Source organism: Parafrankia sp. BMG5.11 (genome assembly GCF_004337455.1).
The window spans coordinates 57,471-172,813 of sequence record NZ_SJXI01000037.1; the positions used below are offsets into that span (position 1 = coordinate 57,471).

Genomic DNA, 115,343 nt, shown 5'->3' on the forward strand with positions numbered 1-115,343 from the left:
ATTCCACGCCTCGATCCTGGCCGCCTGCGGCAATCCCCTGCTGAATCTGGTGGCGACACCGGTCTTCAGCGTTCTGCGGACCCGCTTCCAGCGTTCGAGCGTCGACGCCACATTCTGGGAACGCTCCGCCCGGCAGCACCACGAGATCTACGAGGCCATCGAACGCGGCGACGCCGAACAGGCCGGAGTTCTGATGCGCGCCCACATAGACGAGTTGCGCGTTCTCGTTCCCGGCGGGGTGGAGGCCGCGCGACGGCGTACCGTCGGCACCGGATCAGTTGAGGCCGCGAGTACGATCGCCGCGGCCACCGAATCGCCGGCTGCCGCGGGCTCGGCCACCGTCTGATCGGGTTCAGGTCGCGGCGCGGCCGGTCGTCAGGACACGGCGGGTCACGAAGTCGAGAAACGCCTCGTTGAAGACCTCGGGACGTTCCAGGTAGGGAACGTGGGCGGGCCCGGTCCACGACCACCAGCTCCGAGCCCGGCAGGGCCGCATGGGCGGCGTGCGCCATCGAGATGGGGAAGGGCCCGTTCTTTGCGCCCCAGACGATCTGGACGGGCAGCCCGGGGGCGAGCTCCGCCAGCCCGGCCAGCACCAGGTCGTCGTCGCCCCCGGTCTCCATGTACCGGCCGAGCCGCTCGAAGACGTCCCGGCCGGCCGGGGTGTCGTTGCGGACGGCCGGCAGGCTCTGGTCGCGCAGCCGCTGTGCGGCCCCCGCCCGCCGGTTGCCCGGGGTGGGGACGAGACCCAGGGAGCCCACAAGCACGAGCGCGGCGACCCGCTCCGGATGGTGCACCGTGCACCAGGCGACCGCGCCAGCCCCGAACGAGGCGCCCACGATCTTTCGGCCGGTCAAGAGCGTCACCGGCCTCAGTGGCCTCCGCCGCCTCCGCGGCGTCGAGGCTGTCGAGGGCGTCGAGCACGCCGCCGATGACCTTGAAGTTCTCGTCCGCCGGCGCCTGGCCGGCCAGAAAGATCAGCCTGTTCGGACTAATGATCTTGACGACGTGGCTGTAGCTGCGCCCCACCGTGCTCCACGCGCCCGCCGGGTTCAGCTACTCCCGCTCCATCGCACCGCTCCTCGCCCCGACTCCACTCAGCCCGGACGACCCCGGCCGAACTCGCAGACCACTAATGTCTGACTTATATGTCGTGACCAGATTTCGACCCTTATCTGTTATGTAATAGCATCTTGGACGGCAAAATAGAGTGGAAGACTTATTATCCGACTTAATTTGTATCGAGCACTGGGACGACCCGGGCGAACATGAGGAGCAAGGAGACGGCGCCGAGGTCGTGGACCTCACCGGCCTCGTACTGGCGCCCGGCTTCATCGACCCGCACACGCACTACAACGCGCAGATCCTCTGGGACGGCGAGCTCACCCCGACCTCCTGGCACGGCATCACGACGGTCATCTACGGCAACTGCGGGCTCGGCGTCGCCCCGCTGCGCCCGGACCAGCGCGGCACGATGGGCTCCACCCTGGAGAATGTCGAGGGCATGTCCCGCGAAATGCCCGACGCCGGGATCGAGTGGTCGTTCGAGACGTTCCCCGAGTAAGTCGCCGCCATCGACCGGCGGCGCAAGCGGCTCAACGTCGGCACGTTCATCACCCACACCCCGCTGCGGATGTTCGTGCTGGGTCCGGGAGAAGGGCGCGCTCGGTCTCGCCGAGGCGGTCTGGCGCCTCACCGGCCAGCCCGCCGAGGTCTTCGGCCTCACCGACCGCGGCCTGATCAGGCCCCGCTACGCGGCCGACCTGGTCGCGTTTGCCCCGGCACCGTCGGCGACGACGATCCCGTCCGGGTCTGGGACCTCCCCGCCCGCGGCGACCGGCTGATCGCCGGGACCCACGGCATCGTCGGAGTCTGGGTCAACGGCATGGCGATCTCCTGCGACGGCACGGACGTCGACGGCGCTTATCCCGGCGTGCTTGTCCGGCCCACCGCACAGGGCTTCGGGTCCGCGGAGGTCGCGGGTCCGAATAGGGTTGCGGGCAGTGGCGGAGCGGGCGCGCTGGGCTGGACTGGGCGGAGCGCGGGCGGCAGAGGAGACGGTGTGGATCTCGAGCTGGCGGGCAAGGTCGTCCTGATCACCGGCGGCTCGGACGGGCTCGGCGCCGCGTTGGTGCGCACCCTCGCCGCGGAGGGGGCGCGTGTCGCGTTCTGCGCCCGCGACGCGGACCGCCTCAACCGCCTCGCTGCCGAGGTGGCACCGACCGCCGCGGCCGGCGCGGAGTTCCTGCCCGTCCCCGCGGACGTCACCCGCCTGGCCGACCTCGAGCGGTTCGTCGAGCAGGCCGTCGGCCGCTGGGGGCGGATCGACGGCCTGGTGAACAACGCCGGGCGCAGCGCCGCCGGGCCGTTCGCGTCGCACACCGACGAGGTCTGGGACGCCGACCTGCAGCTCAAGGTGCACAGCACCGTCCGGCTGACCCGGTTGGCGCTGCCGCACCTGCGCGCGGCCGGCGGCGGCTCCGTGATCAACACGCTGGCCATTGCCGCGAAGACCCCCGGCGCCGGATCGACCCCCACCTCGGTCTCCCGGGCGGCCGGGCTCGCCCTCACCAAGGCGCTGTCCAAGGAACTCGGCCCGGACGGAATCCGGGTGAACGCGGTGCTGATCGGGCTGCTGGAGAGCGGCCAGTGGGACCGCCGCGCAGCCGAGCGAGGCATCGGCGTGGACGAGCTGTACGCCGAGCTGAGCCGGGGCTCCGACATCCCCCTCGGACGGGTCGGCCGCGCCCAGGACTTCGCGGACCTCGCGGCCTTCCTGCTCTCCCCCCGCGCCGGTTATCTGACCGGCGTCGGCATCAACCTCGACGGGGGCCTCTCGCCGGCGCCCTGATCCTCGTCGCCAGGGTCCTGGCCACCGGGATCCTTGTCGCCGGGATCCTTGTCGCCAGGAAAAAGCGGCGATTGCACGCTTTAACACGCTCGGTCCGGGCAGCAGACGTACGAACCCCGAGATCGCCCCGCAGCGTGGAGGAACATCGTGAGCCTGATACACAGCCTGCTCGAAGGCCTCGACGACGGCGACCGTGATCGGACCGTCGGGCTCATCAACAGCAGCATCACCGCCGACCTGGCGAACGTCGCCGCCGGCGCCGGCCCCGCCCGGCAGGTGGACGTCGGCACGCGCTCGCGGGCCCGTCGCTCCGGCGGCGGATCGCGCTCCGGCTCCCGTTCCAAGTCCGGGCGCTGAACCGCCCGAAGCTCCGCCCCTACGACGACAACACTCCCAAAAAACAGGGACAAAGCACCAAAAATTTGACGAGATCACTGGATCCTCCGGCGTGGACAGTTCGAGATGTCCGATTGCGGTACTAGGTTCTGGTCGTTCGGCCTGCTCCCTCCTTCCGACGGGCCGTCCGCGTCTCACGGCAACCGCCCGCGGGACGCGCCGACCGCCCGGAACCACATGCCCTCCCTGGCCTGTGGCGGCCCGACGCCAGGGGGAAGATGCGCCTCGTCCACGCCGCGGACATCCATCTCGACAGCCCCCTTCGGGGACTGACCCGGCTGGGTGACGGCGACCTGGCCCACCTGCTGCGGCAGGCAACCCGGCGGGCCCTGGCGAACCTCGTCGACCTCAGCGTCGACCGGGCGGCGGACGCGCTCCTGCTCGCCGGGGACGTCTACGACGGAACCTGGCGGGACTACGCGACCGGCCGGTTCTTCGTCGAGCAGATGGGCCGCCTGCGCGACGCCGACATCCCCGTCTACATGATCTCCGGCAACCACGACGCCGAGAGCGAGATCACCCGGTCGCTGACCCTGCCCCCGAACGTCCGGGTGTTCGCCTCGGACCGGCCGGGCACGCATGTGGCGGACGACCTCGGGCTGGCCGTGCACGGGCAGAGCTACGCGACCGCCGCCGTCCACGACAACCTCGTCCAGCGCTACCCGGACGCCCTGGCCGGGCTGGTGAACGTCGGCCTGCTGCACACTGCCGCCGACGGCGCCGAAGGCCATGCCAACTACGCCCCGTGCTCGGAGGACGACCTGGCCCGCACGGGCTACGACTACTTCGCCCTCGGCCATGTCCACTCCCATCGCGTCGTTCACGGCGGCCCACTTCCCGGCGGCACGGCGACCCGCGGGGACGGGCCCGGGGGCCGCCAGGTCGCCGCGTTCAGCGGCAATCTCCAGGGCCGCACCCCGCGGGAGAGCGGGCCAAAGGGCGCCCTCGTCGTCGAGATCCCCCAGGACGGCCCCGCCCGCATCGAGCACGTCCCCTGCGACGTGGCCCGCTGGGCTGTCCTCACCGTCGACACCGCCGGCGCCGACACCCTCGACGACGTCCTGGGCCGGGTCACGGCCGAACTGCGGGCGGCGCGGGACTCCGCGGGAGACCGTCCGGTCGTCGCGCGCACCGTGCTCACCGGCGCGTCGCGGGCCGCCGCGGGTCTTGCCGACGCCGAACGGCTGCGCGAGGAGCTCCGCACGGTCGCCGACGGCCTGCAGGTCTGTCTGGAGAAGATCGTCAACCGGGTGACCGACCCGCGGCCGGCCGGCGCCGTCGACCCCGAGCTGGTCGCCGCCGTACGCGCGGCCTGCGACGATCTGGGCACCCGCCCCGAGGACCTCGCGCAGTGGATCGGCCCCCTGGACCGCGAGGTCGGACGGCTGCTGCGCGGAGCCGACCTGCTCGACCTGGGCGATCCCCGCACACTCGCCGACCTCGCCCGGCGCGCCGGGGACGGCCTGCTCGCGCGCCTCTCCGGAGACGACGCCTGATGCGGGTCCGCGCGCTCGGCCTGGATCGCTACGGTGCTTTCGAGGACCGGCGGATCGAGTTCGGCCGTGGGCTGACGGTGGTCGTCGGCGCGAACGAGGCCGGCAAGTCGACGACGCTCGACGCCCTGTCGGACCTGCTGTGGACCTTCCGCGGCACCCGGCGGAGCTTCCAGTTCGGCCAGGGCGCGCTGAGTCTGACGGCCGACCTCGAACTGCCCACGACGCATCCGGCCGAGCTCCCGCCGTCGTCCCAGGAGACGGGGCCGGCCCGGCAGGCGCCGCCGGCCAGGGTCGAGGTCAGGCGGCGCAACAGCGGTCTGCAGACCGTTGACGACGGCGCGGTCTTCCTCCCCCCGTGGGGTTCCGGTGGCGCCGACGCGCGTCGGCGCTGGCGGCAGGCGTTCGGGCTGTCCCACGCCGAGCTGCGGGCAGGTGGCGCAAGTGTCTTCGAGGGCACCGGCGACCTGGCCGAGCTCGTCTTCACCGCGCGCAGCGGGCGGGCGGTCCGCGGCCTGCTCGACACGCTCGCCGCGGAGATGGACTCCCTGTACAAGGCCCACCGCAACAACAAGAGCGTCCGGGTCCGCACCGCGCTGGCGGACTACGAGCGGCTGGCCGAGCAGGCGGCGTCCGCCATGACCCGCGCGGCCCATGTCGACGATGCCCGCCGGGAGCAGGCGCTGCGCCGCCGCGACGCGCAGGCGGCCGCGGTGGCGACCCGAGCCGCCGCCGACCGCCGCTCCCGCCTGGAACGGTGGGTGCGCGCAGCCCCACATGCCCGGGAGCTGGTCGTGCTCCGGGAACGCCACGCCGCGCTGCTCGCCGCGGGTGTGGCCCTCACCGCCGAGGAGACGGCGCTGTTCGACGCCAGCGTGCGGGAGGCCGCGACGGCCGAGGCCGACCTCGACCGGCTGACCGCCGATCTGCTCGACCGCCGGGCCGCGCGGGAGGCGCTGACGACCGACGAGTCCATGCTCGCCGACGGCGAGATGATCACCCGGCTGGAGCAGTCCCGCGTGGCGCGGCTCGGCGACGGCGCCGACGCCCGCGCGCTCGAGAACGAGGCCGCGCGCCACGCGGACTCCGCCCGTGCGCTCCTGCTCGACCTGGCCGGTCCGGGCGACCCGCGCACCGCCGCCGAGCTCCTGGCCGACCTGCACGTGCCGCGTGACCTCGCGGCCCAGCTCGACGCGCTCGCCGTGACGGTCGGCGAGCTGACCGACGAGCTGCGCCGCGCCGAGGACGCGCTCGCCGCCGCCCGCCTGCGCCGCGACGGCACCGATCAGTCCCCGGGCCACGACCCGGCGTCGATCAGCCAGCTGAAGGCGGTACTCGGCGCGATAGCCGGCGAGGGCTCGGCGACCGCGCTGACCAGGGCGGCTGTCGACGAGGCGGCCCGCGCTGTCCGCGACCGCCGGGAGGCGCTGCGCCGCGCCGGCGCCCGCGACCCGGACGGCCCGCCGCCCGGGATGCCCGGGCGCGACGAGATCCGGCTGGCGCGCGACCGGCTCGACGCCGCAGAAATGGCCCTCGCCCGCCGCGAGGAGGAGCTCGTCGGCGCCACCCGGGACCTCGAGCTCACGCAGAGCCGGGTCGCCGACGCCGACGGCCGCGACCTCCCGGACCAGGCCACGCTCGACCGGGCCCGCGCGACCCGCGAGGAGCTCTGGAACCTGCTGGTCGACGCGGCCGGCGGCCTGCCGCCCGCGACCGACGGCCGGACCCCCGCCCCGGCCGTTGGCGGGGTGCCACCAGTCGGCGGCCGGCTGACGCCGGAGCGGGCTCGCGAGCTGCTCCCGGTCATCGCCGCCGGAATCGCCCGCGCCGACGAGGTCGCGGATCAGCTCATCCGCCACGCCGATCTGGCCGCCCGGCGGGCCCAGCTCCACCGGGACGCCGACCTCGCGCACGAACGGGCCACCGCGGCGCTCGCCGCCACCACGGCCGCCGCCGAGGCAGCCGATCAAGCCCGCGCGGCGTGGGAGGGCCACTGGCACGAGCCAGGCCTGGCCGTGCCCTCTCGGGCGGACGCGGACGACGTCCAGCGGGCTGTTGACGAGGCGCACCGGGCGCACGCGGAGCTGCTCGCCGCGGAGACCCGCATCGCCCGGCTGGGTGCCCAGGCCGACGCCCAGCGGACCGCGCTCGCCCAGGCCCTCGCCGAGGTCGGCCTCGCCCGGGTGGACGCCGACCTCGACAGTCTTCTCACCTGCGCGCAGACCGTACTCGCGGACGACGACCTCGCACAGGTCCGCCGGGCTGACGCCGCCCACTTCGGGCGGGCCGTCGAGGAGGCCGAACGCGAACGGGACAAGCGGCGCGAGGAGCTGCTCGGCGCCGAGGGCGACTGGGACAACCTCGTCCGGGCGGCCGGGCTGGCTTCGGTCACCGACCCGCGGGGCTGGACCGAACGGCGGGGCGTGCTCGCGCAGGCGGTGGCTCTGCACGAGCAGGCCGACCGCGCCGCGCGGGACGCCGAGCGTGCCGCCGGCCGCCATCGGGCGTTCGCCGCGGACGTCCGCGAGCTCTCGGCCCGTCATGGCCTCCTGCACCGCTCGCGCGGCCAGCGCCCCGACACCGACACCAGCGCCGGGGCCGGGAGTGGGGCTGGGAGTGGAACCGGAACTGGCGGCGAACGTCTCGCGGCGGGCCCAGTCGCGCCCGACAGGCCGGGCGATGAGGCCGACGAGCTGGCCGATCTGCTCGATCAGCTCAGCGCACGGCACCAGGCGAGCATCGAGAGCCGTACCCGCCGCGCGGAGATCGACCAGGCGGTCGCCACCCTGAGCACCCGGGTCGCCGCCGCGACGCTGCTGCGGGACAGCGCCGTCGGCCGCCTCGACGAGTTGCGCGCGCAGGTCGTCCTCGCGCCCGGTCAGCAACTGGCCGACGCGGCGGACCGCGGCCGGGACCTCGCCGGGATCACGGCGGCGATGACCGCCACCGAAGGCCTGCTGCGCGCCGCGGCACCCGGCGACGAGCTCGAAGCCGTCGTCGGCGCGCTGGCCGCGAGCACCGACGAGGACCTCGCCGCCGACCTCACCGCCGCGCGCGACGAGCACGAGCGCCGCACGGCCGCGCAGACAGAGGCGTGGACGGCCGTCGGGACGGTCGAACGGCATCTGCGGGATCTCGAGAGCGGCGCGGCCACCGGCGAGCTGCACGCCCGTGCGCAGGAGTCCCTGGCGCTCGTAGCCGAGACGGCGGAGCGCTACGTCATCGCGCGCATCCAGTACGAGACGCTTGGCCGTGAGCTGGAGTCCTACGAGCGCCGTCACGCGTCCCCCCTGCTCGCGGACGCGGGACGCCTGCTCGAACGGCTCACCGAGGGCCGCTACGTCGCCCTGCGGGCCATCGATCGCGGCGACGGCGCCCGGACGCTGCGGGTCGTCCGCGCCGACGAGGACGAGCTCGGCCCGGGCGAGCTTTCCGAGGGCACGGCCGACCAGGTGTTCCTGGCCCTGCGCCTGGCGGCGATCGACCAGCTCCAGCGGGAGCGGACCAGCCGCGGCGAACCCACGCTGCCGGTCGTGCTCGACGACGTCCTGATGACGTTCGACGACACGCGCGCCGAGGCGGCACTTCGCGTGCTGGCCGAGATCTCCGGGCGCTGGCAGATCATTCTGCTGACGCACCACGAGCATCTCACCGACCTGGCACGAGCGGTGGGTGCGCAGCTGCGCGCCGACGGACCAGGACAGACGGACGGCGCCTTGACCCCACCTGGCGACGCCGAGCTGGTCACGATCAGCTATCTGCCGGGGGCGAACGTGCTCACGCCCACCAGAGATGCGGAGCAGATCCGGACGCTGGCCACGCACGTCGTCCCGCCCGACCCCGGCGCCGGTGAGTCCGGCGGAGCCCCGGCTCTCGCCGTGACGGCAGCGAGCGGGGGTGGGAACGGAAGCGCGGCCGCCGGCCGGGACGCCGGGAGGATCCGCGCCTGGGCCCGCCAGAACGGATTCGAGGTCGGCGACCGCGGCCGCATTCCCCGGGAGATCCTCGACGCGTTCGCCGACGCGCACTCCGTCTGATCCCCGCCCGGACGCCCGGACCGGCACCAGCAGACCCGGCGGCCGGGGGTGCCGGGGTGGCGGCCCGGTACCGTCGGATACGGCGGCCGGACGTCCAGGCCGTGCGCCGACCAGCCAGCCACGGCGGGCCCGGCGGGACCGCCCGTGCGACGGCTTTGCAGCAGAACCACAGACCGGAGGCAGGAACCCGCGATGACCGGGAGTCAGAAGATCGCATATCAGGGCGAGCCGGGAGCCAACTCCCACATCGCCTGCCGCGACGTCTACCCCGACTTCGAGGCGGTACCGTTCCAGACCTTTGAGGAGTGCTTCACCGCGCTGGAGGACGGCACGGTCGGTCTGGCGATGATCCCGGTGGAGAACTCGACCGCGGGCCGGGTCGCCGACATCCACCATCTGCTGCCGAACTCCTCCGTGCACATCATCGGTGAGTTCTTCCTGCCCATACGCCATCAGCTCCTCGGGCTGCCGCGGGCGACCATGGACGATCTGAAGACCGTGCACAGCCATCCGCAGGCCCTGGCCCAGTGCCGCAACGCGATCCGCGGGCTCGGGCTCACCGCCGTGCCCGCCGCGGACACCGCGGGCAGCGCCCGCGAGGTCGCCGAGTGGGGTGACGTGACGAAGGCTGCCGTCGCCTCGCGGCTGGCAGCCGAGGAATACGGCCTGCAGGTGCTCCGGCCCGACCTCGAGGACGAGGATCACAACACGACCCGCTTCCTCATCCTGTCGAACGAGCGCCTGCGGGCCGCGGCCGGCGTCGGACCGATCGTGACCACCTTCGTGTTCAAGGTGCGCAACATGCCGGCCGCGCTGTACAAGGCTCTCGGCGGTTTCGCCACCAACGGCATCAACATGACGAAGCTCGAAAGCTGCATGATCAGCGGCGAGTTCGTGGCGACGCAGTTCCTCGCCGACGTCGAGGGCAGCCCGGAGGATCCCGCGGTGGAACGCGCCTTCGCCGAACTCGGCTTCTTCGCCGACTACCGCATCCTCGGTGTCTACCGCGCCAGCCGATACCGCGAGCGGTTCGACCCCCTGCGACTGAGCTCGTAACCGGTCATGCGGCGAGCGTTCCAGCAGGTGGACGTCTTCACGTCCGGCAGTTGCCTGGGCAATCCCGTCGCGGTCGTCCTCGACGCCGAGGGGCTGCCCAGTGCGGCGATGCGCCGCTTCGCCGCCTGGACGAACCTTTCCGAGACAACGTTCGTCCAGGCCCCGACGGCACCCGGGGCCGACTACCGGGTGCGCATCTTCACGCCGACGGCCGAGCTTCCGTTCGCGGGTCATCCCACTCTGGGGACATGCCACGCCTGGCTGACATCCGGCCACACGCCGCGCGATCCCGACCGGATCGTGCAGGAATGTGAGGCGGGTCTGATCACCGTCCGTCGCGACGACGCCTCGGGACTGGCCTTCTCGGGACCGCCGCTGCTGCGTTACGAGCCCGCCGACGCCGAACTCGTGCGGCACCTCGCCGAGATGCTCCGCCTCGACCCGGCGGACATCCTCGCCGCGCAGTGGGTGGACAACGGCCCGGGCTGGGTCGGCGTGCTGCTCGACTCCGCCGCGGCCGTGCTCGCGATCCGCCCGGGCGCCGTCGACCTGGCCGTGGGGGTTGTCGGGCCACACCCGCCCGGCGGGCCGGGCGCCTTCGAAGTCCGCGCCTTCACGCCCCAGATCACCACTGTCGAGGACCCGGTGACCGGCAGCCTCAACGCCTCCCTCGCGACCTGGCTGTTCGACATCGGCAAGGCGGACGGGGCGTATGTCGTCAGCCAGGGGACGCTGCTCGGGCGGGAGGGCAGGGTCCGTCTCTCCCGTGATCCGGACGGGTCGGTGTGGGTCGGTGGCGACACTGTCACCTGTATCTCGGGGACCGTGGACCTCTGACAGGCGCCGACCCCCGGCCTGACCGGGAGGCACCTGCTCGCGAGCCACAGCCACCCGAGCCACGGCGACGCAAGTTACGGACCCGCGAGCCACGGGCACGCCGCCGAGACGGCACGGGAGCCGGCCTACCGTGGAGTCATGTGTCGCAACATCACTGAGCTGCGCGGACTCGAGCCTCCCGCGACCGACGAGGAGATCGAGGCGGCTGCCCGGCAGTTTGTCCGGAAGGTGAGCGGCCTGCGCCAGCCACCGCCCGCCGCGGCCGGGGCCTTCGAGGCGGCGGTGGCCGAGGTGTCCGCGAGCGTCCACCGCCTGCTCAGGGAGCTGCCCGCGCGCCGCCAGCCGCCCGGGACAGTGCCGCCGCTGCGCCGACCAGAGGTACGGGCCCGCCTCGAGCACTGAACCCCCAGGCCCGCCCGATGTTCGCCCTTGCCACATCATGGACATATCCCGCATGACGTCTGCTCCCGGACGGTATCCACGAGGCGCGTCGAGAGGCAGGCCATGCGGTTCGACGATTCGTCGGTCGACACGTCCCAGCTCGAGGACAGACGCGGCGGCGGCCTGGGCCGCGGTGCCGCCATCGGCGGCGGTGGTGCCGGCCTGGTCGGCCTGCTCATCTACCTGGTGGTGGCCGTGCTCGGCGGCGGCGACGGGACGGGCGCGAACGGAACGGGCAGCGACGGGTCGGGGGGTGCGCAGCCGGGCACCGAACAGGGCACGACGGGCAGCGAGATCGCCACCCGTTGCAACACTGCCGGCGCCCTGGACCATTACGACGACTGCTTCGTCCTCAAGGTCTTCAACGAGGTGAACGAGGTCTGGACGGCCCAGTTCGCCCGGGCCGGCCAGCAGTACTCCGACCCGCGGCTGGTCTACTTCTCCGACGCGGTCTCGACCGGATGCGGAACGGCGTCCGCGCAGATTGGGCCCTTCTACTGCCCACCCGACCGACGGGTCTTCATCGATCTCGGGTTCCTCGAGCAGCTCCAGCGGGACTTCGGGGCGCAGGGCCGGTACGCGCAGGCCTACATCGTCGCTCACGAGGTCGGGCACCACATCCAGACGATCACCGGAACCGAGCAGCGGCTGCGCGAGGCGCAGAACGCCGACCCGTCCCGCCGCAACGCGCTGTCGGTGCAGCTCGAACTGCAGGCCGACTGCTACGCCGGGGTGTGGAGCACGCTGGCGAACTCCGCCGGCAACGTCACGATCAACGAAGCTGAGCTCGACGAGGCGCTCCGGGCGGCCGAGGCCGTGGGCGATGACCGGATCCAGGCCTCGGCCGGCGGCCGCGTCGACCCGGAGTCGTGGACCCACGGCTCGGCGGAGCAGCGAAGTGAGGCCTTCCTGAACGGATACCGGGGCGCCTCGATGGCGGCGTGCGACACCGTCCCGGCCTGAGTCGGCACGGCGCGTCCCCGCGACGGGACGTCCGCCCGACCCGATACATCGCAGCAGAAATCGCTGATAGAAAGGGCGAATGGGCGTCAATTCACCGGCTGCCAGCAGCCGGTATCCGGACCGATCTGTGGACGCCAGGAGAAGATCGTGATCTCCCGTGTGAGCATCGGCCATATTCATGCCTCCGCGCCGGCGAAATCCGGGCCGCCGAAGGACACTCCCCCGAAACCCGCGCCGCCGCCGATGCCGGGCTGGCGCAGGTTCCTCATCCCGGTCGGGCTGCTCGTCACGGTGATGCTGCTGATCGCTCCGAGCCTGTTCGCCACCCAGCCGGATTCGCTGACCTACTCCGATTTCGTGGGTCGAGTCGACAGCGGCGTGGTGCGCTCGGTCACCATCGACGACCGCGGTGGTGTCGACGGCACGCTGACCGACGGCACTGACTTCACCACCCAGATCCCCACCGCACTCGACACAACCGCGCTCGAACGTCAGCTCGCCGCCAAGAAGGTGCAGATCACGGCCACCAGGACGGGCACGTCGTTCTGGTCGGTGGTGCTGAGCTTCCTCCCGCTGCTGCTCCTGATCGGTTTCTTCGTGTGGTCCGGCCGCATGGCCCGGCGCCAGCTCTCCGGCGGCGGCGCGCTCGGAATGTTCAGCCGCTCCCGAGCGAAGATCACCGAGGCGGACCGGCCGGAGACCCGCTTCAGTGACGTTGCCGGCTACGAGGGTGCGAAGCAGGAGATCAGCGAGGTCGTCGACTTCCTGCGCAATCCCGACCAGTATCTTGAGGTCGGCGCACACGGCCCGCGCGGCGTGCTGATGGTCGGCCCGCCCGGCACCGGCAAGACCCTGCTCGCGCGCGCCGTCGCCGGCGAGGCCGAGGTGCCGTTCCTCTCGATCACCGGCTCGGGCTTCGTCGAGATGTTCGTCGGTGTCGGCGCATCCCGGGTGCGGGACCTCTTCACCGAGGCTCGCAAGCGGGCGCCGTCCATCATCTTCATCGACGAGATCGACGCCATCGGCGGCCGGCGCGGCTCCAGCGCGTTCGGCGGGTCCAACGACGAGCGCGAGCAGACGCTGAACCAGCTCCTCGCCGAGATGGACGGGTTCGAGTCCACGTCGGGCGTGGTCGTCCTCGCCGCCACGAACCGCCCCGAGACCCTTGACCACGCGCTGCTGCGCCCGGGTCGGTTCGACCGCCAGGTCACGGTGCCGCTGCCGACCCAGTCCGAACGGGCCGAGATCCTCGCCGTGCACACCCGTGGCAAGGCACTCACCGATGACGCCGACCTCACCCGGATCGCCCGGGGCATGCCCGGATTCTCCGGCGCGGACCTGGCCAGCCTCGTCAACGAGGCGGCGATCAACGCCGTCCGCGACGGACGTTCGGTGGTCAGCGCCGCCGATCTCGACGCCGCACGTGACCGCATTCTCCTCGGACGGCGCGATGCCTCGAACGCCCTGCTCCCGGACGAGAAGCGGTCCGTCGCCGTGCACGAGTCGGGCCATGCCCTGGTGGCGGCGCTCTGCGACGACGCCGACCCGGTCTCGAAGGTGACCATCCTTCCCGCAGGCATGGCGCTCGGCGTCACCCAGCAGCTCCCCGAGGCCGAGCGGCACCTCTACTCCGAGGCCTATCTGCTGGACAGCCTGGCCGTGCGGCTCGGCGGTCGGGCGGCCGAGCTGGTGGTGTTCGGCCACGGCTCCACCGGTGCCTCGAACGACCTGGCCGGCGCGACCCAACTCGCCACCCGGATGGTGCGTGAGTTCGGGCTGTCGGAGGAGATCGGACCGGTGGGCTACTCGTCCGACGGGCCCAACTTCCTCGGCGGGGACGACCTCATGGCCCGCCCCTACTCGGAGCAGACGCAACGAGTGATCGACGCCGAGGTGGCACGGCTGCTGCGGGAGGCTCAGGCGCGAGCCATCGACCTGCTGCGCATGCATCGGAACGCACTCGACGCCCTGACTGCGCGCCTGCTGGAACGGGAGACCATCGACGGCACAGTGGTAGAGGAGCTCGCCGCCGCGTCGATGGCGAGCTTCACGCGCAGCCCGAACGGAGACGGCTCGGGGGAAGGTCCGGACGGCGGCATCCCACCGCAGATCTCCCTGCAGACCTGATCCCCCTGGACCGCGCTCGGATCCCGAGGCAGTGGGTACTGCATCTGCATGATGCCTGACGCCGCAGGCCCCGCGTTCGACGTGTGTGTGGTGGGCGCAGGCCCGGCCGGGATGATGCTCGGCCTGTTGCTCGCCCGCGACGGCCTCGAGACCTGCGTGTTGGAGAAGCACGCCGACTTCCTGCGCGACTTCCGCGGGGACACCGTGCACCCGTCCACGCTCGATCTGCTGGATTCGATCGGCCTTGGCGAACGCGTGCGCGACCTGCCCGGACGCCAGGTCACCGGGCTGAGATTCAGCTTCGCGGACGGGACCTACCAGGTCGCCGACTTCTCCCGGCTGCGGGTGAGTCATCCCTACATTTACTTCGTCCCGCAGTGGGACCTGCTGGAGATGCTCGCGCAGGCCGGCGCCGACATTCCGACCTTCACGCTGCTGCGTGAGCACGAGGTGACCGGCCTTGTCCGGGATGGCGATCGGGTGGTGGGCGCCGAGGCTCGGACCACCCAGGGCCGCCGGGTGGTGCGGGCGCGTCTCACGGTCGGTGCCGACGGCCGCGGATCTGTCGTCCGCGCGTCGCTTGGCCTGCCACTGCGACGTTTCGGCGCTCCGATGGATGTGTTGTGGTTCCGGCTCCCACGCCGGGCGAGTGACGGGGATGGCCTCGGCGGCCTGGTCGGCCCGGGACGGATGCTCATCCGCATCGATCGGGGCAGCTACTGGCAGACCGCCTATCTGATCCGCAAGGGCGGATACGACGCCGTGCACGCGGCGGGACTCGACCGCCTCCGCGACAACGTCGCGACGCTCGCTCCGGACCTCGCCGACCGGGTCGATGAGATCAGAAGCTGGGAGGACGTCCACCTGCTGAGGGTGCAGGTCGACCGGGTGCGGCGCTGGCACGCTCCCGGCGCACTGCTCATAGGGGACGCCGCTCACGCGATGTCGCCGATCGGCGGGGTCGGGATCAATCTGGCGATCCAGGACGCGGTCGCCGCGGCACGTATCCTCCGTGCGCCCCTGCTCGCCGGCCGGGGCACCGGAACCGCACCACCGCCCGGGCGGCTGGCCGCGGTACAGCGTCGCCGCACGCCACCGACCATCCTCACCCAGCTTGCGCAGCGGGTCGCCCAACGAGGGTTGCTGCGCCCGGTGCTGGAGGCCGGCGACAAGCCGGTCACGGCGCCCATGCCGGTCCGGCTCCTCGCCCGGATACCGGCCGCCCAGCGCGTGCTCGCCCGTGCGGTCGGCGTCGGGCTCCGACCCGAGGCGGTCGGACAGGCCGCACCACACACCGCGGCGGAGAACGTCTCCCGTGCAGCCACCAACGAGAGTGATCGTTAGCCACTGAAGAAGCAAAAGAATTTGCCTGTCTTTGTAATCCATATAATTCATCTACTTATTTCCATTCACCCACGAAACGACCCACCCACAGATCAGGTCACCCTCGGGACGACTCGCCCGAACCCTTGCCAGCAGAGCCGACCCTACCCTAGGATCGAACGCATGTTCGAAGAATTTCACTGACGGTGGGCGGTGAACCTGATGGATCAGTTCGACAGCTCCATGACCCGGGCGTCGACGGCAGCGGGTATGGATTCCGAACCGCAGCGATCAGACGTCTCGTTCGACCTGGTGGACGCGCTCCGCACGGTCCTGGCCGAGGCAATCGCGGCAACCGGCGCCGGAACCGCGAGGAGCGACCTGGATCAGGCCACGCCCTTCTTGCGGCGATTCTGTCATCGTGTCGACAGGTATCGCACCAAGTTAAAGGTGCTCGGCTGGCTTCAGGCAGGAATGATGGAGGATCTATCGGCCATCACTCATATGAATCCACCACGCGAGGCGGCGACCGGGACTTTTGACGAGCTTGCTCCGGAGGACGTGGCGATCGAGGTCGGCGCCTCCGCCACCTCGGTGGCGCGAGACATGACCTACGCGCGCACGATCACGGATCGGCTCCCCCGCGCGTTGACGACACTGAAAAACGGGGCAATTGATCTATCTCGGTTGAGATCCCTGGAACGCGCCGTTCGCCCGTTGGATGACGAACTGGCGGCCGCCGTGGAGAGGCGCGTGCTGGAAGGCGGGCCACGTCCCACTCAGGGAGCCTTCGCCGATGCGTGCCGACGCACGGTCCAGCGGATCGACCCCGACGGCTCGGCGGAGCGGGCCCGTTCACGAAGAGCCGCGCGACGGGTCTGGGTTCGTCCCGGCGAGGAGGGCAGCAGCACGCTGTCCGCGTTGCTCCCGGCGGAGGAGGCAGACGCCTGCTACCGGCGAGTCGACCAGGTGACCCGCGAGATCGTCGCCGCCCGGGATACCCACGACGAACGGACGACGGACCAGATCCGGGCCGACGTCGTCGTCGACCTGCTCACCGGACGAGCCGAGCACGGCCGGCCGTTCTCCTGCGACGTCCAGGTGGTCGTGCCCGTGACCACACTGCTCGGCATATCGTCGGAGCCCGGTGAGATCCCAGGTGTCGGCACCATCCCCGGAGCTGTCGCCCGCGAGATGGCCGCTCGGCCAGGGTCGACCTGGCGGCGACTCCTGACCGACCAGCGCGGCGTCCTCCTCGACGTCTCCGACCGCCGGCACCCCACCCCGGCGCAAGTACGTCACGTGCGCGCGCGACCGCACCTGCCGCATGCCCGGGTGCGCCCGGCGCGCGGTCCACTGCGAGCTCGACCACACCGTCCCCGACGCCGTGGGCGGCCGGACAGCACTGGACAATCTGGGCCTTCTGTGTCGACGACATCACCGCATGCGCCACCGCAGTGGCTGGCAGATCAGCCAGCCACGTGAGGGTGTCTTCGAGTGGACCACGACACTGGGCAGAAGGATCACGGTCACCCCGCCGCCCTATCTCGAGCCCGAGACCTCATGATCTTGACGACAAGCCCCGGGGCACGGGTGGCGAATCAGGCGGATGACGGGTGGTCGTCCGCGGCGAGCCGGGTCAGTACTGACGTGGCGATCGCGTCAAGGGCGTCGACCTGGGCTTCCGTGAGCATGTCGAACACATGCTCACGGACGAAAGCGACATGAGCGGGAGCGGCCTGTTCGATCATGGCGCGGCCGCGCTCCGTGAGCACGACAAGGGCGCCGCGGCCGTCGTCGGCGCACTCCTCGCGCGCCACGAGGCCACGCCGCTGCATCCGGGCGACGTGATGGGAGAGCCTGCTCTGCTCCCACGAGAGCTCCCTGGCCAGCTTGGTCACCCGCAGGCGCCCTTCGGGGGTGTCGGTGAGGCGGACGAGAACGTCGTAGTCGGCGAGTGAGATCCCCGCCTCCGCGGCGAGTTGGCGGTTCATCCACACGGTTAGCTGGCTGGTCATGAGCAGGTAGCGCCGCCATACGCGCTGCTCCCGCCGAGTCAGCCAGGACACCGCGGCGCCCGCGACCGCGGGTGCGGCAGGCGGCGGGACCTCGGGTGGCGGGGTCGGGAATGCGTCACCCCGGGATCTGATTGACACGTCATGCACCTTAATGATGCGTCATGGAGATGGGAAGGGGCCATCATGGCCGACATGACACAGCGGTCGAAGGTCGACATCCGCCGCGCAGACGACCGCCCCAAGACAAAGATCAACTGGCTCGACTCCAAGCACTCCTTCTCATTCGGCCACCACTACGATCCGTCAAACACCCATCACGGACTGCTACTGGTCAACAACGACGACACCGTGCGCGCAGGCGCGGGCTTCGAGACCCACCCGCACCGCGACATGGAGATCGTCACCTGGGTACTGCGGGGTTCGCTCGTCCACCAGGACTCGACCGGCAACTCGGGCGTGATCTACCCCGGGCTGGCCCAGCGGATGAGCGCCGGCCGAGGCATCCTGCACTCCGAGAAGAACGACTCGTGGCGGCTGCCCGACGGCGGCGAGCCGCACGACGAACCCGTTCACTTCGTTCAGATGTGGGTTGCGCCGGACGAGAACGGGATCGCACCCGGCTACGAGCAGCTCGAGATCGACAACGAGTTGCTCCGGGATGGCCTCGTCACGGTCGCGTCCGGGATGGAACGGCACGACGGCGCTGCCGCCATCCGTATCAGGAACCGGTACGCGGCTCTGCACGTCGCCAGGCTCGGTGTGAGGCAGAGCGTCGAGCTGCCCGACGCGCCTTACCTGCACCTGTTCGTCGCACGGGGCGAGGTGACGCTCGAAGGCGCGGGGCAACTGCACGAGGGCGACGCCGTCAGGTTCACCGCGGTGGGCGGTCAGCGGATCACCGCCGTCGAGCCGGCCGAGGTCATGGTGTGGGAGATGCACGCCAGCCTGTCCGCCTGACGCCTTGTGTCACCGGCCGGCCGGAGATCAGCGGCCGGCCGCCCGGTAGGCGACACCAGCCGGGGTCGGCTGGCCTGACTCGTCATACAGGCCGGTCCGGCTGTCGGGATTGGCGGGAAACGCGAACCAGGCGTAGCGCTCAACGAACGGAAGGCTCTCGAGCATCGCGGTGGAGGCGGTCACGAACGCCGCCTGGCCCTCAGCGCTCGGGACCGTCGCGGGTGAGGTTGAGAAGTTCATCAGGCTGTACTCGGTCAGCCAGATCGGCAGGTGGTATCGGTCGTACACGTCCTGGATGTAGGCACGGAGCTGACTGGTCGCCCGGGTGGGGTCGAAGTCGCTGCCGTACCAGTGCAGCGCGATGAAGTCGACCTTGTAGCCCCGCTGGGCCGCGCCGGCCATGAACTGGCCGAACCAGCTGTTCGGGTCCGCGGCGCCGGCGGCGGGCGCCGGGCTACCCAGACGCATTCCGGTGGCTTCCAGTTGCGGCCACAGATCGAGAGCGGTCTGAACCGGCATGTCCGCCTGGCCGCGGAGGTCAGGCTCGTTGAAGCCGAGCAGGGTGCGGCCGTTGGCCTTCACCGTCGCGAGGGTCTGCGGAGTGACCGAGCCCGGCCCCCAGATCATCGGGACGAACTCGACTCCCGCCGGCGCCGCGATCCGCTCCGGCGCGGCTCCCCAGGTGTAGAACCACGAGACTCCCGCATCCGTCATCGACGGAGCGATCTTGTCGAAGTACCAGGTGCTCGCGCCCTTCGCAACCGTCCCGACAGGCGGATCGGTCGACCCGGGTGTCGTGGGCACTGGCGCGGCGCTCGGCGTGGCCCCCGGCGCAGTGGTCACCGGGGCAGTGGTCACCGGCTCCGAGGTGAGGGTCGGCACCGGAGTGACGCCGGGGTTCGGACCCGAGCTCGGGTCCGGAGCCTGGGTGGGGCCGGCGGACGGCGAGCCCGTCGGGCCGGCGGGGCTGGGGGCCGCACTGGTCGTCGGAGCGGGACCGCCTCCACCCCCGATGGGGGTAACGCAGCCCGCGAGCGCCACCATCGCGAGCAACGCCATCGACAGCAGCCTTAGCATGCTCGGCGTGCGACGCATGATCGCCTTCGAACCCGCCCGATGCGTCCGCGCCCCGGACGCGAACGCGGTTGCCGCGCTGTTCGCGGTGCGTCGCCGTTCCCCGGCGTCGTAATCGGTCACGCCGACCCTGCGCATGGATCTCTCCTTGCCTCGCCCCCCTGAATGCCCTTCCATGAACTGCTGTTCCGCCGGCCGCGCCGTGCCGGAGATCCGGCCGGCCGACAGTCGTGGCTGGCCGATGGACTGCCGCTATCCGACGGATCGCTGCCACCTGACAGATCGCTGCCACCCGACGGACTGCCGCAAAATCTGACAAAAGGCACAGCGGCGATCACTTTGCCACAGCAAGCGTGGGTACGCCAGGGTGTCGGTCCGAGCGGACCACGGGCGAATACCGCGGCGGTGCCGCGAAGCGGGAGCGACCAACGGGCTGGACCACAGCTGGCGAACAGACCAGCGAACAGCCAGCAGACAACCGGCGAAGGCTCGGCGAATGGCCACCGGACACCCCGTAGACAGCCCGTAGACAGCCTGCGGGCATCCCGTCGGACGTCCCGCGGACGGCGATCGTCCCGACTACGCGGATGACACATTCGGGCCAGGACGCCGACCAGTTTCGAGGGGTCTCGACCCAAAGAGCGATGATGTGGGTGTCTTGCCGCCAGCCCGGAACACATGTCCGCGTGACCCCCGCTCCTCCCTCACGTTCCCCACTGACAGCGACCAGGGAAAACAGCAGGTGGAGGCCGAGGGAGGCGCCGGCGTGTGGACGGGCGCCGATCGGGCCGCCGGGTCTCGACCGGGCGCACGCGGATTCCGGGGCGGGCGGCGCGGGACATGGCATCCCCTCGAGGGTGAGGGGGCCGTCGCCTGCCCGGACGGAGACGCAGCGGCAACGCCGACAGGGGGCACACGGACATGGAACATGGGGTGGCCGGCATGTACCGGGCCGGCAGCGGCCGGGGACCGGCGGACTTCGTGGCCAGGCGCGTGAACGGCCTGCTCGCAGAGGACCCGCGGGCGGTTATGCGACGCGCGGCCGGCGCGGCCTACCGGGTGGCCGGCCGGGCCGGACGAGCCGCGCTGCGTCCGCCGGAGACACAGGACCTCGGCGAGGTGCTGACGGACACGGCCGCGCCGGAAGCCGGAACCGACGGTCTCGACGGCTCGGACGACCTCGGCGGCGAGCGCCGCCCGGCGCCGGACCCGGAGGTCCCACCGTGGGTTCCGCTCGGCGACGAGGGCCCGGTGATCTGTAACATCTGCCGGTGGCACGGCGAGGACTTCGATCTTGCCGGCCATGTCGAGATGTCGCTGTGCCCGTCCTGTGGTGCCAACGGGCGTGACCGGTTCATGCACTGGTGCCTGGCCCAGTCGGTGGATCTCAACCCCGCGCTCCGGGTCATCGAGTGCAGTCCGCGTCTCGGCGAGGACTACCGTTCGGCGATGTCCAGTTGGTTCTTCTACCGGACGTCCGATCTGGACATGCGCGCGCACCGCGGCAGCATCCGGCTCGATCTGCAGGCGATTGACCTGCCGGACGCGTCGCTGGACGTCATGCTGTGCTCGCACGTGCTCGAGCACGTTCCGGACACGGACAGTGCGCTGGCGGAGCTTCGCCGGGTGATCGCCCCGGGCGGGCACCTCATCCTGCAGGTCCCGGTCGGCCAGGGGGTGACCGCGCCGCCGACGGAACCCGAGTTCCACATGGACTGGACCCCGGTCTTCTGGCGCTTCGGGTTCGATCTGACCGAGCGGCTGCGCAAATCCGGGTTCGAGGCGGACCTGCTGTGCACCGCGTCGATGCTCGAGGCCGCACTGACCGGGGAGAACCTGTGGCCCGACTGGTCCCGGGAGTTCGACGTCCCCGGAATGCTCGACGGGGTGATCGCCGCGGACCTGAAGGTCATCGCCGACCGAGCGGCCGAGCACCGGCTCGGGATCAGCCCAGGCTACATGTACTTCACGTGGCACTGCCGCGTGCCGGCGCACGAATAGGCGCGAGGTAGATCCGCCGGCCTGACGAGCGCCGGCCGAAAATTCCAGCAGGCGAGGATTCCGGCGGTTTCGACGTCCGTCGGGGATGATTCCCGCAACGGCTGCACCGCACCATCCGCGAAAACGTTTTCGCGCCCGCGGATACCGAGCTAATTTTTAGCTGCCATTTCATGTTCTGCGGCGTACGGGCGTTCGGCGGCGGCCCCTCGAACCCTGCCGTCGCCCGTCCGGCGTGGGGCGTTGCCCGCCGGAGCGCCGCGCCGGAGACTGCCGTGACGGTCACCCCACAGGGGACCGCCGCCACGTGCCCACCGAGCAGGTAGGCGCCAGGACCTGGACGTCTTCTGCCGGTACTCGCCCGGGGCACCGCACCTGGAGCCGCCCCGGACACCGGCGGCTCGTCGCACGTGCCCGACGGTCTCGTGGGGCTCGTAGGTCTCGTATGGCTCATAGCACTCTCATGGCGCTCATCGGGGTGCCCGCAGCGCGCTGCGGTCGGCCGGCTACCCGACCCGGACCGGACGTAGGGCCGCAAACAACGACAAAGTGCCACGTTGTCGCGAATGAGACGCCCGGCAAACCGCCGTCGACCCGCGGTAAACCTCCAGAATCGGACTGGCGGAAGCGAAAGGACTGAATATGCGTACGGTGCGGGGGACGTCGACGCGGCGGTCGGCGTGGTGGCCGGGCTCGAATCCCCAGCGTCCGGGAGCCGATTCCCACCGGACGCGAGCGGCTTCCGGCGGGAGCCGTGCGACACCGTCGACGGCACGCGGTCGCCTGCTGCCGGGCACGCTGCTGATCTCGGCGCTGCCCTCGGTACTCACCGTGGCTCTCCTCATGCCGACCGCCGCAGCGCAGGCCGGCACGCCGAGCCGGGAGGTCACCGCACCGGCTCGGGCCGCCCTCATCGCGTTCGAGGCCGAGGACGTGCTCGGGCAGATCGACGTCGACGTTGATCTGGGGCCCGACGAGGAGTCCGAGAGCATCCGCCGATTCCAGGAGGCGGCGGAGGCGATCGCCGAGTTCTCCCGCCAGGCTGCGGCCCGCGGCAACTCGGCACCCGCACCTACGCAGGCTCCGCCTGGTCCGCCGGTAACCCGGCAGCGGCCCGCGCCCGCCGCCGGGACGGGGTCCAGCGGCGGGACAACGAGCTCCGGTCCCGGTTCACCGGCGGGAACCGGCACGGGCGCAGGAAGCGGGACGGACACGGCAGGCAGCATCGGCGCCGGCACGGGAAGCGGGACCGGAACGGACGGTGCCAGCCCGGGAGGCGACGCCCCCGTCCAACAGGGCACCGCGGCCGGCGGAGCACCGACCGGCGACGCTCCCCCCGACGGCACCTCGGCCGGCTCCGCGACGAGCGGTGGCGTGGCGAACGGGCCGGCGGGCGGCGATGGTCCCGGCTCCGTCCGTGCCGGCACCGGAGGCAGCATCACCGATGACAGCACTGCCGGTGACAGTGCCACCGGTGACAGTGCCACCGGCGGAAGCACGGGCGGTGGAGCAGGGCCACGGCCAGGTACGCGCATGGCGGCGCCGCGCTCCGGTGCGGAGCAGGCGTTGCTCACCGGGATGAACACGCTGGCAGTCGGCCTCGCGGTGGCCGGGCTGGCAGGCGCTCCCCTCGCCGGCGGGCTGAGGCGCCGGTCGTTTCAGGAGCGAAGCCGCCGATCCGATCTCGCGCTCGTGCCCGCCGCCGCGACCGGGCCGGATCAGTTCCCCGCGCTCGACGACGTCCGGCAGCACAGCCGGGAGTACGGCCGGCCGTAAGCAGGCCGGCCGCCGCGACGGTCCACAACCAGCACTACGGGCGCTCCATGGGCGTCGCCGACCGAGCGCCGGAGTGACCCACAGGACACTTCGCCACGTGTCGTTCCGGGCACCGAACGTGCACTCCTGACCATCGGCCCAGCCGCAACAAGGTCGTCCATAGGTCTTCCCATGGCATTCCAAGGGTTCCACCGGCGAGACGAATGCGCGGCCCCCACCTGGGGCGCTCCCGACCAGCACCCGACATCGCCTGTAGCACAGCACATCTCCACCATCCTGGCGATCATTTGAGGAGACCACCCGCGGTAACCGGCTCCCGACGAACTCCCATCGCCGGATCGTTGCGCTACACCACGTCAAACCCTGAAAAACGAGACGGACCTCCCCAGGCAGGGTCCGGGCGCCGCATTACTGTGACGCCGTCGAGTAACCGAACGGGCCCTTGGGGGGGTCTCAGGGCTCGACTCCAACAGGGATGGTCTGCATGGCAGGCAGGCACGAAGCCGACCGGACGCCGGTCGGCTCACCGCCGCGGGGCGGCGTCGCGGGACTCACGGGACTCCGGTACCGCGCCCGGCCGCACAAACCGAACGGCCCACGCAACCCGAACACCCCACGCACCCCGCACGACACGGAGCAACGCAACCCGCAGGACGCCGCCCCTCACGACGTGGACCCGCGCACTCCGCACGACGCAGCCCCGCACGACGGATCTCGGACGACGGCCGGCACAGCGAGCCGACGCGGACTGTTCGGCTCGCTGGCGGCCTTCGGGCTGACCGCCGCAGGCTGCTCGTTCGGCGGCCCCGGCGGTGGCGGCGGAGCGATACCGACGGCCACGGCGACGGCCGTCGCACCGACCACGCGACCTCCGATGACCGGCGGGCCCACCACGGCGCCGACAGCCACCGGCACGCCGACCACCATGCCTACGACACCGGGCACGCCGGGTGCACCGGGCACACCCGGTCCGTCCCCGACGGCCTCGCCTCCCCCGCCCGCCGGGGGTGGTGCCGGTGCCGCGACGCCGGCCTTCCTGCGCGGGCGCGACCCGGTGGTGCACCTGCTGAACCGGGCCACGTTCGGGCCGACACCGGAGCTGGTGGCAGAGGTGAAGGCTGCGGGTGTCGGAGCATGGCTGGACCGACAGCTCGATCCGGCCTCGATTGGCGACGGGACGGTCGACGCGGTCCTCGGTCGTTTCCCGTTCCTGGCCAAGACCGGCCGCGAGCTCCACGCCATCGAGGGCGACATCGACTACAAGGACGTGATCGGGCTCGCGGTGGCCTCGATCGCGCGAATGACCTGGTCGAACCGCCAACTGCTGGAGCGGATGGTCGACTTCTGGCAGTCACACGTGTTCAACAAGGGCTACCCGAACGACAACCTGTGGCGGGACTCGTTCCCGGACGACCGGGAGGTCATCCGACCGAACGCACTGGGCCGGTTCGCGGATCTGCTGCTCGCGGAGACGACGAGCCCGGCGATGATCCGTCGGCTGAACGCCGACCGGTCCACCGTGCGGGCGCTCAACGAGAATCTCGGACGGGAACTGCTCGAACTGCACACCGTCGGCGTGGGTGCCGGTTACGGCCAGGACGGGGTCCTGAACAGCGCCCGCATCCTGACCGGGATCTCCATCGACGCCGAGTCGAAGAAGTACGCGTTCAAGTCGAAAGACCACTACGTCGGCCCGGTCCAGGTGCTGGACTTCTCCTCGCCGAACGGCTCCGCCGAGGGTGGGGAGGCCGTGATGAAGGCCTACCTGGACCATCTGGCGCATCACCCGGCGACCGCCGCGTACCTCACCCGCAAGCTGGCGACCTATTTCGTCGCGGACGATCCGCCGCAGTCCCTCTGCGACATGCTGGCGCAGACCTACCTGGCGAACGACACCGCGATCGCACCGGTACTGAAGGCGTTGTTCACCTCCGCCGAGTTCGGCCAGGCAGTGGGCCTGCGCACCCGCCGGCCGCTGGAGGACATCGTCGCCACGCTGCGCGTTCTCGGGATCGGCCCGCCGGCCTCGGGCACCGAACCCGTCGTCGCGCTGTACTGGATGGCCAACGACATGGGAATGGCACCGCTGGCGTGGCCGGCTCCGGACGGATATCCGCTGCGGGCGGAGCGATGGGTTTCGGCGTCAGCCACGATCGGCCGGTGGAACATGCACCGGAACCTTCTCAACGGGTGGTATCCGAAGGGTCTGGGAACCCCGGCGGTGAACAGCCTGCTCGGGGACGCGCCACCGGCCGCCATGGCCGAGGTGGTGGACGTGCTGGCCCGGCGGCTCGTGTTCCAGCCGCTCGCGCCCGAGCACGGCGCGGCACTGGCGACATTCCTCGGTGACCGCGGGTCGCGGAAGCCGGCGGACAACGAGTATCTCGTCGGCCAGCTCGGCTCGCTCATTCTCGACTCCCCCTACCACGTCTACGGATAGGCGGCCGACCGGTGGTAAAGAATCTGCCTGCGGCCGACCAGTGCACGCTCAGCCGGCGCGGAGTTCTCGCGGCGGCCGGCGCCGTCGGCATCACGGCCGGCGTCGCCTCCGTGCTGCCGATCCGCGTGGCCTTCGCCGACACCCCCGGCCGAACCCTGGTCGTGATCTCGCTGCGCGGCGGGATGGACGGCCTGAACGCACTGGTGCCGGGCGCGGACCCGAACTACGCGGGCCTGCGCGCCGACATCGCCATCCCGACGGGCCAGCTCATCCCGATGGATCGGACGTTCGGCCTGCATCCCGCGTACGCGTCGCTGAAGCCGCTGCTGGATGCCGGGAAGGTGGCGGCGGTTCCCGCCGCGGGGCTGCTCGACAACTCACGCAGCCACTTTCAGGACACGTTCAACCTCGAGATCGGCGGTGCCGGCCAGAACAGCGGTTATCTTGCCCGCCTGCTGAGCGTCCTGAGCCCGGGTTCGGCGTTCCGCGGGATCCAGGAGGGCGGCTCGCTGCCGACCTCCTACCTCGGCTCCGCCGAGGCCCTGACCCTCAACGGCATCGACAACTTCAAGGCGAACGGCTGGGGCCAGGGTGCCGAGGAGACCGCGACGGCCACCGCGCTCGGCGCGCTCTTCGCCGGCCCCGACGCCGGCCGCCCCTACGCCCGCGGCGTCGCGACGACCCTGGCCGCGCTAGCCGAGGGCAAGCAGATCGCGGCCAAGCCCTACACCCCGGCCGACGGCGTGACCTACCCCGACGAGGGCCTGGGCCGAGCGCTACGGGACGTCGCCCGCCTGATCAAATCCGGGACCGGGCTCCGGGTCGCGGCGATGGAGACCGGGGGCTACGACACCCATGTCGGCCAGGGCGGGGTGGCCGGCAGCCTGGCGACGCTGCAGAAGCGGCAGGGCGACTCGATCGCGGCGTTCTTCGCCGACCTCGGCCCGCAGGCCGCCGACGTCACCCTGGTCACCATCCAGGAGTTCGGCCGGCGCGCGGACACCAACGGAAACGGCGGGACCGACCACGGCGGCGGCGGCGTCATGTTCGTGATCGGCGGCGGCGCGGTCGGCGGGGTGCACGGCAAGTGGACGGGCCTCGCGCCCGACCAGCTGGACGACGGCGCGGTGCCCGTCCTGAACGACTACCGCAACGTCCTGGGCGACGTGATCCGCTGGCTCGGGATGTCCCAGGAGCAGCTCGGGACGGTCTTCCCCGGGCTGACCCACGCCCCGGTCGGGGTCACCTCGGCCTGACGCGACCTCCCGCGCGCTGTATCCCCGACGCGCGGTGGACGTCCCCTCCTCGAGAAGGCGGCTGGGGCCCCGGTGTCCGCCGGGGCCCCAGCGCTGGCCTGCCGCCCGATGCTGGTCAGCCCCTCAGCGCTGGTCAGCCCCTCAGCGCTGGTCAGGGCCCCACTGTCGGCCCGGCTCCTGGTGCCGGCTCGTGGGCCGGTGAGGAGGTGGAGGGCCGTCGTACCAGGTCCGCGTACGCGGGATGCCGATCTATGTAGGCCTTGATGAACGGGCACCGGGGGATGACGGCCAAGCCCTGGGCGCGCGCCGAATCGAGCGCCCCAGCAGCCAACGCGGAGCCCATGCCGGTGCCCTTGTAGGCCGGATCGACCTCGGTGTGGGTGAAGATGATTCGCGAGCTCGACCGCGTGTACTCGGCGAACCCCGCGACCTCCCCGGTCGGAGTTCTGGCCTCGAACCGGCCGGCCGGGGGGTTGTCGACGACTGTCACGTCCATGGCGCCCATCCTTGCCGGTCCGCGCGGATCAGGCGATGTCGAGGATCTCCTCGACCGGCCGCCGGGGGGTGGCCGCCAGCGGCGGCTGCTCGGGGTCGGGGCGGCCCAGCCGCAGCAGCATCTGCACGTGACCGATGCCCCCGGTCGCCGAACGCATCAGCTCGCGGATGGCGGAGACGTCCAGCACCTGCCCCAGCGGTGAGGCGGCGAGCCCGCGCGCCGTCGCCGTGAGCAGCACCCGGCCCGTCGCGCCGCCGGCGAGCAGCCGGTCGGTGGGCCGATCCGAGTCGGTGCCGATGGCGACGACCGTCGGCCGCTCCACCTCCAGCCGCTCCACCGCCGGCTGCTCCACCGCCGGCTCGGACGAACCGGCCGCGCCGGCCGGTTCGAGGCCGCCGACCACGTCGAAGTCCCGCAGGACGAACTCGGACTGGCGCGTCGCCGCGCCACCGACGACGGCCTCGCGGGGGATGCCGTCGCGTGCCTGCGGCGAGGTGCGGCTCCAGTGCCTCAGTTCCTCGGTGTAGGCGGGATCGTGGGCCTCCTGCCAGTCCGCGCGGGAGAGCAGGACCGACGTCTCGACCCGGGCGTCCGCGCTCTCCACGAACCGCACCCAGGCCGACTCCGCCTCGGCGGCGCGGCGCAGCGCGGCGAGGTCGTCGGCCCCGAGCCGCCCCCGCTCCCCTGTCAGGAACGGACGGCGGTCGGTGTGCCGGTTGGACATCGCAGCCGCCAGCTCCGCCTCGGCCGGCGCGGGCGGGCGGCGGTCCGCTACGGCGATCGTGGCCAGCGGGACGTCCGCGGACGGCGGGGCGCCGTCGTCGAGCGGGCCGAGGGCCACGACGGGGAGCAGGCCGCGCGAGCGCGCGGCGAGCCGGGCGAAGGTCAGGGCGGCCCCGCAGCTGACCAGGAGCTGGCGTCCCTCCGGGTCGGCGACGTGCAGCAACCGCTCGGGATCGGCGAACAGGTGCAGACCGTCGGCGTCGAAGCGCCACCGCCAGGGCTGGGTGTTGTGGATCGACGGCGCGAGCGTGGCCTGCGCCACGATCGCGCGGGCGTCGTCCTCCGTCAGGCGTACCGCGGTGTCGACCATGACCTCTCCCGTCTGTCTGCTCCGAGCATCCTTATGCCCGCCCGGGCGCCGGCTCCCCCGGCCCCGGGGCGGACGCGTGTCTCGTTGCGGTCCGCCGTCGCTCGGTGACCGGAAAGCGCCGCACCGCGGCTATTGTTGCCCGAATGGACGCTGCGGGGACGCACACGGTACGGGGGATTCACACGGCACGAGAGATGGACTCAGTACGAGAGTTACCCACGGTACGGGTCTTCCTCCTTGACGACCACGAGATCGTCCGCCGTGGGGTCCGCGAGGTGCTCAGTGACGCCGGCGGCATCGAGGTCGTGGGCGAGGCGTCGACCGGGGCCGAGGCGGCCGCCCTCGTCCCCCGCCTGCGGCCGGACGTCGCGCTGCTCGACGCCCGGCTGGAGGACGGCAGCGGCATCGACGTCTGCCGGGACATCCGCGCGGCCTGCCCCGAGGTCGGCTGTCTGATCCTCACGTCCTACGACGACGATGACGCGCTCTTCGCCGCGATCATGGCAGGGGCGGCGGGCTACCTGCTCAAGCAGATCCGCGGCACCGACCTCGTGGGCGCGATCCGGACCATCGCGGCCGGCGGCTCCCTGCTCGACCCGGCCGTGACCGCCAGGGTCCTCGCCCGGCTCCGGGAGGGAAGCGACGTGGGCCGGGCCTCGGCGGTGTTGGGCACCCGGGAGCGGGAGATCCTGGTCCTGATCGCAGAGGGCCTGACCAACCGCCAGATCGCCGGCCGGCTGCACCTCTCCGAGAAGACCGTGAAGAACTACGTCTCGTCGATCCTCGACAAGCTGGACCTGAGCAGCCGCACGCAGGCCGCCGTGTACGCCGCGCGTCGCCACGCCTGACGGCAGCGCCTGAAAGCGGCCGTCAGGCCCGCCGGACGCCCGTCAGGCAATGCAGTGCTCGGCGGCGTGGAACACCTCGGCGACCGGCACGGTCGTCTGGATCACCCTGGCGGTCGGCCACGGCTCCGCCCACGAGCTCATCGCGCGGTGTACCGCGGACGTGGCGCCAGCTGGGTCGCTGGCGGAGTCCCGGCGGGTCAGCCGCGTGGCCGCGACCTCCGGTGAGGTCACGCAGCGCAGCTCGAGGAACTCCGCGGCCGTCTCGCGCGCCAGCCGCGCGGCCGCCGCGCGGTGGCGGCCGTCCGACCAGGAGGCGTCGATGATCACCGTCTCGCCGCGTTCCAGTGCCCGGCGGGCACGGGACAGCAGCACCGTGTAGGTCCGCGCGGTGATCTCCGAGGACAACGGCCAGATGAAGGACGCGCCGAGGTCCGCGGGCACGGCGGGCCGCTCCGGGATGGCAGGCCCGCTACCGGGGGTGTCCGGATCGACGTGGCCGTCGGCGGCGAGCTCCGCCCGCACGGCGTCGGAGCGCAGCAGCAGGCGGCCGTCGTCCGCGTCTGCGAGCCGACGGGCGAGGGTCGATTTCCCGGTGCCGGGCAGGCCGCCGACCAGGACCAGCCGTACCCGGGCCCGGCGCAGGTGCCGGTAGGCGATGTCGGCGAGCCGCCGGGCCCGTTCGCCGGCCTCGGCGCCCGGGCCCGCCCCCGCCTCGGCCAGGATCCGCCGGTACCGCAGGCAGGTCACCCGGGCCTCGGTGAAGGCCCGGTAGGCGATGTAGAAGTGCTCGAGCGAAGGCGGATGGGCCTGCGCGGAGAAGTCGCGGTACCAGCGCATCAGGCGCTCGGCGTCCTCGGGCGAGCCGAGCCGCTCCAGGTCCATCACCAGAACGGCGACGTCGCCGAGGACGTCCCCGGCCCGCAGCCGCGGGTCGGACTCGACCCGGTTCAGGATGCGCGGGCCGTCGTCGAGGCAGTGGATGTTCTCGGCCCGCAGGTCGCCGTGGCCGTCGCGGATCCGCCCGGCGCGCCGGCGCTCGGCCAGCAGCGGGCCGCGGCCGGCCAGGTACCGCAGCGCCAGCCGCCCGATCTCGTCGACGACGTCGGCGTCGATGACCTTCCCCTGGAAGGGCTCGAGGCCGCCGAGCGCCTCCTTCCACTGCCCCGCGACAGCCTCGGCGTCGCCGGAACGGCCGATCACCTCGGACGTCCCGCACCGCTCGTGGAACGCGGCGACCGCCCGCGCGACGGCGCGGAGCTGGTCGTCGACGCGGTCCGCGTGGCGCACCAGCGCGGAGAGCCGGCGGCCGGCGGGCATTCGCCGCAGGACGACGGCATGGTCGCACACCTCGCCGCCGTCGCCGAGGACGTCGGCGACCCCCAGGTACACGTCGGAAGCGAGCCGCCGGTTCAACTCCACCTCGGCGCGGCAGGCCGCCAGCCGGGCCGCCCGGCTCCGCAGGTCGAGGAGCCCCGGCTCAACGGGTTTCTTCCGTTTGTAGACACGATCACCGTGCAGGCAGAGGACCGCGCTCCCCGTCTCGACGACCCGCGTCTCGCCGGTCGGGCGAGACCACAGATCGGCCGGGACTGACGCCGCGGTCTTCTGGTCAGCCGGCATGGCACCTCCTGCGCACCGGACACCGCCGCCGGGATCCGATCGCCGCTGTCCTGTCGATGGTCCGTCTCACCCGGAACCATCGTGCCGCGCGCGACCCCCCTGTTGGTCCCTCCGAGGGCACGGACCGGGAGGTCCTTTGCACCCCCCGCGATGGTCCTCGGACCCGTCGACGACAGCCCGGACGTCCGGCGCCGGACGTCCACCGCGGGACCCGGTTCGAGCGGCCGGCGGGCTACGGCAGCGGGACCGCCCAGCGCAGCTGGGTGCCGCCGGACGGGCCGGGGGCGATGTCGAAGGTCCCACCGAGCTCCTCGGCGCGGCTGCGCAGGTTGTGCAGGCCGCTGCGCCGGCCGGTGTCGCCCAGCCCGACCCCGTCATCGGTGACCTCGGCGCGCAGCCAGCCCTGGCCGACGGTGACCGACAGCTCCACCCGGCTGGCGCGGGCGTGGCGCGCCACGTTCGACAGGCTCTCCCGCGCGACGGCGAGGAGATGGTCGGCGATGTTCCCCTCCAGCGCGGTGTCGAGCGGGCCGTCCACCCGCAGGCGCGGGCTGAAGCCGAGCGCCTCGGCGACCTCCTCGACGATCTCGCCGAGGCGGGCCCGCACGCCCGGCCCGCCGGTGCTGCGCCGCCCGCGCAGCTCGAAGACCGTCGAGCGGATCTCCCGGATGGTCGCGTCGAGGTCGTCGACGTAGGTGGCGAGCCGGCCGGCGGACTGCGGGCGGTCCTCCGCGGCCGCCATCCCCTGCAGGCCCAGCGCGACGGCGTAGAGCCGCTGCATGACGTGGTCGTGCAGGTCACGGGCGATCCGGTCGCGGTCCTCCAGGACGAGCAGCCGGTCACGGGTGGCCCGGGACGCGGCCAGGCCGAGGGCGACCTGCACATGCCCGGCGAACGTCGCCGCCATGTCCAGATCGCCGTCGGCGAACGGCCGGCCCGCGGGCCCCCGGGCCAGCACGACCGCGCCCGTCCCGACCTGCGCCCCGACCAGGGGGATGACCATCAGCGGGCCGATGTCGAGGCCGCCGAAGCCGGTGACGCCCGGCTCGGCCGCGGCGTCGTCGACCAGCAGGGGCCGCCCGGCCGCGACCGCCCGGCCGGCGAGGGTTCCGGCCGTCGGCACGGACTCGCCCAGGAGGCGGTCGGCCTGCGGGCCGTCGGCCGCGTCGACGAGCAGTTCCTCGGTCGCCCCGGCGGCGAGCAGGACGCACGCCAGATCGGCGTCGGCGACCTCGCGGGCTCGCGCGACGATCAGCGTGAGCGGCTCCGGCCCGTCCGCCAGCAGGTGGCGCATGATGTCCGCGGATGCCTGCAGCCACTGCTGGCGGCGCTGCGCCGCACCGAACAGCCGGGCGTTCTCGATCGCCACGCCGGCGCTCGCGGCGAGGGCCAGGACGAGCTCCTCGTCCTGCGCGGTGAAACGGCGCCCGCCGCGCTTCTCGGTCAGGTAGAGGTTCCCGAAGACCTCGCTGCGGACCTTGATCGGGACGCCGAGGAACGTGCGCATCGGCGGGTGGCCGGGCGGGAAGCCGACCGCGTGCTCGTGCGCGGCGATGTCGTCGAGGCGGACGGCCCGGGGCTCGGCGGTCAGCAGCCCGAGCACCCCCTCGCCGCGAGGCAGGTGGCCGATCCGGCCGACCAGATCGGCGTCCATCCCGACGTGGATGAACTGTTCGAGCCGGCCGTCGCGGGCGATCACGCCGAGCGCGCCGTAGCGGGCGTCGACCAGCTCGCAGGCGGCCTCCGCGATCCGCCGGAGGACGACCTCCAGGCTCAGGTCGGCGGCGACCGCGCGGTGCGCCCGCAGCAGGCCGCGCAGCCGGCCCTGGGTGGTCATCACCTCATGCGCGCGCTCGACGAGCTGCGCCATCAGCTCGTCCAGCTCGAGCCGGCCGGGGCGCTCCGCGCCGAACTCGTCGAACGCGTCCGGGACGTCCATGATCTTGAGGCTCTCGGTGGTCTCCTCGACGTCCCGAGCCGTCAGGATCTCCTGGATCTCGCGTATTTCCCGGATCTGCTGAATTTTGTGGATCTCCCGGATCTCGTCGATTCCGGCGCCGGTGCCGGCACCGCCGGCTGCACCAGCGGCACCGGCGGCACCGGAATCGCCGCCGAGACGGTGATCGCCGCCGACGCCCTCGGGCCACGGGTCCATGGTCTACAGACGCTATCGAATATCAGCGCGCCGCCAGCCCCGATCGCTCGCCTCCGGGACGGCCGGACGGACCGGGCCCGGGCGTCCCGTCCCAGGTGGGCGCGCTGCCGACCGGGCCACGACCAGCACGGAGACGGATACCGCACAGGCTCACCGCGTGGGGCCTTTCGGCACCCCCGGCGGCGGCCGAGCCGAACTGTCGGAGGTCGCGCCTACCGTGCTCAGCAAGTTGGCCGGTGGCCGCCTGGCACCCGCCCGTCGCTCGGCGGCTGCAGCTGCAGCTGCAGCTGCAGCCAGACAACACGTTCCGGAGGCGTGATGAACACACATTCCCCGCCCGCCGTCGAGGCCGTGGGCCTGGTGAAGACCTTCGGCGGCACCCGCGCCGTCGACGGGCTCGACCTGCACGTCGCGGCCGGCAGCGTCTACGGGGTGCTCGGGCCGAACGGTGCCGGCAAGACGACGACGATCCGCATGCTCGCCACCCTGCTGCGCCCGGATGCCGGCTACGCGCGGGTCCTGGGCCACGACGTTGTCACCGACGCGGCGGCGGTGCGCAGCCGGGTCTGCCTGACCGGCCAGTACGCGTCCGTGGACGAGGATCTCACCGGCACCGAGAACCTCATCCTGCTGGCCCGCCTGCTCGGCCACGACCGGTCCGCCGCGCGGGCGCGCGCCGCGGCACTCGTCGAGGCCTTCGGTCTGACCGAGGCAGCGGGGCGCATGGCCAAGACCTACTCGGGCGGGATGCGCCGCCGGCTGGACATCGCCGCGAGCCTCGTCGTCACCCCCGACCTGATGTTCCTCGACGAGCCGACCACCGGCCTCGACCCGCGCAGCCGTGCCCAGGTGTGGGACATCGTCCGGGCGCTGGTCGCCGGTGGCACGACCGTCATCCTCACCACCCAGTACCTGGACGAGGCCGACCAGCTCGCCGACCGGATCGCGGTGATCGACCACGGAAGAGTGATCGCCGAGGGCACTCCGGGCGAGCTGAAGTCCTCGGTCGGCTCGGGCACCCTCCACGTGCGCGTCCGCCTGCCCGAGCAGCGGGCGGACGCCGAGCGCCTGCTCACCGGCGCACTGGGCGTCCCCGTCCGGTACGAGTCGGACCAGGTGGCGCTCTCCGCCCGGGTCTCGGACGGCGAGCCCGTGGCGGAGGCGCTGGCGGGGCTGAACCGCGCGGGCATCGAGCTGACCGAGTTCGCGCTCGGCCAGCCGAGCCTGGACGAGGTCTTCCTCGCCCTCACCGGCCATCCGGCCGATGACGGCGCGCCCACCCCCACCGAGACCACCACCGACATGAACGGAGCGAGGGTCGCATGACCGCCGCCGAGACGACCACCGCCGGAACAGGCGCCACGGGCACGGGCTCCGGTGCGGGCACAAGGCCGCCGGCGGCCGGGGCGGCCGTGCCGCCGGATCTGCGCGCGGTGCTCGCGACCGGTGCCCGCCCGGCGCGGCCCACCCCGCTGGCGGCCTCGCTCACCTTCGGCTGGCGGGCCCTGCTGAAGATCAGACATGTGCCCGAGCAGCTCTTCGACGTGACCGTCTTCCCGATCATGTTGACCCTGATGTTCACCTATCTGTTCGGCGGCGCGCTCGCCGGGTCGACGCAGGAGTACGTGCAGTTCCTGCTGCCCGGAATCCTCGTCCAGGCGATCGTGATGATCACGGTCTACACCGGGGTGACCGTCAACACCGACATCACCAAGGGCGTCTTCGACCGGTTGCGGTCACTGCCGATCTGGCAGCCGTCCGCACTCGTCGGAGCGCTGCTGGGCGACGTGTTCCGCTATTCGATCGCCGCCGTCCTCATCCTCGCACTGGGGCTGGCGATCGGTTTCCGGCCGGAGGGGGGCGCGCTCGGCGTCCTGGCCGCGGTGGCCGTCGTCATCGCCTTCTCGTTCAGCCTCACCTGGGTGTGGACGGTGCTGGCGATGGTGCTGCGCACCCCGAACTCGGTGATGGGCGTGAGCATGATGATTCTTTTTCCACTGACCTTCGTCAGCAACATCTTCGTGCGGCAGGAGACGCTGCCCGGGTGGCTCCAGGCCTTCGTCGACGTCAACCCGATCACCCATACGACGAACGCCTCCCGCGGGCTGATGCACGGCGTCGCCACGGCTGAGCAGCTCGGATGGGTCGCGCTGTCGTGCGCGCTTCTGCTCACCGTGTTCGGCCCCCTGACGATGCGGATGTACCGCGGCCGGAGTTGACCGGCTCCCGAGACGGCCTGATCAGCCCGGACGAAGGTGCCCGGACGCACGTGCAGTGGCCCCTTGCATCGGTTTCTGCATCCGCGGTCTTGCAACTGCACGTTCAGACCTCGATGATCTGTTCTCAGCCTGAAGTGCTGGAAACCGAGCGAGATCGTCCGTGGAGGCAGTGTTGACCCTTGATCAGGCCGCCGTTCACGGGGCAGCCGCCACGGCTGAAGGACGACCGGCGGCGAGGGCCCGACATGTACGCCACTCGCGGGGCCGGCACGGTACGCGCCGGTAGTTGGCCTTGTATCCGTCGCGTTCTCTCTGTCTCCCGGTCGACCTACACCTGATCATCGTCATGGACGACGCGGTGCTCCTCACCACCCGTGGCACCAGAACCGCCCGTGACACCAGGACCACCCGCGATGCCAGGACCGCGCGTGACGCCACGACGGCCCGTGACACCACGCCCCGGCAGCCGCGGTCGTCGGCGGGCGCACGCCGGCCGGAGCCACCGGCGCTGGTGTGGTACCTGCCCGGCGCGCCGCTACGACTGGGCGAACCCGCACGGGAGACGGCCGTGCGCCTGGCCGCGGAGATCGCCGGCCTCCGGGCCGACGAGGCGGAGCTGACCCTCGCCCATGCCGCGCACCACCGGCTCGCCGGCGAGGAGCGGGTGTCCCTGTACTTCACCGCGCACTGCTGGGACGATGCCGTCGGCCCGGGCGCGGCCGGGGCCGCGCAGGCGGGCGAGTCCGGCGAGGGCGCGCCGGAGGCGATCCAGACCTGCTGGCGGCCGCTGGGCGAGCTCCAGATCGACCTGGACCCGCTCGACCGCACCGCGCTCGTCCACTGGCGGCGCGGCGAACGGTACTCCGAACCCGGGTGGCATCCTGTCCGACCGCCGACGCCCGGGGGGCTCTCGCCCCTCGACGCGCTGCGCGCCCGCTGACCCCCACGACGCGCGCCGCGGGCACGGCGGCGGGCCCGCGGCGACCCTCTCGACACCACACACTATTTGGATTCATACGGATACGAAGAGTAATATTCTTGGCAGACTCGCCCGTTGGTAGCCCCCCGCATGGTTGCCCGGCCGACGAAATCGTTACGGTCGATCCCGCATATGCGGCCCGGAGTACTGGGCAAGCGTAAAGAATCGGCTCGACGGCGACGGGCCGCGCGAAGTGCGGATTCGTCCGCAAACACGAGGGGGGGTGGCTCTTGGCCGGCCGCGACATCGACTACGACCGTCCGACGCTCATCGGATGCGGTCGCTGCGATGTGCGTTGGACGGCGCTGACCGCGGCGCACTGCCCGACCTGCCACGAGACCTTCGTCGGGTACGCCGGCTTCGACGCGCACCGCGACAGCGGACGATGCCTGGCCCCCGGCGAGGCCGGCTTGCGCTCCGACGGCGGCTACTGGCGCAGGGAGGACGAGCGATCCCCGGGCCGACTTGTCACGATCCCGCGCCAGGTCACGACCGACACGGTCGCCCGTCCCGCGTGACCCTCGCAGGTGCTGGCGACGCTGGTGCCAGCCGCCCGGCAGCCGCCGCCGACCCCCAGCGCCGAACCTTCGGACGTCGGTTCTCGGCACTCACCGGCCGGGTTTCCTGCCGATCCCTGCCCACAAGAGGTGATTCCCCACCGGTTGCGCAGGACGATCAGTCATAAGCCAGGATTCGGCGCGGGTAAGGCCCGACACCGCATTACGTGCCGCACCCGCAGTTCGACAGAAGAATCACGCAGCGTGGAACGCGGGCGGCCCGAGCCCGCGCAGTGGGGAACGAGCGGCCCGGTCAGGAACCGAAGCCGGGCAGGAGGAGCTGCTCCTCCAGCGGCGCCCGGCCGGCCACCGCCGCGGACACCGCCGTAACGGCACGTGTCGGACCACGGCGGATGACCGCCGCACGCCCACCCCGCACCCCATTCGTCCCACGCACCCCACGTGCCTCCGCCGGCGCCCACCGAGAGGAGGCCGGTGAGGCGGCCGGCGCGGCGGCACCGGCGATGCCGTACCGGCGGGCCAGGTCCCGGACCAGGGCGGAGATCCGCTCGCTGTAGGCCCGCGGCGCGTGGGAGCCCCCGCCGTAGAGGGATCGGTACAGCGGGAGGAGGTCGGGGTGATGCTCCCCGAGCCAGCCGAGGTACCACTCCCGCGCCCCGGGCCGCAGGTGCAGCGCGGGCGAGCAGCGCGGCGCGGCCGGCCAGCGCGGGCGCGGAGCGGGGCCGGTGCGGCGGGCGGCTCAGCCGGACTTCGGAGCGCCGTTGTTCGCCGCCGCCTGCTGTGCCGTCCGCGCGAGGGCCTCGCGCAGGGAGTCGGGGGCGAGTACCCGCACGTGCGGGCCGAATGCCCAGAGCTGGCTCTCGGCGACATCGGGGCCCTCGAACCAGACCTCCACCTCCCGCCAGCCATCCGCGTCGGGCTCGCCGGCCGTGGCCAGCGCCCGCTGGCCGGCCAGCGGGCCGAGCACTCCGGGCAGGCTCCGCAGGCCTCGCGGGGACAGCGACAGCCGCGCCGGCCAGCGCAGCAGCGAGCGCGCGAAGTCCTCGTTCGACGACGCCCACCACCGCGCCAGGTGGAAGTCGGCGGGCCGGGTGAAGCGGCCCTCCGGCCCGCTTCGGACCGCAGCCTCGATGATCCGGCCGATCCGGTAGCTGCGGACGGCGGACCCGCCGCGGGCCACGAGATACCAGACACCGGCCTTGAGAACGAGGCCCAGCGGCTCGAGAGAACGCTCCACCGTCCGGTCGGGCCGCCCGTAACGGACGGTGATCCGCTGCCCGGACCAGACCGCGCCCGCGACGACCGCGAGGTGCGGCACGGGCTCCTCGGAGCCGAACCAGCCCGGCGCGTCGAGGTGGAAGCGTTCCCGGACCCGGCCCGCCCGTGCCCGCAACTCCGGCGGCAGCGTCGCGAGGATCTTGGTCTGCGCGGCCGCGGCGACCGTCTCGAGGCCGAGGCCGCCGAGCACGTCCCCGCCCGCCCCGGCGAGGAGCAGCGCGGACGCCTCGTCGCCGGTCAGCCCGTCCAGGTTCGTCCGCCAGCCCTCGACGAGACGGATCCCGCCGTGCGGGCCGGGCTCAGACCACAGTGGGACACCCGCTTCGGCGAGCGCGGCCACGTCCCGGCGCACGGTACGGACGGACACCTCGAACTGGGCGGCGAGCTCCCCCGCCGTGGCCCGGCCGTGCGCCTGCAGATGGAGCAGCAGAGCCATCAGCCGGCTGGAGCGCATTGACCGAAGGTAACCGCGGACCCGGACAGAAGATGTCAGGGTCCGCGGCGACGATGGGCCCATGACGACGGACACGAGCACAACCACGAAGCCGAGCACGAGCACGACGACGGAGCGGCCGGCCGGCCCGGGAACGGACGCGGCGGGCGTGAGCTGGGGCGAGGTGGAGGCCACCGAGCCCGAGTTCACCCGGACGGTACGCGAGCGGTTCGGAACCTTCCGTCATCATGTGCTGGCGACACTGCGGGCCGACGGCTCGCCCCGGGTCAGCGGGCTCGAGGCCGAGTTCCGCCTGGGCGAGCTGTGGCTGGGCGGGATGCCGGGCGCGCGCAAGTCGGACGACCTGCTCCGCGACCAGCGGTTCGCGCTGCACGCGAACCCCGGCCCCGGAACCGACATGCACGGCGGGGACGTCCGGATCGCCGGCCGGGCCGAGTGGGTGGACGATCCGGACACGCGTCGGCGCTTCGTCGAGGAGGTTGATCCGCCGACCCCGTTCGACCTGTTCCGCGTACGGATCACCGAGATCGTCCGTATCTGGATGGACGACCAGGAGATGGTCATCGAGACCTGGCGGCCCGACGGCCGCGGCCTGCGGGTGCTGCGCCGGGGCAACGACACTCCGGTCCGCGAGCAGTCCGGCCCGTGAGCGGTGACGACGCCGCGCACCCCACGTGGTCGGCGGCCCGCTGGCGTACTCCTTGACCCTGGAGACGGGGCGCTCGTAACGTCCGAGAAGTCCCACTGAGCGAGCGCTAGAGAAGCATCGTGCCGGCGACCGGTGAGGGAGTCCCATGGAGAACGCAGTCATCGTCGACGTCGTGCGCACCCCCTCAGGGCGGGGCAAGCCGGGCGGCGCGCTGTCCGAGACCCACCCCGTGGAGCTTCTCGCCACGACGCTGAAGGCGCTGACCAGCCGGAACGACTTCGACCCGGCGCTCATCGACGACGTCATCGCCGGGTGCGTCGGCCAGGCCGGTGAGCAGTCGGCGAACATCGGCCGCAGTGCGGTGCTCTCCGCCGGCTACCCCGAGTCGGTGCCGGCGACCACCGTCGACCGGCAGTGCGGCTCCAGCCAGCAGGCGCTGCACTTCGCCGCGCAGGGCGTGATGGCCGGCGCCTACGACGTCGTGGTGGCCTGCGGCGTCGAGTCGATGAGCCGGATCCCGATGCGCTTCGCGGCGGCGGGGAAGGACCCGCGCGGGCCGGGCATGATCGCCCGCTACCCCGAGGGCCTGGCCAACCAGGGCATCGGCGCCGAGCTGATCGCCGCCCGCTGGAAGCTGACCCGCGAGGAGCTCGACGAGTTCTCCGCGCTGTCGCACCAGCGGGCCGCGGCGACGGCCGAGGCCGGCGGCTTCGACAACGAGATCGTCCCCGTCGATGCGCTCGCGCCGGACGGCAGCACGTTCACGCACACCGTCGACCAGACCGTCCGGCCGACCACCACGGCCGAGGGTCTCGCGGCCCTCAAGCCGTCCTTCTACACCGAGCAGTTCGCGCAGCGGTTCCCGGAGATCGGCTGGCACATCACCCCGGGCAACTCCTCCCCGCTGACCGACGGCGCGTCCGCCGCTCTGATCATGAGCGAGTCGAAGGCCGTCGAGCTCGGGCTGCGCCCGCGGGCCCGCTTCCACGCCTTCGCCCTCGCCGGTAGCGAGCCGCTGATCATGCTGACCGGCCCGGCCCCGGCCACCCGCAAGATCCTCGCCCGGTCCGGCCTGCGGATCGACGACATCGACGCCTACGAGGTCAACGAGGCGTTCGCGTCCGTCCCGCTGTTCTGGGCGAAGGAGTTCGACGCCGACCCGGCCAGGCTCAACCCGCGCGGTGGTGCGATCGCGCTGGGCCACCCGCTGGGCGGCTCGGGCGTCCGCCTGATGGCGACGATGGTCAACTACCTGGAGGCCACCGGCGGGCGCTACGGCCTGCAGACCATGTGTGAGGGTGGCGGCATGGCCAACGCCACCATCATCGAACGCCTCTGACAACGCTGACACTGGCGTCGGTGTCGGCGTCGGCCGTCCCGCAGCAGGCATCTCCGCAGGCATCTCTGGAGGAAGCGTGACCGGTCCGCTGAGCGGATTGCGGGTCGTCGAGCTCGCCGGCATCGGCCCCGGCCCGCACGGCGCGATGATCCTCGCCGACCTCGGCGCGGACGTCGTGCGGATCCAACGTCCCGAGCTGGACGACGGGCCCGACGACCTCCAGCTGCGCGGCCGGCGCATCGTCCGGGTGGACCTGCGCTCCGCCGACGGACGGGAGCAGGTGCTGGGCCTGGTCGAGCGGGCCGACGTGCTCATCGAGGGCTATCGGCCGGGCGTGACCGAGCGGCTCGGCCTCGGCCCGGCGGACTGCCAGGCCCGCAACCCCCGCCTGGTCTACGCGCGGATGACCGGGTGGGGGCAGACCGGCCCGCTGGCCAACCGCGCCGGTCACGACATCAACTACATCTCGCTGACCGGTGCGCTGCATGCCATGGGCGAGGCCGGGCAGCGCCCGCCGGTGCCGCTGAACCTCGTCGGGGACTACGGCGGCGGCTCGATGTTCCTGCTGGTGGGGATCCTCTCCGCGCTGCTGGAACGCGAGCGGTCCGGCGAGGGCCAGGTGATCGACGCGGCGATCGTGGACGGCACCAACGTCCTGGTGCAGATGATGTGGGCCTGGCGTGGCATGGGCGACTGGCACGGGTTCGGGGACTGGTCCGATGAGCGCGGGGTGAACCTGCTCGACGGCAGCCGGCCGTTCTACGACACCTACACCTGCGCCGACGGCCGTTTCGTGGCCGTCGGGCCGCTGGAGCCGCAGTTCTACGCCCGGCTGCTGGAGGTGCTCGGTCTCGCCGACGCGGGCCTGCCCGACCAGTTCGACCCGACCGGGTGGCCGGTGCTGCGGGACGCCTTCACCAAGGCCTTCGCCGCCCGCACCCGCGACGAGTGGACGGAGATCTTCACGGACACCGACGCCTGCGTCACGCCGGTGCTGAGCTTCGCCGAGGTGCAGGACCACCCGCACATGGCCGACCGCGGCGCCGTCGTGCACACCGACGGGATGGCCCAGGCGGCACCCGCGCCGCGCTTCTCGCGCAGCGCCACCGCGCTACCGGGCCGCGCGGTCGTCGGCGACCCGGCAGCGATCCTGGACGAATGGGCGAAGCCACCGTCAGCGGGCTGAACCGGGCCGGGCCGGACGCAGCCGGGGGGCGGGGCGCGGGGGCGCGTCCCGAGCTCGCCGAGGCCGCGCCGGCCCGCGGAAGTACCCGCAAGCTGGTCCCGCCGGGGCGGGAGCATGCCGGCGGATCGCCGGTGGACTGGCGCAGTTACGACCCGCCGGACCTGCACCCCATCCTCGCCGGCGCGCTGGCCGCCTTCTACGAGCACGGCTACCACGGGACCACCGTGCGCGACATCGCCCGCCGGGCCGGGGTGACCGTCCCCGCGCTGTACTACCACTACGCGAACAAGCAGGGCATCCTCGTCGCGCTCCTCGAGATCACCGTCACCGAGGTCAACGAGCGGGCCGGCGCGGCCGTCGCCGAGGCCGACGACGGGCCGGTGCCCAGGTTCGCGCGGCTCATCGAGGCCGTCGTCCTGTTCATGTCGAACCGGTTCGCCCTCGCCTACCTGGACACCGAGCTGCGCTACCTGGAGCCGGTGAACCGCCGCCGGTACGCGACGCTGCGCAAGAAGCTCGAGAGCCTGCTCGTCGAGATCCTCGCGGACGGGAAGGCGACCGGTCAGATGACGGTCGACAGCCCCCGGGACACCGCCCGCGCGCTGCTGGGGATGTGCCAGGCCATCGCCGGCTGGTACAACCCGGCCGGCGAGCTGTCCCCCACGCAGATCGCCACCCGCTATGTCGGCATCGCGCTGCAGACCGTGGGTGCGGTGCCGCGCTGACCGGGGCCGACGTCGCGCTGTTGCTCGGGGCCGGTGTCCTCGCCGGGATCACCAGCACGGTGGCGGGCCTGGCGTCGCTCGTCTCCTATCCGGCGCTGCTCGCGGTGGGACTCGAGCCGCAGGCCGCGAACATGACGAACTCTGCCGCGCTCATCTGCGTCGCGCTGGGCGCTGCCGCGGGTTCACGTCCCGAGCTCGCCGGGCAGGCGCGGCGGGTCGCCCGCTACGGCGCGGCGACGCTGGCGGGCGGGGCTGCCGGGGCGATCCTGCTGCTGACCACCCCCGCGCGGGCCTTCGAGCTCGTCGTGCCCTGGCTGATCCTCGGCGCGGCCGTGCTCCTCCTGCTCTCGCCGCGCATCATGAGCGCGGCCGGCGGCGGTGCCGGCACGGCCGTGGGTGCCGGCGTGGATGGCGGTGCCGGCGGCCCGGCCCGGGGCGAGCGCCCGGCAATGCTGCTCGCCGTGTTCGGTGTCGCGGTCTACACCGGTTACTTCGGCGCGGGCGCGGGCGTCGCGCTGCTGGCGATCATGGCGATCGCGATCCCGGAGTCGCTCGCCCGGGTCAACGCTGTGAAGAACGTCGCGTCAGGCTTCTCGAACGCGGTGGCCGCCGTCCTCTTCGCCGCGCTCGGATCGGTCGTGTGGGGAGCCGCCGTGCCGCTGGCCGCCGGGCTGCTGGTCGGCGGAGCGATCGGGCCCCGGATCGTCCGGGTCCTGCCGGCGCCGCTGATGCGCTGGATCGTCGCCGCGGCCGCGACCGGACTCGCCGTCTCCCTGGCACTCGACGCCTACACCTGAACGCACAGGCCGGACGTGCGACCCGGTTCACCCGGAACCGCCCATCACGCGAATGCGCGACGGAACTGCCCCAGGTGACGTCAACCGGGACATGAGGATTAGAGCGGACGCGACCGGGTATTCGCCAGCGCAACGGACAACCAGCCCCACCGAAGAAGGAGCCCCCGATGGCAACCCGGGTCCGCACCCGTGCCTACAGCAGCGTGAGTCTCGGATTTCTCGTCTACCTGGCCATCGGCCTCATCATCACCATCAGCCAGGACTACTGGGACGTGACCGACTGGGACGGCGCGACGCTGCGTCATTTCTTCACCGCGGCGGTGGCGACGCTCGCCTGGCCGCTGTCCATCTTCTACACCTTCGGCCTGACCCCGCGGTGATTCCGGGAGTCCGGGCGGCACGAGGCCGCCCGCGGCTCCGCGGACGTTCGACCCAGGGCCGTGGGAGGTCCGCGGGGTCACCACGAGCAGAGTGGTGACCCCGCGGACGTCGCCGTCGCCGCACCCGCGCGCACCCGATCGCAGGCCGGACCGGTGGCCGGGCACGACGTCAGGTGGACGGGTGAGCCCCGGTGAGCGTGTGGTCGGGGATCGGGTTGTCAGGGATCGGGTCGCCGGGGAACGGCCGGAGCGCTGTGACGCGCAGTGCGGCCCACTCCCCCGCGGAGAACCCGCCGGCCTCGGTGAACCCGGCGACCTTGAGCACACCGTCCCCGCCAGGCGGGATGACCGACATGCCGGTGGCCTCCGCCCCGGCCGACCGGCCCGCCACGAGACCCGCGCTGGTCCCGCTGAGGCCCGCGGCGGCCCGCTGCCCTGGCCAAAGGATCACTGACGGGCCACGCGGCCCGTCGGCCACCGCCGGCGCCCCCACGGCGGCGCCGGTCGCATCCACCTGGAAGACCGCCGGATACCCGGCGAGGGCGCATGCCCTGTTGCCCTGGTTGGCCAGCACGAGGTCCGCGTGCACCTGGCCCGCGCCGCCCTGCGCGCCGGTCAGCTCCGCGAGCAGATCCCCCGGTGAGCAGGCCTCGATCGGCCCGGCATCGGCGGGCCCGGTGTCGGCCGGCACGGCTTCGACCGGGCGGGCCGCAGCCACGGCCAGCGCCGCGGCAGGAGCGCCGAGCCCGACGGCGAGGCCGACCGCGAGCCCGGTGACGAGCACACCGGTGACCGCGCACCCGGAAGTGACCCGACGACATTCGACCAGTCTCGACGACATCGCGGCACGGACAGGCCGATCCGACACGGAGCATTCCTTTTCCGGTCCGTATTCCGACACCGCGGCGAATCCGGCCTTCTCAGCGAATCCCCCGGTCTCGGAGAATCCTCCGGTCGCAGCGAATTCCGTCGCCTCGGGAAATCCGGTGGGCCGGGCCGGGAGAACCGCCCGGAGCCGTCGAGGGGTGATCCCCGCCCGGCACATCACCAAACGGCCGTGGGTGGATGAAGAAAGACGCATGACGCCCTCCCGGATCCCCCGATCTGTGGGCTCCGCACCGGCATGCCGCCGCGTGCCGATCATGTTCCCCGCCGGAGGCCGCGCCACACCCGTCCGGTGGGGTCCCGGCCGCGCCGCGCCGGGGCGGAACCGTCCGAACCGGGCTTCGCTGCCCCCGAAGGTGGGCCCGGTCGCGGCCGACGGGCGGCCGTCGCCGGACTGCCCACCCGCCCGCCCGACGCCGTACCACGGCGTAGCCCCTGGACCGACACACATCCCACAGGCCATGGTGAAACGGTCCGCTTCCGGCGCGCGTTGAACCAGCTCGACGGGGGTAGGCAGGTCCGCAGGGCGGCCACCGAAGACCGGCGGCCGCCTTACCCGACGGAAGGGATCATGAAAAGCTCCGACGACGCCGGATGTAGTTCCGGCCGACCCACGCGTAGGGAAGCGCCCGCGGGGGTCGATCGGTGACAGAGGCGCTCCTCCTGCTCCTCAGCTTTGCGCTAGTCATCGCATGTGGCATCTTCGTCGCGGCCGAGTTCGCGTTCGTGACGGTGGACCGGCCCACGGTCGAGCGCTCCGCGGCGGACGGCGACAGCCGCTCGGCGGGCGTCCTCACCGCACTGCGAAGCCTCTCCACCCAGCTCTCCGGCGCACAGCTGGGCATCACCATCACCAACCTGGCGATCGGCTTCCTCGCCGAGCCCGCCATCGCGGACCTACTTGAAGGTCCCGTCACGAGTCTGGGTGCCTCCGAGGGCCTGGCACGTGGTCTCTCCGTGGCCCTAGCACTCGTGCTCGCGACCGCGTTCACGATGTTGTATGGCGAGCTCGTGCCCAAGAACCTGGCCATCGCCAGGCCGCTGGGGACGGCGCGCGCCGTCCAGCGTCCGCAACGGCTCTTCACCCGGGTGACCAGCCCGGTGATCCACTCGCTGAACAACACCGCGAACGCGCTGCTGCGGCGGGTCAACGTCGAACCCCAGGAGGAACTGGCGTCGGCACGTTCCCCGCAGGAGCTGTTCTCGCTGCTCGGCCGGTCGGCCGAGCACGGAACGCTGCCGCGGGAGACGGCGACGCTCATGCAGCGCTCGCTGACCTTCGGCGACCGGGTCGCCGAGGACGTGATGACTCCCCGGATGCGCATGCAGTCGATCGACGCGGACGCCCCCGTAGCCGAGGTGATCAGCGCCGTCCGGCGGACCGGGCACGCCCGGTTCCCCGTCATCGGCGACGGCAGCGACGACGTCGTCGGCCTGATCCACGTCAAGCACGCGGTGAGCGTGCCGGAGGAGCGGCGCGACATGGTACAGGTACGCGCCGTGATGATCCCCGCGGCGACGGTGCCGTCCTCGATGCCCCTCGAGCCGCTGTTGGAGACGCTGCGCTCGGGCGGCCTGCAGATGGCGATCGTCGTCGACGAGTTCGGCGGGGTCGACGGCCTGGTGACGGCGGAGGACCTCATCGAGGAGATCGTCGGTGACGTCGTCGACGAGCACGACCGGGTCAGCCCCCGGGCGCTGCGCCGCCGGGACGGCAGCTGGCTCGTCTCGGGCCTGCTGCGGCCGGAGGAGGCCAGTGAGGTCACCGGCCTGCCGATCCCGGCTGACGACGCCTACCAGACGCTGGGCGGCCTGATGTCGCGCACCCTCGGGCGCATCCCCGGCACCGGCGACACGATCGTCCTGGACGGCATCCGCTACGAGGTCGAGCGGATGGACGGCCGCCGCGTCGACCGCATCCGGCTCGACCCGCGGGGCGACGCCGCGGCGAACCCGGCGCGGGCCGACATCGCGGAGCAGCCCTCGGGCGAGGCGCCAGCCACGACTCCGCCAGCCACGACTCCGCCACCTGCGACCCCGGCGGACACGAAGGCCACCGACGAGAATCCACCGACCGCAGTGCCAGCGGACACAGCGCCGGCAGGCGCGGCGTCGGCGAGCACAACGGCGGCGGACGCGACGGCGGCGGGCGCGGCGCAGGCAGACACAGCCCCGCCGGTGGACACAGCACCGCCGGCGGGCACGAAGCCGCCGGGCACCGGGCCTGGACGGGCCCGCGGCCGGGACCGCGCTGACGACGCGGGCCGGCGCGGGCGCACGCGGTCGGTCTCAGCCGGGGTCAGGGAGTCCGAGCGATGAACGACGTCCTCGCCCTGGCCGTAACCGTGCTGCTGCTCGCCGGCAACGCCTTCTTCGTCGGGGCCGAGTTCGCGATCATCTCCGCCCGCCGGGACACCATCGAGCCGATGGCGCTCGCCGGTTCCCGGGCGGCGAAGGTGACCCTGAAGGCGATGGAGAACGTGTCGCTGATGCTGGCCGGAGCCCAGCTCGGCATCACGGTCTGCACGCTCGGTCTGGGCGCGCTGAGCGAGCCGGCCATCGCGCACCTGTTGGAGGGGCCGTTCGAGGCCGTGGGCCTGCCGCTGTCGCTGCGCCATCCGGTGGCGTTCGCGATCGCGCTCACCGCCGTCACCTACCTGCACGTGGTGATCGGTGAGATGGTCCCGAAGAACATCGCGCTGGCCATGCCGGACCGGGCGGTCCTGCTGATGGCCCCGCCGCTGGTCGCGGTCGTCCGGGTGGTGAAGCCGGTGATCTCGATCCTCAACCGGATCGCGAACCTCTCCCTGCGGGCGGCGCGGGTCGAGCCCAAGGATGAGGTGACCAACGTCTACACGCGCGACGAGGTGGCCGGGCTCATCGAGGAATCACACCGCGAGGGCCTGCTGGCGGAGGACGAGCACGACCTGCTGACCGGCGCGCTGTCGTTCGACGAGCGCACCGCGCGCAGCGTCCTGCTCCGCCCGGACAGCCTGGTCACCGTGCCGCCGTCCATCACGCCCCGCGAGGTCGAGCGGCTCGCGGCCGACACGGGCTTCACCCGGTTCCCGGTCCGCGGGGACGACGGTGACCTCGTCGGCTACCTGCACCTCAAGGACGTCCTGGAGAACCGCGAGGACCGACGTTCGGCCCCGGTGGCGGCCAAGTGGATCCGGCCGCTGGTCCGTGTCGGGGCGGACGACAGCCTGCGCACTGCGCTGGCCACCATGCAGCACTCGGGATCGCACCTGGCCCGGCTCTCCGACGGCGAGGGCCGGATCCTCGGCCTGGTGGCGCTGGAGGACATCCTCGAGGAGCTGGTGGGCGAGATCCGCGACGAGGCGACCCGTCAGCGCGCCTGAAACCGGCGGGGGGCGGTGCCGGGCGGGCGCTGGGCCGGCTCAGTGCCCGCCCGTCGCCCGTCGCCCGGCGCCCGTCGCCGGGTGCCGGGTGCCGGGTGCCGGGCAGCTGAGCTGACGGACGGACGCGGGCGGGCGCGCGGCCGTCAGCGCGGCCGTCAGCGCGGCCGTCAGCTCAGCGCCTCGCCGCAGAGGGCCATGGGCATCTGGACCTGGAAAGCGTCCGCGGCCGGGGACACTCGGACCACGCTCACGCAGGCGGTGGGCGCGGACTTCACCGCGAGGTCCACCGGCCTGGGCAGCAGCCCGTCCGCGTCGTAGTCCGCCACCTTGCGCAGCGCGGCGATGTAGCCCGCGCGGGTGGGGCACGGACCGGCCTCGACGAGGCCCCGGAGGAAGAGGTCGGCGGTCATCCAGCCGACCAGACCGGTGGTCTGCTCCCGGCGCTCGATCTGGGGGGCGTAGCGGGACATCGCGTCGAGGTAGCGCTCGTGCGCCGGGGTCCCCGCCTCGAAGGGCACGAAGTCGACGAGGAAGAAGCTGCCGGCCAGGCCCTGTGGACGGCGATCGAGCAGGCCGGGGTCGTACCCGATCGGCACCATCACGACCTTGATGGTCGCCCCGGCCTGCCGGGCGGCGGTCGCGACGTCCGCGAGCGCCTGCGGGGGCACCACTCCGGTGATCATGTCGGCGTTGGCCGCGCGGACCCGGGCCGCGACGGCGTTCAGGTCGAAGCCGGTCGGCGTCCAGTCGATGGTGTCGACGACCTCGACCGAGCCTGCGCGCAGGCTGTGGGCGATCCGCTCGTCGATCTGCCCCGAGGCGGGGATCTGCTCGGTCCGCAGCAGGACGGCCCGGGTGGCGCCGTGCGCACGGGCGAACACTCCGAAGACCGAGTTCCCGAGCTGGCCGCCGAGAACGTTGGAGTAGCCGAAGGCGTTGTCGCCGCTGGCGGTCAGATCCTGGCCGATGGTCGGCACGCCGCGCTCGGCGAGGTAGCTCACCGCCTCGGTCGCGATGCCGCTGGTGCCGACGATCGCGAAGACCTGGTCACGGTCGACGAGCAGGCGGGCGCCGCGCAGTGCGCCGTCGGACGTCGACTCGTCGTCGCGCCAGTCGTACCGCACCTGCCGCCCCTGGATGCCGTCGGTACCGTTGACGACCCCGAGCCTGGCGTCGATGCCGGCCCGGAACGCGCGGGACAGCGGCGAACCCGAGCCGGTGTCCGGGTAGAGGGCTCCGAAGCGGACCTCGTCGGGGGTGACGCCCGGCGTTGGCGTGCACGAGGCGCGGGCCCCGGCCGTCCTGTCGGTGCCGCCGGCGGAGCACCCGGTGAGCAGGATCGGCCCGGCCATGCCCAGCCCGGCGACGACGGCGGCGATCCGCCGCAACGGACGGAGCCGGCGCGCCCGCTGGACCCGCCGCGGCGGGCCGATCTGGCCGACCCGACCGGCCTCTCGCTCGTGCGCGGCGGGAGTCGGTCGGGTCGTCATCGGTCTCTCCTGATGTCCGGGTGCCGCGACAGGTGCGGGCAAGGCGCGGGCGGGCGGGCGGAACCTCCTGGGCCGGTCCCGGCCCGAAGACGACTCCGGCACACCGTGAAGCCGGCGCACCTGGAAAAGGGATAGATCAGGACACTAGGTACGGCTAGGGGCAAACCGACTCGGCAAACCGTACAACATCACGGCAGCCAGGCCCAGTAACCGCAGCCAGATCGACCCGCCCGCCCACCGAATGGCGCGTACACGGACTGTTGTCGGACGGACAGCGGCTCCCGGATGCACCCCCGGCCCGCGCAGGCTCCTCAGCCGGCGGGCCCGACCGGGTGCGAGCCCGCCAGCGAGACCCACGGCAGCGCGAGCGCCATCGCGAGACGCACCGCGGCGTCGGCGAGCATCCCGGCCCCCCACGGCGTGCGGCTCAGCGGCGCCCGGTCAGCGGCGCGGACCGGAGGCGACGATCACCGCCATCGACGGGGCCCACCAGTAGCTGCAGTCCGCCGGCGGACGCAGGCCGTCGACGACCCGGACCGAGAACGTCTCGAAGTGCTTCAGCAGCGCGCGCTGGTGGCGGCGGGAGAGGGAGTCGATCTCGTTCGAGTAGTAGGTGAACGACCCGTCGTCCGTCAGGTGCGCGGCGGCGTGCGGGAAGAAGTGCTCGGCGAACGTCGCGTCACGCACCACATAGTCGTCCACCTCGCGCTCGTCCAGCGGATAGGTGTCGAACAGGATGCCGTCGAACCGGCCCAGCCCCGGCAGGGCGTCCTGCCAGCGCCCCGGCACGATCTCGACCCCCTGCCGCCCGTCGGCTCCGGCCCAGGCGCGCGCCGTGGTGGCGACGTCCGCGTTCGCCTCGATGATCGTGTGGGTCGCCGGCCGGAGCTCCTGGACGAAGCCCGCCGAGATACCGAGGCCGAAGCCGACCTCGCACACCGAGCCGCCGGGACGGGTGGCCGCGCGCGCGAGCGCCAGCATCAGCGGGCGTTCCCAGGTCTGCATCACCTCCTGGCCGGAAACGAGCAGGGTGCCGTCGGCGACGGTCGGCGTGGCCTCGTCGACAGCAGTGTCGATCTTCGGACGGGTCACACCCGGGACCATGCGCGGCGCGACCTCGTCGAGCGCGCCGACGTCGGCGACGAAGTCGTCCAGCGCCCGGCCGAGCAGCCACCGCCGCGGCTCGTCGGCCACCGGCGCCAGCAGCGTCTCCGACGTCGGGGTGAGTGTGACCTCGAACTTCGCTGCGCGGCGGAGCACGTGACCTCCCAGATCGACACCATCGGGGCGAACCGGCCAACGGTCGCACGAAAGAACGCGCCGGTGGACGGCCGGGATGCACGGTATCCGCCGTCGGGCACCGATCCGACCGGTTCGGCCGGGTCCGAGCGACGAGAGCCGCCGGACCCGGCGGCTCCGCCGGGTTCACCACGAGCAACGAACAGGCCTGCCAGACCTGGGATCTCGCTAACCGGCGTGCCGTAGGATCAGATTGGCGCGGTGTGCACGGATGATCGTTACCGAGTGACCGCTGCTGGCTGACCGCTGCCGAGTGATCGTGTGCGGATGTCGTTCAGGCGGCTGGCAGCACGGAACGATCATCAGTGTGGCTCGTAGGTCGGAAGATCGGCGGGCGGCGCACTGGCCGACCGGGTGGGGGCGGCGCTCGAGTCCGTCGCACGGCGCGCCGGGCAGTGGCGCCGGGCCTGCCCGCGCCGGGTCGTCGACCTCGGCAGCCCGCGGCTGCCGTGACAACCGCAGGAGTGGGGCCGCGTGACCGGAGCTACGCCACCACCGGTGTCCGGGAACACCGCGCGCCCGTTGCGGACCGAGGACCCGGTACAGCTCGGCGCCTACCGGGTGGTGGGCCGGCTCGGCCAGGGCGGGATGGGCGCCGTCTTCCTCGGCCAGGCGCCGGACGGCACCGCCGTCGCGATCAAGGTGATCCGCCCCGAGCTGGCCTCCCGGCCGGAGTTCCGCGCCCGCTTCGCCCGCGAGACCGAGAGCGCCCGCCGGGTCCGCCGCTTCACCACCGCGGCCGTGCTCGACGCCGACCCGAACGGGCCGCAGCCGTACCTGGTCACGGAGTTCGTCGAGGGCCCGACACTCTCCCGCCACGTGGCCGCGCGCGGCCCGATGCGGCCGGCCGATCTCGAACAGCTCGCGGTCAGCGTCGCCACCGCGCTGTCGGCCATCCACGCCGCCGGCATCGTGCACCGCGACCTCACCCCGGCGAACGTGCTGCTCTCCCCGGTCGGCCCGAAGGTGATCGACTTCGGGCTGGCGCGTGAGTACGACACGGTCAGCGACCTGTCCCGCAACGTGAAGCAGGCGATCGGCACGCCCGGCTACATGTCGCCGGAGCAGATCCTCGACCTGCCGATCACCGCCGCGGTCGACATCTTCGCCTGGGGATCAATCATGATCTTCGCGGCGACCGGGCACCCGCCGTTCGGGCACGGCCGGATGGAGGCCGTCCTCTACCGCATCATCAACGAGCAGCCGCAGCTCGACGGCGTGACGGGCGAGCTGCGCGAGCTCGTCGAGCTCGCCATGCGTAAGGACCCGGCCACCCGGCCGAGCGCCGAGGAGCTGCGCGCGTCGCTGATGGGCGGGGTGGCTATCCCCGACCGGAGCGCGGCACCCGGGCCGCCGGGCGGCACCGAAGGCACGGCGGGCACGGCCGGGGCGCCCCGCGGCCGCCGCTGGTCCCGAGGCGGGCGCCGCGACCGCGCGGGGACAGCCTCGGGAACCGCCGCCGGCGCAGCCGCCGGAGCGGCCGCGAGCGGGCCGGTCGGACCAGGCGACGTGTCCGGAGCAGGCGGAACACCCGGAGCAGGTGCTGGCGGAGCAGGTGCTGGCGGAGGCGGGAGCGCCGTCGGAAGCAGGAGCGGGGGCGCTGTCGGAGGCCGTGGCGGGAGCGGAACCGCGGCGGCGGCGCACGGGCCGCTGACACACGCGCCGCGGGCCGGTGCCGGGCCCGCGCTGGGCACCCCGCCGCCGGCGTCGTCGTTTCCCGGTGTCTCCTCACCGGGCTCCGCCCAGCCCCGCACACCGTCGGGACCGATCTCCCAGCCGCCTCCATACCCGCTGTCACCCGCGCCCCAAGGCCAGGGCGGCCAACCGGCCGGCGGACAGGGCACCGGCGGGCCGGGATGGTCGGGGCCGGTGCCCGCGGGGCCGCTCGCGCGACCAGCCGAGTCGTCCGGGCCGGTGTCACCGGTGCCGGGTGCCCCGGCCCCGGCCGGCTCCGGCGAAGGAGCGGGTGCCGATCCGTCGCAGGGCGCGGAGTCCGGTCACGGGTCCAGGCGCCGCACCATGGTCCTCGCCGGGTTCGCGGCTCTACTCGTCGCCGCCGTCGTCGTACCGATCGTTACCCTCGGTGGCGGCGGTGGTGACGACGGGTCGAGCGCGGACCGCGAGGCCATCGCGGCGCACCTCGCCGCGACCGCCGCGGCCAGCCGCGCGCAGGACCCGGCGCTCGCCGCTCGGCTGAGCCTCGCCGCCTACCGGATCGCGCCCGTCCAGGCCGCCGAGGACGCCATGGTCGCCTCGTTCGCAGGTGCGTCCGCGGTGCGCACCCCGGCCTCGGACGCCCCCTACGGGGATATCGCCATCAACCCCGCCGGCACCGTCCTCGCCGCCACCAGCGCGGACGGCGTACTCCGGCTGTTTCGGCTGACCGACGGCGGCGAACCGGCGCTGATCAGCGAACGCCGCTCGGACGACCCGTCCGACGGCATCGCGTTCACCGGCGACGGCACGCGGCTCGCGACCGGCGGAACGCAGAGCGCGGCCCGCCTGTGGCAGGTCACCGATCCGGCGAACCCCCAGCAGGTCGCCCAGCTGGACGGCCTGTCCCGTCCCGTTCACGTGGCGCTGTCCGCGGACGGATCGCTGCTGGCCGCGGCCGCCCAGGACGGCACGTTCGGTCTGTGGAACGTCTCGAACCCGGCCGCGCCCGCGATGCTGCGCCTCCAGCTCACCACCGCCGTGATCACGGACATGGCCCTGACCCCGGACGGGAAACTGCTGGCCACCGCGGGCATCGGTGGTGACGTCCAGCTGTGGAACATCGCGGACCCTCGTAAACCGGTCCGGGCAGGGGTGGCGTCCGGCGCGGTCGGTGCGGTGAATGCCGTCACCTTCAGCACAGATGGCCACCAGATGATCACCGGTGGCGACGACCGCACCGTCCGTGTCTGGGATGTGCGCGACCCGATGGCCGCCCGTCTCACCAGTGAGCTGCACGGCCACACAGCCCCGGTCAACGCCGTCGTGTTCGGTGCTGGCGGCCAGCCCGTCAGCGGTGACCAGGCGGGCGTCGTCGCCTACTGGGACACCTCGAGTGCCGTGCCCATGGTCCGGGTCGGTGATCTGAAGAGCTCGATCCTCGCCCTGGCGACGGACGCCGCAGACGACCGGCTCGCGCTGAGCACCGAGTCCGGGAAGGTCGCGGTGTGGTCCACGGACGCCGCGAAGCTCACGACGATCGCCTGCGCCGACCCGGACGCCCGCATCAGCCGGGCCGAGTGGGAGCAGCGGATCAGCGAGCTCCCGTTCCGGGACCCGTGCACCGCCTGATCCCGCCACCATCTGATCTCCACCTCGGGCTGATCGCCGCCGCCCGATGTCCGCCGCGGGCTGACCCAGCGGGAACGACAGCCCGGTAGGAACGACAGCCCGGCAGGCACCGCAGCCCGACGGAAACCACGAAGGGCGTCCGCCGCGGGCATCGCGTGCCTGCGGCGGACGCTCTTCGCGGCGAGCCGGCGGAACTGTGTGGCTGACGGCGCCGCGGTTCTGCGAAACCGCGGCGCCGTGGACGCACGGGTCAGGCCGTGACGGGTGGTACTCCCTTTGTCAGCTCGTCGACGCGGGCCACGTTCTCGTCGATCGTGCTCTTGGTCCGCGGGACGTAGTGCGCGTCGAAGGCGATCTCCTCGCCGTTCTCCATGTAGTAGCGCATGAACGCGGCGGTCGCGGGCTTCTGCAGCGAGTCCTTACGGGCGTAGACGAACACCGGCTTACACAGCGGGAGGTAGAAGCCCGTTCCGGCCGTCACCGCGTTCGGCTCGACACATCCCTCGCCGTTGTCGATCTCCAGGCCCCTCAGTCGGGGCCCGAAGGTCTCGAACGTCGGGAAGTCCAGGAAGCCCATGGCCAACCGATCACCGGCGACGTCGTTCGCGACCCCGCTCAGGTCGGTCTCCTGGTACTGCCGGGACCGGGAGCTGGAGTCGTTCACCGTCGAGTTGAACACCTGCGCCTGGACGGTGTTCCGGGCCGGCCCCACGAACGCGATCGGCTCGTCCGGGAAGGACGGGTCGATCTGGTTCCACCGGTTGATCGTCGAGCCGGCGTCCCAGACCTTGCGCACCTGGTCGAGGGTCATGCAGCGCGCCCAGGTGTTCTGCGGGTTCACCACGATCGGCAGCGTGTGGTGCGCGACCTCGAACCCGACGATCTGGTCGGCGCAGCCGGGGTCCTTCGAGAAGGACGGGTCGAACTCGAAGGACGCGCCGACGATGTCAACGCCACCCGCGCAGAGCTTGGCGAAGCCGTCCTCCGTCGTCGACGCCTCAACGTTCACGGTCACGTTCTGCTGAACCTTGCGGAACCCGGCGTAGGCGGTCTCGGTGATCGGCGCGACCTCGCTGGAGCCCGCGACAAGCACCGTGTTGGGTCCGGGTGTCGGGGCTGCGGGCGGCGCGGTCGTCGCCGCGGGCGGCGGCAGCGTGGCGGTGGGCGCGGCGATCGGCACGATGCCGTTGGACGGCGTGTCGTCGCCGCCTCCGGTCAGCACGATGCCCAGGGTGGTGCCGCCGGCGACGAAGACGATCGCGGCCACGGCCGCGGCGATCGTCGCGCGGGACCAGCCGCCGAACAGCCCGCCGCGCGGGACGGCCCGGGTGCCGGCGGAGCTCCCGCCGAATGTTCCGGCCTGGGACGGTGTCGGCGCGGCCGACTGAGGATCACCGCCGCCGGCGGTCCCAGCGATCCCGGTGACTCCGGTGGCCGCGGGCGCTCCTGTCGTCCCGGGGCCGCCGGGCGTGGCGACCGCCTGGGTGCGGTCGCCACCGGCCGACGAGCCGGCCGCCACGGTGTGCGCGGCGTCGCCGTAAGGGTACGAGCTGCTCCCCCAACCGCCCTGGTACCCCGCGCCGGCCGGCTCCCCGGTGGACGTCGCGCCTGTGGACGTCGGCCCGGTGGGTGGCGGGGCCGTGGTGGGTGGCGGGGCCGTGGTGGGTGGCGGTGTTCCGTGGCCGCCGCGGGAGATCAGGGTGTCGTCCGCCGAGTCGCCATGGTGGCCGATCGCCGTGGCGTCGGGGTCGGCGGCGGGCGGCTGTCCCGTCCGGTCGGGCCATGAGGTGTAGCCCAGGCTGGAGGCGCTGACGCCGGCGGCCGCTCCCCCGAACACCGCCCCGCCGGGGGGAACCGGCCCGCTGGACGTGTCGCCGTCACCGGCGGCCGGCCCGCCGGTCGACGCCACGGCGCCGGGCGGCACTGACCCGACCGGCGGCACTGACCCGACCGGCGGGACCGGGCGCAGGGGCGGGACAGAGCTCAGCGGCGGCGTGGAGAGGATCGGCGGGCTGCTGTCCGGCGGCCGGATGACCGAGGTGACCTCCTCGCGGGAGGACTGGGCAGCCAGCCGCGCGGCGATCAGCGCCGCGCCCGTCGCGATGTCGTCGTCCGAGCCGTACTCCCACCGGCCGACGCTCGGGAACGCCGCCCGCATCTGGGCGGCGACGATCGGCATCCGCGCCGCACCGCCGTAGAGGAGCACGGAGGAGAGATCCTCGGGGGTCGCCTCACCCGTTCGGAGGGTCCGCCGGAACGCCCGGACCGTGTCGTCGACGACCGGCGCGACGAGGGTCTCAAGATCCGCGCGGCGCAGCACCACCGATGTCGAGGGCAGGCCGGGAAGCGCGAGGGCGACCTCGATCTCGTCCTCCTCCGCGAGGTACTCCTTCGCCTGGGCGCACTCCTCACGCAGCCGGGCGAGTGCCGCGGTGACCACGGGATCGGAGCGGTCGAGCCGCTCCCGGCCGGCGCCGGCCTCGGCCAGCACCCGCTCGACCAGCAGCTCGTCGAAGTCGGCCCCGCCGGCGTGGTTCACCCCGACCGATGTGCCCAGCTGCTGGAACCCGAACGGGCTGAACGACAGCACCGCCGCGTCGAAGTGCCCGGCGCCGAAGTCGTAGACGCCGACGAGGTCGACCGTGCGGGTCCCCGAGCGGCGGGCGAGCAGGGTGCCGATCGCGTCGGCGGCCGCGCAGGTCGCGACGGGTGCAGAGACGTCCGAGAGCTGGCTGACGGCGGAGGCGAACACCTCGCGGCGGTGCGCGGGCCAGAAGGCGGGATGCGCGACGACGATCTGCTCGGGCTCCTCCCCCCGGGCCGCGACGATCTGCCCGACCAGGTGGCCGACCAGCCGGGCGAGCAGCCCGTCCGGGCTGTACGCAGCGCCGCCGACCAGCAGGTGGCCGGGCTCGCCGAGCCGGCGCAGGAACCCCCGGGCAGCCCGGTCGGGATCGGTGCGGGCCCGCCTCTCAGCCGAGCGCCCGAACAGCACACCGCCCGTCTGGGGCATGTACAGGACGGACGGCACGGCTCGGGCGCCGCCCAGGGTCAGCACGGCGGGCCAGCCCCCGTCCGTGGCGGCGACGACTGTGGTAGCCGATCCGACGTCGATGCCAAGCTGGTAACCCACTGGTCCTCCGGGTGTGCTCGTTCGCCGCCCGCCACGGCAGGCGATGCACGCCGTGCGGTCCCCCGACCCGCCCCGATGCCACCCGACACCGTCAGAGCTCAAAACGGGTCGTTTAACTGTCAACGAAACAGGCCGACCGGCACATCGTAGGCGTACAGACCGACTTTTCCCTATCCGGTACCGGACATCGGCGCGGAGCCCCGCGCCGATGCCGGAAACGCCTTCCACCGCAGCTCAGAACCGCTCGTGTCGACCGGTCGGGCGCTGCCTCGGCGGCCGCTCGGGCTAACCGGACTCGAATGCCCTGAGGATCGCGTCGGCGGCGAGCGTCGGCGTCAGCTCGCCGTCCTCGACCTGGCGTTCCAGGCCGCCGGTCAGGTTCGCGACCCGCGGGTCGTCGTGCAGGCGGGACAGCAGGCGATCGTGCACCATCGCCCACATCCAGTCGACCTGCTGGCGGCGGCGGCGGGCGGCGAGCTCGCCGGAGGCGTCGAGGGTGTCCTGGTGTTTGAGGACCTGCCCCCAGACCGTGTCCAGGCCGGTGCGTTCCGCGGCGCTGCAGGTCAGCACCGGGGTCTGCCACTCCCGCGCGCCGCCCTGTAACAGCCGGATCGCCCCGGCCAGCTCACGCGCGGCGCGGCGCGCGTCGAGCTCGTGCGGCCCGTCCGCCTTGTTGACCGCGATGACGTCCGCCAGCTCCAGGACGCCCTTCTTGATGCCCTGAAGCTGGTCGCCCGTCCGGGCCAGGGTCAGGAACAGGAAGGTGTCGACCATGTCGGCGACCGTGGTCTCGGACTGGCCGACCCCGACCGTCTCGACAAGCACCACGTCGTACCCGGCGGCCTCCATGATGACCATGGCCTCGCGGGTGGCCTTGGCGACGCCGCCGAGGGTCCCCGCGGTCGGTGAGGGCCGGATGAACGCGGCCGGGTCGGCGGACAGGGCCTCCATCCGGGTCTTGTCGCCGAGGATGCTCCCGCCCGTGCGGGTGGACGACGGGTCGACCGCGAGCACCGCCACCTGGTGCCCGGCCGCGGTGAGCGTCGTGCCGAGCGCGTCGATGAACGTCGACTTGCCGACCCCGGGGACGCCGGTGATCCCGACCCTGCGGGCCTTCCCCGCGTGCGGGAGCAGGGTCACCAGCAGCTGCTGGGCCGCCTCCCGGTGGTCGGCCCGGGTCGACTCGACCAGTGTGATGGCGCGCGCGACCCACATCCGCGACGACGCGAGGACACCGTCGACGTACGCGGCGACGTCGACGGGCCGGCGGGCCAGTGCGGTCAAGGCGCCGTGGTGTGGCCGAGCTGGTCGGACAGCGTGGCCAGCAGCTCGATCGCCGCGTCCGCGATGACCGTGCCAGGCGGGAAGATCGCGGCGGCACCGGCGGCGCGCAGGGCGTCGAAGTCCTGCGGCGGGATGACCCCACCGACGACGACGAGGATGTCGTCGCGCTCGAGCGCCGCCAGCTCCTCCTTCAGCGCCGGGACCAGCGTGAGGTGCCCGGCGGCGAGCGAGGACACGCCGATGATCTGGACGTCCGCCTCGACGGCCTGGCGGGCCACCTCGGCGGGCGTCTGGAACAGCGGGCCGACGTCCACGTCGAAGCCGATGTCGGCGAAGGCCGTGGCGATCACCTTCTGGCCACGGTCGTGCCCGTCCTGGCCCATCTTCGCGACGAGGATCCGTGGGCGCCGGCCCTCGGCCCGCTCGAAGGCCGCCGCGGCCTCGCGGGCGGCGACGATGTTGCCGGCCGGCCCGGCCTCATCCCGGTACACACCCGAGATCGTACGGATCTGACCGGAGTGCCTCCCGTACACCTTCTCCAGGGCGTCGGAGATCTCACCCACGGTCGCCTTGGCGCGGGCGGCGTCGACTGCCAGCGCGAGCAGGTTGTGCCCCAGGTCGGACGGCCGGCTGCCGTCGCGGGCCGCGTCGGCCGCGGCGGTCAGCGCGTGCAGCGCCGACTCGACGGCGGCGGTGTCACGCTCCTCGCGCAGCCGGCGCAGCTTCTCGATCTGACCGACCCGGACCGCCGAGTTGTCGACCTTCAGGACGTCGATGGCCTCGTCCGCGTCCACCCGGTACTTGTTGACCCCGACGAGCGGCTGGCGTCCGGCGTCGATGCGGGCCTGGGTGCGTGCCGCCGCCTCCTCGATGCGCATCTTCGGGATGCCGGCGTCGATCGCCTGCGCCATCCCGCCGGTCGACTCGACCTCGGTGATGTGCGCCCAGGCCTTGCGGGCCAGGTCGTAGGTGAGCCGCTCGACATAGTGGCTGCCGCCCCACGGGTCGACGACCCGGGTGGTACCGGACTCCTGCTGGAGCAGCAGCTGGGTGTTGCGCGCGATGCGGGCGGAGAAGTCGGTGGGCAGCGCCAGCGCCTCGTCGAGGGCGTTGGTGTGCAGCGACTGGGTGTGCCCCTGGGTGGCGGCCATCGCCTCGACGCAGGTGCGCACGACGTTGTTGAAGACGTCCTGGGCGGTCAGCGACCATCCGGAGGTCTGCGAGTGCGTCCGCAGCGACGTCGAACGGGCGCTGGTCGGGCCGAACTGGTTCACCAGCCGCGCCCACAGCAGGCGCGCCGCGCGCATCTTGGCGACTTCCATGAAGAAGTTCATGCCGATCGCCCAGAAGAACGACAGCCGGGGGGCGAAGGCGTCGATCTCCAGGCCGGCGCCCAGACCCGCCCGGATGTACTCGACGCCGTCCGCCAGCGTGTAGGCAAGCTCCAGGTCGGCGGTCGCGCCCGCCTCCTGCATGTGGTAGCCGGAGATGGAGATCGAGTTGAATCGCGGCATCCGCTTCGAGGTGTACGCGAAGATGTCCGAGATGATCTGCATCGACGGCTGCGGCGGGTAGATGTAGGTGTTGCGGACCATGAACTCTTTGAGGATGTCGTTCTGGATGGTGCCGGCGAGCTGCTCCGGTGCCACCCCCTGTTCCTCGGCGGCGACGATGTACAGCGCCAGGACCGGCAGCACCGCGCCGTTCATGGTCATCGACACGCTCATCCGGTCCAGCGGGATGCCGTCGAAGAGCTGGCGCATGTCGTAGATCGAGTCGATGGCCACGCCGGCCATGCCCACGTCGCCGGTGACCCGCGGGTGGTCGCTGTCGTACCCGCGGTGGGTCGGCAGGTCGAAGGCCACCGAGAGGCCCTTCTGGCCGGCGGCCAGGTTGCGCCGGTAGAAGGCGTTCGACTCGGCCGCGGTGGAGAACCCCGCGTACTGGCGGATCGTCCACGGCTGGGTCACGTACATCGCCGGGTACGGGCCGCGCAGGTAGGGGGCGATGCCCGGGTAGGTGCCGAGGAAGTCCAGGCCGGCCGTGTCGGCCGCGGTGTACAGCGGCTTCACCGCGATGCCCTCGGGGGTGTCCCAGGTCAGCGCGTCGGCGTCCTTGCCGGTGGCCTGCTCGAGCGCGACCCGCCACTGGGCCTCGTCGGCGTCCGCGCCGCTGGGTGCTCCGAGCGCGATCTCGGCGAAGTCGGGGATCGATGACATCAGGCCACTCCCGCCTCTGCGAGGGTCGTCCGCAGCACCTCGACGGCGTTGCAGCCGGTGAAGACGTACCCGCTCACGCCCGCCGCGGCGTCGGTCTCCGCACGCGAGCCGGCCTTGCCGGCCAGCCAGATCCGCGTGGCCCCCGCCGCGTGCAGCGCCTCGGCCACCGGGGCCGCCCACTCGGCGTACACCTTGTCCCCCGAGCACAGGCAGGCGACCTTCGCGCCGGACGCGGTGAACGCGGCCGCGATCGCGGCCGGATCCGTGCCCGGGCCCGAGTCGGGCGTGGCCAGGCCGCCGGCCTGGAACAGGTTCGCGGCGAAGGTCGCGCGGGCGGTGAACGCCGAGGCCCCGCCGATCGTGGCCAGGAAGACCGCGGGCCGGGCGCCGGTGGCGGCGGCGTGCGCGTCCGACCGGGCGCGCAGCGCCTCGTAATCCTGGTCGTAGGTGACGGTCGGCAGCCCGTGGCCGCCACCGGCCTCGGTCGTGCCGGTCGCGGCCGTGGCGCCGGACGGGCCGGCCTCCGCCGGGGCGGGCGGCCGATCGGGGAGCTTCTCACCCAGGTTGGGGAACTCGCTGACACCGGTCAGCGGATCACGCCGGTGCGCGATCGCGTCCGCACGGGCCGCCCAGGTCACGGCGAGGCGGGTCCGCAGCGAGCCGTCCGCCAGCGTGGCCGAGATCCCTCCGGCACGCTCGATCTCAGTGAAGACCGCCCACGCCGCCTCAGCAAGGGAGTCGGTGAGCGACTCGACGTACCAGGAGCCCCCGGCCGGGTCGATCACCCGGATCAGGCTCGCCTCCTCCTGCAGCAGCGTCTGCGTGTTCCGCGCGATCCGACGGGCGAAGTCGTCGGCGAGCCCGAGCCTGATGTCGAAGGGCAGCACGGTGACCGCGTCCGCGCCGCCGACCCCCGCCGCGAAGCAGGCCACGGTGGTGCGGAGCATGTTCACCCAGGGGTCACGGCGGGACATCATCGCGGACGAGGTGACCGCGTGCTGGCGCTGCACCCGCTCCGCGGGCGCGGCACCGCACACCTCCGCCACCCGGGCCCACAGCCGCCGCGCCGCCCGCAGCTTGGCGATCGACAGGAACTGGTCGGCGCTCACCGCGTAGCGGAACTCGAGCTGGCCGAGGGCCTCGGCCACGCCCAGCCCGGCGTCGGTCAGCTCGCGCAGGTAGGCCACACCTGTCGCCAACGAGGCGCCGAGCTCCTCGGCGTCGCTCCCGCCGGCGTCGTGGTACGGCCGGGCGTCGACGACCAGCGTCCGCAGGCGTGGGTACTCGGCGGCGACGCGCGGGGCGAGCACGCGGGCCACGCTGAAGTCCGGCGCCGCCCCGGTGCGCGCCGCGAGCCCCAGCGGGTCCGCGCCGAGCACGCCGGTGAGCTGGGACGCCGGAACACCCCGCTCGTCGGCCAGCGCCAGGAACGCGGCGGCCGCCTCCCCGGTGAGCGCGCCCGCGTCCAGGACGACCGGAGCGAGGTCGAGGTAGACATCCCGCAGGACCTCGGCGAGCCCGTCGAGAGGCAGGCCCGCCGGACCGAGCCGCAGCCACAGCGAGGTGACGCCGTTCTCCAGGTCGGCGAGCACCACCTGACCGCCGGCCTTCGGGTCGGGGTGTGCGTGCAGCGCACGGACGTCCCAGCCGTCGGTGTTGGCGCCCTGTGGCCGGCCGCCGCGGACGAACGGCGCCAGCCCCGGCAGGCCCGCACCGGTCGCGCCGGCGGCGTCCGCCGCGTCGTAGAGCGGACGGATGCGGATGCCCTCGTAGGTCGAGGTCGCGATCAGCTCCTCGGCCTCACCCGGAGCGGTGTCCTCGCCCGCAACCCCCGACTTTCGCAGCACCCCGAGGACCAGCCGCCGCCAGTCGTCCCTCGTCGAGTCCGGAAAATCGGCGGCGAGCGCCAGCTCCACCGGTGGAACGGTCATGGGACGGATCGTAGGGGCCCACGGCCCCACGAGCCCGGATTGTTCCTCCCGTCACAGCTTCCCGGGCCGGTCACGGGCCTGCCGCCAGCCATCCGGTGACCGCGGCGACGACCTTCGTCGGTGTACGAAGCACGTCGGCCCAGGTGACCCGCCGGACCCGCCATCCCAGGTCCAGCAGCTGGTTCTGCCGCTCGCGGTCCCGGTGAAGAGCCGACGGAAGCTCGTGGACGGCACCGCCGTCCGCCTCGACATCGAGCATCGCGCCGGGCCAGGCGAGGTCGAGCCGGGCCAGGACCCGCCCGGTACCGTCCGTGACGGGCCACTGGATGCACGGCGGAGGCACACCGGCGTCGTGGAGCAGGAGCCGCAGGTGTGTCTCGAGCACGGACTCCGCCCGCCCGTCCGCGAGCGCCCAGTAGGAGGCCACCCGGCGGGCACCGGGGCGCTTCACGCAGGCCGCGATCACCCTGTCCAGCCCTGTCACCAGCCGGCGGCGCAACGCGGCGTCGATCATCGCGACCGCGTCCTCTCGTGAACCGGCCAGGACGAGGTCCGCGAGGGTCCGGTCCGGACCGGTGAGGGGGATTCCGTCGAGCTCGACCAGATCGCCGACCGCGACCGGCCCGAAGTGGCTGACCGTCCCCTCCATCTGCCTCCGGGAACCGTGCACCGGCAGCCGGAGGTGCACCGGCTCGTCTTCGGCGGGCCGCGGAAGCCCTTCGAAGCCCAGCAGCCGCCCAGCCGTCACGCCGCACGCCACCGCGCCGGGACGCGCCAGCAGCGCGGCGCGAACACGCAGCCGAAACGGCAACCGGGCCTTCGCGGTCGGGTCGGTGAAATCGGCGGCCGGCCAGGATGTCGCTCCGGCGGTAGCCGCCCCGGGGGTAGCCGCTCCGGAGGTGGCCGCTCCGGAGGTGGCCCACCGGCTCGGTACGGAGTCAGGCGGCGGCCCGTGATCAGACAGGCGACCGCCGACCTCGCCATCCGCGCTCAGCGTGGCGCCGGGGAGGACGTAGATGCCCTGCCGGGCGCGCAGCCAGATCCCCGAGCGCACCAGGTGTCTCAGGAGATCTGGCGTGAGGCCCACGCCGAGGGCCTGTCGGGTGGTGATCAACCCGTGCTGGCGGCGAGCGAGGCGCACAGCGCTTCCCAGGCCCTCATGGGCTCCATGCACCTGACGCACCTGACGCACCTTTCGACACACGGGCACTTTCGCCCGAAGTACCGATGCCGTCCAGCGGGTAGAAAATTCTAATTCGTGAGCCTTCCGGGTTTTCCGGAGGGGAACTTCTTCGCCCTTCGGTAACCACCTCGCCCCTTCGGGGCTGAATCCCGGCCGATTTCGCCCCGAAAGGGCAAGAAAGCCGATAAATGGCGAGCAGTCGTGGCGGCTACCACACGCCTCCGAGCGATACTCAGAACACGCCTGGTTCACGGGCTACCGGCCACCCGGCGCGACCTCGATCGGCGATTACCCGCCACCGGACGCGATTTCGATCAGCGTCACCAGCCACCGGGCACGACCCCGTCAGCCGCGGATCAACAGGACCACAGCCACCACCAGACCGAGCACGATCACAGCAGCGCGCAGGGCTGACGCGGGAAGCCGTCGGGCGACCCGCGCGCCGAGGACCCCACCGGCCGCCGACGTCACGACAAGGATTCCGGCGTAGGCCCAGGACACCTGAGCGGTGACGAGGAAGACCACGACGCCGATCGCGTTCACACCGAACGAGAGCAGGGTCTTGAGGGCGTTCGTCCGCTGGAGCTCGTCGACCAGCAGGATTCCGAGAACACCGAGCAGAACCACACCGAGCCCGGCCCCGAAGTAGGAGCCGTACGCCCCCGCGATGAACACCCCGATCCGGGTCGGCCAGGTGACGGCTCCGACGGAGGGTTCGACGCCGACCAGCCCACCGAGCGCCCGCCGGTCCTCCGGCACGCCGAGTGGCGGGCCGAGTGGCGGGCCGGAGGTGGCCAGCTCGCGCCGGGCTCTCGGCCGCGCAGGTTCCGCGCCACCCGCCAGGGAGCTGCCCGCCACGCCCACCGGCGAGGTTTCGCCCGCCGCGGGCCGGGTGGTCCCCAGCGCGGCTGCCCGGCGGCGGGCGACGAGCGCGGCCAGCCTCGACTGCGCGGCCAGGAGGATGCAGGCCACGATCACCAGGAACGGCACGGCGGACCGGAAGCCGTCCGACGGGGTCAGCAGCAGGACGACCGCGCCGACCAGGCCGCCGAGCATCGCCGGTGGGCCGAGCGCCTTCAACCTGGACGTCTGTCCGGCCAGTTCTCGCCGGTAGCCCAGGGCCCCGCCCGCGTACCCGGTGACGAGCCCGACCGAGGAGGTGATGTTGGCGGTGAGGGCGGGCAGGCCGGTGGCGAGCAGCGCCGGGAACGCGATCAGGGTGCCGCCGCCCGCCACGGCGTTCACGGCCCCCGCGAGCAGGCCGGCCCCGGCGACGAGAACAGCGTCGGCTGGTCCCACCTGTCCTCCGTCTGGTCGTGACGAGCCGCTGGTCCGCCGGAACGCCACCGGGCGCGCCGGGCTGGAAACGACAAAATCACGTTCGTCCGGACGGGTGGCCGCTGCCAGGAATTGCGGCCCAGGTCACGGTGGCCGAACATGGCCGAGGGAGCCGGCCCGGGCAGTCACCGATCACCGCGTTCCCGGCGACCGGCTATCGACTCCTGGCTCCCCCGACCAGCGACCGCGGGCCCGCGACGGTCAGAGGTCGAACTCCTCCGGGTTGATCCCCACCGCGAAGCACGCCTCGCGGACGATCGCCTGCTCGGTCTTGTCGAAGTTGCCGTCGGCGCCGCCGATGACGATGCCGATCTGGATCACGGCGCGGGCCTCGGTCGGCTTCTTCTTGACCTTCCCGATCTCCTGGAGGATCGAGACCTTGCCGAAGTCGAAGTCGGCCTGCAGCTTGCCCAGGTAGTCGTTGAACCTCCGCTGGAGGTCGTCGGCCGCGAAGTTCGACAGCACGTCGTTGCCGACGATCAGCGACGCGACCCGCTGCCGCTCGGCGGGGTCGACGCTGCCGTCCGACGCGGCCACGAGCGCGCACATCGCCATGCTCGCGTCGCGGAACGCGCCGCTCTTGAGATCGTTCTTCTTCGCGTTGAGCTGTCCCTGCATGCTCTGCGCGGACTGTCGTAGCTGGTTCCAGATCGGCACCTGTGCTCCTTTGCCGGTGGCGTGTCCGGTGTCACAAGGATCCCGGCGTCTTTCGCTCACGAAGGTCGCGGGGCCGTACGCACCCGACCGGAGTCGGGCGTGCCGGGTCGGTCCAGGCCCGGGACCGGGCCTGAACCAGACAAGACTCCCACGAGTGAACGCGCGGACCGCGGACGACGCTCCCCACCCGACCCGTCCGCACGATTCGGCCGCGTTCGGCCCCGGCGGGGGCACCCGGCCGGGGCCGTCAGCGGACCAGCACCGTCGTCCCGATCGCACCGATACCCGCCGCCCACAGCCAGTCCATCGCCTCGTTGGTGACCCGAACGCAGCCGTGGGACGCCGCGCGGCCCGGCACGGACACGTAGCCGTGCACCGCGATCCCGTCGGTGTGGAAGTACTTCGGCCGGTACAGGCCGCCGAGCGGGCCCGGGTCCACGCCGTCGACCTGCCGGTACACATGCCAGGTACCCCGCGGGGTGTCGGCGAGGAGGCGCTGGCCGCGCACCTCGTACCAGCGCTCCGTCCCGGTCGAGGTGTTGAGGATCTGGCGGACCGATCCGTCCTGGACGACGAGCAGCAGCTGGCGCGTGACATCGACCTCCAGCGCCAGGCCCGAACCGGTGACGGCCAGCGGTCGGGGGCCCTGCCGGAGCGACGCCCAGGTGGCCGGGCCCACCAGGCCGTCCCGCTCCAGTCCGGCGACCTTCTGGGCGGCGAGGACGGCCTGCACCGTCAGGACTCCGTAGATCCCGTTGGGCTCGCCGAGCCAGTAGCCCAGCTCGACCAGCCGCCGCTGGAGAGCGAGCACGGGCGCCCCCTGGTCACCCGGGCCGAGCAGGCCCGGAAGGTCCGTCCCGGCCGCGAGAACCGGCTCCGGCGGAGCCGGCGGTGCGGGCAGGACAGGTGAACCGGGCAGGGCGGGTGGGCCGGGCAGGGCGGGTGGGCCGGTTGACGGGGGTGCCGGTGCGGCCGCGCCGGTCGTCGCCCAGGCCGCCGCCAGGCCGTGGCCACCGAGGCCGGGACCGGCGGGTACTCCCACCAGCACGGCGGACATCACCAGTGTGCCGGTCGCTGATCTGGCGTGTTCGAAACGGCGAGATCTGCACCGAGGATCCATACCACCCATAGCCGTATATTGCCTTGCGCGCAGTAAACATCCCCCGGCGGGGACGTCTCATCTCCCGCACCGACAATGCGCAACCTGTCATTCAGAATTATGAATCAGCCAGATAGCCTCCGACATTAGCCGCAAAGCGGTCAGTTGACGGCGTTCAACCGGTCGACCGCGGCGGCGGCGTCACCGATGTTGACGAAATCGACCGCGACAAAGGTGGGGCGCCGGCCCTGTTCGGTCTCGCACTGCCTGGACCGCGCGAGGATCCGGTCGGCACGGTTCGCGACCACGGCGGCCTGCCGGCTGGGTGCCGCGTCCGTCACCCAGTTGTTGAGCAGGAGCAGCGGCGATCCCGCGGCTCCCCGCAGGCGGGCGCAGCCGGTCAGTTTCTCCGGGGAGTCCACCGAGAACGGCGTGTCCGACGCGTAGCGGTAGAAACTACGCAGGAATGTCCCGGGCATGTCCTGGCTCTCGGCGAAGACGACGAGGCGCCGGCCGGACTCGACCATCTCCCGCAACGTGGGCCACTCGCCGTCCTCATCGGCCGGCGGGGTGGCGACGATGCGGGACAGGCCGGCCTGCGCGACGGCGCCGGCGATCTCCGGCGCGGGCACCTGATCCTGAATGATCAACGTCACCACCTCGGTGGGGTTTCGGTCCATCCAGTCCCGGACCTGGCCGAGTTCCGCGGTCAGGTCGAGCGCCCCGAGCTGGCACAGGTTGTGGCACAGCCACAGCCCCGGCCGGGCCGACCGGGCGTTGCGGGTCAGCGGCTCGATGGCCGTGCGGGTCGAGGGCGGCAACGTCTCGAGGACGGCGTCCACCTGCTCGGGCGTCGTCCAGTGGTGGACGTCGAGCAGCAGGGCGCGCACCCCGAGGTCGAGCTGGTGCACCAGCGACGGGTCCTGGGTCGGGCCGAGGAAGCGGTCCTCGCTGGTCGCCATCGCGTTGTGGGTGGCCAGGTAGGTCACCTCGTCGTACCGGCTGTCACACAGGCGGATCTGGCTGTTACACAGCTCCCGCGCGTTCGCCGCGGCACCGGGGAAGGCGACCCAGGTCAGCGCGATCATCATCGGGGCGGCCACGGTGAAGCCGGCGGAGAGGCGGCGGCGCCGGCCGGCCCGGCCCCAGCGCGCGGAGAGTGCCACGAGCAGCGCGCCGCCGAGGATCGCCAGCCCCACCGCGAGCGTCCAGGCGACGATGCGCAGGTAGTCGGACTCGATGTCGCCGTACGCGTGCCGGGAGAAGTCGGCGAGCACCGCGCCGGCGCCGGGCGGCAGCGGCCCACCGGGCTTCTCCAGGGCGAGCAGCGGGTTCGGCAGCAGCATCCGCAGCACCACGCCCAGGACGCCCGCCGCGACCCCGGCGACGACGACCGCCCCCGCCAGCGCCCGCATCCGGGACCGGCCGCGGGCGGCTGCCAGTGCGACGATCGCCACGCAGATCAGCCCGGCGAGGCCCAGCAGCGCCAGGCTGAGCCCGTCGAGCGCCGCCGAGACGTCGTGCAGCTTGGACACGGCGCTGATCGCGGGCTCGTCGCGCAGGTCGGAGAGGCGGACGCCCAGGTTGAGCACGGCGCCGTCGGTGAGGTGGGCGCGCATCTCGCCGACCGCCCGCTCGTCGCCCTCGAACAGCAGCGGACCGACCCGGGCCAGCGCTCCGGCCACGTCACCGGAGCGCAGGTCCGCGCGCAGGGGGGCGGCCACCGCGTCGCGGTCCGCCGGCTTCAGCCGGCCGAGCACCGCCTCCACCACCCGGTCGGTGTCCTGCGCCGAGAGCTCCATGGTGGGCAGCGCGGTGGGCGGTCGACCGGCGACGATGTCGTCGAGCGCGTCGAGGACGGAGCGGGTGAACTGGGTGACCGACTCGACCTGGTAGCTCGTGCCGGTGCCGATCTCGCCCGCGATGTAGCGGTTGGCCAGGCCGGAGATGTTGCCGAAGATCGGGGTCAGGTCGACGCTGAACTCGATGTCGTCCTGGCGCGCGCGCAGGTAGTCGACGATGCGCCCGATCTGCTCGTCGGTCATCGCCTCCACCGTCGACGGAGGCAGCACCGTGCGCAGGTTCGCGGTGACCAGGGTGGGGTCGACGGGCAGGCCGGAGAGCAGGGATTCGACGGCGGGGTCGGGCAGCACCTCGGTGTATAGGCGGTCGTAGGCGTTCGCCTCGGTGAGCGCCTGGGAGTAGAAGTCCGCACTCAGAACGGTCGTGCGCGAGGTGGCGAGCACGACGAAGGGCAGCCAGAGGAGCGCCAGCAACACGGCCAGCCCCCACTGGCCCGCCCGACGCCGGGGGCTGTCCCGCACGACCCGCCCGCCCGAGGCCCGGGACCGCCCGGCATCCGGGAGGCGGCCGGAACGCCACCCGCGCCTGGAGCGACCGGAGCCACCAGCACCAGCGAAGCCGCCGGGGCTCGCCGAATCCGGCGCGGCCGCGGACTCCGCTCCGGTCGCGCCGGTCGGGCCAGCCGTGGAGGAGGGACCGCCGTCCCTGGGGGCGGGCAGGCCGTGCCTTACATCCGGGGCGGAACCCGCAGGACCCGCAGGACCCTCAAATCCCGAGCCGGACATGGCCACCCACCGGCGAGCGCGCGCCCGGATCCCAGAACGCGCCGGCATCCCAGAACCCATCCGGCCATCCCCGACCTGTCACCGCATGCCGTCACTGACAGGTCCAATTTATCCCGCCACGGGATCTCTCGACCCGCCCGGACACCCGAAGGTCACGTCAGGGACGGGCCGCCCGCAACTCGGGATGGGCCGCCGCCGCGAGGATCTCCTCGATACGGGCGGCGACCTCGTCCGGCGTGCCGGTGCCGTCCACGGTGCGCAGGAGACCCTGCTCGGCATAGTGGCTGCGCAGCGGGGCCGTCTCCTCGGCGAACACCTTCAGCCGCCGCCGCGCCGTCTCCTGGTTGTCGTCGAGGCGGCCCTCGGACAGCGAGCGCCGGCCGATCCGGGCGAGTACCTCGGTCTCGTCGACGTCGAGGTCGAGGACCAGGTGGAGTGGCCCGCAGGTGGCGGTCAGCATGCGGTCGAGCGCCTCGGCCTGCGGCAGCGTCCGGGGGAAGCCGTCGAGCAGGAACCCCACCCCGCAGTCGATGCCGGTGGCGAGGCGCTCGGCGACCATGTCCAGGACGATCTCGTCCGGGACGAGCTCACCGGCCCGGACATAGTGCTCGGCCCGCCGGCCCAGCGGCGACCCGGCGGAGATCTGCTGGTCGAAGAGCTGACCGGTCGAGATCGCCGGCACGCCGTGGCGCGCGCTGATCCGCGCGGCCTGGGTCCCCTTGCCGGCGCCGGGCGGGCCGAGCAGCACGAGCCTCATGGCCTGCACGGTACCGGCTGGTTGGCTTCCAGTAGAGCCGCCGCGACGGTGAACCGGGGCAGACCGGACGCGACGCGAGCGATTTCACCCAACGGTCGACCTCCCCAACAGGTGAAATCCGTCCCGATCCGCAACCAGGGACCCACGGACGGGTGGATCCGGGTGGACGGGTCCAATGGCCCCACCCGGACCGGGCCGACGACGATCGAGCCCCGGCCGGGCGTTCGCTCGGCCGGGGCTCGGGGTCAGGGCCGGCGGGTCGGCAGGATCGGAGCCGGCAGGTCGGTCGTCCCCATCAGGTGCCGGTCGACGGCGGCGGCCGCCGAGCGCCCCTCCGCGATGGCCCAGACGATCAGGGACTGGCCACGGCCCATGTCACCGGCCACGAACACGCCGGGCACCGACGTCGACCAACCAAGATCGCGGGCGACGTTGCCGCGGGCGTCCAGCTCGACGCCGAGCTGCTCGAGCAGGCCGGGGCGCTCCGGGCCGACGAAGCCCATCGCCAGCAGCACCAGGTCGCACGGCAGCTCGGTCTCGCTGCCCTCGATCTTCTGGAAGCGCCCGTCGACCATCTGGACCTCGTGCATGAGCAGGGCCCGCACGTTGCCCTCGTCATCGCCGACGAAGCGCTCGGTGGAGACGGCGAAGACCCGCTCGCCGCCCTCCTCGTGCGCACTGGACACCCGGTAGACGATCGGGAAGGACGGCCACGGGTTCGCCGGCGGCCGGGAGGCGGGCGGCCGCGGCATGATCTCGAGCTGGTGGACGGACAGGGCGCCCTGCCGGTGCGAGGTGCCCAGGCAGTCCGCCCCGGTGTCGCCACCGCCGATGATCACGACCCGCTTGCCGGCAGCGGAGATCGTCGTCTCGGCCAGGTCCCCCTGCTGCACCCGGTTCGCCGGGACCAGGAACTCCATGGCCAGGTGGATGCCCCGCAGCTCCCGCCCGGGGACGGGAAGGTCACGCCCCACCGTCGACCCGCCGGCCAGGACGACCGCGTCGTAGGACGAGCGCAGCTCGTCGGCGGTGATGTCGACGCCCACGTTGCACGAGGTGACGAACGACGTCCCCTCGGCCTCCATCTGGGCCAGACGGTTGTCGAGGACCCGCTTCTCCATCTTGAACTCGGGGATGCCGTAGCGGAGCAGGCCGCCGGCGCGGTCGGCCCGCTCGTAGACGACCACCTCGTGGCCGGCCCGGGTGAGCTGCTGGGCGGCGGCGAGGCCGGCCGGGCCCGAGCCGACGACCGCGACGCGGCGGCCCGTGCGCACCGACGGCGGCACCGGCACGACCGACCCGTCCGAGATGGCACGGTCGATGATGGTGACCTCGATCTGCTTGATGGTCACCGGGTCGTCCCCGATGCCCAGCACGCAGGCCGCCTCACACGGCGCGGGGCACAGCCGCCCGGTGAACTCCGGGAAGTTGTTCGTCGCGTGCAGCCGTTCGATCGCCTCGGACCAGTCCGAGCGGCGGGCGAGGTCGTTCCACTCGGGAATGATGTTCCCGAGCGGGCAGCCCTCGTGGCAGAACGGGATGCCGCAGTCCATGCACCGGCCCGCCTGGTCACGCAGCGCCGGCTCCGGGAACGACTCGTACACCTCGCGCCAGTCGGTGATGCGCACGTCCACCGGTCGGCGCGTGGGCAGCTCCCGGCGGTGCTTGAGAAAGCCGGTCGGGTCAGCCATGCCGCTCCTGTCGGTTCCATGAGGCCGCTGTGACGTGTCCGCCCCGCGTGCCCCGCTGATGGTTCGGGGACGCCGGCATCGCGTTCCCGGCCGTGATGTCGGTCGACGTTCGTTCGGTCGGTCGTTGGGTCAGTCGACGCCCGCTCGGTCGACGTCCGGTCGGGCTGGCGCGTCATTCGGTCTGGCGCGTCGTACGGTCTGGCGGTCGATCTGCAGCGGTGCGGAGAATCGTCCTCCGAAAACCGCGCTCGCGCGAAGGATCGCCGCGAGGTGGGCTGCCGCGCCGGTCAGACGCGCGCGGCGGCCATGATCGCATCCTCCACCGACAGGCCCTGCTCCTCGGCGCTCCGCATCGCCGCCAGTACCCGCTTGTAGTCCTTCGGCATGACCTTGACGAAGTCCTCCTGGGCGCCGGCCCAGTTGGCGATCAACCGGGACGCGATGGCCGAACCGGTTTCCCGGTAGTGCTTCTCGACGATGCCACGCAGCGCGGACCGGTCGTCGTCGTCGAGCGGATCGACGTCCACCATCTCGGTGTTGATGCGCTGGATGACCGGCTTGTACAGGTAGGCCACGCCGCCGCTCATGCCGGCCGCGAAGTTGCGCCCGATCGGCCCGAGAACCACCACCGTACCGCCGGTCATGTACTCGCAGCCGTGGTCGCCGACCCCCTCGACGACCGCGGTGGCTCCGGAGTTGCGCACGCAGAACCGCTCGCCGACGATGCCGCGGAAGAACGCCTCGCCGGCGGTCGCGCCGTAGAGCAGCACGTTGCCCGCGACGGTGTTCTCCTCGGCGCGCAGCGGCGACTCCTTCGGCGGGAAGACGATGATCCGCCCGCCGGACAGCCCCTTGCCGGTGTAGTCGTTGACGTCGCCCTCGAGGGTGAGGGTCATCCCGCGCGGCACGAACGCCCCGAAGCTCTGCCCCGCGGAGCCGGTGAACCGCAGCGAGATCGTGTCGTCGGGCAGGCCGGCGGCCCCGTACCGCTTCGTCACCTCGTAGCCGAGCATGGTCCCGACCGTCCGGTTGACGTTGCGGATCGGCATCTCCAGCCAGACCGGACGGCCATCCTCGATCGCGCCCTCGCAGAGCTGGATCAGGGAGTTGTCCAGGGCCTTGTCGAGCCCGTGGTCCTGGCTGGCGGTGCAGTGCAGCGAGCCGCCGAACGGCCGCTCCGGGGTGTGCAGCAGCGGGGTGATGTCGAGCCCGGAGGCCTTCCAGTGGTCGATGGCGGCGCGGGCGTCGAGCAGGTCGACCCGCCCCACCGCCTCGGCGATGCTGCGCAGCCCGAGGGCGGCCAGGTGCTCCCGGACCTCCTCGGCGATGAAGGTGAAGAACGCCTCGACGAACTCCGGCCGGCCGGTGAAACGCGCGCGCAGCTCCGGGTTCTGGGTCGCCACGCCGACGGGGCAGGTGTCGAGGTGGCAGACGCGCATCATCACGCAACCCGCGACGACGAGCGGCGCCGTGGCGAAACCGAACTCCTCGGCGCCGAGGAGCGCGCCGACGACGACGTCCCGCCCGGTCTTCATCTGGCCGTCGACCTGGACGACGATCCGGTCCCGCAGGCCGTTGAGCAGCAGCGTCTGCTGGGTCTCTGCGAGCCCGAGCTCCCAGGGGGCGCCGGCATGCTTGAGCGAGGTCAGCGGGGAGGCGCCGGTGCCGCCGTCGTGGCCGGAGATGAGCACGACGTCGGCGTGCGCCTTGGAGACTCCCGCGGCCACCGTCCCGACGCCGACCTCGGCGACGAGCTTGACGTGCACCCGGGCCTTCGGGTTGGCGTTCTTCAGGTCGTGGATGAGCTGGGCGAGATCCTCGATCGAGTAGATGTCGTGGTGCGGCGGCGGCGAGATCAGACCCACGCCCGGCGTGGAGTGCCGGGTCTTCGCGATCCACGGGTACACCTTGTGCCCGGGCAGCTGGCCGCCCTCCCCCGGCTTCGCGCCCTGCGCCATCTTGATCTGGATGTCGTCCGCGTTCGCCAGGTACTCGCTGGTCACGCCGAACCGGCCGCTCGCGACCTGCTTGACCGCCGAGCGACGCAGGTCGCCGTTCTCGTCGGGAAGGAACCGGCGCGCGTCCTCGCCGCCCTCACCGGTGTTCGACTTCCCACCCAGGCGGTTCATCGCGATCGCCAGCGTCTCGTGCGCCTCGGCGCTGATCGAGCCGTACGACATGGCGCCGGTCGCGAACCGCTTCACGATCTCCGACACCGGCTCGACCTGGTCGATCGGGATCGGCGCCCGCCCGCGGGTACGCAGCTCGAACAGCCCGCGCAGCGTCGCGTTCTCCCGGGAGAGGCCGTCGACCTTCGCGGTGTACTGACGGAACAGGTCGTACTGACGGCTGCGGGTGGAGTGCTGGAGCAGGAAGACCGTCTCCGGGTTGAACAGGTGCAGCTCGCCCTCGCGCCGCCACTGGTACTCGCCGCCGACCTCGAGGGTGCGGTGCGCCAGCTCGGACGGGACGGTCGGGTAGGCGCGCCGGTGGCGGGCCGCGACCTCCTCTGCGATGACGTCGATGCCGACGCCGTCCAGCCGGCTCGGGGTGCCGACGAAGTACTGGTCGACGAGCTCCTGGGCGAGCCCGATCGCCTCGAAGACCTGGGCGCCGGTGTAGCTCGCCACCGTCGAGATGCCCATCTTGGACATCACCTTGAGCAGACCCTTGCCGAGGCCCTTGATCAGGTTCTTCTCGGCCTGCTCGCGCTCGATGCCGGTGAGCTCGCCGCGGGCGAGGAGGTCGTCGATCGACTCGAACGCCAGGTACGGGTTGACCGCCGCCGCGCCGTACCCGGTGAGCAGGGCGATGTGGTGGACCTCCCGGGCGTCGCCGCACTCGACGATCAGGCCGACCTTCGTCCGGGTCTTCTCCCGGATCAGGTGGTGGTGGACGGCGGCCGTCAGCAGCAGCGACGGGATCGGCGCCTTGCGCTCATCGGAGTCGCGGTCCGAGAGGACCACAATGCGGGCACCGTCGGCGATCGCCTCGCTGACGCCGGAACAGATCTCCGCCAGCCGCGCGGCCAGCGCCGCCCCGCCGCCGGCGACGTCGTAGAGACCACGCACGGTCACCGAGGCGAACCCGGGCATGTCACCGTCGTCGTTGATGCCGATGATCCGCGCCAGCTGGGTGTTGCTGATCACCGGGAACGGCAGATGCACCATGCGCGCCGACGCAGGGGACGGCGCGAGCAGGTTCCCCTCCGGGCCCAGCGTGCGCCCGAGGCTGGTGACCAGCTCCTCCCGGATGGCGTCCAGCGGCGGGTTCGTGACCTGCGCGAACAGCTGGGTGAAGTAGTCGAACAGCAGCCGCGGCCGGCTGGAGAGCACCGCGACCGGGGTGTCGGTGCCCATCGACCCGATCGGCTCGGCCCCGGTACGGGCCATCGGGCCGATGATGATCCGCAGCTCCTCCTGGGAGTAGCCGAACACCTGCTGGCGGCGCATGACGGACGAGTGCCCGTACAGGACGTGCTCGCGCTCGGGCAGGTCGTCGAGGGAGATCAGCCCGGCGTGCAGCCACTCCTCGTACGGGGCGGCGGAGGCCAGCTCGGACTTGATCTCGTCGTCGCTGACGATCCGGCCCTGCGCGGTGTCGACGAGGAACATCCGGCCCGGCTGCAGGCGCCCCTTGCGCACCACCCGGTGCGGCGGGATGTCGAGCACGCCGACCTCGGAGGCCATCACGACCAGGCCGTCGTCGGTCACCCAGTACCGGGACGGACGCAGGCCGTTGCGGTCGAGCACCGCGCCGATGACCGTGCCGTCGGTGAACGCGATGGACGCCGGCCCGTCCCAGGGCTCCATGAGCGCGGAGTGGAAGCGGTAGAAGGCCCGGCGGGCCGCGTCCATCTCCTCGTGGTTCTCCCACGCCTCGGGGATCATCATCAGCACCGCGTGCGGCAGCGACCGGCCGCCCAGGTGCAGCAGCTCCAGCACCTCGTCGAAGCTGGCCGAGTCGCTGGCGCCGTCCGCGCAGATCGGGAACAGCCGGGACAGGTCGCCGGGGATGAGGTCGCTGGCGAGCAGCGCCTCCCGCGCCCGCATCCAGTTGCGGTTGCCGCGCACCGTGTTGATCTCGCCGTTGTGGGCGATCAGCCGGTACGGGTGGGCCAGCGGCCAGCTCGGGAACGTGTTCGTCGAGAACCGGCTGTGGACCAGCGCGATGGCGCTGGCGAACCGCGGGTCGTCGAGGTCCGGGAAGTAGGCGGAAAGCTGATGGGTGGTCAGCATGCCCTTGTAGACGATGGTCCGCGACGACAGCGAGGGCATGTACACGCCGGTCTCCCGGCGCACCCGCTTGCGCACGCAGAACGCGCGGCGCTCAAGCTCCATGGCGTCGAAGCCGTCGGGCCCGGTCGCGGTCGAGGGCGCGGACGGATCGGTGGTGAGGACCGCCGTGCCTACGCCGTCAGCGGCCCCGGCAGCGCCGGCGATCTCGGCGCCGTCGGCCGTGACGGGCGCGACGCGCGGCCGCGTCGGCGTGCCGGGCAGCGCGAGGAAGACCTGCCGCATCCACGGCTCGACCTCACGGGCGGCGTGGCCGACGATGTGGCTGACGGTCGGCACCTCCCGCCACCCCAGGACACGCAGGCCCTCCTGGCGGACGATCCGGCTGATGGTCCGGACGGCGTCGTCGCGCTCGCCGGCGACCTGCGGCAGGAACACGGTGCCCACCGCGTACCGACCGGGCGCGGGCAGCGCGAACTCGACGACGTCACGGAAGAAGACGTCCGGGACCTGGACGAGGATGCCCGCGCCGTCACCGGTGTCAGGATCGCTGCCCGACGCACCCCGGTGATCGAGATTGCGCAGCACGGTCAGACCCTGATCGACCAGCTCATGACTGCGCCGGCCGTGCACATCGACGACGAAGCCGACGCCGCAGGCGTCGTGTTCGAAGGTGGGGTCGTAGAGACCTTGCGCAGTCGGCATCCGGCGGTGTCCTGTCCATCTTCAAGGGCCGATGGGAGCGGACGACGCTGTCCGGAGGGCGGCGCGACGAGATGACGGGCTGGTCGCCAGCTCCACGCCTCTACCGAGTGTGCCATGAGCGCGCCGGATCCGCCGTGATCGCTAATGTCCGCCAGGTCACAGCAAGATGACGGCAGATTTCCTGGACGATCAACGAAGTTCAGGTAAAAGGCGTCGATGACAGAAAATGTCACAGCGAGGCAACATCGTTGTCACCGAACGCGTCGCCCGGCGACCCGGCCCGGACGGACAGCCGGCCCGGGTGACGACACACTCCCGGTCCGCAGTGTACGGATCTCGTCCAGCCGCCGGTCCGCCCGGCCGAGGAACGGACCGATTCCAGGGTCCGGCGACCGCGAACGTCCCCGGGGACGCCGACGTCCCGGGGACACGGGGTCTCCTGGTCGGGCGGGGGTTCGCCCGAAACGTCAACCCGGTCGCGGGCCCGGCGACCGCGCCGGTGATCCCCGCCGCTGGGCGAGGCGGCCTACCCCGACCGCTGGTCGTGGCCGGACGGCGCCGGCAGGCCGGGCGCGGCTGGCTCGGTGACCGGGTCACCGGCGGTCCCGGTACCGCCGACCGCACTGCTGGCACCGCTGGCACCACCACTCGGCCCGGCGGGTCCGCCGGGCGCGGCCTGGCCGTCGGCTGGCCCCGTGCCGGGAGCCGCCGCGGTGTTACCGCCGGCGGCCACACCGCCGGAATCCGCGGCGGAGCCGACGGAGGCACCGACCGGGGCGACGGCACCCGTGGCTGCCGTCTCGCCGTCACCGTCACCGTCACCGTCACCGGTGGTGGTGGCGGTGGCGGTGGCGGCGGTGGCGGCGGCGGTGGCGGCGGTGGCGGGGGCGGGGCTGGTCCAGCCGACATCCGGGTCGATCGGGCGACGGACCAACGCCAGCGCCAGCAGGGCCAGCAGGAAGACCGCGATCGAGACCCAGATGTTGATCCGCAGCCCGAGGACCTTCTCCGCGGTGTCGATCCGCAGGGCCTCGATCCACAGCCTTCCGATGGTGTAAAGCGCCACGTAGAGGAAGAACAGCCGGCCGCGGCCCAGCCGCCAACGCCTGTCGACCAGCAGAAGCACCCCGGCGACCGCGAGGTTCCACAGCGACTCGTAGAGGAACGTCGGGTGATACGTCGCCACGCCCGGGATCATCTGGTGGGCCGGGTCGATGCGGACCGCCCAGGGCACGTCCGTCGCGCGGCCGTACAACTCCTGGTTGAACCAGTTACCCCAGCGCCCGATCGCCTGCGCGAGGGCGAGGCCCGGCGCGAGCGCGTCGGCGAACAGGCCGAACGAGACGCGCATCCGACGGCAGGCGATCCAGGCGCCGAGCGCGCCGCCGGAGACGGCGCCCCAGATCGCCAGGCCGCCGTTCCACACCTCGAACACGGCCAGCAGATCGCCGTTCGTACCGAAGTAGGCCTCGGGGCTGCTGACGACGTGGTAGATCCTCGCACCGACGATCCCGAACGGGACCGCCCAGTACGCCACCTCGCTGGCGATCACCGGATCCGCGCCCCGGGCCCGCAACCGCCGGGCTGTGACGGCGACAGCGACGATGATCCCCAGGACGATCATCAACGCATAGGCGCGCAACGGGACTGGTCCCAGATGCACGACCCCTCGGGAAGGACTGGGTATCGCAGCGAGCACCACGAGCGTCAGGCTATCTCCCCGTACTCAGCCGGCAGCGAGGCCAGCCCGCCGACCGCCGACGGACCCACGCCCGTCCACACCGCCGGATGGCGGCGGACAGCGGCGAACGCCTGCGGATGGCGGCGCCCGCGGACCACGGCGAGCGCGGACCGCGGCGAGCGCGGGACGGCCGGAGGCCGCCTGGTCAGGCGGTGGCCGAACGCACGCCGGCGGCGAGCTCGACCGCCAGCCGCTCGATCGCACCGACGCCGTAGGCACCGTCCCGCGCGTCGGCCGCCAGGGCCCGGACCAGCGCCGAGCCCACGATGACGCCGTCGGCGAAGCCGGCCACCTCGGACGCCTGGGCACCGGTGCTGACGCCGAGGCCAACCGCCACAGGCAGGTCGGTCACCTCCCGGACCCGGGCGACCAGGCCGGCCGCCTTCACACCGACGGCGGCGCGCGCACCGGTGACGCCCATGGTCGACGCCGCGTAGACGAAGCCGCCGCTGTGCGCCGTCACCAGGCGCAGCCGTTCGGTGGTCGAGCTCGGCGCGACCAGGAAGACCGGGTCGAGGCCGTGGGTGGCGCTGGCCGCGAGCCACGGGCCGGCCTCCTCCGGCGGCAGGTCGGGGGTGATCGCCCCGGCCCCGCCGGCGGCGGCCAGGTCGGCGGCGAACGCCTCCATGCCGTACCGCTCCACCGGGTTCCAGTAGGTCATCACCAGGGTGGGGGCCCCGGTCTCGGCGACCGCCTCGACCGTGCGCAGCACGTCCCTGGTGGTCACGCCGCCGCGCAGCGCGGTGTCCGCGGCGTCCTGGATGACCGGGCCGTCCATCGTCGGATCCGAGTAGGGCAGGCCGACCTCGACGACGTCCACGCCCGCCGCGACCATCGCCCGCATCGCCGCGATGCCGCGGTCCACCGTCGGGAACCCGGCGGGGAGATAGCCGACGAGCACCGCCCGCCCGTCCTTGCGCGCGGCCGCGAAGGCCTCGTCGAGCGGGCTCGGCCCGCCGGGTCGGGCGGGCCGCTGCCCGGACGGCTCGAGCCGGCTCGGCGCCGGCTGGTCGTTTGCCGGCTGCTCCTGGGCCCGTGCCTGCTGGGCCGACTGGTCGTGCGCCACTTGACTCCGCACCGTGCGTCCGTTCCTCGTCGTTGTCGTCAGGCGGACGGTTCGGTGGCCGGGGTTGCGCCCTCGCCCCGGGACTCGGCGTCCGTGTCGTCCGTGTCCAGCAGATCGAACCAGCGGGCGGCCGTGTCGACGTCCTTGTCTCCTCGGCCGGAGCAGTTGACCAGGACGACGGCGTCCGGGCCGAGCTCACGGGCCACCTCGAACGCGCCGGCGAAGGCGTGTGCGCTCTCGATCGCGACGAGGATGCCCTCCGTCCGCGCGACCAGCGCCAGTGCCTCCATCGCGGCGCTGTCGTCGACCACCCGGTAGCTGGCCCGGCCGGTCTCGTGCAGGAGGGCGTGCTCAGGGCCGATGCCCGGGTAGTCGAGCCCGGCCGAGATGGAATGGGAGACCTGGGTCTGACCGTCCGCGTCCTGGAGGAGGAAGGTCCGCATGCCGTGCAGGACCCCGGGCGCGCCCCCGGCGATCGCCGCGGCGTGGCGGCCCGTCACCACTCCGTCGCCGCCGGCCTCGCAGCCGATCAGGGCGACCTCGGTGTCCGGGATGAAGCGGTGGAAGACGCCCATCGCGTTCGACCCGCCCCCGACACAGGCGACGACGGCGTCGGGCAGGCGGCCGAGCAGGTCGAGCGTCTGCTGACGTGCCTCCACGCCGATGATCCGCTGGAAGTCACGGACCATCATCGGGAACGGGTGCGGGCCCATCACGGACCCGATGCAGTAGTGGGTCGAGTCGACGGTGGCCACCCAGTCGCGCATGGCCTCGTTGATGGCGTCCTTCAGGGTGCGGCTGCCCGACGCGACGGGGACCACCTCGGCACCGAGCAGGCGCATCCGGGCGACGTTGAGCGCCTGCCGGCGAGTGTCCTCCTCGCCCATGTAGACGACGCACTCCAGCCCCAGCAGGGCGCAGGCGGTGGCGGTGGCGACGCCGTGCTGACCGGCTCCGGTCTCGGCGATCACCCGGGTCTTGCCCATCCGCCGGGTGAGAAGGCACTGCCCGAGAACATTGTTGATCTTGTGCGAGCCGGTGTGCGCGAGATCCTCGCGCTTGAGCAGGATGCGCGCGCCACCGATCCGCTCCGTGAGCCGGTCGGCCGAGGTCAGCGGCGTCGGGCGCCCGGCGTAGCTCGCCAACAGGCGGTCGAGCTCATCGACGAAGGCGGGGTCGACCCGGGCGGCCTCGTAGGCCGCGGTGAGCTCGTCGAGCGCCGCGAACAGCGCCTCCGGGACAAACCGCCCGCCGAAACGGCCGTAGTGGCCGGCGGCGTCCGGTACGGCCTGCCAGTTCCCCGCCGCCTGGGCGGCCGACCACGTGCCGACCTCGACCGGGCCGGTCGCGCGGCTCGGGTCGGTGGCACGGCTCGGATCGATGGCGGAGGTCGGGTCGGCGGTGGTGTCGACGGATCGAGCTGTCACGGCCCCGACTGTACCGGCGCCCACCCCCACCGAGGTGACGTGCGGGGCCGGGCCCCGCCCGGAGACGCTCCGAACACAGAGCACCCGTGCGGGCCTGGCCGGCGACCGCTCGGCCGACCGCCTTACACGGCGCCCGAGCGGTCGGCGGGTCAGTGCGCGATACGGGTGGCGGGATGCGTTCCGGCGGTCACGAGATCGGCGACGAACTGGCGCGGGTCGCCGCCGGTCACGGCGGCCTCCCCGACCAGCACCGCGTCGGCCCCGGCACCCGCGTACTGGAGCAGGTCGCGCGGGCCGCGCACGCCGGACTCGGCGACCTTCAGGACCCCCTGCGGGACCATCGGCGCGAGCCGGGCGAAGGTCTCCCTGTCCACCTCGAGGGTGCGCAGGTTGCGGGCGTTGACCCCGACCAGCCGGGCGCCCGCGTCGAGAGCCCGCAGCATCTCGGTCTCGTCGTGCACCTCGACCAGCGCGGTCATGCCCAGCGACTCGACCCGCTCGAGCAGCCCGATCAGCCTCGGCTGATCGAGCGCGGCCACGATCAGCAGGACCATGTCGGCGCCATGCGCCCGCGCCTCGAGGACCTGGTACGGCGAGATCACGAAGTCCTTGCGCAGGACGGGGATGTCGACGGCCACCCGGACGGCGTCCAGATCGGCCAGCGAGCCGCCGAACCGCCGCTGCTCGGTGAGGACGCTGACCGCCGCGGCGCCCGCCTGCTCGTAGAGCGAGGCGAGCGCCGCCGGATCGGCGATCGTCGCGAGCGCACCCCTGGACGGCGAGCGGCGCTTGATCTCCGCGATCACCGAAACCCGCGGTGCGCGCAGCACCGCCAGCGCGTCCCGGGGATCGGGTACACGCTCAACACGTTGTTTCAGAGCTGCCAGGGACGTTTCCCGCTCACGGACGGCCAGATCTGCTCTGACCCCGTCGAGGATCTCCTCGAGAGCGTTCATCGCCCCGCGCTCGCGCCAGTCGCGGCTGCCATGCCGCCGATGGTAGGGCAGTCTCGAGCCCGAGGCCCGTCGCCCCCACCCGCGGCGCCGAGCCGTCACGATTCGTGGTTGTCCACGCATTGGCCATCCGAGTGGCCGCGCCCCTGACGTCGACGTCGAGGCCAGACCAACCCGAGGGATCGCGGGACGAGCGACGGAGCCCCGACCGACGGTAGTGGTGCTCCTGTTGGCCCTGACACCGGACGCACTCGCGCGACCACGGCACGACACCTGGGCAGACGCCTCGCGACACGCCCGCGCACCCGGCACTTTGACGGTCCGCCACCGACCCGTATCATCGAACACACGTTCGAACACGAGTGGATTCGGGAGGCGCGATGTGGAGTGACGAGCCGAGGCCTCGAGACGCCGCGGACGCGGCACGGAGGTCAGATACGGCCTACCCGCGGGCCCGCCGGGACGGCTCGGAACGGCTCGTCGCGGCCTGGTCCGCCGCCGCCGTGTGGTCCGCTCGCCGGGTCTCCGGCGGCATTCCCACCCCCGCCGGGCCGCCCGTTCCGAGTGCGCCGGAAGGTGGCGCCGACGAGAGGATCGGCCAGAATTCGCGATCATCGTCCCGAGTACGCGGCGCGGCGCCGGAGCGCCCAGCGCCCGGCCGCCCCGCCACGAGCCCGGGTGGCTCCGCGGCTCCCCGGCCCACGGGCCCGGCGGCCACCGGCACAGCGGGTGCCGCGGACCCCTCCCCGGCGAGTCCCGTGGCCTGCGGATCAGTGGGCGCGGCGCCGCCGCGGCTCACCGCCCCGCCAGGTGCCCAGACCGAGACCGGCGGAGGCGGTACCGAGGGCCGCAGAGCGCCTGAGGAGCGTGCCGGCGGCACGGGTCGGGCGGGGCTCAGCGGCGCGCCAGACACGCCCGGCCGCCCTCCGCGGCCAGGCCCGGGCACGGCGTCCCGCGTTCCCGTGAGCGGTCCGGTGACGGAGCATGACCTGCTGATCGCGCAGGTTCAGGATCTCGACCGTCGCATCGCGCGGATGGACGAGCTCATCTCCCTGCTCGAGGCGGACATCGAGCGCAATGACCTGACCTTCGCCGCCCTGGCCGGCCAGCGGCTCCGGCTCACGACGGCAGATCCCGAGCAGAAGGTCGACGGCGCTCCCGCCCCCGCGCGGGACGCGGTCCCTGAACGAGAGGAGCAGTCCTGATGGTCAGGTGGGGTCCTGGCCCCGCTCGATGGCGTCCCAGGCGTCAGCGGGTGCGGCTGCGCGGGCCTGGTAGCGGCCGGACATGGCCGGCCAGGTCCCGGCGCGTGCGACGACGACGGCACCCGTGATCGCGAGCACGAGACCACCGAAGGAGGCGAGCCATGGAGCCACGGTGCGGGAAAGATCGAGGATGGTCGGATCCCCGATGGGGACGAGCGCCCTGACCTCGTCGGTCCCCCGCACCGCGGCCATCGGGTCGAGGGCGATCCCGCCGGCGATCAGGAAGATCGCGACCCCTGCACCCGCCAGGAGCACACCCACCAGGGTCCGCCCCACGCGCCTGGTCGCGATGATCGCCACGGTGGCGGCGAGCCCGAGCAGCGCCAGCGCGGTGGCGGCCGGGGCGAGCGATTCTCCCGACCACTTCACCGGCAGGGGCGCCGCCACGGCCGAGGCCTGCCCGCCCGTGCCGGCCTGAACTTGGGCCGAGACCCAGGTCGCGCTGGCGCTGAACAGGACGACGGCGGATCCGACCAGGCACGCGACCATGGCGAGCGCCCGCTCCCGGCGGGCGCCGGGAGCGGGGCTTCCTGCGGGCGCGGGCAGGTCGGCGGGCGCTGTCATACCGGCGGGCGGAGCGACTCCGCCACCTCGATCGCGCGGAGAACCGCCGCGGCCTTCGTCCGGCTCTCGAGATCCTCGGTGTCGGGAACGGAGTCCGCCACGATCCCGGCGCCGGCCTGCACGTAGGCCATTCCTGAACGGAGGACCGCTGTGCGGATGGCGATCGCGGTGTCGAGGTCACCGCCGAAATCGAGATATCCCACGACCCCGCCGTACAGGCCGCGCCTCGTCGGCTCGAGCTCGTCGATGATCTCCATGGCCCGCACCTTGGGCGCTCCCGACAACGTCCCGGCGGGAAAGGTCGCGGCGAGGACGTCGACCGCGCTGCGCTCGGGCGCCACCTCACCGATCACGGTGGAGACGATGTGCATGATGTGCGAGAACCGCTCGACGGACGCGAACTCGACCACCCGCACCGATCCGGGCACGCAGACCCGCCCGAGATCATTGCGGACCAGGTCGACCAGCATCACGTGCTCGGACCGTTCCTTCGGATCGGCCAGGAGCTGGGCGGCCAGTTCGGCATCGCGCTCGGGGGTCTCGCCCCGCGGCCGGCTGCCCGCGATCGGGTGCAGCAACGCCCGGCGGCCGGTGACCTTGACGTGCGCCTCCGGCGACGAGCCGACCACATCATGATCGGCGAACCGCAGCAGGTACATGTAGGGGCTGGGGTTCGACGCCCGCAGGACCCGGTAGACGTCGAGGGCGTCGGCGGTGGTGGGGCGCTCGAACCGCTGGGAGACCACGATCTGGAAGCACTCCCCCGCCCGGATCTCCTCGATCGACCGCTCGACGGCGGCGTGGAAGCCGCCGGGCGGGGTTGCGGAGGCGAAGTCGCGCACGCCCGTGGACGCCCCGGTCGTGGTCGCCACGGTCGGCTCGCTCCACTTGCCGAGATCTGCCGTCATCACCTCGATGCGGTGCACCGCATCGTCGTAGGCGGCGTCCAGCTCCGCCCGCCGCGCGGACGGTCCGCCCGCCGCTCCTGGGCCAGCCAGGTCCGCTGCTTCGGCCGGGTCCCCGGAGCCGGTGAAGATGTTCGCGACGAGCTGGCACGATCCGTCGGTGTGGTCGAGGACGGCGAGGTCGGTCGTCAGGAGCATCCGCAGCTCGGGCATCCCGAGATCGTCGGTTGCCCGGGCGGGCAGCCGCTCGATGCGCCGGACGATGTCGTACGAGAGGTACCCGACCAGGCCTCCCAGCAGCGGCGGAGTGCCACTCGGCCGGGCCGAGCAGAGCTGGCGTTCCACGGCACGCAGGACGTCGAGCGGGTCGCCGTCGAGCGGGACACCGGGCGGCGGGGTTCCGTCCGTCCAGGCGGCCTGCCCGTCCCGTTCGGTGAGTGTGGCCGCGGCACGGACGCCGACGAAGGAGTAGCGCGACCACACGCCCCCGTGCTCGGCGGACTCGAGCAGGAACGTCCCCGGCCCGCCGGCCAGCTTGCGGTAGACCCCGACCGGTGTCTCGCCGTCGGCGAGCAGGCGGCGGGACACCGCGACGACCGGCTGGCGCGCGGCGAGCTCGTGGAACTCCGCCCGGCTCGGTGTGATCTCGCCGGTGGTCATCGTGGTGCTCCCGTCGTCGGCGCCGGCGCCACTGCCGGCATGGACATGGGCGTGGAGGTCGGCGTCGGCGTGGGGTTCACGGCCGGGGGCTGCAGGGGCCGGGCGCCGCCGACCTGCAGCTCGCGGCCGGTGAAGCAGGTACGCGTGCCGGTGTGGCAGGCCGGGCCCACCTGGTCCACCTGGACCAGCACGGTGTCGCCGTCGCAGTCGAGGGCGACCGACCGCACCCACTGCACGTGCCCGCTGGTGTCGCCCTTGACCCAGTACTCGGCCCGGCTGCGGCTCCAGTAGGTGGCCCGGCCGGTGGTGAGGGTCCGGTGCAACGCCTCGTCGTCCATCCATCCGACCATGAGCACCTCACCCGAGTCGTACTGCTGGGCGACGGCCGGGAACAGTCCGGAGCCGTCCCGCTTGAGCTGCCGGGCGATGGCGGGGTCGAGATCGGAGGCACGTGCGGTCACCCGCCCATTCTGCCCGCCGCGGCCAGCAGGCCTCCAGGCCACCACGGCAGGCGGGCCGGGACCCGCCGACCGGGGTCACCCCTCCGGGCGGCGGTCAGTGCGACGAGACCCCGGCCGCCCAGGATTCGTGCAGCCGCCGGTAGACCCCGGGCACGGCGACCAGCTCCGTGTGCGTCCCGCGCTGGACGACCCGCCCGGCGTCGACCACGACGACCTCGTCGGCGGCCTCCGCGGTGGAGAGCCGGTGCGCGATGGTGACGGAGGTGCGTCCCCTGGTGAGCTCGAGCAGGGCCGTGGCGATCTTCACTTCGGTCGCCGGGTCGACGGCGGAGGTCGCCTCGTCGAGGACGAGCAGGTCGGGGTCGGCGAGCTGGGCACGGGCAAGCGCCAGGAGCTGGCGTTCGCCGGCGGAGAGCAGCTCACCGCGTTCCCCCACCGGGGTGGCGATGCCGGCGGGCAGGCCGGCGAGCCAGTCGCCCAGGCCGAGCTGCGCGAAGGCGTTCACGATCTCGGCGTCGGAGGCGTCCGGCCGCCCGTACCGGACGTTGCCGGCGACGGTGAGGTCGAACAGGAACCCGTCCTGCGGCACCATGACCACCCGGCCCCGCAGCGAGTCGAACCGCACCTGGTTCAGCGGGACGCCGCCGATCAGCACGGTGCCGTCGGTGGGGTCCATGAGCCGGGTGAGCAGCTTCGCCATCGTCGTCTTGCCGGAGCCGGTCTCCCCGACGATGGCCACCCGCCGGTGCGACGCGAGGTCGAGCGTCACGTCGTGGAGCACCGGCGGGCCGCCCGGGTAGGCGAATCCGACATGGTCGAACCGCACGCCGAGCGGCCCGTCGGGCAGCGCCACGCCACCGGTGTCCTCGGCCGGGTCGCGGACGTCCGACGGGGTGTCGAGGACGTCGAGGACCCGCCGCAGCCCGGCGAAGGCGTTCGCGCCGTCGTTCAGTACCTCGGTCAGTGACTGGATGGGCATCACGAACAGCGTGAGGAGGAACAGGAAGGCCACCAGCTGCCCGGTGGTCAGCGATCCGTCGACGCCGATCGCGACCCCGACGATCACCACCCCCGCGGTGGTGAGCGCGGCGACCGTCTCGACTCCGGCGAACACCCCCGCCACCAGGGTCTGGGCGTGGGTCTGTGCGGCGCGGTAGTCCTCCACCGTGCCGTCGATGCGCCGGGAGGTGCGGTCCTGCGCGCCGTAGGCCCGCACGACCTGGGCGCCGACCACCGACTCCGAGATCGCGCCGAGCATGTCCCCGACCCGCTCCCGCACCTTCCCGTACCGCACCGCCAGCCGCTTCTGGAAACGCCGGGTGGCGATGACCAGCGGGACGAAGAACGCGTACACCAGCAGGGCCAGCTGCCAGGAGTAGACGAACATGAGGATCGTGGCGATCAGCATCTGCCCGGTGGCGACGATCAGCATGACGCCGCCGAACTGGAGGAACTGCGACATCGTGTCGATGTCACTGGTGACCCGGGAGGTCAGCGAGCCGCGCCGCTGCGCGGACTGGCTCAGCATCGACAGGTCGTGGACGTGGCGGAAGGCCCGGACGCGCAGGGTGGCCAGCGCGCTCTCGGAGACGCGGTAGAGCCGCACGTTCATCCGGAACGCCGCGAGCGCGGTGATCAGGATGGCGACCGCGGCGAGGGCCACCGAGACTCCGACGAGGCCGAGGTCCGCTCCGCCCTCCCAGACACCGCGGTCGAGCGTCTGCTGGACCACGACGGGGATCACCACCTTGCCCACGGTGGCGGTCACGGCGAGGGCCAGGGTTCCGGCGATGCCGGCGGTCAGCTCCGGCACGAGCCGGCGCAGCCGGCCCCCGGTCGCCCACAGGCCGTCGGAGCTCATCGTGCGCCCTCCTGGTCCGGAACCGTCAGCATTCCGACCGAGGCCGCGTCGACAGGCGCGGCGGTACCCGATGCGGCGGCGTTCAGCCCGGAGGAGCCCGGCGCCGGCACCCGGTGAGGCCCGGGCTCCCCCCGCGTTCCCGGGGTCGGCCCGTCGCCGGTCCCGGCGTCCGTGTCCTCGTCGTAGGCCGTCAGCAGCTCCGCGTAGCCGGGCGAGCTGGCCAGAAGCTCCCGGTGGGTGCCCTGCGCGGTGACACGGCCGTCCTCCAGGTGCACGACCTCGTCGGCGAGCTCGACGGTGGACCGCCGGTGCGCGACGATCACCACCGTCGACGCCCCCGCCCGCTCCCGCAGCCCGGCGAGGATGGACGACTCGATCCGCGGGTCGACGCTGGACGTCGCGTCGTCGAGGATCAGCAGCCGCGGGTCGCGCACGAGCGCGCGGGCGAGGCCGATCCGCTGGCGCTGACCGCCGGAGAGCGTGGTCCCCCGCTCCCCCACCCTGGTGTCGAGGCCGGCTGGCAGGGCACGGACGAAGCGCTCCGCCTGGGCCCGGCGCAGGGCCTCCCACACGGTCTCGTCGTCGACGTCCAGGCCGAGGGCGACGTTCACCCGCACGGTGTCGTCGAACAGGAACGTCTGCTGGGGGACGAGCGCGACCGCGCGGGTCACCTCGCCCATCGCCAGGTCACGCAGGTCCACGCCGTCGATCCGGACGGTGCCCGAGTTGGGGTCGACCAGGCGGGCGAGGAGGTTCACCAGGGTCGACTTGCCGGCACCGGTGCGCCCCGTCAGCGCGACCACCCGGCCGGGGGCCACGTCGAAGGTCACCCCGTGCAGCGCGGGCCACACCGCCTCGGTGGATGGCGGCCTGGCGGCGGGGATGTTCGCGGAGGTGTCCGTGACGTCGTCGTGGTCGCCGGCGGTCTGCACCGGGTAGCCGTATCCGACGCCGGTGACGCGCAGCGCCGCCGGGCCGGAGCCGACGAGGGCGGCGGAGCCGAAGCCGAGACCGCCGCGGGCCGTGAGCACCGCGTCCACCCGCTCGTGCCCGACGACGGACCTGGGCAGCTCACCGAAGACCCATCCGATCGCTCTGATCGGGAAGGCCAGCAGGGTGAACAGGTAGGCGACCCGAACCAGCTCACCGACGGTGAGCGAGCCGCCGTCGATGCGGACCGCTCCGACGACGATCACGGCCAGCACGCCGAGGTTGGGCAGCGCCTCCATGACCGGGTCGAACATGCCCCGGACCTGGCCCGCACGGACCATCGCGTCGCGCAGCTCGCCGGCCTTGACGGCGAAGCGGGCCGTCTCGTCGGCCTCCCGACCCAGGGTCTTCACGACGAGCGCACCGTCGAAGGACTCGTGGGCGACCCCGCTGACCTCGGCTCGCAGGCGCTGGGCGCGGCCGTAGAGCGGCGACACCCACCGGCCGTAGACCACGTTGACGACACCGAACGCGGGGAACACGACACAGCCCACCAGGGCCAGCAGCGGGTCGGTCGCGATCAGCAGGGCCAGCGCCGCGGCGAGCATGACCAGCACGCCGGCGGCGAACGGCAGCGGCGCGATCGGCGCCCACGTGGCCTCCACGTCCGCGTTCGCGTTGGACAGCAGCGAACCGGTCGAGTGCCGCTGGTGCCAGGCCAGCGGCAGCCGCAGGTACTGGCGGGTGACCCGACGCCGGTAGGTGGCCTGCAGCCGGTACTGCATCATTCCGGAGACCAGGCGGCGGAAGAACATCCCGGCCGCCCGGGCGAACCCGATGCCGACCATGATCAGCGCCGCGCCGATGACGGCGCTCCAGTCGGCGGCGCCGTCGTCGATGCTCGGGACGAGGACGCGCTCGGTGATCTCGCCAAGGGCGAGCGAGCTCGCGACCGTCGCCAGCGCGTAGAGGGAGCTGCCGGCCAGCGCGATCAGGAAGACCCTGGGCTCCTCCCGGACGGCGATCGCGAGCACGCCCAGCCCGCGCCTGATCACCGTGGGCGAGCCCGCCGCGACGGGCCGGGGCTCCGCGGCAGGCCGGGATGCCGCGGCAGGCCGGGATGCCGCGGCGGGGGGCCCAGGCGAACCGGCACCGCCGGGGGCTGCTTTCCTGCGGGTCACCTCGCCGGACGCGGGGTCACCGGGCACTGGCACTCCTCCGTTTCACGGGCGGCCGCGGAACACCCCCCGCGGCATCGGCGGCCGCCGCACGCCGTCCCCCGGGTGACGCGGCCGTTCGTCACTCAACGCGCAACCCGGCGGTAACAGTCCCGGTCAGACGCCTGCTCACCAGCGCGACCCGGACACGGTGCCCGCCGGCTCACCACCCGGACGACCAAGGCGCGCCCGACATCCTGGCCCGCGCGAAGGCCGCCGGCCCGGCAATGACCCAACCGACCGCTGATGGACAACCGACGTTCGACCCGCGTTCGAGGAAATGCCCACGACCGACGCCACCAGCCGATCCGTACCCCGGCCGCAGCCGTCAGCCCGGCCCCGCAGCCGTCAGCGCCGCAAGCCGGCCGCTCGTTGCCCGCAGCCGTCAGCGCACCGCGATGGCGGCGTCGCGCAGCACCTTCTTCACCTCGGAGATCCGCATCCGCCCGAAGTGGAAGACGCTGGCGGCCAGCACGGCGTCGGCGCCGGCGCCGACCGCGGGGGCGAAGTGGTCGAGGCTGCCGGCGCCACCGCTGGCGATCACCGGGACGTTCACCGCCGCGCGGACCGATGTGATCATTTCCAGGTCGTAGCCGTCCTGGGTGCCGTCGGCGTCCATCGAGTTCAGCAGGATCTCGCCGGCGCCCAGCTCGACGGCCCGCGCGGCCCAGGCGACCGCGTCGATGCCGGTGCCCTGGCGCCCGCCGTGGGTGGTCACCTCGAAGGCGGGGCCGCCCGGCTCGCGGGAGCGACGGGCGTCCACCGAGAGCACGATGCACTGGCTGCCGAACCGCAGCGCGCACTCGCGGACCAGCTCCGGGCGGGCGACGGCCGCGGTGTTGATCCCCACCTTGTCGGCGCCGGCGCGCAGCAGCCGGTCGACGTCGTCGACCGAGCGCACCCCGCCGCCGACGGTGAGCGGGATGAAGACCTGCTCCGCCGTGCGCCGGACGATGTCGTACGTGGTCTCCCGGTTTCCGCTGGACGCGGTGATGTCGAGGAAGGTCAGCTCGTCGGCGCCCTCGGCGTCGTAGAGCCGGGCCATCTCGACCGGGTCGCCCGCATCCCGCAGGTCGGTGAAGTTCACACCCTTGACGACCCGCCCGCCGTCGACGTCGAGGCAGGGGATCACCCGGACGGCGACGGTCACGGTGCGCCCGCCGCGGGCACCTCCGCCGCGACCGCGAGCGCCTCGGGCAGGGTGAACGCGCCGGCGTAGAGCGCCTTGCCCACAATGGCGCCCTCGACACCGGGCACCGTCGCGATCGCGCGCAGGTCCTCCAGGGAGGAGACGCCGCCGCTGGCGACCACCGGCCGGGTCGTCGCGGCCGTCACGGCCCGCAGCAGCTCGACGTTCGGGCCGGTGAGGGTCCCGTCCCGGCGGACGTCGGTGAGCACGTAGCGGGCGCAGCCGTCGGCGTCCAGCCGTGCGAGCACCTCGTAGAGCTCGCCGCCCTCGCGCGTCCAGCCCCGCGCGGCGAGGGTGGTGCCACGGACGTCCAGGCCCACGGCGATCCGGTCGCCGACCCGGTCGATCGCCTTGCGCACCCACTCCGGGTCCTCGAGCGCCGCCGTGCCGATGTTGACCCGGGCCGCGCCGGTGGCCAGCGCGGCGTCGAGGGAGTCGTCGTCCCGAATGCCGCCGGAGAGCTCCACGGCCACGTCGACGGAGCGGACGACCTCGGCGATCAGGTCACGGTTGGACCCGCGGCCGAAGGCCGCGTCGAGGTCGACCAGATGGATCCACTCGGCGCCGTCGCGCTGCCAGGCCAGCGCCGCCTCGCGCGGGTCGCCGTAGGAGGTCTCGGTTCCGGCCTCGCCCTGGACCAGGCGGACGGCAAGGCCGTCGGCCACATCCACCGCGGGTAGCAGCGTCAACGTCACATCCCCACCCTACGGGTCACCCCGGCCATCGAGGATGCGCACCACAGGGACCACACGAGTTGACGGAACCGGGGATCCTCCGATCACGGATCGTTTTAGCGTGGTCGGCGATGACCTTCGACGCGGCGGACCAGGCGTCGATGCCGGGAGCAGCCGATCGGGCCGTGGCCAGCGCGCGGATGTGGGCCGCGATCGCGTCCGCCGCCGCGCGCCGGTACGTCACCGACCGGGCGACGGTCGCGGCCTCGGTCATCTCCAACATCGTGCTGACCGTCCTGCGCGGCCACCTGGCACTGGCCGTGTGGGAACAGCGGCCCGGGCTCGCCGGCTACGACGCCACCGCGGCGGTCACCTTCACCGTGGTCGGGCAGGCCCTCGTCAGCACCTTCGCCGTCTTCGGCGGCATGGTCGACCTGGCCTGGCGGGTGCGCGACGGCGGCGTCGAGACCGACGTCGTCCGGCCCGTCGGGTTCCAGCGGTGGTGGCTCGGCCTGGAGGTCGGGCGGGCCGGGGTGTACCTGACCACCCGCGCGATACCCGCGGGTGTGGTCGGAGCGTTCCTGTTCGACCTGCGGCTCCCCCGGTCCTCGGGCACCGGAGCGCTGTTCGCCGCGAGTCTCGTGCTGGCCCTCCTGGTCAGCTTCGGCCTGCGCTACCTGGTCGCGCTCAGCGCGTTCTGGCTGACCGACGACCGGGGGGTGCAGGCCGTCGCCGCGCTCGTGATGATGTTCTTCTCCGGCGCCGTGCTGCCCCTCGGGCTGTTCCCCGGCGTGCTCGGGACGATCGCCGGGTTCCTGCCGTTCGGGGCCGTCGTCCAGGCGCCGATGGACCTCTACCTCGGGTCGCCGGCCGGCGGCACGGCATACCTCGGGAGCGCGGCCGCCGGCCCGGAACGGATCCTCGCCTACCAGGCGGTCTGGGCGCTGCTGCTGTGCCTGGCCGGCCGCGTCCTGACGACCGCCGCGCTGCGCCGCCTCGTCGTACAGGGAGGCTGACGGGTGACCACGGACGAGGCCGCGGCCACCGCCGGCGCAGGCGCAGGCATCAGCACTGCCGGCACCACGGCGACCGGCACCCACGTGAATGGCACCCACGTGACGGTTGCCGACAGCGGCGTGGGCGGGCGGCTCGGGCTGGTGCGGGCGGAGGCGGGCCACTACCTACTGCTGGTCGGCGCCGCCTTCCGCTCGACGGCCCAGTACCGGCTCTCACTCGTCCTGTACACCCTCGTCGAGATGGCGGCGACGGTGCTGGACCTCGCCGCGATCGGCATCGTGTTCGCCCACCTGCCCGACCTCGACGGCTTCTCGCTCGCCGAGGTCGCCTTCCTCTACGGGACGTCGGCCCTCGCCTTCGCCGCCGCCGAGGCCGCGGTCGGCCCGCTGGACCGCCTCGGCTGGCCGATCAAGGACGGCAAGCTGGACCCGATGCTCACCCGCCCCGTCAGCGTGCTCGTGCAGGCCGCGACCGCGGACTTCTCCCCGCAGCGGCTGGGCCGGGTGGTGCAGCCCGCCGCCGTCCTCGTGATCAGCCTCACCGCGCTGGACGTCCCCTGGACCCCCGCCCGGATCGCCGTCCTCCCACTAATGATCATCAGTGGGATCGTGATCAGTGTGAGCCTCTCGGTGGGCACCGCGGCGGTGCTGTTCGTCGCTCCGGACGCGTCCGTCGCCGTGGGCGCCGTCCGGCAGGGCGCGGCGCTCGCGACGCAGTACCCGCTGACGGTCTACGGCCGCCGGACGGCGCTGCTGATGACCGTGGTGCTGCCGATCGCCTTCGTGAACTGGCAGCCGGCCCTGTTCGTGCTCGACCGGCCCGACCCGTTCGGCCTGCCGGGGCTCACCCGGTTCCTGTCCCCCGCCGTTGCCCTGGTCACCGCCATGCTCGCCGGGACGGCCTGGCGCCTCGGCCTCCGCCACTACCGCAGCACCGGGAGCTGAGTGTCATGACCGGCGTCATCGACGTCGAGGGGGTCAGCAAGACGTTCGTCCTGCGGCGGCGGGCCGGCTGGATGCGCCGGGAACGGGTGGACGTCCACGCCGTCGCGGACCTGTCGTTCACGGTCCGGGCCGGGGAGATCGTCGGGTACCTCGGCCCGAACGGCGCGGGCAAGAGCACCACCATCAAGATGCTGGTCGGCATCCTGACGCCGTCCGGTGGGCGGCTGCGGGTGGCCGGGCTGGACCCGTCCCGGCAGCGCCTGCGGCTCAGCCGGCGCATCGGGGTGGTCTTCGGCCAGCGCTCGCAGCTGTGGTGGGACCTGCCACTACGCGACAGCTTCGAACTGATCCGCCGCATCTACCGGATCCCGGCGCCGCGATACCGGAACAATCTCGAGCATTTCGTCGAGATGCTGGCGCTGGCGCCAATCCTCGACACCCCGGTGCGGCAGCTCTCGCTCGGCCAGCGGATGCGCGGCAACATCACGGCCGCCTTCCTGCCCGACCCGGAGATCGTCTACCTGGACGAGCCGACGATCGGCCTGGACGTCGTCTCGAAGACGGCGGTCCGCGCGTTCCTCGCACGCACCAACCGCGAGGCGGGGACGACGATCGTGCTCACCACCCACGACATGACCGACGTCGAGCAGCTGTGCCGGCGGGTGATGGTCATCGACCATGGCCGGCTGGCCTTCGACGGCGAGCTCGAGACGCTGCGCGAGCGCCTCGGCGGCACGCGGACGCTGCGGGTCGACCTCGCCGAGCCGCTGCCGGCGATGACCGTCGAGGGGGCGCGCGTCGTGCGGGTGCACGGCGCCCGGCAGTGGCTCGAGCTCCCGGCGGGTGGCAGCGCGGCACCGCTGGTCAGCGAGATCGCGGCCCGCTACCCGCTGGTCGACCTCTCGGTCGGCGAGCCGGCGATCGAGGACGTCATCGCCCGCCTCTACACCACCGACCGACTCGCCCCCGACGCCCCCTGATCAACAGGGCCGGAGCCGACGCCTGCGCCTGTGGCGGCGGCGGCTGGCCGCTGCAGGTGGTCAGCTCAGGGTGCGCAGCCAGTTCCGCAGGACGTGGGCACCGGCGTCGCCGGACTTCTCCGGATGGAACTGGGTGGCCGCGAGCGGTCCGCGCTCGACCGCGGCGGCGAACGCCTCGCCGTGCTCGGCGACGGTGTCACCCGCCCGCGCCGCCGCCGCGTAAGAGTGCACGAAGTAGAAACGCGTCTCCGCGTCGATGCCCTCGAACAGGACCGACTCCGGTGGGGGCGTGACGACGTTCCAGCCCATGTGCGGCAGGACCGGCGCCGTCAGCCGGCGCACGCTCCCCTCGAGCACGCCGAGGCCCTCCGTCCGCACACCGTGCTCGTCGCCGAGCTGGTAGAGGATCTGCATGCCCACGCAGATCCCGAGGACCGGTCGGCCGGCAGCCAGCCGCTCACGCACGACCTCGCCGCCGCCGACCGCATCCACACCCGCCATGCACGCCGCGAAGGCGCCGACCCCGGGGACGACGAGCCCGTCGGCGGCCCGGGCGGCGTCGAGATCCGCCGTCACCGTCACCTCGGCACCGACCCGGGCGAGCGCCCGCTCGGCCGAGCGCAGGTTCCCCGAGCCGTAGTCGAGGACGACGACGTCCGGCCGCGGGCCGCTCAAAGCACGCCCTTGGTGGACGGCACGCCGGCGACCCGCGCGTCGAGCGCCACCGCGTCGCGCATGGCCCGGGCCACCGACTTGAACTGCGCCTCGACGACGTGGTGGGCGTTGCGCCCGGACAGCACCCGCACGTGCAGCGCGATCCGCGCCGAGGCGGTGATCGACTCGAAGATGTGCCGGGTGAGCGTGGTGTCGTAGGTGCCGATCAGGCCGACCAGCTCCGGCTCGACGTGCACACAGTAGGGCCGGCCGGAGAGGTCAACGGCCGACTGCACCAGCGCCTCGTCGAGCGGCACGGTCGCGTCGCCGAAACGGCGGATGCCCGCCTTGTCGCCGAGCGCCTCGCGCAGCGCGGTGCCGAACGCGATGGCCGTGTCCTCGACGGTGTGGTGCGCGTCGATGTGCAGGTCGCCCTCGGTGCGCACGGTGAGGTCGAAGCCTCCGTGCTTGCCGAGCTGCTCCATCATGTGGTCGAAGAACGGGACGCCGGTCTCCGCCGACGCCAGGCCCGTCCCGTCGAGGTCGAGCTCGATCAGGACGTGCGACTCCTTGGTCTTGCGCTCGACGCGAGCGGTGCGTGCCATCGTTTCCCTCGGGTTCTCCACTGGTGCGGCGCTGGACCGGCCGGCCGGCCGGCTGTTTGGTCGGTCCGGGCGGTCGTACCGGTCCGGATGTTCGGGTCGGTCCGGATGGTCGGGTCGGGTCGGTCCGGCCCGGTCGGTCAGGAGCTGATCTCCACGGCGGCGCGCAGGAGGGCCGGGCGGGCGGTCAGCACCCGGCGCAGCGCGTCGAGGAAGGACTCCGTCTCGTTCGGCAGGCCGGCCGTCACCCGCAGCCAGCCGTCGAGGCCGACGTCGCGGACGAGCACGCCGGCGTCGAGCAGGCCCTGCCACACGGCGCGCTGGTCGGTGAAGTGGCCGAACAGCACGAAGTTGGCGTCGCTCGGAGCGGTCACGCAGCCGAACTCCGGCAGGGACCGGACGAGCAGGTCGCGCTGTGCCTTCACCGCGTCCACCGTGCCGAGCAGCTCGTCGGCGTGGGCGAGCGCGGTGCGCGCGACCGCCTGGGTGAACGACGACAGGTGGTAGGGCAGGCGGACGAGCTGCAGCGCGTCGACAACCGCCGGATGCGCCGCGAGGTAGCCGACCCTGGCGCCGGCCAGCGCGAACGCCTTGCTCATCGTCCGGGTGACGACCAGCCGGGGGTGGTCGGGCAGCAGGGTGAGCGCGCTGGGGACGCCGGCCCGGCGGAACTCGCCGTAGGCCTCGTCGACCACGACGACACCCGAGCCGACCTCGGCCATGGCGTCGCAGGCGGCCGCGATGACCTCCGCGCCGAGCGCGGTGGCGGTGGGGTTGTTCGGCGAGCACAGGAACAGCAGCGCCGGGCGGTACCGGCGGATCGCGGCGGTGACCCGGTCGGCGTCGAGGGTGAAGTCCGCCGCGCGGGACTCGGCGACCCAGCCGGTGGCGGTCGCCAGCGCGATCAGCCGGTGCATCGAGTAGGACGGCTCGAAGCCCACCGCCACCCGCCCCGGACCGCCGAACGCCTGGCAGAGCTGCTGGAGGATCTCGTTCGACCCGTTGGCCGCCCACACCTGGGCCGCGTGCACGCCGAAACCGGCGTCCGGGGTCAGGTAGTACGCCAGGTCGGCGCGCAGAGCCTCGGCCTCCCGGTCGGGATAGCGGTTGGCCTCGGTCGCGGCGAGGGTCGCGGCCTTGCCGAGCGCATCCACGAGCCCGGCGGACGGCGGGTGCGGGTTCTCGTTGGTGTTCAGCCGCACCGGGACGTCGATCTGGGGCGCGCCGTAGGGCGACATCCCCCGCAGGTCGTCACGCAGGGGCAGGTCGTCCAGGGTGACGGGCCGCCACGGGGCACGGTCGGCCGGGGTGGCCGCAGCGGAGCGCAGCCGCCCGCGGCCACCGACGGGCGCGCCCTGGCCGGCCGGCGCCCCCGGGAGCACCCCGCTGGGACCTGCGGCGTCAGGTGGCCCGGCGCCGTCACCCAGGCCGGCGCCGTCACCCGGGCCGGCGCTGTCGCCCGAGGGGGCGGCGTCGCCCGCTCCGCTGATGTTCCCGGTCATCGGGCCCGTACCTCCACCGCGTCGACGTGGGCGATCAGGTCCTCGGCTCCGCCGAGCGCGGCGATGCGGGGCGCGATGTCGGCGAGCGCCTCGGGGCCGCACTCGACGACATGGACCTGGCGCTGGAAGGCGGACACGGCGAGGCCACTGGAGTGCCGCGCGGTGCCGCCGGTGGGCAGGACGTGGTTCGAGCCGGCGAGGTAGTCCCCGAGCGGGACGGGTGCGTAGGCACCGACGAAGATCGCGCCCGCGTTGCGCACCCGGGCGGCGACACCCGCCGCGTCCGCGGTGTGGATCTCCAGGTGCTCGGCGGCCCAGGCGTCGACGACCGCGAGACCCGCGTCGACGTCGGCGACGATCGCCACGGCGCCCTGGCCGGCCAGCGCCTCGGTGACCCGCTCCCGGTGCCGGGTGGCGGGGACCTGCTTGTCGAGCTCGACGTCGACGGCGTCGGCCAGCTCGGGCGACGTCGTGACCAGCAGGCAGGCGGCCATCGGGTCGTGCTCGGCCTGCGCGATCAGGTCGGCGGCGACGAAGTCGGGGCGGGCCGAGCCGTCGGCGAGGATGGCGACCTCGGTCGGGCCCGCCTCGGCGTCGACACCGACCAGCCCGCGCAGCAGCCGCTTCGCCGCGGTGACGTAGACATTGCCGGGGCCGGTGACGACATCGACGGCCGGGCAGCTCTCGGTGCCGTGCGCGAACATCGCGACGGCCTGGGCGCCGCCGGCCGCGTAGACCTCGTCGACCCCGAGCAGGGCGCAGGCGGCCAGCACGACCGGATGCGGCAGGCCGCCGTTGTCGACCTGGGGCGGCGAGGCCACCGCCAGCGAGGCGACGCCGGCCTCCTGCGCGGGGACGACGTTCATGACCACGCTGCTGGGGTAGGCGACCCGCCCGCCCGGCACGTAGAGGCCGACCCGGCCGACCGGGATCCAGCGCTCGGTGACCTTCGTGCCGGGGGCCACCTCGACGACCACCGGCTCCCGGAGCTGGGCCCGGTGTACCAGCCGCGCGCGGCGGATCGCCTCGGTCAGCGCGTCACGGACCGCCGGGTCGAGGGCCGCGAGCGCGCTCGCGAGCGCGTCGGCCGGTACCCGCAGCTCGGCCGGGCGGACCCGGTCGAAGCGCTCCGCGGCGTCGAGGACGGCCGCGTCACCACGGTCGCGCACGTCGTCGCAGACGGGGCGGACCGCGTCCATCGCGACGTCGACGTCCACGGCCGCCCGCGGGAAGAGCCGACGGACGTCCGACGTGGTGGGCTGCGCGGAGCGCAGATCGAGCCTTCTGAGCACGCCCACGAGCGTATCGGCCCGACCGCCGGTCCGAGCAGTGGAACTGTTTGGGAATACCACACCGTGATACGGCGCGGGGCGCGGTGGCACCGGGACCCGGCCCGAGCGGGGTAACCTGCGGCGGTGAGCTCCAGTTCGGACGCCGCCCCCAGTTCGGACGCCGCCCCCGATCCGGGCGCCTCCCCCAATGGCACAGGCAGGTACGACGGCAAGTCGGGCTTCCTGGCGCGGCCGCTGTACGCCTACCTGATGGAGCACGGCTCCCCGCCTGACGGCGTCCTGAGTGACCTCGCGGCCGAGACCGCGGCGCTCGGGAGCGTCGCCCGGATGCAGATTCCCGCCGAGCAGGGCTCGCTGCTGACGATCCTGACCGCGGCCCTCGCGCCGTCCCGGGCGATCGAGATCGGCACGTTCACCGGCTACTCCGCGCTGAGCATCGCCCGCGGCCTGCCCGCGGGCGGCCGACTGCTGTGCCTCGACGTCAGCGAGCAGTGGACGTCCGTCGCCCGCCGGTACTGGGAGCGCGCCGGGGTGAGCGACCGCATCGAGCTGCGGCTGGGGCCCGCCGCCGACTCGCTGGCCGCGCTGCCGGCGGAGCCGGTTTTCGAGCTGGCCTTCATCGACGCCGACAAGACCTCCTACCCCACCTACTACGAGCTGCTGCTGCCCCGGATGAAGCCCAACGGCCTGATCATCGTCGACAACGTCCTGCAGTCCGGCCGGGTCCTCGACGCGGACGTGACGGAGCCGAGCGCCGTCGCCGTGCGCGCGTTCAACCGGATGGTGGCCGACGACCCCCGCGTCCAGGTGGTCATGCTCCCCGTCGCGGACGGCCTGACTATCGCCCGCAAGCTGCCGTAGCCCTACCGTTCCGGACGGCCGATCCGGACGTCGACCCCGGATGAGTAGTGCGCCAGTGGCTCGCCGGGCAGCGGCAGCAGGCCGGCGGCGCGGACGAGACCGTCGTCGATCTCCTCCGGGTGGGCCCGCCACAGCGGCCAGGGCTCGTGGTGGGCCCGCACCGCGCGGTGACTCGATCCGGTCGAGCTGAACACGATCCAGCGCGCCGTGAGGAAGTGGTCGAGCGGGCCGAGCTCGCCGGGCTGGTAGCGCGGGCCGAGCCGGATGCGCACCCGGCTCGAGGTACCCCGTGGGCCGGGCCAGCGGCGCCGGCACTCGTACCGGATCTCGCTCGGCCCGCCGGACGGCCCGCCGGTCTCGGTGAGCGTCATCGAGGCCCAGAGGTACGGCAGGCGGAAGCCGTTGCGCGCCACCAGCACCGCGCCGAGCCGGGCGGCCTCCAGGGAGAAGAACCAGATCCCGCGCCGGCCCCGCCGGTCCACGACGTAGGTCCGGACATTCGTCTCGCAGAAGTGGGACGCCCAGGGCACGGCGCGCCCGCCGGGCGTCGCGACGCGCATGTAGAAGGGCACCAGACTCACCCAGGCCCGGTCGTCGTAGGTGTCGGCGGCGAGTTCGGGGGGCAGCAGCCGGCCGACGGCCTCGGGATCGACGGGCCAGTGCACGAACGTGAGCCGCTCCCAGCGCTGCGTCATCGTGGGCCGGTCGACGGTGAACGGGCAGCTGGGCTCGACGACAGGCCGGTCCGACCAGTCGCGCCCATCCGGCAGGCCGGGATGATCCGGACACATACCGACATCGTCGCACCAGGTGGCTCAGGTCGCACCGGATGTCTCATCGGGCCCGAACGGGGACCGGCCCCAGACCCGCGCCCCGACCCCGTGTCAGCGGGACGCTCCGTCTCACCAGGACGCCCCGGTTCCACCGGGACGCTCCGGCCCACTGCGGTCCGGCCCACCGCGCTCCGGCCCATCGGGGTCCGGCCCATCGAGAAGCCCGGCCTCACCGAGAGTCTCGGGCTCTTCGAGGAACTCCGACTCCTCCGAGTCGGAGTCCGGCGAGCCGGGGCCGGACGCGCGCGGCCAGGAGCCGTCCGGCCGGGAGGTGCCCGGCCCGGATGCGCCCCTGGGAGCGCCCGGCGAGGCGAATCCACCGGCCGCGCCGGGCCACCAGCCGCCGGGCCACCAGCCCCCGGGCCAGCCGGGGCCGGGCGCCCCACCGTCACCGGGCCGGCGACCGCTCGGCCAGCCACCGCTCGGCCAGCCACCACCGGGCCAACCGCCGTCCGGCCAGCCGCCGTCAGACCAGGCGCGGGCGGCAGGCCACGGTGGGTCCGGCCAACCGCGGAGCGCCCAGGGCGGGCCGACGAAGCCGGGCGGAGGCTGACGCCAGTACTGCTCGCGGCGGCGGCGCATCCACCAGAACCCGCCGATGAGGAGCGCGCCGGCCAGGGCGGTCAGCGAGATACCCGACAGCCCGGTGAACGGCAGTTCACCCCCGGCCTGGCCCTTCCCGGTCCCGCCCGGCCCACCGCCCGGCCCACCGGGCGTCCCACCCGCCGCACCGCCGGCAGCGGGAGCCGGGGACTCGGCCGGGGCCGCGCCGGCGGACGCCGCCGGGGGCCGCCGTTCGGACGCCACGGCCGCCTCGTCCGCGGCCGCCGCCTCCTCGGCCGCCACCTCCTCCTCGGCCGCCAGCTCGTCGCCCGCGAGATCGCCCAGGGTCAGGCCGCCCAGTCGCGGGATGGAGCCGCGGTCGGAGACCACCGTGGCTCTCTGCTGGCTCTGGAGAAGCTGCAGGAGCGCGATGACCTCCCCCAGCGTCAGCCCGGAGGGCGTGGTGGACGTGGTGGCCGAGCTACCGCTGTCCTTCGGGGGCCTGTGTCCGCCGTGCCCGTAGTCGGAGCTGTCGGCGTCATCGTCCGCCCCCGTCGGGGATCCGACCACGAGAACCGTCGCGGTGAGGGTGAGCGGGGACGTCCCCGCGGCCGGGACCCCTGTGGCCCCGGCCGCCGCCGGCACGCCGGTGGCCGGGAGCGGGACCGCGCCCGGGGCGGCGACCGGAGCCGCGGCCGGCGGGGCACCGGTGCCGGTCGCGGTGAGCAGCTTCGTCCCCAGCGACATGAAGCTGACCGGGACCGCGATCCTCCCCGCGGCGTCCGCCGTGGTCGCGTCCGACGGGACGCCGTTGGCCGCGATCTCGACGAGCGTGCCCGGCGCGAAGCCGCACCCGCCGAAGGTGGTGCTCTCGCCGACCAGCAGGCGCGAGTGGCCCACCCGACCCGAGCCGCACCCGGGAGCGGTCAGCGCCGCCACCGTCCTCCCGGCGGGAACGGGCAGGGGAACGGCGCCGGGAGCGGACACGCCGCCGGCGGGGCCGGCCGTGAGGACAGGCCCCCTGGCAGCTGTGGGGACACCGGGGGCCGCGGGACCCGTCGCGGCCCCCGCGGCCCCCGCGAGCAGGACCTCCACCGTCACGATCAGTAGCAGGAAGACGGCCAGGACCGCACCCATCGCAACCATCCGCCTACCGGACGGGACGGCTTCCAGACACGCAGGCACACTCATCGACGACCCCCACCGTCGCGGCTGGCGGCCTAGCCGTCGACAACCGGCAGCCTAGGAGCGACTACTCTCCGTGTCCATAACCTGCTGAGGCCCCGAAGGGACGGCGGGTAGCCGGCCCCGGCGCGCGGTGACCAGCAGGCGCCCGGCGCCCAGCCGGTAGGGCGTGCCGTCCGGATCGGAGTGGCGTCCGATGTCGGTGAAGCCCGCCGCGCCCAGCAGGTCACCGATATGCCCGCACGTGTAGACGTGATGGACGGCGGCGGTGTCCAGCACGTCGTCACCGCGGGTGAACCGGTATCTGCTGAGCATCCGGCTGCGGGCCACGTCGTAGTCGACCGTCGCCTCCGTCGTGATGTCACCGGTCCGCATGACGCGCGCCTCGCCGGTGAAGCCGGGCAGGACGGACTCCGCCGTCGCGCCGAAGTCGAGGACGAGGCCCCCGCCGGGGCGCACCGCCGCGGCGAGGGAACGGACGAACTCCGCGGTCTGCGCGGGGGTGAGGTAGCCGAAACTGTTACCGAGGCACACCGCCGCGTCGAAGGAGCCCGACGGGGCGATCTCCCGCATGTCCCCGAGAACGAACTCGACGGCAGTGCCCGTGGCCGCGGCGGCGCGGCGGGCGTGCTCGATCGCCTCCGCCGACAGGTCCACGCCGGTCACCCGGTGGCCGCGCTCCGCCAGCGCGAGGCTGTGCCGGCCGCTTCCGCACGGGACGTCGATGATCCGCGACCCCGGCGCGAGCCCGAGGCGCGTCTCGACGAAGTCGACGTCGGCGGCGGTCATCTCCGGCGTCGCCGCGCGGCGCCAGAACTCGTTCGGCAGTTCGGTGAAGAACTCGGTGAACCACTCGGGCGAGGGTTCGCCGGTCTGGTCGGTGAGCTGAGTGGAGGAAGAAGAAACAGAAGAATGTGCGGACAACGCCGAGATCTCCTTGCTGGTGCTCTGCAGGGTGACGACATATGTCACCGGGCACCAGGAGTCACGCGCCGCGTCCCGCGGTCAGCGCTGAGCGCCACCGCGCCGGGTCGACGGGTGACCTCCGGAAGCCCGGGACTGTTCCCGGGCAGCCATGGCTTCCTCCACTGTCGGCGCCGGCTGTGTGTTTCCGGCGCTGCCGCGGTCACTGTAGGCCAGCCCGTCACGAACCGTCAAAGTTATTTTCCGGCCGGCGGCGCGCGGTGTCGGAACACCCGCCTGGTCGGCACACCCTCGCCGGGTGTCGGCGGGATCGGCTACAGCGCCAGCCACAGCCGAGCGCCAATACGGTCAGAGCTTCGGGAACTGGCGGTCTGCCTGCTCGCCGGGCTCCAGCAGCCCGGCGGCCGCGCCGACGATCCGCTCGTCGGGGCGGCCGATGACCGACTCGTCCCGGCCGGGGTAGTCCAGCCGGGAAAGGACGTACCGCATCGCCTCGAGCCGGGCCCGCTTCTTGTCGTTGCTCTTGATGACCGTCCACGGGGCCTCGGGGATGTCGGTGTAGAAGAACATCGATTCCTTGGCCTCGGTGTAGTCGTCCCACCGGTCGAGCGCCGCGAGGTCGACCGGGCTGAGCTTCCACTGCCGCACCGGGTCGATCTGACGGATGAGGAACCGCGTCTGCTGCTCCCGGCGGGAGACCGAGAACCACAGTTTGACGAGGTGAATGCCGCTGCGGACGAGCATCCGCTCCAGCTCGGGCGCCTGGCGGAGGAACTCCCGGTACTCCTCCGGGGAGCAGAAGCCCATCACCCGCTCGACCCCGGCCCGGTTGTACCAGGAGCGGTCGAACATGACGATCTCGCCGGCGGTGGGCAGGTGGGCGATGTACCGCTGGAAGTACCAGGTCCCGCGCTCGGTCTCGGTCGGCTTCTCCAACGCGACGACCCGGGCGCCGCGCGGGTTGAGATGTTCGGTGAACCGCTTGATGGTGCCGCCCTTGCCGGCCGCGTCGCGCCCCTCGAAGACGAGGACGAGCCGCTGCCCGGTGTCCTTCACCCAGTACTGCAGCTTCAGCAGCTCGATCTGCAGCAGCCGCTTGTCCCGCTCGTACTCGTCGCGGGAGAGCCGCTGCGCGTACGGGTAGTTCTCCCGCCAGGTGTCGATGGTCGTCCCGTCGGGCCGGAGCAGGATCGCGTCGTCGGCGTCCTCCTCGACGACCGTCAGCGAGCGGACGTCCGCGCCCAGGTACTCGACCGGGAGCACGCCGGGCGGCGCCTCGGCGGCGGCACGCAGACCAGGAGTCGCGGTGGTCAGGTCACTCATGGCAGCCTCCGGTGGCGGTAGCGGGCCGTCGTCGGATACGGCACGTCCCGGGCCGCTTGCCTGCCGGGCGGCCTGTCTGCCGGGCGGCCTGTCTGCCGGGCGGCATCGCCTCCCGGTCGGCGTTGTCTCCCGGTCCGCCTTGTCCGCGACGTACCCGCTCCGGGGGTGCGGCAGGCCGGGAGATCCCGCGGCGCCCCGGCCGTCCTCCCCGATCCCACCACCGACCTGGCCGGACGGACCGCGCCGAGCTGGGTGTTCATCATCTGTTCCCCAGATGAACACAAGTCGACCCGCCCGGGAGCCAGATCCGCGGGCCGATGCCCGGGGATGGGACCGCGCTACCCTCTATTTGACCAGTGTTCAAATGGCGAGCGGAGGTCGGATCACCGTGCAGCGACAGAAGGAACTGGACCTGACCGGCAAAGTCGTGATCATCACGGGGGCCAGCCGGGGCGTCGGCCGGCAGGCAGCCCAGACGTTCGCCCGCCGCGGCGCGAACCTGGTCCTGGCCGCACGAACGGTCGAGCCGGACAGAACCCTGCCCGGCGCCCTGAACGAGACACTGACGCAGATCGAGAACACGGGCGCCAGCGCGATCGCCGTGCAGACCGACTTAGCCAGCGAGGCGGATCTCCAGCACCTGGTCGACGCCGCCGTCGAGCGGTTCGGTGGCGTCGACGTGCTCATCAACAACGCGGCGGCCACCACCGGCGACATCTGGTCCAAAAGATTCCTGGAGCTGACACGCGAGGACTGGCTGTACCAGTTCGACGTCAACCTCCACGCGCCCTTCACCCTCATACAGTCAGTGACACCGATCATGGAACGTCGCGGCGGCGGGCGCATCCTCAACCTCAGCACCGGCAGCGGTGAGGTCTTCCGCCAGCCCGAGGAGCTCCCCAAGCTCGAGAACATCGGCGAGTTCAGCCTCGCCGTGCCCGGCTACTACTCCAGCAAGCGAGCACTCGACCGGCTCGGCAACGTCCTCGCCCCCGAGCTCGCCCGGAAGGGCATCGCCGTGATCGGCATGCACCCGGGCCTGGTGGCCACCGAGCTCGTCGCCATCCGCGTCAAGGAGGCCGGCCTCGACGACAGCGTGGCCGTGCCGATGGACGTCCCCGCCCGCATGCTCGCCTACTTCGCCTCGTGCGCCGAGCCCATGGAATACACCGGACGCCTGTTCTGGGCCGAACGTGAACTCAAGGAGCTCGGGATCGACCTGGACGACCAGCCCACGACCACCACCTGAACCGGAGCGACGGGACGGCCGGGGCGCCCGGGTCACCGCTACCAAAGGGAAGATCATGAATCTGGAGAAGTACGGGCCGTGGGCGCTGGTCGTCGGCGGCTCGGAGGGCATCGGTGAGAGCTACGCCCGAAAGCTGGCCGCCCAGGGATTCAGACTGGTCCTCACGGCCCGCAAGACCGGTCCTTTACAGGTGCTCGCTGATGACCTGCGCGCGGGCGGCGCGGAGGTACGCATCCTGTCCGTCGACCTGAGCGAGCCGGACGCCCTGGAGCGGACACGGACCGTGACCGACGACATCGAGGTCGGCCTGCTCATCTACAACGCCGGCGCCAACAGCGTCCGCGGTGATTTCGTCGGGTTGGATCCCGCGGTCTACCGGTCGGTCATAGCCGTCAACGTGCTCGGTCAGGCCGAGTTCGCGCGGCACTACGGCGGCCTCATGTGCGCGCGCAAGCGCGGGGGGATCATCCTGTCCGGCTCGGGCGCCAGCTTCATGGGCGCGCCGTCCCTGGCCGCCTACTGCGGGTCGAAGGCCTTCAGTCGCATTTTCAGCGAAGCGCTGTGGATCGAGTGCGAACAGTACGGAGTCGACGTACTGCACCTCAGCATCGGCTTCACGGCCACTCCGGCGATGGCCCGGCTGGGTTATCCCCTCGACGCCGCTCAGGCGCCCGACGAAGCCGCCCAGGAAGCCCTGGACAACATCGCCAATGGTCCGCTGTGGATCGCGGGCGGACAGTCGTCTCTCGAGACCGCGGTGAACCGGTCCACGGTTCCGGGGCGAGCCGAGGCAGTTCGGGCGTTCGCCACCCCGGGACGGTTCTGACGCCGCTCGAGCCCGGCGGGCGTGGGCCCCGTGGCCGGCGGCGGTGACGGTGTGGTCGCCAGCGATCCGCCGCCGGTCAGCACGGGTGCCGTCAGCGGCCGCGGTCAGCCCGCACGGTCAGCAAATGCGGTCAGCGGGTTTCCGGCGGCGCGGCCGAGCGCGGCGAGACCGGCGGTCACCAGGTGCCGCAGGAGTTCGGGACGGCGCCCGGGGCGGCGGGCGAGGAACTCCGCGGGCGGCAGCACGACCCGGCCCGCCGACTCGTGCGTGCGCTCCCAGGGAGCGAGCTCGGTGACCATCGCGGCCCGGACCACCATGTACGTCAGATCATCCGGACCGAACAGGTCAGACTGGATGACCTCGACGGGCACCAGCGCGCCGAGCCTGATCCGGGCCTCCTCCCAGGCCTCCCGGCGCACGGTCTGCTCGACGGACGTCTCGTCGGCCCGGACGTGCCCACCGGGCAGGTCGAGGCCGCGGGCCAGATCCGCGAGTACCAGCCCGCCCTCCGGCGTCACCGCGACGACGCTCGCGCTGGTGACGGCGGCGAACGGCGGATCCACCGCCGACCCCAGGAACGTAAAGGTCACCCCGGCCTTCGGCCGGCCCGCCGTCGACCGCCGATCGGCCGCACCGGTGCTCACGACCGACCCGCCGACCGGCTCACCGGTCGAACCCCCGGCCGAACCGCCGGCCGAACCGCCGGCCGAACCGCCGGCCGAACCGCCGGCCGAACCGCCGGCCGAACCGCCCACACCGTGATCATCAGACCTCCCGAGGCGACCTGAGTTCAATCGCGCGATTTGTATCCGCGACGGAGCCTACAAAACCCGCCTGGTCTGCTGTTACGCTGCCGCCACCTGAATGACGACCTCGAGTGGGTACTCAGGAGGCACGGTTCAGAAATGGCAGACATCCAGCGTGCGGCCGGGATTTCCAACCTCGATGCCGACACCGGAGACGCGAGACCGGCTCCCCGCCGGAAAACACTCAGCAGCCCCTACCTGCACCGCCTCCAGCGCCGCCATTTCCTGCTGTTCGACATCATCCCGATTCTTGGCACCATCGCCGCGCTCGGATTCCTCACCGTGCACCCGTTCGGCTTCACCGAGCTCGGGCTGCTGGCGTCGATGTGGCTGCTGACCGGGCTCGGTGTCACCGTCGGATATCACCGGCTGTTCACCCATCGGACGTTCAGGACAACGCGCGGCGTCTCGGCCGTGCTAGCGGTTCTGGGCTCGATGGCCGGCCAGGGCGGGATGGTCTCCTGGGTCGCCCTGCACCGGCGGCACCACGAGTGCAGCGACCGCACCGGCGATCCGCACTCCCCCAATCTCGCCGGCGGCGGGCTGCGCGGCCGGCTCCACGGGCTGGCGCACTCCCATTTCCTGTGGATGCGCCGCCACGAATACCCCAACATCGCCCACTACGCTCCCGACCTGCTGAGAGACCGCGCGCTGGCCCGGATCGGGCGGCGCTACGACTACTGGGTCCTCCTGGGCCTGCTGATCCCGACGCTCGTCGGCGGCCTGGTCTACTGGAGCTGGGCCGGGGCGGTGAGCGGGTTCCTCTGGGGCGGCCTGGTGCGGATCTTCGTCCTCGAGCACATCATCTGGTCGATCAACTCCTTTCTGCACATGTTCGGCACCCGGGCTTTCGACTCCCGGGAGAACAGCAGGAACGGCGGTGTCTTCGGGCTGCTGACCCTGGGCGAGTCGTGGCACCACAACCACCATGCCTTTCCGGAATCCCCCTCCTTCGGCCTGGCCTGGTACCACCTGGACCCGGGGTACTGGCTCATCAGGACCCTCGCGGCGTGCGGCCTCGCCTGGGACCTCAAGGTTCCGTCCACGGAACGCATAGCCGCACGAAGAGTGCCGAGAACCGCCGGGACGGCGACCGGCCCGGCGACATAGGGAGCGGACACAAGTGGAGGGGATACAAATGGAGGGGACACCAATGGAGTCGACACAGCCGGAAATCGCGGGATGGTGCCGGGAGTACCTGGCCGGACTTCTCGAGGTCCCCGCGGGAACCCTCGATCTGGACGCCGACTTCGATCGGCTGGGCATCGATTCGGCCCTGGCGGTATCCCTGCTCACCGAGGTCGAGGACCGTTACGGCGTCGAGCTCGCCGCCGAGGAGCTTTTCGCCAATCCCAGCCTGAACGCCGTCGCGGCACGCCTGCACGAGCAGCGACAGGCGCAACGGCAGGTGACCTGATCGTGACGCTGACCGACGAGAATGACCGGAGGGCAGAGGCAGCCGAGGCGGCTGCCGCCGTCCGCCATCACTACGACGTGGGAAACGAGTTCTTCGCACTCTGGCTGGACCGGTCTCTCACCTACTCGTGCGCCATCCGGGCGGCGGCGGACGACACCCTGGAGGCCGCCCAGGAGCGCAAGCTGCGGTTCCATCTCGACGCGATCGACGCGGGCCGCGCGCGGAGCGTGCTGGACATCGGCTGCGGCTGGGGCTCGATCCTGGAGCGGCTGTCCGGTGAGCGTGGGGTGGCGCGGTCGGTCGGCCTCACCCTCAGCGAGGAGCAGGCGGCCCACGTGCGCTCCCGCGGCCACCCCGGTGTGGACGTCCGCACCGAGGACTGGCTGCACTACTCCCCCGAGGACCGCTTCGACGGGATCATCTCGATCGGCGCGTTCGAGCATTTCGCCAGGCCCGAGGACTCGCCGGCCGAGAAGGTCCGGCGCTACCACGAGTTCTTCACCCGGACGAGGTCCTGGCTGAACGACGGGGGCGCGCTGTCGTTGCAGACGATCGCCTACGCGAACATGTCCGGCGCCGAGGCGAGCCGCTTCATGCAGCAGGAGATCTTCCCGAACGCGGAGCTGCCCACCCTGACCGAGATCGTGACCGCGGCCGAGGGCGTCTTCGAGATCCAGTCGGTGCACAACGGCCGGCTCGACTACGCCTGGACGTGCGAGCGGTGGGCCCGCCGCCTGCGCGCGCGGCGCGCGGAGGCGGGCCGGCTGGTGGGGCCCGAGGTGGTCGCCCGGTACGAGCGCTACCTGAAGCTGTCCTCCGTCGGCTTCCGGATGGGGAAGATCTGCCTGCTCAGGATCGTGCTGCGCCCTTTCCGGGACCGCTACTTCGCGGCCGGGGAGGTGCCGAGGGGATGACCCCGCGGGCACACGAAGCCGCCGTCGACGAAGCCGCGGCCACCGTTGGCGGAGCCGCCGCCGGCAGGGCCTCCGGCGGGGGCGCCGCCGGCGGAGGGCGGGCGGCGATCCGCTTCAACCCCTTCGGCGCGGAGTTCCGCCGCGACCCCTATCCGCTGTACCGACGGATGCGCGAGGCACAGCCCGTCCACCGCACGATGGGCATGTGGGTCCTGACCCGGCACGCCGACGTGCAGGGCGTCCTGCGGGACCGCACGTTCAGCGCCGGGCTCATCCCCCAGTTGGTCAGCCGGCGGGCCGGCCAGCTGGCCCGGGCGAACGTCGACCGGGTGGTGCGGCTCGGCGAGAAGTCCCTGGTGTTCACCGACAACCCGGACCACGCGCGGCTGCGCGGGCTGGTGAACCGGGTGTTCACCGCCACCGAGGTGGCCGCGCTGCGCCCCCGCGTCGAGGAGGTCGCCGGTGGCCTGGTGCGGCGCGCCCTGGCCGCCGGCGGCATGGACGCCATCGCCGACCTCGCGGCGCCGCTGCCCGTCACGGTCATGTGCGACTGGATGGCGCTGCCGGACGGCCTGCGCGCGCAGGTCGGCCCGTGGACGCACGACATCCGGTTCCTGCTCGAACCCGGGCTGATGCGGGCCGGCGACTTCGAGCACGTGTGCGACGTCGTCGAGACGTTCGCGCGGGCTCTGGACGGGGTCGTCGCCGAGCGCCGGCAGCGGCCCGGCGGCGACCTGATCAGCCGCCTGCTCGCGGCCCGCACGGCCGGCGGGGACGCACTCACCCCCGAGGAACTGATCTTCGTCTGCATCATGTGCTTCGTCGCGGGCAACGAGACCACGAAGTCGCTGCTGGGCAATGGTCTCCTCGCGCTGCTGCGGCACCCCGACCAGGCGGCCCGCCTGCACCGCGCGCCCGAGCTGGCCGGCGACGCCGTCACCGAGGCGCTGCGCTACGACAGCCCGCTGCAGATGACCAAGCGCGTCGCGACCCGCGACATGGATGTCGACGGCCGGCGGATCCGGGCCGGCGACCAGGTGCTGCTGTGTCTCGGCGCCGCGAACCGCGACCCGGCCGTGTTCGACCGGCCGGACGAGTTCGACGTCACCCGCGCACCGAAGGCCCACCTGGCCTTCGGCCACGGCATGCACGGCTGCCTCGGCGGTCTCCTCGCCGAGATGCAGGCCCAGGTCGTCTTCGAGTGCCTCTTCGGAGCGACCACCAGCATCGAGCCGCGGACCGACCAGCTCGAGTGGCAGGACCACAGCTCCATCGTCCGGGGGCTGCGGCACCTCCCGGTGACTCTGCACGCCGCCGGCACCGTTCTCCCCCGCGCCCTCCCCCACGCCGCCGGTGCCGCCCGCCCCGCCGGCGCGGCATCCCCGGAGGCGTCCCGGTGACGACCGTCGGGACGTCCAGCCGGTGACGCGGGCCCGGTCCACCAGCGCACAGCGAGCGCGGCGAGAGGGGATGGCGGTGCGACGGACGACGACGCCCGGTACAGCGGCGGTGCGGCCGGGAACGCTGCTTCCCGACGTCCTGCGTGGGCGTGCCGCGCTCGAACCGGAGCGGACGGCGTACGTCTTCGTGAACGAGCGTGCGGAGGAGACCGGCCGCCTGACCTACGGCGGGTTGCACGCCCGCGCGCTGGCCGTGGCCGGTGAGCTGTCCCGGGCCTGCGAACCCGGTGACCGGGCGCTGCTGGTGTTCCCGCAGTGCCTGGACTTCGTCGTCGCGTACCTCGGCTGTCTGTACGCGCGGGTGGTCGCGGTGCCCGTCCACCCGCCGCACCGGGACGGTGTCCAGGACTCCACCCGCCGGATCGTGGACAACTGCGAGCCGGCCGCGGTTCTCACGCTCGAGGCGATGGCCCGCGAGCTCCGGGCCGCCCTGACCTCGCCGCGCGGCGCGATGTCCTGGATCCCCGTCGACCGGATCCCCGCCGGCCCGGCTCCCACGGGCATCCACACCGCGGGCATCCACACCGTGGACGTCCACGCCGCGGGCCTCGACCCCACGGACGTCGAGCCCATGGACCTCGATCCCGCCGACATCGCGTTCCTGCAGTACACGTCGGGCTCGACGTCGGACCCCAAGGGGGTCATGGTCTCCCACGGGAACCTCGCCGCCAACCAGGAGATGATCCGGCGGGCCTTCGGGCACGACCGCGACTCGACGGTGGTCGGCTGGGCTCCGTTCTTCCACGACCAGGGCCTGATCGGCAACGTGCTGCAGCCGCTGTACGCCGGGGCCACCTGCGTCCTGATGTCCCCGACCGCCTTCGTCCGGTGGCCGATGCTGTGGCTGTCGCTGATCTCCCGGTACCGCGCGCACACCAGCGGCGGCCCGAACTTCGCCTTCGAGGCCTGCGTGGCCCGCGCTGCCCGGGGCGGGGTGCCCGATCTCGATCTCAGCTGCTGGAAGGTCGCCTTCAACGGCGCGGAGCCCGTCCGCCACGACACCCTGCGACGCTTCGCCGAGACGTTCGCGCCGCACGGGTTCGACGAGCGGGCGCTCTACCCGTGCTACGGCCTCGCCGAGGCGACGCTGCTGGTGACCGGCAGCGAGAAGGGCCGCGGGGCGCGGGTGATCGAGGCGGCCACCGAGGACCTGCGTGAGGGCCGCTACACGCCGGTGCCCGCGGGCCGCGGCAGCACCCTGGTCGGTTCCGGGGTCCTCCCCCGGGACGGCGCGCTGCGGATCGTGGACCCGCGGACGGGACGATCTCTCCCACCGGACCGGATCGGGGAGATCTGGGTGGCCGGGGACCATGTCGCGCGGGGCTACTGGGACCGCCCGCGGGAGAGCACCGAGACCTTCCACGCCGAGCACGCCGACGATCCTGGCCGCGGCTACCTGCGCACGGGGGACCTCGGCCTGGTGGTCGACGACGAGCTGTTCGTCGTGGGACGACTGAAGGACCTCGTGATCATCCGGGGTCGGAACTACTACCCCCAGGACCTCGAGCACACCGCGCAGTCCGCGCATCCCGCGCTGCGGCCGGGCGGGTGTGCCGCGTTCTCCGTTCCGGGTGCCGACCGGGAGAGGCTCGTCATCGTCCAGGAGGTCAGGGGCGAGTTCCGGCGGCGGGCCGACCCGGGTGAGGTCGCCGGGGCCATCCGGGCCGCGGTGGTGCGTGAGCACCAGGTCTCCGTCGGGGATCTCGTGCTGACGCTGCCGGGCCGGCTCCAGAAGACGACCAGCGGAAAGATCATGCGAGCCGCGGCCCGACGCCGCTACCTGCGGGACGCCTTCGACCGCTGGACGCCGTCGACCAGCCCGTCCACCGACCCGGCCACCGGCCCGTCTCCCAGCACCGACAACCCGCGCGAGAGGACCTGAAATGGACTCGCCACGAGCGCCGAACCCCGATTTCGAGCGGGCCGTGACGGACGCGGTCCTGAGCATGCCGGCAGCCCGGCACCTCGGCTTCCAGGTCGGCAGGCTGGCGCCGGGCGAGGCCGAGCTCGTCCAGCCGTACCGTGCGGAGCTGACCCAGCATGACGGGTTCGTCCAGGGCGGCGTGCTGGGAGCGCTGGCGGACTTCGCCGGCGGGTGCGCGGCCGGCACGCTGCTGCCGGCCGGCTGGGCCAACATGACCATCGACTACACGGTCAAGATCGTGGCCCCCGCGCGCGGGGAGCGGATCGTCGCGCGCGGGCGCGTCATCAAGGCGGGGCCGACCATCAGCGTCGCCGCCGCCGACGTCTACAGCTCGACCGCCCGCGGCCGGGAGGTCGAGACGCTGTGCGCGACCGCATTCGTCACTCTGCGCAACATCAGGGTCCCCGACCCGAGGAGGGGCGCCGACCGGTGACCGACACCCGAACCCCGCGGGCCACCAGCGGGCAGTACGTCTTCAATCCGTTCGCCGACGGCTTCGCCGAGGACCCCTACCCGCGCTATGCCCAGCTGCGCGAAAACGCGCCGGCTCACCGGCACCCGCTGGGATTCTGGATTATCTCCCGGTACGAGGATGTGGCGAGAATCCAGCGCTCCGGGCATTCCGTCGACGAACGGCACATCACCGAGCTTCCGGAGTGGAAAAGCGAGTCGCGGACCCTGGGCAAGCAGAACCGGCTCATGCACGGCCTGTCCATGCTCGACCAGGATCCACCGAACCACACCAGGCTGCGCCGGCTGGTGACGAAGGCGTTCACCCGGCGCGCCGTCGACGCGCTCGAAGGGCGGATCGAACGCATCGTCGACGACGCTCTCGACCGGATGGCCGAGGCGGGCCGGGTCGACCTCGTCGCGGAGCTGGCCTTCCCGCTCCCGTTCACCGTGATCTCCGAGCTGCTGGGCATCCCGGTGATGGAGCACGGCAGGCTCCGCGAGCTGACCGGGACGATGGTGCGGGCCCTCGAGCCGCTGCCCGACCCGGGGCTGCAGGCCGAGATCCGGGCGGCGAACGACGAGGTGGCCGCCATCATGCGCACGGTGACCGACTGGAAACGTGACAACCCCGGCGACGACCTGCTGACCGCGCTCATCGGCGCGGAGCACGACGGTGACGTCCTCAGCGCGGAGGAGCTGGTCGCGCAGGTCATGCTGCTGTACGTCGCCGGCCACGAGACGACGGTGAACCTCGTCGCGGGCGGGATCCTCACGCTGCTGCGCCACCCCGACCAGATGCGCCGGCTGCGCGACGAGCCCGAGCTCGCCGGGAACGCGGTGGAGGAGCTGCTGCGCTACGACAGCCCGGTGCACCTGATGCGGCGGATCACCCTGGAGCCGCTGTCCGTGCGTGGCACGGAGATCCCGCCCGGCGTGTTCGTGACGGTGTGTCTCGCGGCGGCCAACCGGGATCCCGACTTCTGGGGCCCGGACGCCGACGAGGTCCGCCTCGACCGCGCCGACGCGCACCGGCACGTGTCCTTCGGCGCCGGGATCCACCACTGTGTGGGCGCGGCGCTGGCCCGGTTGGAGGCCCGGGTGGCCATCTCCCGCTTCGTCGGGCGATTCCCCGCGCCGGTGCTCGAGGACGTCCGCTGGAACGGCCGGATCAACGTCCGCGGCCCGGCCTCGCTGACGGTCGCCGTCCGGTAACGGCGTCTCGGGCCGGCGGCGTTCCGGGCCGCCGCCGGCGTCACGGGCCGGCGGCGCCCTGGAACGGTGGGATCACGCCCCGGCGACGAACCCGCGCAGCAGGCCGGTGATGACGTCGGGCTGCTCCAACGGGCTGGTGTGTCCGCAGTCGGCGACGACCTCGAGCCGGGCGCCGGGGATACGGGCCGCCATCCGCTCGGCCCGTTCGGGCGGGGTGGCCACGTCGTCGGCGCCGACGACGACGAGCGTGGGCACCGCGATGCCGGGGATCTCGTGGTCGACGGGCGGGCGGTCGGCCACCCCGAGCACCGCCTTGCGCAGGGCGGAGCGGTCGACTCGGCCAAGCCGGCCGGCCCACTCCGCGACGACGGGCCGGCCGTCCGGGTCCGCGAGGAAGGAGGGGCCGAACATGGTCGGACGGACCCGGCCGAGGACCGGCCGGACGCCGACCAGCCGAGCCACCAGGGCCAGGCGCCGGTAGGCACCGGCCTCGGTCGGCTCCTCGGCATCGGCGCTCGAGTCGAGCAGCGTCAGCGACCGCAGCAGCTCGCCGTGGCGGGCCGCGATCCGCAGGCCGACGAAGCCGCCC

Annotated in this window: 91 protein-coding genes and 1 pseudogene (2 of these 92 cut by a window edge); 48 read left to right on the forward strand and 44 right to left on the reverse strand. The window is 72.8% G+C overall.

The features are described from left to right. On the forward strand, window positions 1–346 hold the 3' end of the coding sequence (locus E0504_RS25480; RefSeq protein ID WP_112105865.1) for a FadR/GntR family transcriptional regulator. Its footprint begins 461 nt before the window's first position; 346 of the gene's 807 nt are visible here — the last part of the coding sequence; the start codon falls outside the window, past its left edge; the stop codon is at window positions 344–346. 6 nt (window positions 347–352) lie between these two features. Here E0504_RS25480 and E0504_RS51385 read toward each other — a convergent pair whose 3' ends face one another. After that, the gene (locus tag E0504_RS51385; protein WP_160144255.1) at window positions 353–496 is read right to left on the reverse strand and encodes a hypothetical protein; all 144 of its coding nucleotides are present in this window, start codon (window positions 494–496) and stop codon (window positions 353–355) included. 714 nt (window positions 497–1,210) lie between these two features. On the opposite strand from E0504_RS51385, the gene E0504_RS25485 reads away from it, so the two are divergent. The 14 genes and pseudogenes from E0504_RS25485 (at window position 1,211) to E0504_RS52245 (ending at window position 17,091) form a co-directional block, all read left to right on the forward strand. Continuing rightward, window positions 1,211–1,564 (forward strand): amidohydrolase family protein, encoded by a 354-nt coding sequence (locus tag E0504_RS25485; RefSeq protein ID WP_235013874.1) that lies wholly within the window; start codon window positions 1,211–1,213, stop codon window positions 1,562–1,564. After that, on the forward strand, window positions 1,494–1,844 hold the full coding sequence (locus E0504_RS54320; protein ID WP_368672065.1) for an amidohydrolase family protein: 351 nt from the start codon (window positions 1,494–1,496) through the stop codon (window positions 1,842–1,844). The genes E0504_RS25485 and E0504_RS54320 overlap by 71 nt, the downstream gene beginning before the upstream one ends. A 218-nt stretch (window positions 1,845–2,062) precedes the next feature. After that, on the forward strand, window positions 2,063–2,851 hold the full coding sequence (locus E0504_RS25490; RefSeq protein WP_071065578.1) for an SDR family oxidoreductase: 789 nt from the start codon (window positions 2,063–2,065) through the stop codon (window positions 2,849–2,851). Between the two features lie 147 nt (window positions 2,852–2,998). Next, window positions 2,999–3,208, forward strand: coding sequence for a hypothetical protein (locus E0504_RS25495; RefSeq protein ID WP_112105864.1), 210 nt, complete (start codon window positions 2,999–3,001; stop codon window positions 3,206–3,208). Window positions 3,209–3,465: 257 nt separating this feature from the next. Then, entirely contained in the window at window positions 3,466–4,743 is a 1,278-nt protein-coding gene (locus tag E0504_RS25500) for a DNA repair exonuclease (RefSeq protein ID WP_112105863.1), read from the forward strand. Next, window positions 4,743–8,777 carry a histone-like nucleoid-structuring protein Lsr2 gene (locus tag E0504_RS25505; RefSeq protein ID WP_112105862.1) on the forward strand — a complete coding sequence of 1,345 codons (4,035 nt, stop codon included), beginning with the start codon at window positions 4,743–4,745 and terminating at the stop codon, window positions 8,775–8,777. The genes E0504_RS25500 and E0504_RS25505 overlap by 1 nt, the downstream gene beginning before the upstream one ends. Before the next feature lie 192 nt (window positions 8,778–8,969). Next, a complete protein-coding gene (locus E0504_RS25510) occupies window positions 8,970–9,833 on the forward strand; it encodes a prephenate dehydratase (protein ID WP_112105861.1) in 864 nt (287 codons plus the stop codon). A 6-nt stretch (window positions 9,834–9,839) separates the two neighbouring features. After that, on the forward strand, window positions 9,840–10,670 hold the full coding sequence (locus E0504_RS25515) for a PhzF family phenazine biosynthesis protein (protein ID WP_071065583.1): 831 nt from the start codon (window positions 9,840–9,842) through the stop codon (window positions 10,668–10,670). A 138-nt stretch (window positions 10,671–10,808) separates the two neighbouring features. Then, window positions 10,809–11,072, forward strand: a complete 264-nt coding sequence (locus E0504_RS25520) for a DUF2277 domain-containing protein (protein WP_112105860.1) — start codon at window positions 10,809–10,811, stop codon at window positions 11,070–11,072. Window positions 11,073–11,174: 102 nt separating this feature from the next. Further along, on the forward strand, window positions 11,175–12,074 hold the full coding sequence (locus E0504_RS25525) for a neutral zinc metallopeptidase (protein WP_112105859.1): 900 nt from the start codon (window positions 11,175–11,177) through the stop codon (window positions 12,072–12,074). A gap of 147 nt (window positions 12,075–12,221) precedes the next feature. After that, window positions 12,222–14,201 (forward strand): ATP-dependent zinc metalloprotease FtsH, encoded by a 1,980-nt coding sequence (gene ftsH / locus E0504_RS25530; protein ID WP_131625991.1) that lies wholly within the window; start codon window positions 12,222–12,224, stop codon window positions 14,199–14,201. Window positions 14,202–14,249: 48 nt separating this feature from the next. Further along, entirely contained in the window at window positions 14,250–15,545 is a 1,296-nt protein-coding gene (locus E0504_RS25535; protein ID WP_112105857.1) for an FAD-dependent oxidoreductase, read from the forward strand. 483 nt (window positions 15,546–16,028) lie between these two features. Beyond that, a pseudogene (locus E0504_RS25540) lies at window positions 16,029–16,778 on the forward strand (DUF222 domain-containing protein); the annotation flags it as partial. Window positions 16,779–16,851: 73 nt separating this feature from the next. Next, window positions 16,852–17,091: an HNH endonuclease signature motif containing protein gene (locus tag E0504_RS52245; protein ID WP_071065588.1), complete on the forward strand. Its 240-nt coding sequence runs from the start codon at window positions 16,852–16,854 to the stop codon at window positions 17,089–17,091. 34 nt (window positions 17,092–17,125) lie between these two features. Here E0504_RS52245 and E0504_RS25545 read toward each other — a convergent pair whose 3' ends face one another. Beyond that, window positions 17,126–17,680, reverse strand: coding sequence for a MarR family winged helix-turn-helix transcriptional regulator (locus E0504_RS25545; protein ID WP_235013873.1), 555 nt, complete (start codon window positions 17,678–17,680; stop codon window positions 17,126–17,128). A gap of 45 nt (window positions 17,681–17,725) precedes the next feature. Between E0504_RS25545 and E0504_RS25550 the strand changes: the two genes are divergently transcribed. Continuing rightward, a complete protein-coding gene (locus E0504_RS25550) occupies window positions 17,726–18,499 on the forward strand; it encodes a pirin-like bicupin family protein (protein ID WP_200835246.1) in 774 nt (257 codons plus the stop codon). 27 nt (window positions 18,500–18,526) lie between these two features. Here E0504_RS25550 and E0504_RS25555 read toward each other — a convergent pair whose 3' ends face one another. Further along, window positions 18,527–19,711 carry a glycoside hydrolase family protein gene (locus E0504_RS25555; RefSeq protein ID WP_112105856.1) on the reverse strand — a complete coding sequence of 395 codons (1,185 nt, stop codon included), beginning with the start codon at window positions 19,709–19,711 and terminating at the stop codon, window positions 18,527–18,529. 783 nt (window positions 19,712–20,494) lie between these two features. On the opposite strand from E0504_RS25555, the gene E0504_RS25560 reads away from it, so the two are divergent. The 4 genes from E0504_RS25560 (at window position 20,495) to E0504_RS25575 (ending at window position 27,043) form a co-directional block, all read left to right on the forward strand. Further along, entirely contained in the window at window positions 20,495–21,574 is a 1,080-nt protein-coding gene (locus tag E0504_RS25560; protein ID WP_112105855.1) for a class I SAM-dependent methyltransferase, read from the forward strand. Window positions 21,575–22,414: 840 nt separating this feature from the next. Beyond that, entirely contained in the window at window positions 22,415–23,347 is a 933-nt protein-coding gene (locus E0504_RS25565; RefSeq protein WP_131625992.1) for a hypothetical protein, read from the forward strand. A 484-nt stretch (window positions 23,348–23,831) separates the two neighbouring features. Next, complete coding sequence (locus E0504_RS25570; RefSeq protein ID WP_112105875.1) at window positions 23,832–25,787, forward strand: DUF1800 domain-containing protein; 1,956 nt, start codon at window positions 23,832–23,834, stop codon at window positions 25,785–25,787. An 11-nt stretch (window positions 25,788–25,798) separates the two neighbouring features. Beyond that, window positions 25,799–27,043 (forward strand): DUF1501 domain-containing protein, encoded by a 1,245-nt coding sequence (locus tag E0504_RS25575; protein ID WP_112105853.1) that lies wholly within the window; start codon window positions 25,799–25,801, stop codon window positions 27,041–27,043. 151 nt (window positions 27,044–27,194) lie between these two features. On the opposite strand, the gene E0504_RS25580 is transcribed toward E0504_RS25575, so the two are convergent. After that, complete coding sequence (locus E0504_RS25580) at window positions 27,195–27,539, reverse strand: GNAT family N-acetyltransferase (protein ID WP_112105852.1); 345 nt, start codon at window positions 27,537–27,539, stop codon at window positions 27,195–27,197. Window positions 27,540–27,567: 28 nt separating this feature from the next. Next, window positions 27,568–28,632: a nitroreductase gene (locus E0504_RS25585; protein ID WP_071065595.1), complete on the reverse strand. Its 1,065-nt coding sequence runs from the start codon at window positions 28,630–28,632 to the stop codon at window positions 27,568–27,570. A 194-nt stretch (window positions 28,633–28,826) separates the two neighbouring features. Between E0504_RS25585 and E0504_RS25590 the strand changes: the two genes are divergently transcribed. Then, window positions 28,827–29,480, forward strand: coding sequence for a response regulator transcription factor (locus E0504_RS25590; protein ID WP_131625993.1), 654 nt, complete (start codon window positions 28,827–28,829; stop codon window positions 29,478–29,480). A gap of 42 nt (window positions 29,481–29,522) precedes the next feature. Here the strand turns inward: E0504_RS25590 and E0504_RS25595 are convergent, their stop codons facing one another. Together E0504_RS25595 and E0504_RS25600 are read right to left on the reverse strand one after the other, a co-directional pair. Then, a complete protein-coding gene (locus E0504_RS25595; RefSeq protein WP_112105850.1) occupies window positions 29,523–31,100 on the reverse strand; it encodes an AAA family ATPase in 1,578 nt (525 codons plus the stop codon). 232 nt (window positions 31,101–31,332) lie between these two features. After that, a complete protein-coding gene (locus E0504_RS25600; RefSeq protein WP_112105849.1) occupies window positions 31,333–33,255 on the reverse strand; it encodes a GAF domain-containing protein in 1,923 nt (640 codons plus the stop codon). A gap of 318 nt (window positions 33,256–33,573) precedes the next feature. Between E0504_RS25600 and E0504_RS25605 the strand changes: the two genes are divergently transcribed. The 4 genes from E0504_RS25605 to E0504_RS25620 all read left to right on the forward strand — a co-directional run bounded on the left by E0504_RS25605 (window position 33,574) and on the right by E0504_RS25620 (window position 36,971). Beyond that, window positions 33,574–34,581, forward strand: coding sequence for an ATP-binding cassette domain-containing protein (locus E0504_RS25605; protein WP_112105848.1), 1,008 nt, complete (start codon window positions 33,574–33,576; stop codon window positions 34,579–34,581). Beyond that, a complete protein-coding gene (locus E0504_RS25610) occupies window positions 34,578–35,474 on the forward strand; it encodes an ABC transporter permease (RefSeq protein ID WP_235013870.1) in 897 nt (298 codons plus the stop codon). The genes E0504_RS25605 and E0504_RS25610 overlap by 4 nt, the downstream gene beginning before the upstream one ends. 346 nt (window positions 35,475–35,820) lie before the next feature. Continuing rightward, entirely contained in the window at window positions 35,821–36,414 is a 594-nt protein-coding gene (locus E0504_RS25615) for an NUDIX hydrolase (protein WP_235013869.1), read from the forward strand. A gap of 269 nt (window positions 36,415–36,683) precedes the next feature. After that, the gene (locus E0504_RS25620) at window positions 36,684–36,971 is read left to right on the forward strand and encodes a hypothetical protein (protein ID WP_018503211.1); all 288 of its coding nucleotides are present in this window, start codon (window positions 36,684–36,686) and stop codon (window positions 36,969–36,971) included. A gap of 739 nt (window positions 36,972–37,710) precedes the next feature. On the opposite strand, the gene E0504_RS25630 is transcribed toward E0504_RS25620, so the two are convergent. After that, a complete protein-coding gene (locus tag E0504_RS25630; protein WP_112105846.1) occupies window positions 37,711–38,703 on the reverse strand; it encodes a YafY family protein in 993 nt (330 codons plus the stop codon). A 61-nt stretch (window positions 38,704–38,764) separates the two neighbouring features. Here E0504_RS25630 and E0504_RS25635 point away from each other — a divergent pair, with 61 nt between their 5' ends. The 6 genes from E0504_RS25635 (at window position 38,765) to E0504_RS25660 (ending at window position 43,779) form a co-directional block, all read left to right on the forward strand. Next, window positions 38,765–39,352, forward strand: a complete 588-nt coding sequence (locus tag E0504_RS25635) for a pyridoxamine 5'-phosphate oxidase family protein (protein ID WP_200835244.1) — start codon at window positions 38,765–38,767, stop codon at window positions 39,350–39,352. A 145-nt stretch (window positions 39,353–39,497) separates the two neighbouring features. Next, window positions 39,498–40,691 carry a thiolase family protein gene (locus E0504_RS25640; RefSeq protein ID WP_112105845.1) on the forward strand — a complete coding sequence of 398 codons (1,194 nt, stop codon included), beginning with the start codon at window positions 39,498–39,500 and terminating at the stop codon, window positions 40,689–40,691. Window positions 40,692–40,767: 76 nt separating this feature from the next. Then, window positions 40,768–41,877, forward strand: a complete 1,110-nt coding sequence (locus E0504_RS25645) for a CaiB/BaiF CoA-transferase family protein (protein WP_071065603.1) — start codon at window positions 40,768–40,770, stop codon at window positions 41,875–41,877. Beyond that, complete coding sequence (locus E0504_RS25650; RefSeq protein WP_112105844.1) at window positions 41,850–42,602, forward strand: TetR/AcrR family transcriptional regulator; 753 nt, start codon at window positions 41,850–41,852, stop codon at window positions 42,600–42,602. The genes E0504_RS25645 and E0504_RS25650 overlap by 28 nt, the downstream gene beginning before the upstream one ends. Window positions 42,603–42,622: 20 nt before the next feature. After that, window positions 42,623–43,399, forward strand: coding sequence for a sulfite exporter TauE/SafE family protein (locus E0504_RS25655; RefSeq protein WP_131625994.1), 777 nt, complete (start codon window positions 42,623–42,625; stop codon window positions 43,397–43,399). Between the two features lie 167 nt (window positions 43,400–43,566). Beyond that, entirely contained in the window at window positions 43,567–43,779 is a 213-nt protein-coding gene (locus E0504_RS25660) for a hypothetical protein (protein WP_020459561.1), read from the forward strand. A gap of 169 nt (window positions 43,780–43,948) precedes the next feature. Here the strand turns inward: E0504_RS25660 and E0504_RS25665 are convergent, their stop codons facing one another. Beyond that, window positions 43,949–44,647 (reverse strand): DUF4232 domain-containing protein, encoded by a 699-nt coding sequence (locus tag E0504_RS25665; protein ID WP_235013868.1) that lies wholly within the window; start codon window positions 44,645–44,647, stop codon window positions 43,949–43,951. 662 nt (window positions 44,648–45,309) lie between these two features. On the opposite strand from E0504_RS25665, the gene E0504_RS25670 reads away from it, so the two are divergent. Together E0504_RS25670 and E0504_RS25675 are read left to right on the forward strand one after the other, a co-directional pair. Continuing rightward, the gene (locus E0504_RS25670; RefSeq protein WP_112104816.1) at window positions 45,310–46,983 is read left to right on the forward strand and encodes a hemolysin family protein; all 1,674 of its coding nucleotides are present in this window, start codon (window positions 45,310–45,312) and stop codon (window positions 46,981–46,983) included. Further along, window positions 46,980–48,026 carry a hemolysin family protein gene (locus E0504_RS25675; RefSeq protein WP_071065605.1) on the forward strand — a complete coding sequence of 349 codons (1,047 nt, stop codon included), beginning with the start codon at window positions 46,980–46,982 and terminating at the stop codon, window positions 48,024–48,026. The genes E0504_RS25670 and E0504_RS25675 overlap by 4 nt, the downstream gene beginning before the upstream one ends. A gap of 167 nt (window positions 48,027–48,193) precedes the next feature. Here the strand turns inward: E0504_RS25675 and E0504_RS25680 are convergent, their stop codons facing one another. Beyond that, window positions 48,194–49,516, reverse strand: a complete 1,323-nt coding sequence (locus tag E0504_RS25680; protein WP_112104815.1) for an ABC transporter substrate-binding protein — start codon at window positions 49,514–49,516, stop codon at window positions 48,194–48,196. Window positions 49,517–49,957: 441 nt separating this feature from the next. After that, window positions 49,958–50,776, reverse strand: coding sequence for a class I SAM-dependent methyltransferase (locus E0504_RS25685; RefSeq protein ID WP_112104814.1), 819 nt, complete (start codon window positions 50,774–50,776; stop codon window positions 49,958–49,960). Between the two features lie 513 nt (window positions 50,777–51,289). Here E0504_RS25685 and E0504_RS25690 point away from each other — a divergent pair. After that, complete coding sequence (locus E0504_RS25690; protein ID WP_112104813.1) at window positions 51,290–54,100, forward strand: WD40 repeat domain-containing serine/threonine protein kinase; 2,811 nt, start codon at window positions 51,290–51,292, stop codon at window positions 54,098–54,100. Window positions 54,101–54,350: 250 nt separating this feature from the next. On the opposite strand, the gene E0504_RS25695 is transcribed toward E0504_RS25690, so the two are convergent. The 16 genes from E0504_RS25695 to trpC all read right to left on the reverse strand — a co-directional run bounded on the left by E0504_RS25695 (window position 54,351) and on the right by trpC (window position 82,110). Next, window positions 54,351–57,233: an Hsp70 family protein gene (locus E0504_RS25695; RefSeq protein ID WP_131625995.1), complete on the reverse strand. Its 2,883-nt coding sequence runs from the start codon at window positions 57,231–57,233 to the stop codon at window positions 54,351–54,353. A 285-nt stretch (window positions 57,234–57,518) separates the two neighbouring features. Beyond that, complete coding sequence (meaB, locus tag E0504_RS25700; RefSeq protein ID WP_255565674.1) at window positions 57,519–58,517, reverse strand: methylmalonyl Co-A mutase-associated GTPase MeaB; 999 nt, start codon at window positions 58,515–58,517, stop codon at window positions 57,519–57,521. Then, on the reverse strand, window positions 58,514–60,736 hold the full coding sequence (scpA, locus tag E0504_RS25705; protein ID WP_131625996.1) for a methylmalonyl-CoA mutase: 2,223 nt from the start codon (window positions 60,734–60,736) through the stop codon (window positions 58,514–58,516). The genes meaB and scpA overlap by 4 nt, the downstream gene beginning before the upstream one ends. Beyond that, window positions 60,736–62,667, reverse strand: coding sequence for a methylmalonyl-CoA mutase subunit beta (locus tag E0504_RS25710; protein WP_131625997.1), 1,932 nt, complete (start codon window positions 62,665–62,667; stop codon window positions 60,736–60,738). Before E0504_RS25710 ends, scpA begins: the two co-directional genes overlap by 1 nt. Before the next feature lie 70 nt (window positions 62,668–62,737). After that, a complete protein-coding gene (locus tag E0504_RS25715; protein ID WP_243657615.1) occupies window positions 62,738–63,850 on the reverse strand; it encodes a type IV toxin-antitoxin system AbiEi family antitoxin domain-containing protein in 1,113 nt (370 codons plus the stop codon). Between the two features lie 345 nt (window positions 63,851–64,195). Next, complete coding sequence (locus E0504_RS25720) at window positions 64,196–65,149, reverse strand: sulfite exporter TauE/SafE family protein (RefSeq protein ID WP_131625998.1); 954 nt, start codon at window positions 65,147–65,149, stop codon at window positions 64,196–64,198. 240 nt (window positions 65,150–65,389) lie between these two features. After that, window positions 65,390–65,845 (reverse strand): tellurite resistance TerB family protein, encoded by a 456-nt coding sequence (locus E0504_RS25725; RefSeq protein WP_112105741.1) that lies wholly within the window; start codon window positions 65,843–65,845, stop codon window positions 65,390–65,392. Window positions 65,846–66,092: 247 nt separating this feature from the next. Next, complete coding sequence (locus E0504_RS25730) at window positions 66,093–66,902, reverse strand: L,D-transpeptidase family protein (RefSeq protein WP_243657616.1); 810 nt, start codon at window positions 66,900–66,902, stop codon at window positions 66,093–66,095. Window positions 66,903–67,105: 203 nt separating this feature from the next. After that, the gene (locus E0504_RS25735) at window positions 67,106–69,268 is read right to left on the reverse strand and encodes a hypothetical protein (RefSeq protein ID WP_131625999.1); all 2,163 of its coding nucleotides are present in this window, start codon (window positions 69,266–69,268) and stop codon (window positions 67,106–67,108) included. Window positions 69,269–69,689: 421 nt separating this feature from the next. Continuing rightward, window positions 69,690–70,289, reverse strand: a complete 600-nt coding sequence (locus tag E0504_RS25740; protein ID WP_071065616.1) for an adenylate kinase — start codon at window positions 70,287–70,289, stop codon at window positions 69,690–69,692. Between the two features lie 245 nt (window positions 70,290–70,534). After that, the gene (locus tag E0504_RS25745; protein ID WP_112105743.1) at window positions 70,535–71,980 is read right to left on the reverse strand and encodes a glutamate synthase subunit beta; all 1,446 of its coding nucleotides are present in this window, start codon (window positions 71,978–71,980) and stop codon (window positions 70,535–70,537) included. A 287-nt stretch (window positions 71,981–72,267) separates the two neighbouring features. Further along, window positions 72,268–76,920, reverse strand: a complete 4,653-nt coding sequence (gene gltB, locus E0504_RS25750) for a glutamate synthase large subunit (protein ID WP_131626000.1) — start codon at window positions 76,918–76,920, stop codon at window positions 72,268–72,270. A gap of 526 nt (window positions 76,921–77,446) precedes the next feature. Further along, window positions 77,447–78,583, reverse strand: coding sequence for a prolipoprotein diacylglyceryl transferase (gene lgt, locus E0504_RS25755; protein ID WP_306769268.1), 1,137 nt, complete (start codon window positions 78,581–78,583; stop codon window positions 77,447–77,449). A gap of 223 nt (window positions 78,584–78,806) precedes the next feature. Beyond that, window positions 78,807–79,727 (reverse strand): tryptophan synthase subunit alpha, encoded by a 921-nt coding sequence (gene trpA, locus E0504_RS25760; protein WP_083391218.1) that lies wholly within the window; start codon window positions 79,725–79,727, stop codon window positions 78,807–78,809. Window positions 79,728–79,765: 38 nt separating this feature from the next. Then, window positions 79,766–81,154, reverse strand: a complete 1,389-nt coding sequence (gene trpB / locus E0504_RS25765) for a tryptophan synthase subunit beta (RefSeq protein WP_373693937.1) — start codon at window positions 81,152–81,154, stop codon at window positions 79,766–79,768. A 149-nt stretch (window positions 81,155–81,303) separates the two neighbouring features. Then, complete coding sequence (trpC, locus tag E0504_RS25770) at window positions 81,304–82,110, reverse strand: indole-3-glycerol phosphate synthase TrpC (RefSeq protein WP_020459536.1); 807 nt, start codon at window positions 82,108–82,110, stop codon at window positions 81,304–81,306. A gap of 971 nt (window positions 82,111–83,081) precedes the next feature. On the opposite strand from trpC, the gene E0504_RS25775 reads away from it, so the two are divergent. Then, window positions 83,082–83,312 (forward strand): hypothetical protein, encoded by a 231-nt coding sequence (locus E0504_RS25775; RefSeq protein WP_131626002.1) that lies wholly within the window; start codon window positions 83,082–83,084, stop codon window positions 83,310–83,312. Window positions 83,313–83,315: 3 nt separating this feature from the next. Here the strand turns inward: E0504_RS25775 and E0504_RS25780 are convergent, their stop codons facing one another. The 7 genes from E0504_RS25780 to priA form a co-directional block, all read right to left on the reverse strand. Next, window positions 83,316–83,936 (reverse strand): Trp biosynthesis-associated membrane protein, encoded by a 621-nt coding sequence (locus tag E0504_RS25780; RefSeq protein WP_112105748.1) that lies wholly within the window; start codon window positions 83,934–83,936, stop codon window positions 83,316–83,318. Continuing rightward, window positions 83,933–85,501, reverse strand: a complete 1,569-nt coding sequence (locus E0504_RS25785; protein WP_071065623.1) for an anthranilate synthase component I — start codon at window positions 85,499–85,501, stop codon at window positions 83,933–83,935. Before E0504_RS25785 ends, E0504_RS25780 begins: the two co-directional genes overlap by 4 nt. Then, window positions 85,498–85,962, reverse strand: coding sequence for a phosphoribosyl-AMP cyclohydrolase (gene hisI / locus E0504_RS25790; RefSeq protein WP_131626003.1), 465 nt, complete (start codon window positions 85,960–85,962; stop codon window positions 85,498–85,500). The genes E0504_RS25785 and hisI overlap by 4 nt, the downstream gene beginning before the upstream one ends. Before the next feature lie 94 nt (window positions 85,963–86,056). After that, window positions 86,057–87,823, reverse strand: a complete 1,767-nt coding sequence (locus E0504_RS25795; protein ID WP_131626004.1) for an ABC transporter ATP-binding protein — start codon at window positions 87,821–87,823, stop codon at window positions 86,057–86,059. Beyond that, window positions 87,820–89,961, reverse strand: coding sequence for an ABC transporter ATP-binding protein (locus E0504_RS25800; RefSeq protein ID WP_112105751.1), 2,142 nt, complete (start codon window positions 89,959–89,961; stop codon window positions 87,820–87,822). Before E0504_RS25800 ends, E0504_RS25795 begins: the two co-directional genes overlap by 4 nt. A 394-nt stretch (window positions 89,962–90,355) precedes the next feature. Next, window positions 90,356–91,120, reverse strand: a complete 765-nt coding sequence (gene hisF, locus E0504_RS25805) for an imidazole glycerol phosphate synthase subunit HisF (protein WP_071065627.1) — start codon at window positions 91,118–91,120, stop codon at window positions 90,356–90,358. Beyond that, complete coding sequence (priA, locus tag E0504_RS25810; protein ID WP_112105752.1) at window positions 91,117–91,854, reverse strand: bifunctional 1-(5-phosphoribosyl)-5-((5-phosphoribosylamino)methylideneamino)imidazole-4-carboxamide isomerase/phosphoribosylanthranilate isomerase PriA; 738 nt, start codon at window positions 91,852–91,854, stop codon at window positions 91,117–91,119. The genes hisF and priA overlap by 4 nt, the downstream gene beginning before the upstream one ends. Window positions 91,855–91,964: 110 nt before the next feature. Between priA and E0504_RS25815 the strand changes: the two genes are divergently transcribed. From E0504_RS25815 to E0504_RS25825, 3 genes are read left to right on the forward strand one after another with little or no spacing between them, the layout of a single operon-like run. Then, window positions 91,965–92,849 (forward strand): ABC-2 family transporter protein, encoded by an 885-nt coding sequence (locus tag E0504_RS25815; protein ID WP_112105753.1) that lies wholly within the window; start codon window positions 91,965–91,967, stop codon window positions 92,847–92,849. 3 nt (window positions 92,850–92,852) lie between these two features. Next, window positions 92,853–93,794 carry an ABC transporter permease gene (locus tag E0504_RS25820; RefSeq protein WP_112105754.1) on the forward strand — a complete coding sequence of 314 codons (942 nt, stop codon included), beginning with the start codon at window positions 92,853–92,855 and terminating at the stop codon, window positions 93,792–93,794. A gap of 5 nt (window positions 93,795–93,799) precedes the next feature. Next, complete coding sequence (locus E0504_RS25825) at window positions 93,800–94,774, forward strand: ATP-binding cassette domain-containing protein (RefSeq protein ID WP_112105755.1); 975 nt, start codon at window positions 93,800–93,802, stop codon at window positions 94,772–94,774. A gap of 60 nt (window positions 94,775–94,834) precedes the next feature. On the opposite strand, the gene hisH is transcribed toward E0504_RS25825, so the two are convergent. The 4 genes from hisH to hisD form a co-directional block, all read right to left on the reverse strand. Then, window positions 94,835–95,449 carry an imidazole glycerol phosphate synthase subunit HisH gene (gene hisH, locus E0504_RS25830; RefSeq protein ID WP_071065631.1) on the reverse strand — a complete coding sequence of 205 codons (615 nt, stop codon included), beginning with the start codon at window positions 95,447–95,449 and terminating at the stop codon, window positions 94,835–94,837. Beyond that, window positions 95,446–96,033 (reverse strand): imidazoleglycerol-phosphate dehydratase HisB, encoded by a 588-nt coding sequence (hisB, locus tag E0504_RS25835; protein WP_020459523.1) that lies wholly within the window; start codon window positions 96,031–96,033, stop codon window positions 95,446–95,448. The genes hisH and hisB overlap by 4 nt, the downstream gene beginning before the upstream one ends. A 137-nt stretch (window positions 96,034–96,170) precedes the next feature. After that, window positions 96,171–97,532: a histidinol-phosphate transaminase gene (locus E0504_RS25840; protein WP_112105756.1), complete on the reverse strand. Its 1,362-nt coding sequence runs from the start codon at window positions 97,530–97,532 to the stop codon at window positions 96,171–96,173. Continuing rightward, a complete protein-coding gene (hisD, locus tag E0504_RS25845; protein ID WP_200835238.1) occupies window positions 97,529–98,824 on the reverse strand; it encodes a histidinol dehydrogenase in 1,296 nt (431 codons plus the stop codon). Before hisD ends, E0504_RS25840 begins: the two co-directional genes overlap by 4 nt. A gap of 123 nt (window positions 98,825–98,947) precedes the next feature. Here hisD and E0504_RS25850 point away from each other — a divergent pair, with 123 nt between their 5' ends. Further along, window positions 98,948–99,685 carry an O-methyltransferase gene (locus E0504_RS25850; RefSeq protein WP_112105758.1) on the forward strand — a complete coding sequence of 246 codons (738 nt, stop codon included), beginning with the start codon at window positions 98,948–98,950 and terminating at the stop codon, window positions 99,683–99,685. 2 nt (window positions 99,686–99,687) lie between these two features. Here E0504_RS25850 and E0504_RS25855 read toward each other — a convergent pair whose 3' ends face one another. The 4 genes from E0504_RS25855 to ppk2 form a co-directional block, all read right to left on the reverse strand. Then, the gene (locus tag E0504_RS25855; RefSeq protein WP_131626005.1) at window positions 99,688–100,476 is read right to left on the reverse strand and encodes a YqjF family protein; all 789 of its coding nucleotides are present in this window, start codon (window positions 100,474–100,476) and stop codon (window positions 99,688–99,690) included. 111 nt (window positions 100,477–100,587) lie between these two features. Further along, window positions 100,588–102,198 (reverse strand): hypothetical protein, encoded by a 1,611-nt coding sequence (locus E0504_RS53540; protein ID WP_131626006.1) that lies wholly within the window; start codon window positions 102,196–102,198, stop codon window positions 100,588–100,590. A gap of 105 nt (window positions 102,199–102,303) precedes the next feature. After that, window positions 102,304–103,218 carry a cyclopropane-fatty-acyl-phospholipid synthase family protein gene (locus E0504_RS25865; protein ID WP_112108595.1) on the reverse strand — a complete coding sequence of 305 codons (915 nt, stop codon included), beginning with the start codon at window positions 103,216–103,218 and terminating at the stop codon, window positions 102,304–102,306. Window positions 103,219–103,518: 300 nt separating this feature from the next. Next, the gene (gene ppk2, locus E0504_RS25870; protein WP_112108596.1) at window positions 103,519–104,493 is read right to left on the reverse strand and encodes a polyphosphate kinase 2; all 975 of its coding nucleotides are present in this window, start codon (window positions 104,491–104,493) and stop codon (window positions 103,519–103,521) included. Window positions 104,494–104,881: 388 nt separating this feature from the next. On the opposite strand from ppk2, the gene E0504_RS25875 reads away from it, so the two are divergent. Beyond that, the gene (locus E0504_RS25875; protein ID WP_165938607.1) at window positions 104,882–105,742 is read left to right on the forward strand and encodes an SDR family NAD(P)-dependent oxidoreductase; all 861 of its coding nucleotides are present in this window, start codon (window positions 104,882–104,884) and stop codon (window positions 105,740–105,742) included. A 55-nt stretch (window positions 105,743–105,797) separates the two neighbouring features. Then, window positions 105,798–106,568 carry an SDR family oxidoreductase gene (locus tag E0504_RS25880; RefSeq protein WP_071067016.1) on the forward strand — a complete coding sequence of 257 codons (771 nt, stop codon included), beginning with the start codon at window positions 105,798–105,800 and terminating at the stop codon, window positions 106,566–106,568. Window positions 106,569–106,672: 104 nt separating this feature from the next. Here E0504_RS25880 and E0504_RS25885 read toward each other — a convergent pair whose 3' ends face one another. After that, window positions 106,673–107,323 carry an NUDIX hydrolase gene (locus tag E0504_RS25885; RefSeq protein WP_243657617.1) on the reverse strand — a complete coding sequence of 217 codons (651 nt, stop codon included), beginning with the start codon at window positions 107,321–107,323 and terminating at the stop codon, window positions 106,673–106,675. A 150-nt stretch (window positions 107,324–107,473) separates the two neighbouring features. On the opposite strand from E0504_RS25885, the gene E0504_RS25890 reads away from it, so the two are divergent. From E0504_RS25890 to E0504_RS25920, 7 genes are all read left to right on the forward strand, one after another. Continuing rightward, window positions 107,474–108,484 carry an acyl-CoA desaturase gene (locus E0504_RS25890; RefSeq protein WP_200835459.1) on the forward strand — a complete coding sequence of 337 codons (1,011 nt, stop codon included), beginning with the start codon at window positions 107,474–107,476 and terminating at the stop codon, window positions 108,482–108,484. A 43-nt stretch (window positions 108,485–108,527) separates the two neighbouring features. Further along, window positions 108,528–108,791: an acyl carrier protein gene (locus tag E0504_RS25895; protein WP_071067018.1), complete on the forward strand. Its 264-nt coding sequence runs from the start codon at window positions 108,528–108,530 to the stop codon at window positions 108,789–108,791. A gap of 2 nt (window positions 108,792–108,793) precedes the next feature. Then, complete coding sequence (locus tag E0504_RS25900) at window positions 108,794–109,705, forward strand: cyclopropane-fatty-acyl-phospholipid synthase family protein (RefSeq protein ID WP_112108598.1); 912 nt, start codon at window positions 108,794–108,796, stop codon at window positions 109,703–109,705. Continuing rightward, entirely contained in the window at window positions 109,702–111,105 is a 1,404-nt protein-coding gene (locus E0504_RS25905) for a cytochrome P450 (protein WP_243657618.1), read from the forward strand. Before E0504_RS25900 ends, E0504_RS25905 begins: the two co-directional genes overlap by 4 nt. 76 nt (window positions 111,106–111,181) lie before the next feature. Next, window positions 111,182–113,047: a fatty acyl-AMP ligase gene (locus tag E0504_RS25910; RefSeq protein ID WP_243657619.1), complete on the forward strand. Its 1,866-nt coding sequence runs from the start codon at window positions 111,182–111,184 to the stop codon at window positions 113,045–113,047. 1 nt (window position 113,048) lies between these two features. Further along, a complete protein-coding gene (locus E0504_RS25915; protein ID WP_112107874.1) occupies window positions 113,049–113,522 on the forward strand; it encodes a PaaI family thioesterase in 474 nt (157 codons plus the stop codon). Beyond that, window positions 113,519–114,754, forward strand: coding sequence for a cytochrome P450 (locus E0504_RS25920; RefSeq protein WP_112107875.1), 1,236 nt, complete (start codon window positions 113,519–113,521; stop codon window positions 114,752–114,754). The genes E0504_RS25915 and E0504_RS25920 overlap by 4 nt, the downstream gene beginning before the upstream one ends. 72 nt (window positions 114,755–114,826) lie before the next feature. Here the strand turns inward: E0504_RS25920 and E0504_RS25925 are convergent, their stop codons facing one another. Further along, window positions 114,827–115,343: the 3' portion of an alpha/beta fold hydrolase gene (locus E0504_RS25925; RefSeq protein WP_112107876.1), read on the reverse strand. 299 nt of this gene lie beyond the right edge of the window; 517 of the gene's 816 nt are visible here — the last part of the coding sequence; its start codon lies beyond the right edge, outside the window; it ends in the stop codon at window positions 114,827–114,829.

What these genes read in the sequence shown, in the direction of transcription:
- E0504_RS51385 (WP_160144255.1), bottom strand. Translation starts at nt 496, where the DNA reads ATGCGGCCCTGCCGGGCTCGGAGCTGGTGGTCGTGGACCGGGCCCGCC.
- E0504_RS54320 (WP_368672065.1), top strand. Translation starts at nt 1,494, where the DNA reads ATGTCGAGGGCATGTCCCGCGAAATGCCCGACGCCGGGATCGAGTGGT.
- E0504_RS25500 (WP_112105863.1), top strand. Translation starts at nt 3,466, where the DNA reads ATGCGCCTCGTCCACGCCGCGGACATCCATCTCGACAGCCCCCTTCGG.
- E0504_RS25505 (WP_112105862.1), top strand. Translation starts at nt 4,743, where the DNA reads ATGCGGGTCCGCGCGCTCGGCCTGGATCGCTACGGTGCTTTCGAGGAC.
- E0504_RS25510 (WP_112105861.1), top strand. Translation starts at nt 8,970, where the DNA reads ATGACCGGGAGTCAGAAGATCGCATATCAGGGCGAGCCGGGAGCCAAC.
- E0504_RS25515 (WP_071065583.1), top strand. Translation starts at nt 9,840, where the DNA reads ATGCGGCGAGCGTTCCAGCAGGTGGACGTCTTCACGTCCGGCAGTTGC.
- E0504_RS25520 (WP_112105860.1), top strand. Translation starts at nt 10,809, where the DNA reads ATGTGTCGCAACATCACTGAGCTGCGCGGACTCGAGCCTCCCGCGACC.
- E0504_RS25525 (WP_112105859.1), top strand. Translation starts at nt 11,175, where the DNA reads ATGCGGTTCGACGATTCGTCGGTCGACACGTCCCAGCTCGAGGACAGA.
- E0504_RS25535 (WP_112105857.1), top strand. Translation starts at nt 14,250, where the DNA reads ATGATGCCTGACGCCGCAGGCCCCGCGTTCGACGTGTGTGTGGTGGGC.
- E0504_RS52245 (WP_071065588.1), top strand. Translation starts at nt 16,852, where the DNA reads ATGCCCGGGTGCGCCCGGCGCGCGGTCCACTGCGAGCTCGACCACACC.
- E0504_RS25550 (WP_200835246.1), top strand. Translation starts at nt 17,726, where the DNA reads ATGGCCGACATGACACAGCGGTCGAAGGTCGACATCCGCCGCGCAGAC.
- E0504_RS25555 (WP_112105856.1), bottom strand. Translation starts at nt 19,711, where the DNA reads ATGCGCAGGGTCGGCGTGACCGATTACGACGCCGGGGAACGGCGACGC.
- E0504_RS25560 (WP_112105855.1), top strand. Translation starts at nt 20,495, where the DNA reads ATGGAACATGGGGTGGCCGGCATGTACCGGGCCGGCAGCGGCCGGGGA.
- E0504_RS25565 (WP_131625992.1), top strand. Translation starts at nt 22,415, where the DNA reads ATGCCGACCGCCGCAGCGCAGGCCGGCACGCCGAGCCGGGAGGTCACC.
- E0504_RS25570 (WP_112105875.1), top strand. Translation starts at nt 23,832, where the DNA reads ATGGCAGGCAGGCACGAAGCCGACCGGACGCCGGTCGGCTCACCGCCG.
- E0504_RS25580 (WP_112105852.1), bottom strand. Translation starts at nt 27,539, where the DNA reads ATGGACGTGACAGTCGTCGACAACCCCCCGGCCGGCCGGTTCGAGGCC.
- E0504_RS25585 (WP_071065595.1), bottom strand. Translation starts at nt 28,632, where the DNA reads ATGGTCGACACCGCGGTACGCCTGACGGAGGACGACGCCCGCGCGATC.
- E0504_RS25590 (WP_131625993.1), top strand. Translation starts at nt 28,827, where the DNA reads ATGGACTCAGTACGAGAGTTACCCACGGTACGGGTCTTCCTCCTTGAC.
- E0504_RS25595 (WP_112105850.1), bottom strand. Translation starts at nt 31,100, where the DNA reads ATGCCGGCTGACCAGAAGACCGCGGCGTCAGTCCCGGCCGATCTGTGG.
- E0504_RS25600 (WP_112105849.1), bottom strand. Translation starts at nt 33,255, where the DNA reads ATGGACCCGTGGCCCGAGGGCGTCGGCGGCGATCACCGTCTCGGCGGC.
- E0504_RS25605 (WP_112105848.1), top strand. Translation starts at nt 33,574, where the DNA reads ATGAACACACATTCCCCGCCCGCCGTCGAGGCCGTGGGCCTGGTGAAG.
- E0504_RS25610 (WP_235013870.1), top strand. Translation starts at nt 34,578, where the DNA reads ATGACCGCCGCCGAGACGACCACCGCCGGAACAGGCGCCACGGGCACG.
- E0504_RS25615 (WP_235013869.1), top strand. Translation starts at nt 35,821, where the DNA reads ATGGACGACGCGGTGCTCCTCACCACCCGTGGCACCAGAACCGCCCGT.
- E0504_RS25630 (WP_112105846.1), bottom strand. Translation starts at nt 38,703, where the DNA reads ATGCGCTCCAGCCGGCTGATGGCTCTGCTGCTCCATCTGCAGGCGCAC.
- E0504_RS25635 (WP_200835244.1), top strand. Translation starts at nt 38,765, where the DNA reads ATGACGACGGACACGAGCACAACCACGAAGCCGAGCACGAGCACGACG.
- E0504_RS25640 (WP_112105845.1), top strand. Translation starts at nt 39,498, where the DNA reads ATGGAGAACGCAGTCATCGTCGACGTCGTGCGCACCCCCTCAGGGCGG.
- E0504_RS25650 (WP_112105844.1), top strand. Translation starts at nt 41,850, where the DNA reads ATGGGCGAAGCCACCGTCAGCGGGCTGAACCGGGCCGGGCCGGACGCA.
- E0504_RS25660 (WP_020459561.1), top strand. Translation starts at nt 43,567, where the DNA reads ATGGCAACCCGGGTCCGCACCCGTGCCTACAGCAGCGTGAGTCTCGGA.
- E0504_RS25675 (WP_071065605.1), top strand. Translation starts at nt 46,980, where the DNA reads ATGAACGACGTCCTCGCCCTGGCCGTAACCGTGCTGCTGCTCGCCGGC.
- E0504_RS25680 (WP_112104815.1), bottom strand. Translation starts at nt 49,516, where the DNA reads ATGACGACCCGACCGACTCCCGCCGCGCACGAGCGAGAGGCCGGTCGG.
- scpA (WP_131625996.1), bottom strand. Translation starts at nt 60,736, where the DNA reads ATGTCATCGATCCCCGACTTCGCCGAGATCGCGCTCGGAGCACCCAGC.
- E0504_RS25710 (WP_131625997.1), bottom strand. Translation starts at nt 62,667, where the DNA reads ATGACCGTTCCACCGGTGGAGCTGGCGCTCGCCGCCGATTTTCCGGAC.
- E0504_RS25730 (WP_243657616.1), bottom strand. Translation starts at nt 66,902, where the DNA reads ATGTCCGCCGTGCTGGTGGGAGTACCCGCCGGTCCCGGCCTCGGTGGC.
- E0504_RS25740 (WP_071065616.1), bottom strand. Translation starts at nt 70,289, where the DNA reads ATGAGGCTCGTGCTGCTCGGCCCGCCCGGCGCCGGCAAGGGGACCCAG.
- E0504_RS25745 (WP_112105743.1), bottom strand. Translation starts at nt 71,980, where the DNA reads ATGGCTGACCCGACCGGCTTTCTCAAGCACCGCCGGGAGCTGCCCACG.
- gltB (WP_131626000.1), bottom strand. Translation starts at nt 76,920, where the DNA reads ATGCCGACTGCGCAAGGTCTCTACGACCCCACCTTCGAACACGACGCC.
- trpC (WP_020459536.1), bottom strand. Translation starts at nt 82,110, where the DNA reads ATGAACGCTCTCGAGGAGATCCTCGACGGGGTCAGAGCAGATCTGGCC.
- E0504_RS25780 (WP_112105748.1), bottom strand. Translation starts at nt 83,936, where the DNA reads ATGACAGCGCCCGCCGACCTGCCCGCGCCCGCAGGAAGCCCCGCTCCC.
- E0504_RS25785 (WP_071065623.1), bottom strand. Translation starts at nt 85,501, where the DNA reads ATGACCACCGGCGAGATCACACCGAGCCGGGCGGAGTTCCACGAGCTC.
- E0504_RS25795 (WP_131626004.1), bottom strand. Translation starts at nt 87,823, where the DNA reads ATGAGCTCCGACGGCCTGTGGGCGACCGGGGGCCGGCTGCGCCGGCTC.
- E0504_RS25815 (WP_112105753.1), top strand. Translation starts at nt 91,965, where the DNA reads ATGACCTTCGACGCGGCGGACCAGGCGTCGATGCCGGGAGCAGCCGAT.
- E0504_RS25825 (WP_112105755.1), top strand. Translation starts at nt 93,800, where the DNA reads ATGACCGGCGTCATCGACGTCGAGGGGGTCAGCAAGACGTTCGTCCTG.
- hisB (WP_020459523.1), bottom strand. Translation starts at nt 96,033, where the DNA reads ATGGCACGCACCGCTCGCGTCGAGCGCAAGACCAAGGAGTCGCACGTC.
- E0504_RS25840 (WP_112105756.1), bottom strand. Translation starts at nt 97,532, where the DNA reads ATGACCGGGAACATCAGCGGAGCGGGCGACGCCGCCCCCTCGGGCGAC.
- E0504_RS25855 (WP_131626005.1), bottom strand. Translation starts at nt 100,476, where the DNA reads ATGTGTCCGGATCATCCCGGCCTGCCGGATGGGCGCGACTGGTCGGAC.
- E0504_RS53540 (WP_131626006.1), bottom strand. Translation starts at nt 102,198, where the DNA reads ATGGGTGCGGTCCTGGCCGTCTTCCTGCTACTGATCGTGACGGTGGAG.
- ppk2 (WP_112108596.1), bottom strand. Translation starts at nt 104,493, where the DNA reads ATGAGTGACCTGACCACCGCGACTCCTGGTCTGCGTGCCGCCGCCGAG.
- E0504_RS25880 (WP_071067016.1), top strand. Translation starts at nt 105,798, where the DNA reads ATGAATCTGGAGAAGTACGGGCCGTGGGCGCTGGTCGTCGGCGGCTCG.
- E0504_RS25890 (WP_200835459.1), top strand. Translation starts at nt 107,474, where the DNA reads ATGGCAGACATCCAGCGTGCGGCCGGGATTTCCAACCTCGATGCCGAC.
- E0504_RS25895 (WP_071067018.1), top strand. Translation starts at nt 108,528, where the DNA reads ATGGAGTCGACACAGCCGGAAATCGCGGGATGGTGCCGGGAGTACCTG.
- E0504_RS25905 (WP_243657618.1), top strand. Translation starts at nt 109,702, where the DNA reads ATGACCCCGCGGGCACACGAAGCCGCCGTCGACGAAGCCGCGGCCACC.
- E0504_RS25915 (WP_112107874.1), top strand. Translation starts at nt 113,049, where the DNA reads ATGGACTCGCCACGAGCGCCGAACCCCGATTTCGAGCGGGCCGTGACG.